We start from the raw sequence: 115,343 nt of genomic DNA, 5'->3' as shown, positions 1-115,343 counted from the left end.
GAAGAAACCCAAGGCGCGCCATTCTGGCTCGACTATACCGCACTACAGGCTCATTGGGAGGCGGTGTTTGGGGTCGGCTGTTTCAGCTTTCGCCCCTATGACGAAGCTGCCGTCTATGGTGCCGACGCCCCCAGTGAAGTCTGCGCCGCCTTTGGCCTGCCCTCGCAGATTGGCCGCAGCCCGGCTGGCAAAGTGGCGCAACAGCCCTCAGCCGCCTGGCTGGCACGCAGCCGCCAGCTGAATGCCTTGCTTTTGCGGCTTCTGGCCCAGCGCAGCAAGATCCTGCCGCGCCAATTGTGGCGTAGTTTTATTAATGAGATCGCCATTGAGGGCGCGCCAATTGATCCCGCCACGCTGGCGCCGGTGGCGCAGTTCTTTGCGGAGGCAAACCAAGACCTGACCGCGCGTCACCCGGCGCTGCAAGCTGCCGGATTTGGCACCACTGATACGGCACAGGACACCCTGCCCCGCTGGCAGGAAGCCGCGCCTGAGCGCGGCTTTCGCGCCTCGCAATATCTGCTGACCTTCATGCGCCGGATCAACAAGGCCACAAAGGACGAAATGCAGACCAAGGGCAGCGATCTGCAAGACATCACCAAGGCCAGCACGCCTGTCGGCGAAACCCCCACGGCCACCGCGATGACCGTGATGACCCCACGGGCGTTGGAGAACTTCGAGACACTTCAGGGCTCGCCGTTCAAGCCCCATAACAATCTGGGCCAAAAGGGCGAAGACCTGCCGCACCCCCCCTACAGCGAGATCCCCCCGCGTGAATTGCCAAGCGGCAGCACGGGCAATGTCATCGTTGGCTGCATGAAAAACGAAGCGCCCTATATTTTGGAATGGGTCGCCTATCACCGGGCTATGGGGGTGGATAATTTCCTGATCTACACCAATGGCTGCGAGGACGGCACCAGCGAGATCCTGGACCGGCTGCAAGAGATGGGCATCCTGCAACATCGCAACAATGACAACTGGAAAGGCAACTCGCCGCAGCAACATGCGCTGAATCAATCGCTGAAAGAGCCGGTGATCATCAATGCCGACTGGATCATCCATATCGACGTGGATGAGTTCATGAACGTGCGCTGTGGCAACGGCACGTTACAGGATCTGTTTGACCGGGTGCCCGATGCCAGCAATATCGCCATGACCTGGCGGCTGTTTGGCTCCAACGAGGTCGTCACGCTGAAGGATGACTTTGTCACCGCCCAGTTTGACGCCTGCGCCCCCAAACACTGCCCCAAGCCCCATACGGTCTGGGGCTTTAAGACCATGTTCAAAAACATTGGCGCCTATCAAAAGATCAGCTGCCACCGCCCAAACAAGCTGGAAGAGACCTTTCGCGACAAGGTGAAATGGGTCAATGGCTCGGGCAAGGATATGACCCGCGAGGCCGCCGACAATGGCTGGCGCAATTCGCGCAAATCCATCGGCTATGACCTGATTCAGCTGAACCACTACGCGCTGCGCTCAGCCGAGAGCTTTTTGGTGAAACGCCAGCGCGGTCGCGCCCTGCATGTGGATCGCTCGATTGGGATCAACTACTGGATCCGCATGGACTGGAACGACCACCGCGATGTCACAATCCAGCGCAACCTGCCACGGCTACAGGCCGAATACGACCGCCTGATGCAGGATGATGCCCTGCGCGACTGGCACCAAAAGGGGCTGGACTGGCACCGGGCCAAGGCGGATGAACTGCATGGCATGGATGAGTTCGAAGAGCTTTACCAACAGGCCTTAACCCTTAAACTGACCGCAACCGAACGCGTCGCCTATGCGCTGGCGCTTGATGTGGAGAGCTGAGCAATGACCGAGACTGCCGACGTTCAAAAGATGCTGAAATGCCGGGGCATGCGCTTTCCGCTGGACCGGGCCATTCTGCCGCCCCGCATCCGCACCCTGCTGCGCGAAGGCGCCTATGAGGCCAAAGAGGCCACCGCCGTCAGAAAGCTGGTGAAAGCCGATGATGTGGTAATGGAATTGGGCGCCGGGATTGGCTTTATGTCCACGCTGGTGGCCACCAAGACCCCCGCCAAATCGGTGCACTCCTTTGAAGCCAACCCGCAATTGATGCCCTATATTGCCCAGGTCCACGCCGAAAACAACGTGACCAACGCCCATGTCACCAATGCGGTTCTGGGCGACCAAGACGGCACCGCCCCCTTCTACATCCGCAAAAACTTCCTCGCCTCTTCGCTGGACCCGATGGAGGACGCCGAGGATTGCACCAAGGTCGAGGTGCCGACCCGGAACGTCAACGCGGTGATCAAAGAGCTGCAGCCCTCTGTGCTGATCTGCGACATCGAAGGTGCTGAGGCAGATCTGTTGCCCAAAATGGACCTCACCGGGCTGCGCGCCGTGGTGATCGAGACCCACCCGCAGTGGATCGGCAAGGCGGGCATGCAAAAGGTTTTTCGCTGCATGGATGCCGCTGGCCTGGTGTTTTTCCCCCGCTGGTCACATGGTAAAGTCGCTGTGTTTCGCTCTGACTGGTAGCCCATGCGCTTTTTGGCAATCCTCACGGTCCGTAATGAAGGGGCCTTTTTGTTGGAATGGCTGGCCCATCACCGGGCCGTAGGGTTTACCGATTTCCTGGTCTTTTCAAACGATTGTCAGGATGGCACCGATGCCATGCTGGATCGGCTCGCGGATCTGGGTGAGCTTACCCATATTCGCAACGACGGCCCCTATGGCAAGGGCGGCATCCAGTTCACCGCGATGAAGCAGGCCGACAAACACCCGTTGGTCAAACAGGCCGACTGGATCCTCGCCCTGGACGTGGATGAGTTTGTCAACATCAAGACCGGCGACGGCACCCTGACGGATCTGCTCAACGCCCTGCCAGAGGCCGACGCGTTCACCCTGACCTGGCGGTTGTTTGGCAATTCCGACATCCTGCGTTTTGAGGACGCCCCAGTGACCGAACTGTTTCGCCGCTGCGCCCCGGAGGTCATTCACTGGCCCTGGCGTGCCTCGATGTTCAAAACGCTCTATCGCAACAACGGCACCTATCGCAAAACCGGCGTCCACCGCCCCCGCGATGTCAAAAACCCAGAGAAGCTCGTAGAGTTTCGCTGGTTTGACTGCACCGGTCGGGAGCTGGGAGAGGCCTTTAAAACCCGGCGGCTGTTTTCCAACTATGGCCGCAAGAATTATGACCTGGCGCAGCTCAACCATTATCCGCTGGGCGCGATGGAAAGCTACATCCTAAAGGCGGATCGCGGCCGGGCGGTGCATTCAGACCATATGCTGGGTACAGATTACTGGGTCGAGCGCAATTTCAACACGGACAATGATGACACAGTTGATCGCTACGCCCCAGCACGCCGCGACATGGTTTCCCAGCTGTTGGAAGATACCAAACTAGCAAAGATACGCGCTAAATCAGTAGCTTGGCGACATCAGAGATTCCGCGACCTGATGCAGCTTGAACCCTATCGGGCGCTGTTTTCCCGCCTGCTGATGACGCCGCAATCACGCCCCATCAATGCAGTCACCGCCCAGACGCTGACCACCTTTGCCAACCTGGGCCGGGCCGCTCAAAAGGCAGCCACCAAGACGCAGCAAAAACCAGACACCGACACATAATCGCAGCGGGCCTTTTGCAGCTGGCCTTCTGGAGCGGTTTGCCGTCGCAGGCAACACCCTCTGGCTGCCGTTTGAAGCAATCCCCAGTAGAAGGGCCAGCAAAGCGACCAGAGTTTTTCTAACTTTGGCCGCATTTCTTGACTAAATCTTAGCCATATCGACCGCTGTACCGGTCTGTGTAAGGGATGTTTGGCGATGCAAGAGACTCTTGAGATTTTGGACGAAGACCTGTCCGGTCTAAAACTTGCCCAATGGGAGCAGCGCCTTGCCGCCATCACCGAAGAGCTTGGCATGTTCCAGCCACTGGGTCCCAAACACTGCGCCACCTTTCTGGACCAGGGCAATACGCTGCTGGTCACCTTTGAAACGATGCAGGGCATTCACAACCTTTCCAAACTGGCGCAGCCGCTTGGTTTTGACATGGTCAAAAGCGAAGGCTGGTCGCATTTGGGTCTGCTCTCCAATGGCGACACCTGGTTTCGCAACGAACGCGTCTTTGGCTTTTTTGATCAGCTGATCGACGATGGTTTCTTTGATGAATTTGACACTGTGATCTTTTATGGTGCAGGCCCCTGCGGCTATGCCGCCTCCGCCTTTTCCGTGTCCGCACCTGGTGCCACCGTGGTGGCCATCCAGCCCCAGGCCACGTTAGATGCGCGAATGACAGAATGGGATGAGCGCTTTGTGGAAATGCGCCGGGTCTCCTTTACCGATCGTTTTGGCTATGCCCCCGACATGCTCGACGCCGCCAAACAGGCCTTTATCTTTTACGACCCTTACGAGCAGCTCGACGCTATGCATGCGGCGCTGTTCAGCCGTAAAAACGTATCGCGGCTGCGGGTGCCCAACCTCGGCGCCGCGGTCCAGACCCGCATGATCGAAATGAGAATTCTCAATACCATCCTGAAACAGGCCGCCGAGGGTGACTTCAATGAGATCGCGTTCGCCCAGTTGTTCCGGGCCAGACGCGACGATTCTTCCTACCTGCGCGCCCTGATGGCACGCCTGGAGCAGCAAGACCGGCCGTTCCTGCAGGTTCTTTTGTGTCGCAACGTGTTGTCCCGCGCCCGCGCCCCGCGCTTTCGCCGCCGGTTGCAAGACCTGGAACAACGCGCCGCCGAAGGCGAATTCGAACTGCCCTCAACCCTGTAGCCCTGGTGCGCCGCTCCGCAGCACCTGCGCGATGCCCGACTGAACCAGGCTGCCGACCTGCAGAAAAGAGCCCTCTGGAGACTGTGGCGCAGGCCCCGGCTTCTTTCCCTTTTGCTGCAGCTGTGCTAACGCGGCGCCATGACAGAGACCCTCACCCTGACCCGCCCCGATGACTGGCATCTGCACCTGCGCGATGGCGCAATGCTCAAGGCCGTCCTGCCCGAAACGGCCCGCGACTTTGGCCGCGCCATCATCATGCCAAATCTGGTTCCCCCAGTGGTGACCGGCGACCAGGCGGCAGCCTACCGCGACCGCATTCTGGCCGCCCTGCCTGCAGGGATGGATTTTGCCCCGCTGATGACGCTCTACCTGACCGAAGACACCGATCCGGCAGATGTCGCAGCAGCCCATGCCTCGGGTCTGATCACCGCCGTCAAACTCTACCCGGCGGGGGCCACCACCAATTCCAGCAGCGGTGTCAGCAATTTTGACAAGGTCCGCCCGGTGCTGGAAAAAATGGCCGAAATCGGCCTGCCGCTCTGTGTGCATGGCGAAGTCACCGATGCGGATATCGACATCTTTGACCGCGAGGCCGTCTTTATCGACCGGGTGCTGGACCCAATCCGCAAAGCCACCCCCGGGCTCAAAGTGGTGATGGAACATATCACCACCGCCAACGGCGTGGACTATGTCAAATCCGCGCCTCAGGATCTGGGTGCGACCATCACAACCCATCACCTGATCATCAACCGCAACCATATTCTGGTTGGCGGCATCAAGCCCCATTACTACTGCCTGCCGGTGGCCAAACGCGAAGAACACCGCCTGGCGCTGCGCGCCGCCGCCACCTCTGGCGACGCCCGGTTTTTCCTTGGCACCGATTCTGCGCCCCACACCGACCCAAACAAAGAAAGCGGCTGCGGCTGTGCCGGCTGTTTCACCGCCACCAACACCATGGCGCTGCTCGCCCATGTCTTTGAAGAAGAGAGTGCATTGGGCAACCTGGAAGGCTTTGCCAGCAAAAACGGCCCCGCCTTCTACCAGCTGCCGGAAAACACAGGTCAGATAACCCTCGTAAAATCTGAGGCTGCAACCCAATTCCCGGCCAAGATCAACAGCGATGACGGCCCCGTCACAGTTTTTGACCCCGGCTTCCCGGTCTATTGGTCCGTTGCTTGACCCATGTTCCGTCTGAACGCCCGCAAAGCGATCAGGCGCCCTATTTCATCTTACCCTAAATACCTCCGCCGGAGGCTCCTGCCCGCGCCACGGATTCCCAAGTTCCCAAAGGATACGCCATGATCCCAACTGCCTACCCCACCCGCGAAGAAATCGCCCGCCTCTCGGCCCGGATGCTGCTGGAAATCGGCGCCGTGAACTTTAACGCGCGTGATCCCTATATCCTGGCCTCTGGCCTGCCCTCCCCCAGCTATGTCGATTGCCGCAAGCTGATCTCCTTCCCGCGCATCCGCACCACTTTGATGGATTTCCTCACCGTGACCGTGATGCGCAATGCCGGCTTTGAAGCCTTTGACAATATCGCCGGCGGTGAAACCGCAGGCATTCCCTTTGGTGCGCTGGTGGCCGAACGCATGGCTCTGCCGATGACCTATGTGCGCAAAAAGCCCAAAGGCTATGGCCGCAATGCCCGCATCGAGGGCGTGATGAGCGAAGGTCAGCGGGTGCTCCTGGTCGAAGACATGACCACCGATGGCGGCTCCAAACTGTCCTTTGTCGACGCCATCCGCGAAACCGGCGCCAGCTGCGGCCACACTGCGGTGATTTTTTACTACGACATCTTCCCCGAAACCACCAAACGCCTGGGCGACCACGGGGTTGAGCTGCATTACCTGTGCACCTGGTGGGATGTACTGGCAGAAGCAAAGGCGCAACAGTGCTTTGACGCCGAAACCCTGGCCGAGGTCGAAAGCTTCCTCAAGGATCCCCGCGCCTGGCAAGAGGCCAACAAGACAAGCTGAGGCGCGGAAAATCGCCGATGCCTTGCAGGGTCGCTCCGCTCACGGAGCGGCCTTTTCTGTGGCTGCACCAAAGCTTGCACAGAAAGGGCTGCACTTTCCCCACAGGGAAGCGCACCTTATCCACAGAATTTCCCGATACCCAAACCCGACAAAGCGCTTTACAACTGACGCTCAAACCAAAGAGAGCAGCAATGAACGATATTCCCCCCAGCGCGCCCCTGCCGGATGAAATGCCTGACCATATCTCCAGCGAGATGCCGGATGAGATGGCACATGACATGGCCGCTGATCCCATAGCTGTTGGCCAGGCCCTGGCACCGGTTGGACAGGCGTCCGTTGGGCAGGCCTCAGCTGGACAGACGGGCATGCCTGTTGCCTCGGCGTCGGTTGAAGCCGCGATTGAACTGCCCCACTCGGTAGAGGCCGAACAGCAGCTTCTGGGCGCGATCCTGACCAACAACGATGTCTATGACCGCATCGCCTCGATCATCAATGCCACCCATTTTTACGATCCGGTCCACACCCGAATCTATGAAATTGCCGCCGCGCGGATCTCCAAAAACGCCCTGGCCTCGCCCGTGACGCTCAAGGCCTTTATGGAGGATGACGAGGGGCTCAAGGAACTCGGTGGTCCCGCCTATCTGGCAAAGCTGGCCGGTGCGTCCATTTCCGCCTTTGCGGTGCGCGACTATGCGCAGATGATCTATGATCTGGCGATCCGGCGCGAGCTGATCGCCCTGGGCCAAAGCATCTCCGACAAGGCCCGCCGGGTTGATGTGGCCTCGGAACCCAAGGAACAGATCGTCGAGGCGGAACAATCGCTCTATCAGCTGGCAGAACAGGGTCAGACCGAAAGCGGGTTTAAGTCCTTCCTCAAAGCGGTGACCGAAGCGGTCAATGTCACCAACGAGGCCTATCAGCGCGGCGGCGGCATGGCCGGGGTTTCCACCGGGCTGGCTGATCTGGACAAACAGCTTGGCGGTCTGCATCCTTCGGATTTGCTGATCCTGGCGGGACGTCCCTCGATGGGGAAAACCTCGCTGGCCACCAACATCGCCTTCAACGTGGCCAAGGCCTACAAGAAAGGCGTCAAACCAGACGGTACTGAGGGCGCCATTGATGGCGGCGTGGTGGGCTTTTTCTCGCTCGAGATGTCCGCCGAACAGCTGGCGGGCCGGGTTCTGGCCGAAGCTTCCGAGATTTCCTCGCATAAAATCCGTCAGGGCGACATGACCGAGGGCGAATTCCGCCGCTTTGTCCAGGCCGCCAAGGATCTGGAAAGCTGCCCGCTGTTCATCGACGACACCCCCGCCCTGCCGATTTCGCAGCTCGCCGCCCGCGCGCGTCGGTTGAAGCGGACCCATGGGCTGGATGTTCTGGTGATCGACTACCTGCAGCTGTGTCGCGGTATGGCGGAAAACCGGGTGAACGAGATCGCCGAGATCTCCATGGGGATGAAGGCCATCGCCAAGGAACTGCAGATCCCGGTGATCGCCCTGTCGCAGCTGTCGCGTCAGGTGGAAAACCGCGACGACAAACGTCCACAGCTGTCGGATTTGCGGGAATCAGGCTCGATCGAACAGGATGCCGACGTTGTGATGTTTGTGTTCCGCGAGGAATACTACAAGGAGCGTGAAAAGCCCGGCGATCACGAGCTGGACAAGATGGAAGAGTGGAAAACCGCGATGGAACGCCTGCACGCCAAGGCCGAGGTCATCGTCGGCAAGCAGCGTCACGGCCCCATCGGCACGGTTGAACTGTCCTTCACCGCCGAATTCACCCGCTTTGGCAACCTGGCCAAGGAATGGCAGAACGGTCCGCGCGAAGACGAATATTAGGTCTGGCGAACGCGACACCGCAGCGCCAGCCCGCCCCATCATGCCCCGGTAAAAACGGGGCATGATGCGTTTCAGATCACCAGATCAGGGCGAAAACACCCACAGCAATTAGTAGCGGCCAATTTCGACGCGTTGTTTATCCAGCACCTTACCCGAGGATGAGATCGCTTTCACGATGGCAAAGTAGCGGTTATTCTTACCGCCGGAACAGGGCGGCATATATCCTTTGGATGCGTAGGCGCCAGTCCCGCGCCCAGCCGAAATCACCCGCGCCTTGCCCGGCAGTTTACCAACCAGCCCCGGCACCGAGGCAAGCGTCGCCGAGGTGCCGCTGACTGGATACCCGATAACACCATGCCCACCATTCTTTGAAAGCGGCCTATAATCTCGGTCGTTGTATTCGACATAGACCCAGGATGTGCCGCCTGGCAGATTAGAAACCTGCATAGGTGGCGTCGCTCCTTTCCCACCAAAGAGCGTACATTGTTGCCCCTTGGGGACACGCTTACCATCCCAGCCACCACCCAGTTGAACCGACATATCCGCCAGGGCAGCCCCTCCGGCAAAGATAAATGCTGCACAGAATAACACAGACTTTTTCAATTTAATGCTCCGCAAAATAACACTCTACAGTTGATATACTAATTCACGATCACCGTTTGTCTACTGGTGTTTGCATAAGATCCCGGCCAAGCCAAAGCGCAGTAACGGCCCACCCGAACCGCCGCAACGGGGGGGGCGCTTCGCGTCCCACTCTCGGTTCGGAGGCGGTAGCTTTGGTACACATCTCAAAAGCAGGAATGCCCCGCCAAGCGCATGGTGAACGGCTTTGCCAGCCTATAGCGATGAGGTCGTCTCCTTCCCAAAGAAGCCACAAGCCGCCCAATGCCGCCATAACTGGCCATCCTCCCCACGAATTCCTCTTGACCCCTGCCCCGCGCATGTCAAGAACGGGGCATGAGCACGGCTAAACTGACAATCAATCTCGATGCGCTGGTGACTAACTGGCAGAATCTGAACGCCATGACCAACTGCGAAACCGCAGCTGTGGTCAAGGCAAACGGCTATGGGCTGGATGCAGCCCGCGTGGCCAAGGCATTGGCCAAGGGCGGCGCACGCAATTTCTTTGTCGCCGCCGCCGAAGAAGGCGTCGCCCTGCGCCGCGCGCTGGGGCCAGGTCCCGGCATTTCGGTGTTTTCCGGCCACATGGAGGGCGACACCCGGCTGCTGAAGGAATTCCAGCTGGCGCCGATGCTGAACTCGCTCGACCAGATGCTGCGCCATTTTGAAACCCTGCCCGGCCATACCTTTGGGGTGCAGCTAGATTCTGGCATGAACCGCCTTGGCATGGAGCCCGCCGAATGGGCAGCGGTGCGCGATATCGCCCTGGGACAAAAGCCAGTGTTGCTGATGTCGCATCTTGCCTGCTCTGATGAGCCGAGCCATCCTATGAATGCCCAGCAGTTGCAGGTCTTCCGTGAGATGACCGATGGGCTGGAGGTGCCGCGCTCATTGGCCGCCACTGGTGGCATCCTTTTAGGGCGGGATTATCATTTCGACCTCTGCCGTCCGGGCGTGGGTCTGTATGGCGGCGCGCCTTATGGCGATGCGCTCCCTGTTGTGCAACTGGATCTGCCGGTCATCCAGACCCGCGATGTTGAGCCCGGCGAAAGTGTCGGCTACGGCAATACCTGGGTGGCGCAGGCGCCCAGCCGCATCGCCACCGTTGCAGCCGGCTATGCCGATGGGCTGCACCGCACCATGATGAACCACGGCATTGATCTGTTTGCCGGCAAGACCCGCTGCCCTGTGGTGGGCCGGATCTCGATGGATCTGATCACCGTTAATATCACGGCACTTTCCGAAGTGCCTGCCAGCCTGACGCTGCTGAATGAAGTTCAAACCGTTGACCACCTCGCTACAGCTGCGGGCACCATCGGTTATGAGATCCTCACCTCGATGGGGCATCGCTATGCACGGACCTATCAGGGATGATTTCTTTGTCTCCATTGGTGACCCCATTGGCCCGACTGGGCCGCGCCTCTTTGGCGGCGCTGGCTATGATTGGTCGGGTGGCCTTGTTCACGGTCAGTGCCTTCACCCATATGTTGCGCCCGCCCTACTACCCGCGTGAGCTGGCCCTGTCGCTGCTGCAGATCGGCTGGCTGTCGCTGCCCGTGGTTGCCTTGACAGCCGTCTTTACCGGCGGCGCCCTGGCCCTGCAGATCTACGCAGGGGGTGCGCGGTTCAATGCCGAGGCCGTGGTGCCGCAGATTGTCGCCATTGGCATGGTGCGTGAACTTGGCCCGGTACTGGTTGGGCTGATGATTGCCGCCCGGGTGACATCGTCGATTGCGGCAGAGATCGCCACCATGAAGGTGACCGAGCAAATCGACGCGCTGGTGACCCTGTCGACCAATCCCATGCAGTATCTTGTCGCCCCCCGGGTGCTGGCAGCGCTGCTGACCGTGCCGGTTCTGGTGGGCATCGGCGATATCATCGGCATCGCCGGCGGCTATACCGTTTCGGTGCACAACCTCGGCTTCAACTCAGCCGCCTACCTGAAAAATACCGTCGATTTCCTAGAGCCGCTTGACCTGATTTCCTCGCTGGTTAAGGGCGCCTTTTTTGGCGTTATCGCCGCCACCATGGGCTGCTACTACGGCATGCAGTCCGGTCGCGGGGCGCAGGGTGTTGGCAGTGCGACCAAATCTTCGGTCGAGGCGGCAGCTGTGCTGATCCTGGCGACCAATTTTGTCCTGACAGGGGTGTTCTTTTCGCTATGACCACAGATACCCCTCTCCAACCGATGATCAAGCTAGACAGCGTTCACAAGGCCTTTGGCGACAATCGCGTGCTGCGCGGCATGAATCTAGAGATCCCTAGGGCCAGCTCGATGGTGATCATCGGCGGATCCGGCACCGGCAAATCCGTAGCACTCAAAAGCGTGCTGGGGCTGATCACCCCCGACAGCGGCGAAATCTATGTCGATGGCAAGCCCGCGGGCTCTGGCGATCGCGATGCCTTTCTGGCGCGCTTTGGCATGTTGTTTCAGGGCGGTGCTCTGTTTGACTCCCTGCCGGTCTGGCAGAACGTCGCCTTTCGCCTGCAACGGGGCGCGCTGAAACGCCCCGCATCCGAGGCCCGCGAGATCGCCATTGAAAAACTGCGCCGCGTCGGGTTGAAACCCGATGTGGCCGACCGGCTACCGGCGGAGCTGTCTGGTGGCATGCAAAAACGTGTCGGCCTAGCCCGCGCCATTGCTGCCGAGCCCGAAATCATTTTCTTTGACGAGCCCACCACCGGCCTGGACCCCATCATGTCTGGGGTGATCAACGACCTGATCCGCGAAATTGTTGTCGAGATGGGTGCCACGGCGATGACCATCACCCATGACATGTCCTCGGTCCGCGCCATTGCCGATAATGTCGCCATGCTGCACGACGGTGTGATCCAATGGACCGGGCCAGTAGCGGATATGGACCAGTCCGGTGATCCTTACCTCGACCAATTCATCCACGGCCGCGCCGAGGGGCCGATCGAAGCTGTGCGCTAAGAGCCATGACTAAGTGCCTATCATTTCTGGAAAGCCTGCGACCGTATCCTCCCCCCTGGCCACCGTAGTGTTTTCAGTGGCACGCTAAATAGTCGAATATCAGTTTTTAACAGCTGTCGGACCACCATGCCCCTGAAAATAGCCACTCTCTCACTACTGATCCTCTATCCCATTGCCTGGTTTGCACCTCTGATGCGCGCCGGGCTGTTGCCTATCTTTGGTCTGAGCGAAATTTCTGTGATCACCGGGCTACAAAGCCTCTGGGGCAGCGATGTTTTCCTGGCGCTCACAGTGACCTGTTTTGCCATCTTTGCGCCCTATCTCAAAACCGTCGGCCTGGCCCTGGTACAATGGGGACTGTTGGACGCACGTGCACAACCAGTGCTGCACACCTTGGGTAAATTCGCCATGGCGGATATCTTCCTCATCGCGCTCTATATCACGCTGGCCAAGGGCATAGGCTACGCCACAATCGAGGTGGCATGGGGGCTTTATATGTTTACTGCCTGCATTGTCGCCTCCCTTATCCTCAGCCTACTGACAGAACGATCCCTGCGCCACGCGGATTAAGGGGCATTGCCCCCAGACCTTGAGCGCCTACCTTTCCCTTGAACAAAGTAAGAACATAGGGCAGAAGGCCATATGGCAAAATCAAATACCTTTTCATGCTCTGCCTGCGGCGCGAGCTTTTCCAAATGGTCCGGTCGCTGCGAAGGCTGCGGCGAATGGAACACTATTGTCGAAGACAAAGGCCTCTCCTCCGCTGGCCCTTCCAAAAAGTCACTTGGGATCCGGCGCGGCAAGACGATCCCGCTGTCAGATCTCTCCACCGAGGAAACCCCACCGCCCCGCGCCACCTGCGGCGTCGCAGAGCTGGACCGGGTTCTTGGTGGTGGTCTGGTCGCGGCCTCTGCCATTCTGGTTGGGGGCGATCCTGGGATCGGCAAATCGACCCTGCTGTTGCAGGCGGCTGCACGCTTTGCCCAGGCAGGGGTGAAGACCATCTATGTCAGCGGCGAAGAGGCCTCGGCGCAGGTGCGGATGCGGGCGCAGCGGTTGGGACTGGCACAGGCGCCAGTAAAACTGGCCGCGGAAACCAACCTGCGCGATATCCTGACCACGCTGGAGGCCGAAAGACCGCAGCTGGCCATCATCGATTCCATTCAGACCATGTGGGCGGATCACGTGGACAGCGCCCCCGGATCTGTCAGCCAGGTGCGGGCCGCGGCCCACGAATTGACCACCTTTGCCAAGGCCCAGGGGATTTCCATCATCATGGTGGGCCATGTCACCAAGGACGGCCAGATTGCCGGACCTCGGGTTGTGGAACATATGGTCGACACGGTGCTCTATTTTGAAGGCGAGCGGGGGCATCAGTTCCGCATTCTTCGGGCGGTGAAAAACCGCTTTGGCCCGGCGGATGAGATCGGCGTCTTTGAAATGACCGGCTGCGGCCTGGCCGAGGTCACCAATCCTTCGGCGCTGTTCCTGTCGGACCGTGGCGAGCCGTCAGCTGGTTCTGTCGTCTTTGCCGGCATTGAAGGCACCCGCCCGGTTCTGGTCGAAATGCAGGCGCTGGTGGCGCCCTCGCCCCATTCGCAGCCGCGCCGCGCCGTGGTGGGCTGGGACAGTTCCCGCCTGGCGATGATTCTTGCCGTGCTTGAAGCGCGGTGTGGCATTCCTTTTGCCGGGTTGGATGTCTATCTCAATGTGGCGGGTGGGATGAAAATCACCGAACCCGCAGCCGACCTTGCGGTGGCCGCAGCCCTGCTTAGCGCCCGTGAAGACGTCGCCCTGCCCGCAGATACGGCTGTTTTTGGAGAAATATCGCTGTCTGGGGCCCTTCGTCCGGCCCCACAGACCGAAAACCGGTTGAAAGAGGCGCAAAAACTTGGTTTCACCTCTGCAATAGCTCCAAGTGGTGGCAAATCCATTTCGATCAAGGGTCTTGGCCTGCGCCGAGCCTCAGATCTGGCGGGATTTGTTGGCGAATTCTTTGGAGCCGGCTAGAGTTGCCGAAATTTTATCGCAGGCTAACGGGCGAGGGTTATGGAAGGTTTCACTATTATTGACGGGGTTGTGGCCCTGGTCATCGTATTATCGGCGCTTCTGGCCTATTCGCGTGGCTTTGTCCGCGAAGCCATGGCCATTGCGGGCTGGATCGCAGCCGGCATCCTTGCCTTTATGTTCGCCCCTCAGGTCGAACCGCTGATGGCAGAGATCCCGGTTGTTGGCGAATTCATCTCTGACAGTTGCGAACTCTCGATCATTGCCGCCTTTGCCGCTGTGTTTGCGGTGGCGCTGATTGTGGTGTCCTTCTTCACGCCACTGTTCTCATCGCTGGTCCAGCGATCTGCGCTTGGCGGCTTGGACCAGGGGGCCGGTTTCTTCTTTGGCGTCTTGCGCGGCATCCTGCTCGTGGCGATTGCCTTTTTCCTCTATAATGTGGTGATGACCGGGCAGAGCTTTACAATTGTTGACGAGAGCCGCTCGGCGGTGGTGTTTGAACAGATGATTGGCAAGATCGAAGACCGCAATCCTGAGCAGGCCCTCGGCTGGGTGACCCAGCAGTACGAGGCCTTGATCGGCTCTTGCGGCAGCTAACACCTGATCTGTTTACCAAGGTAAACCAGCATGATTTTGAAAGGGCGCCTTATTGGCGCCCTTTTTCTATGGTGCTGCAAAGACTTCACAGCTTTATCCACAGACCACCCAACGACAGGTTAATGCCTTCGGTTAACCTTTAACCTTTTGTTAACCATTAAGAATCATTTTTTCTGGTCGCATTTTGAAACTTCGAATTTTCGTGATTTTCTTAAAAAATCCTCAAGCAGCCCCACTCAATGGTTAACAAAGGCGCAAAAAACGCGCTTTTGTTGCGAAAAATGGGGGCAAGAACGGAATTGGCCGCACCCCTGCCCCATTTCCGTCCCAATTCGAGGGCCAGATAGGATCAACAAAACGAACAGGCACTCTCGCTCAGAAGGATCGACACCATGCTCCTGGATCATTTCAACACTTTCGCCGATTATCAGCCGGTTGGCCTTTTGTTGGATTTCCCAATGGTGCGTCCCGAACCAGAGGTTCAGGCGCCGCAGCGGAGCAAGACTGGTGGCTTTCTGCCGCAGACACTGGTGGAAACCGATCGCGGCTTTGTGCAGGCCCGGAACGTTAAGCCAGGCGATATGGTCTACACCTTCGACGGTGGCTGCCAAGAGGTCGAGACGGTTCGCCACGCGGTGCCCCGCCTGACCACCATGATGCATGTTCCTGCCGGTGCCCTGGGCAATGACTGTGACCTGCAACTTCCAGCCGATCAAATGGTCGCGCTTGAAATCGACGCGGCTGAGCGCCTGTTTGGTCTTCCCCTGGTTCTGGTGAAACTGATTTCCTTGGCCGGCCACAAAGGTATCAAAGCCCTGAGCCCAGAACGCCTGGGCCGGATCCACATTGAATGCGCCGAAGAAGAGTTGATCTGGGCCGAAAGCGGCATGTTGATCCAGGCCGGAACAGGCGGGCCGGATGGTGCTTTCAAAGAGCTGTCCCTGGCGGAAACCCGTCAGATCCTGGCCAGCGATGAGGGCCGCGCACTGGCTCTGACCGGTGTTCAAGAAGAAGAAGCCGAGTTCCCTGACCTGCTGAAGGATCTGCTGGCTGGGTCAAAGACCACCCCCAACACCGCGCCAAAGGCTGCCTGAGCAGACCCTTTCCCAAAGTTTTCCTCCCCACCTAGGGCGGCCTTGTCACAAAAGGGTCGCCCATTTTCTTGTCTGCAGTGGCGCTGCTGCTGGGCACGAGCCTTGCCCGCTCTTGGCCGCAGCCGGTCCGCAGCAACTCCCCACGGTTGTGATGGGGCATAAAAACTCCCTCATTGCTGACAAAACTGTTCCGAACACCAAGAAAATGACGCAGAAAAATCCATGCTTTCTTCTGTATTCTACGGCCTATCCAAGCTAGGAAGCCTGCAGCAGTATCCAGGCTTGGGCCTGGTCTGCAGCAACCGACAGCAACGCTACAGCGAAATTGGAGTCATTCAATGTGCGGGATTTTGGGGATCGCAAGCCGACAGCACGAGGTTTTTGCGGAACTTTATGATGGGTTGCTCATGCTGCAACACCGCGGCCAGGATGCATCGGGCATTGTGACCTACACGGGCGAGTTCTTTCGCGAGAGCAAAGCCAACGGTCTGGTCAAAGATGTATTCAGTGCCTCAGATGCAGAGACCCTGCGCGGCAAGGTGGGCATCGGACATGTAAGATACCCCACGGCGGGGTCACTCAGCGCCTCTGAGGCGCAACCCTTTTTCGTCAATGCGCCCTATGGTATCTATCTGGTACACAACGGAAATATTACAAATACAGCAGAGCAGCGCGACAAGGTGACAGCCAAATACAGCCGCCATCTGCGCACCACCTCGGATTCCGAAATCCTGCTTAATGTGCTGGCTGACAAGATCTCTGACAGCATCAAGGTCAATGGCACGGTCGACCCGATCCGCAATCTTTTTGCCGGGGTGAAAATGACCATGGAGCGCATTCAGGGCGCCTATTCAGTGATCTGCATGGTCGCAGGTGTCGGCATGCTGGCCTTCCGCGACCCCCATGGTATTCGCCCCCTGTCCATTGCCCGCCGTGCGGCCGAAGGCGACGGCGATGACTACGCCTTTGCCTCGGAAGACGTGGCTTTTGGCATCAACGGCTTTGAAAAACTGCGCGATGTGGCGCCCGGCGAGGCGATTCTCATTGATCTGGACGGCAATATGCACAGCTTCCAGGCGGTCGAAGGCACCCTGACACCCTGTATCTTTGAATATGTCTATCTGGCGCGACCCGATTCGATGCTGGATGGTATTTCGGTCTATAAAACCCAGCTGCGCATGGGGCAGACGCTGGCAAAACAGATCATCGAGGCCGACCTGGAAATCGACTGCATCATCCCGGTGCCAGATTCCGCCCGCCCAGTGGCACTGGAAGTGGCCAACTCCATGGGCATTCGTTACCGCGAAGGTCTGGTAAAGAATCGCTACATCGGGCGGACATTCATCATGCCCGGTCAGGCAGAGCGGCAAAAATCGGTCCGCCGCAAGCTGAACGCAATTCCGCTGGAGATGAAGGGGCTGAATATCATGCTCATTGATGATTCCATCGTGCGCGGCAACACCATCCAGAAGATCGTCCAGATGTGCCGCGATGCCGGCGCCAAGAAGGTCTATATCGCCTCTGCCTCGCCACCGGTGAAATACCCCAATGTCTATGGCATCGACATGCCTACCAAGCATGAGCTGATCGCCGACGGGCGCAGCACCGAAGAAATTCGCGAAGAGCTGGGCGCCGATGCGCTTATTTATCAGCGGCTTGAAGATCTGGTTTGGGCAGCCAAAGAGGGCAACAAGGACATCGACACCTTTGATTGCTCTTGTTTTGACGGAAAATATGTCACCGGCAGTGTCTCAAACGACTACCTGGATTCGCTCGAAAGCAGCGGCCGGGTGAGCAAAAAGATCCAAGACATGCCAGCCCCCGGAGAATCCTGGAACAGCATGAAATTGGCAACCTGAACCAAAAGATCCCCCTGCAGGTGCCGGGCCTCGCCTCTCTGGTGACGCCCGGAAGCTGTGCCATCACACGAGGGGTTTGAACTTGCCGGCTAAGCAGGATATGAGAGCCCCAACGTCATAGGGAGAGGCGCTGATCACACAGATCGGCGCCTCTCCTGTGTTTTGCTACCTGCTCTGTTCGAGCTCTACGAAAGACCCGCCACTTGGACGCACATCTTGCCAGAATGCTGACTTCCTCGCGCCAGTGTCGCTGCTGCGGCGCGACCTTTGCGCAATTGCTCAGCCTCAGCTGCGACCGCCCAGACCAGTGTCCCGAAGACCTGGTGGTACAGGATAATTCGGCGGTTCTGGCGCAGACCGGTGATGTGCTCACCGATGACTTTTGCCGCATTGGGGATCTGCGGTTTGTCCGGGCGGTTCTGGCGATCCCTCTGGCCGACAGCGATGGGCAGGAGTTCATTTTGGGCACTTGGGCCAATCTCGGGGTTGAAGATTTTGACGCCTACCTCGACCTGTTGGACATGCAGGAGACCGAAAGCCTTGGCAGTCGTCCAGCCTGGCTGGCCAATGCCATCCCGCCCGACAACGGCACCCCCGTTGCCTGCATGCTGCATATGCGCCCCGAGGGCCAATATCCTGAACTACAGGTGTCAGAGCCCAATAACCCGCTCGCTCCCCTGCAAAACCAGGGCGCGCAGCTGGAAGAGTTGTTTGAGCTGCTCCATACCTATGGCCATGATCTGGCCTCTCTGGTCTATGATTCCTGACCGACATCCGGCCAGCCCTGACCTGGGTTACACAAAGCGCTTTCAAGAGGTCTGCGGCCTGTGATCCAGACCAGCCCTGCCCCTGCAGGCCTGTCGGCAAAAGCCCGCCCGTTTTTCGCCCCCTTAGCATGGCTTTGCCGATAGTCCGCTCCGCAGGATCGGCCCACTCAAATTTGCCCCTCGCCCCCAGCGGCGGCAGCCCATATCTGCGCTTAGATCCCTTTCACGGCGTGGTCCTCCCCCCTCGTCACCTGTGCCCGGCCCTCAGGCTTGTCGGCCTCCCTCCTGTTCTCGTCGCTGCCCCCCGCAGCTGCGCCATAAAAAGTAAGACATGACACAAACCACTCCTGAAACACCCTTACGCGTTGCCAAAGAGGCCACCCAGTCCAATATGATCGCATCCAGAGGCCTCAGCCTGCTTGGCCTCTTTGGGGTCGAAAATGATCTCCAGGCCATGGTGCGCCTGCCCAGCGGTCGGGTAAAGACCATCAAAACCGGCAGCCGGCTGGTCCAGGGCCGCGTGCTGGGGATTGATCCGGGCGGCATTGTCCTGGAAAAATCTGGCCGCAGTAGCCGGATCGAAATGCCCGGCAGCTGAGCACTTGGTCCGGGGCGGTCAGCGCCCTTCCCATGCGACGCATCCATAATCCAGGCGGCTCCTCCAAGATGGAGACTTGACCCCCTGCCTCAAGCGGATCAAAAGACGGCCCATGACACAGAAAATCGCTCTTATCACCGGCGCATCTCGCGGCCTGGGGGCAGCCCTGGCCGAAGCCTTGGCGCCAACGCATCATATCGTCGCTGTTGCGCGCACTACCGGTGCGCTTGAGGAGCTTGATGATCGCATCAAGGCGCTGGGTGGGTCGGCTACATTGGCGCCGATGGATATTACCCAGCCCGCAGCCATGGCAACCCTGTGCCGTGGGATCCATGATCGCTGGGGACAGCTGGATCTTTGGCTGCACACGGCGATCCATGCCGCTCCGCTCAGCCCGGCGCCTTCCGTGGGAGAAAAGGACTGGGCAAAATCCATCGCGGTCAATGCCACAGCGCCTTCGATCCTTATTCCCTATGTGGCCCCCCTGTTGGGACGCAGCGGTCAGGCGGTGTTTTTTGATGACCCCCGTGCGGGCGAAAAGTTCTTTGGCACCTACGGCGCCAGCAAGGCAGCGCAAATGGCGCTGGCACGCAGCTGGCAGTCTGAAACAGTCAAAACCGGACCGGTGGTGAAGATACTGCAGCCGCAGCCAATGCCCACCGCCCTGCGCGCCCGCTTCTTCCCTGGTGAGGACCGCGCACCGCTGGCCGACATCCACGCCGAAGCCGCACGCCTGCTCAGGGATATTCAGGGCTAGGCCAGCGCAACACAACCACAACGCCCCAGCGCAGCGCCCCCCCCTTTGGCGGCGCGGGGTATTGCCCAACATTACCGCCCCCCACTAGGCCAGCGCCAGTTTTCAACCGCAGGCGCAGCCTGCCGGGCCCAAGGGGAGAGGGGCTTTGCAAAAGCCCCGATCTGCGCGGGAGCCCCCCCTTTTTTTGTCGTTGAAGGTTTGCATTTGGCCTATCCCCGGCCAAACCTGTGGCACAGCTACCAGATCCGCCGCAGCTTCCGGTCTCCTGACGAGCCGAAACACTTGCCCCCAATTGTACCAATGCCTATTCAGATCTAAACAGCTGCGGGGGATTTTATGCGCATTCTCATCACCAATGACGACGGCATCAGTGCACCTGGGCTTGTCGTGCTTGAACAGATCGCTCAGGACCTCGCCGGACCTGATGGCGAAGTCTGGACCGTAGCGCCTGCCTTTGAACAATCAGGCGTTGGCCATTGCATCAGCTATACGCGCCCCTCCATGCTCAGCCAGCTGGGGCCGCGGCGCTATGCTGCCGAAGGCTCCCCTGCCGATTGCGTTCTGGCCGGTATCCATGTGGCGATGAAGGACAATCGCCCCGACCTGGTGCTTTCCGGCGTGAACCGTGGCAACAACTCGGCTGAAAATGCGCTCTACTCAGGCACCCTGGGCGGAGCGATGGAAGCCGCCTTACAGGGCATTCCCGCCATCGGGTTGTCGCAGTATTTTGGCCCTCATAACAAAGATCTCGATGATCCCTTTGAGGCCGCAGCCCAACACGGGGCAGAGGTTGTGCGCAAGGTTCTGGCAGCAGAGCCACAGGACCAGCAAGATTACCGTCTGTTTTACAATATCAACTTCCCTCCCGTTCCCGCCGACGCGGTCAAAGGCACCCGGGTGGTGCGCCAGGGTTTCCGCCGTGGCACTCACTTTTCAGCCGAAGAGCAGCTTTCTCCAAACGGGCGCCGCTACCTGTGGATCCGTGGCGGTGATCAGCACATTCAGACCGCGCCTGATAGCGACGCCAGCGTCAATCTGAATGGCTATATCTCGGTGACCCCAATGCGCGCCGATCTGACCGCCCATGATATGTTAGATGCGTTCACAGGAATCGAATGACCAGCTCCGACCCCGAGACAAAGATGCAGTTTCTGTTTGCCCTGCGCTCGCGCGGGGTGACCGACAGCCGGGTGCTGGAGGCCATGGAGCAGATTGACCGGGGTCCCTTTGTCCGCGGCATCTTTTCCGAACGCGCCTATGAGGACACGCCGCTGCCGATTGCCTGCGGCCAGACCATCTCTCAGCCTTCGGTGGTTGGCCTGATGACCCAGGCCCTGCAGGTCTCGCCACGCGACACCGTGCTGGAGGTTGGCACTGGCTCGGGCTATCAGGCCGCCATTCTGGCGAAGCTGGCCCGGCGGGTCTATACCATCGACCGCCATGCCCGCCTGGTGCGCGAAGCCCGAATGATTTTTGACGCCCTGCAGCTGCCAAATGTGACCTCGCTGGTGGGGGATGGCAGCTTTGGCCTGCCCGATCAGGCGCCATTTGACCGGATCATTGTCACCGCCGCTGCCGAAGATCCCCCCGGCCCCTTGCTGGCGCAGCTCAAACCCGGCGGTATCATGGTTGTTCCCGTCGGCCAGTCCGACACGGTGCAGACCCTGATCAGGGTGCGCAAATCCGAAGACGGTCTCGATTATGATGAACTGCGACCCGTCCGGTTTGTTCCCCTGCTGGAAGGATTGGGCAAAGAAGCCTAAATTCAGGCAAACTGGCGCCGATTGGCCCCTGAGCTGCAGAAAACCATTGACCTGCAGTCGCGCAGCAGCACAAGAGGCCTTAAAACCGGCAAAGATCCGGCGCGTTTAAAAACACGACACGAAATGAGGATAGCATGATGACAGGCAGCCCTTCTAGCAGCGCCAGACTTCGATTCGCGGGTCGACGCATGGCGCTTGCCTCGCTTCCTGTGCTGGCTCTTCTTGCCGGATGTGATGGACCGCTGGATTATGATCTGCGCGGACAGATCGGCGGCTTCAACACCACCGCCGCAGCCCAGACCGCCACCACCCATCGCCCGGCGGCGGATGCCCGTGGCTTGATCACCTATCCCTCCTACCAGGTTGCGGTGGCAGAGCGCGGCGACACGGTCTCGGATGTGGCCACCCGCATTGGTCTGCCCGTGGGGGAAATTTCCCGGTTCAATGGCATGCAACCCGGGGACACCCTGCGCAAGGGCGAAATCCTCGCCCTGCCCCGGCGCGCCCCGGACAGCCTGCCTGCCGCAGATGGCAGCACGTCGCCTGGAGGTGTCGACATTGCCTCCCTTGCAGGCAGCGCCATTGATGCATCCCCGACAACCTCGCCCAATCCCGGCTCGGTGACCACCACCGACCTGCAACCCACAGCGCCGGAGCGCCCTGCCGCCGTTCAGGCAGGCCCCGAACCCGTGCGCCACAAGGTGGTGCGCGGTGAAACCGCCTATACGATCTCCCGGCTCTATCAGGTCCCGGTCAAATCTCTGGCAGAATGGAACGGCTTGGGCAGCGATTTTGCCATTCGCGAGGGTCAACACCTGCTGATCCCGCTCAAAGACCAGCAACGTTCCCGCACCCCGGTGGTCCCGGCCACCACCGCCCCCGGCGAGGGCAGCGCCACGCCAACGCCGCCAAGTGCAACCAAGCCGCTGCCCGAGGAAGACCTGGCGCCCGCCAATGTGGCCTCGCAAAACCTGCCCACCGTGGATGTACCAGCCCCCAGCCGCGCCAGCCAAAGCGCCATGGCCTATCCGGTTCAGGGGAAAATCGTGCAGACCTACGCCCAGGGGCGCAACGACGGGATCGACATCGCCGCCGCCTCAGGCGCACCGGTCAAAGCCGCAGAGGCGGGAACGGTTGCCGCCATCACCAAGGATTCTAAAAACATCCCGATCATTGTCATCCGCCATGACCCGCAATTGCTGACCATCTATGCCAATGTCGACAAAATTCTGGTCAGCAAAGGCGACCGGGTAAAGCGCGGCCAGACCATAGCCAACCTGCAAGAGACCGAAGGCGCAACCCTGCATTTTGAGGTCCGCAACGGCTATGACAGCCTCGACCCGCTGCCCTATCTAAACTAACCGCCCCCTGATCCGCAGTGCGGGCGGTTTCCCGAACAGCTCGCCAGCCAAAAAAACAACGCTCCAGCCGTGCCTAGACAGGGCTGGAGCGTTGACTGTGCCGTGTTTTTGGTCTTACTCCGCCGCTACCCGGTCAAGGCAACCCCGTGACGTCCCGCCAAATCGGTGAAAAACTGCCAGGCCACCCGGCCAGAGCGCGCCCCGCGTGTCGCCTGCCATTCAATGGCTTCGGCGCGCATGGCCTCGGCGTCGACCGTCACACCATAGGCGCTGCAATAGCCTGAAATCATGGCAAGATATTCATCCTGATCGCAGGGATGAAAGCCCAGCCACAGCCCAAAGCGATCAGACAGCGACACTTTCTCCTCCACCGCCTCCGAAGGGTTGATGGCGCTGGAACGCTCATTCTCGATCATGTCGCGCGGCATCAAATGGCGCCGGTTGGAAGTGGCAAAGAACACCACATTGTCCGGCCGCCCCTCAATGCCCCCATCCAGCACGGCCTTCAGGCTTTTGTAGTGCTGGTCATCATGGCTAAAGGACAGGTCATCACAAAACAGGATAAACCGGTACGGCGCCTGGCGCAGGTGGTTCAGCAGCCGCGCCACCGAAGGCAGATCTTCACGCTGCAACTCCACCAACTTGAGATCACCGTAATCCGGCAACAACGCCCCGTGGATGGCCTTTACCAGGCTGGACTTCCCCATGCCCCGCGCCCCCCACAACAAGGCGTTATTGGCCGCCTCGCCGCGGGCAAAACGACGGGTGTTTTCCAACAGGGTATCGCGGGCGCGTTCAATACCAACCAGCAGATCAAGATCCACCCGGTTAACGCGCTCAACCGGTTGCAGCCGGTCGGGGGCGACATGCCAGACAAAGGCCGAAGCCGTGCCAAAATCCGGTGCTGCCAGAGGCGCCGGAGACATCCGCTCCAGAGCATCAGCAATGCGTGTCAGTGTTTTTTCGTCCATGTCCTGCCTCCGTCAATAGCTGCGGTTTTGAAAGCACGTTCCTTCATTGGCGGCAAGTGGCTCTGTCGCCTGCGCCGGGTATTGCGCAAACCCAACCCTTCTTTTTCTGACAGCTCAGCGGCTTATCTTACACCCTCCATTAGGGCACAAAAAAGGGCGCGCCAGTTCTCACCAGCGCGCCCCTTATCTGTCAAACCATTACGGCCCTACTTGTCTTCATCCTCGTCGAACTCAGCCATCAAAGGATCATCATACTCATCATCATAATAGCCCTCTGCCCGCAGCTTCTCTTCTCGCTTGGCCTCAACCCGGCGCACCAGGAAGATCGAGATCTCATAGAGACCATAGACCACCACAAAGAGGATCAACTGGGTGATCACATCCGGAGGTGTCACCAGCGCGGCCAGCACCAGAATGGCAACAACCGCATATTTGCGCATCGCCCCCAGCCCATCAGAACTGACCAGGCCAGCCTTACCCATCAGGGTCAGCAACACCGGCAACTGAAAGCACAGACCAAAGGCCATGATGAATTTCAGGGTGATATCCAGGCTCTCATTCACCTTGCCAAAGAAGGTGATTTTGACCCCATCCGTGGTGGCAGGCACCACAGCTGTATCGACGTTTACGCCATCCGGCAGGGTTACAGCCACATCTCCAGCCGCCTTGGAAATCAGGTTGGCAAAGATCGAGCTGACATCCGCAAAGCCGAGGAAAAACTGCATCGCCAGGGGGGTCACCACCAGTTGGGCAAAGGTCGCGCCCAACAGGAACATGAAAGGCGAGGCAACCAGAAAGGGCAGAAACGCGCCTTTTTCCGTCTTATAAAGGCCCGGCGCCACAAACCGCCACAGCTGGTAGCCGATCATCGGAAAAGACAGCGCAAATCCAAAGACCATGGAAATCCGAAACAGGGTGAACAGATATTCCTGCGGCGAGGTATATTGCAACGTCGGCGAAGGATCACCCAGCGCCCGCAGGGTCTGTTCGATCGGCTGCACCAGGAATTGCAGGATCGGCTCGGCCACGACAAAGGCCAGGATGACCCCCACCGCAAAGGCCAGCACCGACCGGATCAAGCGGGTCCGCAGCTCGGCCAGATGCTCGATCAGCGGGGCGGTTGAGTCTTCAACCTCTTCGCTATGGCTCATGTTTTGGCCTCACTTCCGTCAGAGGGTGCCACTGCTGGCTCGGCGCTGCTTGGCTGTTCAGGCGCGCGGTCCACCGCAGCTTCAGCCGCTTCGGCATGGGCCAGGGCTTCGGTTGCTTCCTGTGCCTTGCGTTCGGCTGCGGCACGCGCGGTTGCGGCTTGAATTTTCTTGGCGTCCTTGGCCCGTTCAGCAGCCAGTTTCCCGGTTTCTGACTCCGGTTTGTAAGAGGTCGGATCAATGGATCTTGCCATATCCTGCGCCGCCTCTTTCACCCCGTCCATAGCCGAACCAACCGGATTGGTCGCAGCCTTCAGCCCCTTGGCCACATCCCGCACGCCGCTTTCGTCAGCAGCGTCGTTCATCGCCGAGCTGAACTCGCGCGCCATGCCCTTGGCCTTGCCCACAAACCTGCCGACATTTCGAAACATCACCGGCAGGTCCTTGGGCCCGACGACAATCAGCGCCACGACGCCAATAACCAGTAGTTCGGTCAACCCAAGATCAAACATCGGCGCTTACGCCTTGTCTTTGTCAGCTTCGGGGGTCACGTCCTTGGCTTCAGTGGCCGCATCTTCTTCCAACTCAGCGGTGCCTTCACTGACGCCTTTTTTGAACGATGTAATGCCCTTGCCGACTTCGCCCATCAGCGAGCTGATTTTACCGCGACCAAACAGCACCAGAACCACAACAGCGATAAGCAGGATGCCTGGAAGACCAATATTGTTAAGCATGTGAATCTCTCCTTCACTTTGCCAATGCGCAGTGCATCGGCTGACTATTCCTCTGACCACAGGTCTACGCAGCTCCTGTGTCGGCGCAAAGAGCCCGCAGCCGCTTTGCCCCCGGTGCAGGATGCAAAAACAGTTTTTTTCAGTCACAGGCAAACGCAACTGACAGGTTTGTGTCAGTTGGCCCTTGTTAGAGACCCCACATCAACAAAAGGAGTTTGATATGACACAACACGTCGCCGAAACCGTCACCTTTACCCTCAATGAAGGCGTCACGCCGGAGCAATTCGTCCAGCTGAGCAAGGCCAGCGAGGGCTTTGTGCGCGCCAATCCCGGCTTTGTCTTTCGCCGCCTCAGCTGTGGCAGCGACGGCTCCTGGACCGACACGGTGATCTGGAAAGACATGCAAACCGCGCTGGAGGTGGCGGATAGTTTTGGCAAACAGGATTTTGCCCCGGCCCTGATGGCAGCGATTGCGCCAGACAGCGTCTCCATTCGCCATGAAACCATTCTCTGGACCCTGATGCCAAACTGATCTGGAACTGTTTCTGGTGGGGGCCGCCTGTCTTGACGCGGCCCCCACCTCTGCGCCAAGGGTAGTCCCATGCGCCGCACCGACCGTCTTTTTGAAATCATCCAGATCCTGCGCGATGGCAAACTCCATCGCGCCCAGGATATTGCCGCGCAGCTAGAGGTCTCCACCCGCACTATCTACCGCGATATGGACACGCTGGTGGCCTCTGGTGTGCCGGTCGAGGGAGAGCGCGGTGTCGGCTATCTGGTGCGCGAACAGATTACCCTGCCGCCCCTGACCCTCACCCCGGCAGAGCTGGAAGCCCTGAACCTTGGCATGGCCATCGTGGCAGAGGCGGCGGATGCGGATCTGAAAGCCGCGGCACAGTCCCTGGCCGCAAAGGTAGATGCGGTTTTGCCAACCGAGGTGATTGCCGAGGCCGACGCCTGGAAATTTGCCGTCTACCCCTTTGCCGATGTGGCCCGTGGCTTTGCCCATATGCCCACCCTGCGCGCCGCGATCAAATCCCGGCAAAAGCTGGCCCTGCGGTATCGCCGCCTTGATGGCACCCTGACGGATCGCACCATCCGGCCGCTGCATATGGAGTATTGGGGGCGTGTCTGGACCCTGACGGCCTGGTGCGAGACACGCGGTGATTTCCGGGTGTTTCGCGTTGATCTGATCGAAGAGGTGCGCGCCCTGCCCGAGCTGTTCCTGGATGAGCCGGGAAAAACCCTGGCGGATTACGACCCCCACCGCGACAAGATTTAAACAGCGTCGAAATCAGGCCGAGATCCGTTGGAACAGCTGAATTAGGCAGGGAAAACGAAACAGCGGTTGCGCGGCACGGTTAGCCACATCACCCGGCCCACCTCTGGCAGGAACACCCGTGGCACCGTCACCTTCAGCACCGACCCATCATAATCCATCTGGAATTCCACCAGGCTTTCATGGCCAAGATAGCGCGCCCGTTTCACCACAGCGCGGGCTGGTACACCGTCGGTAGCGGTGGGCAGCGGTCCCTTGCCAGCGCGGTCAAAATCGATCCGCACGTGTTGCGGGCGAAAGACAATATCCACATCCGTGCGATCTGCGATGCCCGGCGCCAGGAATTGACCAAAGGGCGTATCGGCTAACGCTCCGTTAACTTGTGACTTCAACACGTTGATATCACTAAAAAACGCGACTGATGCCTTGTCGCTGGGGCGGGTATAGACATTATAGGGCGCGCCCTGCTGGACAATCTTGCCACCACGCATCAGCGCGATCTCATCCGCCATGCGCATGGCCTCTTCCGGCTCATGGGTGACCAGCAGAACGGCGGTGTCTTCTTCTTTCAGCAGGGTCAGCGTCTCGTCGCGAATGCCATCGCGCAGCCGGTTGTCCAGCCCGGAAAAAGGCTCATCCATCAGCATGATGCGCGGACGTGGTGCCAGCGCCCGCGCCAGGGCGACACGCTGCTGCTCACCGCCCGACAGCTGGTGGGGATAGTCGTCAATGAACCGCGTCAGCGATACCTTTTGCAGCAGTTCCTCGACCCGGAGGCGTTTTTCATCCTTGCTGCCCTTCAGCCCAAAGGCGACGTTATCGGCGACGCTGAGATGGGGAAACAGGGCAAAGTCCTGAAACATCAGGCCAATCTCGCGCCGCTCTGGGGGAACCCGAAACATCGTGTCACAGATCAGCTTGCCATCCACGTAGATCTCGCCGCTGTCCTGCATCTCAACCCCCGCGATCATCCGCAGGGTGGTGGATTTACCGCAGCCCGAAGGCCCAAGCAGGCAGGTCACCTGCCCCGCCTGAATCTGCAAGGACACATCATCCACCACCGCGCGGCCATCAAAATAGCGATGGATATTGCGGATCTCCAGCCGCGGATGCGACTTAGGCCCAGTCGCAACGGACTGGGAACCCTGAGAGTGGGGGGATGCTGTGCTCATGCGGCCTCGCAAGCTGCGCCGGTTAACGAACGGCTTTAGCGGCAAATACCAACCAGGCGCGCGCCGCGCAAGTGCTCAGCAGCAGGCCGCCACTGTGCCCTCGGGATCCAACCCAGTAAAGGGAGAATTGCCACCGCAGCCTGCAAAGATACCGTAGTGATTGGAGAAATCACCAATAAAGTCAAAATGCGGTTCCAGCCGCGTGTCCTTGAGCATCATCCAGGTATTGCCGCAGACCGGAAAGACCTTCCCCGCCTCGATCACGTGATGATCATCCAAGCGCAGGGCATGGGGCGCATGGGGAATTGTGCCTTTATAGATCACCGCCTGGCCGTAGTCTTCGCAGTCAGTTTCCAACGCCGGCAGCTTGAACAGACGGTAGGTCGCCGACAGGAAGCTGAGCGGCGCCACGCGGGCTTCCAGCTTGGGGTTTTCTATGGTCAGGGGCCGCGCCGTCACCATGCGCGGATCATTGAATCCCGCTCCCTTGGCCAGGGTCAGGAAATCATTCCAATACAGCGCCCCGGACAAACATTCCCCGTAGAGCACCTCATCCCGAGCCATGGCTTCGGGCACCCGGCGGTCAGCATAGACATCGGAGAAATACATCTCTCCGCCTTCTTTCAGTAGATGATAGGCGCCACGCAGCACCGCGGCCTTATCGGTGGCCAGATTGATCACACAGTTGGAAACGATAATATCAAAAAAGCCCGGCTCCAGGTCCAGCTCTTCCAGTGTTTCGATAAACCCGTGATGGAACTCCACGTTTGAGCTGTCATGGCCAAAGGCCTCTGCGTGGAAATCCTGATGACGGCGGGCCACATCCAGTTGCGCCGGGGTCATGTCAACACCAACCACCCGCCCCCTGGGACCCACCATTTTTGACAGCGCATAGACATCGCGCCCGGCCCCACAGCCAAGATCCAGAATACGCGCGCCTTCCAGCGCCTCAGGCGCGATCAAGCCGCAGCCATAGTAGCGCGTCAGCACCTCATCGTGGATTTGCGACAGCACCTCTTTGACGTGATCCGGGATGTCATCCGGGGTGCAGCAGGCATTGGTCTGCAAATCCTCGCTGCCCTGGAGCACTTCGCCATAGTAGTTCTGCACGGATTCATGGGACATCGGGGGCTTCTCCAAAGTGGCGCGTTCTTAGCAATCGGCCCGGACAGGACTTCCAGAGCCACCTTCCGGGCTATCTTGCCCGGTCGTCGCCGACAAGAGTGCGGGCGCATTGCTAACAAATCTGTGACAGAAGGTGAGCATCAGGACGTTAGGGGTATCATGGCGTCAGCTCAAAGCTGTCCTGCGCGGCGACGCGGCCATTGACCAGAACCTCGACCTCATGCCTGCCGGGATGCAGCTTAAACGTCGTGGCGTCGCCCTTTAGCCGATGTCGTTTTGTCAGCGTCACAGGCGATCCTTTCAACTCAGTCTGCTTGAGCTTGAACACCTTTTGCGAGGCTTTTCCCGTGGCCCGCGGGAACCGCACCCGGTAGTCGACCAGAACCGGCAAATCACCGGGCGCAGAGAGGGTTACCTCAAAGTTCAGGACATCTCCTATTTTAACTGTTTTTGTTTCAATTCTTATACTTACAGTGACTTCTGCATCCGGATCATACCCCAATACCCGCAGGGCGCGCGGGTGGCCTGATTTCACCAATCCACGGCAGGCATGGGCGGTCAACCAGCTGAGTTCTTTGTCCTGCTGCTGCCCCAACGCGCGCCAATCTTGCAGCACATCCAAAACCAGATCCGGGTCTTTCTTGCTGATATCATTCAAATGATTGGCCACGGATCGGGTCACATAGCGGGTCGGGTCGCTGTGCAGCTGTTGCAAAAGCGGTAGCGGGGTGCGCAGATCCAGGGAAACTCCCTGTCCCCAGGGCAGACGTGGCCGGGTGCCTTCGCTCACCAGGCGGCGGACATGGTAGCTGGGATGACTGGCCCAGTCCTGCATACGTGTCAGTGTCAAATCAGGATGTTCGTTTAAAAACGGTCGGATAGCCCATTCCATTGAGAAACGTTGCGTGACCTCCCCCAACAGGTCCAGCGCCAGTTCCGGGTCACTCTCCAGCCCGCGTGCGACGATGAGCTCCCCCAGGGGTGCAAAAATGAAATCGCCAAAGTCATCATCGGTCTTGCTGGGGTCAAGCGGAGGTGGCAAGGCGCGCAGGATATGTGGCGCCACCTCAGAAAGCGGCCCTTGCAGATGCTGCCCCAACACCTCGGCGATCCAAGCGATGCGGGCCTTCAGCTCCAGCGGCAACAGCCCCGCCATGACCTCGGCTTCAAAATGGTCAGGTTTAAAACCCGGCACCGCCTCGGCAAAAAGACCCGCCAGATAGCGGGTCTTCTCGATGTTGAACAATTGGTCCTTCAGGGAAAACCCGCTGGCCATGGATATACTCCAAAAATGTTCGGTAATGTAAATTATTACAGGGTTGCGTTGGTTGAACCGCCATCAAGAAGGATATTTTGTCCAACGATAAAACCAGCGTGTTGCGAACACAGGAAGGCGCAGGTGGCACCAAATTCCGTGCGCGATCCATAGCGCCCGGCCGGAATGGTTGCGGCGCGCTGCGCCTTGGCCTCTTCCATGGTGATGCCCTGCTGGGCGCTGACACCGCTATCCAGCGAGACCGCACGATCGGTGGCATGAATGCCGGGCAGCAGGTTGTTGATGCAAACCCCGCTGCCAGCCACCTGACGCGCGGTGCCCGCCACATAGCCTGTCAGACCGGCACGGGCCGAATTGGACAGACCCAGCACCGCAATGGGGGCTTTGACCGATTGCGAGGTGATATTCACCACCCGTCCCCAGCCCCGGTCCATCATCCCTGGGAGGAGCGCCTTCATCAGGGCAATAGGCGCCAGCATATTGGCGTCCAGAGCCTTGATAAAGTCGTCACGCTCCCAGTCCGACCACAGGCCGGGAGGCGGCCCACCGGCATTGGTCACCAAAATATCGATATCCGTGGCCGCGGCCAGCAGCTTTTCCTGGCCTTCGCCGGTGGTGACATCCGCCACCACGGTTTCAACCTCAACGCCGTAAGCGTCGCGGATCGATTGCGCTGCATGCACCAGTGCCTCTTCGCTCCGTGCGTTCATCACCAGGTTGACGCCCGCTTCCGCCAGCGCCTCAGCGCAGCCCAGTCCCAGACCTTTGCTGCTGGCACAGACCAATGCTCGTTTTCCCGCGATTCCTAGATCCATTCCTTACCTCCAATGGGTCTTTCTTGTGATTTGGCACAGAGTGCACTGCCCCCCCGTCAATGGCCAGCCCTGAAACGCGCCACAGGTCGGCGCCTGGCGACTGTTTGACTGGCAGGTTAACTGGCAGAGTTTGGGGCGCTAAACTGGGCGTCAGAAAGGCCACGCTTTGCAAAATTAACGCCTTGTCAGGAATTCTGCCCGTAATTGTCGGTATCATGCCATAATTCACTGCTAGACCCGCTATGCAGTCCCTGGGCATCCGACGATGTCCACGCCCTGCACCGCATCAGACCAACCACCGGAGCTCCTGTGTCCACACCAGATCGCGCCATCCAATCCATCCCGGCCTATCCCGCTGACCAGTTTCAGGTGGAGATTGGGGCCAATATGGGCGACGGCCTGAGCGTCATGGATGAGCTGATCCTGGATGACATCTACCAGCTGTCCCCGACGGCTCATGCCAAACGGTTGGGATTGGCCAGCGGTGCGGACGGCAGTTTTTACATCGCCCAGGATACCGAACTCGGCATGGCGGGCGCCCAGCTGCATCTGGACTGTGTCGTAACCTTGATGCCGAACGCCGGTAACAACATCGAGGCCATGGTCATGGTCGAAGTCGACCATGAGGGGCTGATCGCGGCGATTTATCTGGTGCCTATGGCGCCAATGGGCATCCAGCAAAGCTATACGCTGGTGCGCGCCGAGCAGGACAGCGCCCGGCGCAAACTGGCACAGATGGCCTGCGTTTCCTTTACCCGCGGCACCCGGATCACCATGGCCACCGGTGCGCAAAAACCAATCGAGGATCTCAAACCCGGAGACCGCATCCTGACCCGCGATGAAGGCGTGCAAGAGCTGCGCTGGATCGGCCAGACCACCTCGCGCGCTGTCGGGCGCATGGCGCCGGTGCTGATCCGCGCCGGGGTTTTGAACAATGCCGCCGACCTGTTGGTCAGCCCCGACCATCGTCTGATGGTCTATCAACGCCATGATGAATTGGGCACCGGCAGCCCCGAATTGCTGGTACGGGCGCGGGATCTGGTCAATGGCGACAGCGTGGTGGTGCAGGATGGCGGCTTTGTCGACTATTTCCAGCTGCTGTTTGATCGTCATCACATTGTCTACGCCGAGGGCATCGCCGCCGAGAGCCTGTTTCTGGACCCGATGACCCAATCAGCCCTTCCGGATGAGATCCTGGATCGCATCTCCCCTACCTTAGAAATTGGCCAGCGCCGCGACGCCCATGGTATCGAGGTACAAAAATCCCTGCTCGACCGCCCCGACGCCGTCAGCCTGCTGAAACGCGCTTCCCTGCGGTAGCCAGGCCTTGTGCCCCAACCCCGCCGAGCCCATGGGTCATCAGTCAAGAGCGCTAAGGTACGCCAGCAACTCAGATTTCCGAAATGGTTTGGTCAGAAAGCCATCCATTCCCGCCTCGTAACAGGCTTTTACATCGCTTTTCTGTGCGTTTGCCGTCAGCGCAACAATCTTACAGTTCGCGCGACCGGTGTCTGTCTCGTGTTGCCGGATCCGGCGGGCCGCTTCAAGACCGCCCATAACAGGCATGGAAAGATCCATCAGGATCAGGTCGAACTCCGCCGCGACATAGGTCTCGTAGGCCACTGCGCCGTTCTCCGCAAAACGAGCCTTCGCACCAAATTTCTGCAGCATTTTTTCCACGACCAACTGATTGGTCTTGTTGTCTTCCGCCACAAGGATCTTCATGCGACGCAACCGCTCCAAGGTTTCCGTCTCCGAAACAGCAACGGCACTGGCGGGGCCACCGCCAAGCTGATTTTGCGGCGCTCCCTGCTCCCCGGCCTCCGCTGCCTTGGCTCCATCGGTTTCAGGCGCGAGGTCCAGCCACACGGTAAAACAAGATCCCTGCCCCGGAGCGGATTTGACGGCAATCTCTCCCCCCATGCGCTCCAACAGGGCCTGCGAAATGGCAAGGCCCAGCCCCGTCCCTTCGGCCTGTGCTTTGGGCGTGCCCTTGGCTTGTTCAAAGGCTGAGAAAATGGAGGCAAGCTTGCTTTCTTCAATGCCGCAGCCGGTGTCAGAAACCGCAAACCGCAAAGGCCCCATTGATGCACTCAGATCATAGTCAACCGTGAGCGAGATATGCCCTTGGTCGGTGAATTTGATCGCGTTGCCAATCAGATTCAACAATATTTGGCGGATCTTACTGGCGTCGCCGATGAATGTGGAAGGCAGTGTGTCAGGGTAATCTACAAGAAAGCCAAGCCCCTTGTAGGAGGTCTTGGCGGACAAGAGCAACCTGATTTCTTCAATAAGATCACGCAGTGAAAAGGGCTGAGCGTTCAGGGAGACCTTTTTTGCCTTGATCTGAGCAAAATCGAGAACTTCATTGATCATGTCCAGCAACGCTGTCGTGGAACTGAAGATCGTATCGGCAAAGAGGCTTTGCTCGTCGTCCAGCTTGGTTTCCTTCAACAGCTCACAGAGACCCAGAATTCCGTTCATCGGCGTTCTGATCTCATGGCTCATTTCTGCCAGGAACCTCTCCTTGGCCTGGCCCGCTTCCTCCGCTTTTTCCTTGGCAATCTTGGTCAGCTCCAAAGCAGCGTCTCGTTCGCGCTCCGATGTTACATCCGCAGATGACCCAACAAGATGCGTCAGTTTACCAGCGGCATCAAACACCGGGGTCATTGTTGTGCGAATGTAAAATGTCTTGTGAACAGACGGCAAATTGATCTCGTAGGTGGCTTCCTGTTGCGACCGCACCACCCCCAAATGATGCGCCAGCGCACGTTCTCCGGTGGAGCCACCAAATATCTCCAAAGCAGTCTTGCCAAGCCAGCTGTCCCCAGAAAGCTTTGTAATCGCGCGAGAACGCTTATTCATCGCCACATATCGGGGTATGCCGTCGTCACCGACTTCCAACACAATCACGGCCATGCCAACAGCATCCAACAATGAATAGATGTCGCAGGCTTGAAGTCGTTTCACTCGCTATTTCCTCTGAACACAGGAACACTGACCTACACTCTAGACAGCAAATTTTCCTTTAATAGTAATCATTTTACACATCAACTCTAACCAAAACCGAAAAGGGGTCTCGACACAGGCTCCTGTCTGCCAGATGGCGCCGTACCGCGCTGGCCGCCAGAATGGGCAAAACGAATGCCAGGACCACTTTAGCAAAGGTACTGGGCGCATACGAGAGGGGCCGTCAATGTCAGCGGCTGTTTTCCTTGCCTCCCCCCCGGTTTCTGGCTAGAGGCAATGCCATGTTGGATACCGCTGCAAACCGCCCAGACCTGCCGCCCGAAATCGCGCGGCGCCGCACCTTTGCGATCATCTCGCACCCGGATGCGGGCAAAACCACGCTGACTGAAAAGTTCCTGCTTTATGGTGGTGCTATCCAGATGGCCGGACAGGTGCGCGCCAAAGGCGAAGCCCGGCGGACCCGCTCGGATTTCATGCAGATGGAAAAGGACCGCGGGATTTCAGTTTCCGCCTCGGCGATGTCTTTTGATTTTGATGGCTATCGCTTCAATCTGGTGGACACTCCCGGTCACTCTGACTTCTCCGAAGACACCTACCGTACGCTGACGGCGGTGGATGCGGCCGTGATGGTGATTGATGGCGCCAAGGGCGTTGAAAGCCAGACACAAAAGCTGTTTGAAGTTTGCCGTCTGCGTGACCTGCCGATCCTGACCTTCTGTAACAAGATGGACCGCGAAAGCCGCGACACCTTTGAGATCATTGACGAGATTCAGGAAAACCTGGCCATCGACGTGACTCCGGCGGCCTGGCCCATCGGGGTAGGACGCGATTTCATCGGCTGTTATGACATGCTGCGCGATCGGCTGGAACTGATGGATCGCGCCGATCGTAACAAGGTGGCCGAAAGCATCGCCATCGAGGGCCTGGATGACCCCAAGCTGGCGGAACATGTGCCCGCCCACCTGCTGGAAAAGCTGCTGGAAGAGGTCGAGATGGCCCGCGAGCTGCTGCCCAAGCTGGACCCGCAGGCGGTGCTCGAAGGTCACATGACGCCGATCTGGTTTGGCTCGGCGATCAACTCCTTTGGCGTCAAAGAGCTGATGGACGGGATCGGCGCCTATGGGCCCGAACCCCAGGTGCAAACCGCGCAGCCGCGCAAAATTGCACCCGAAGAGAAAAAAGTCACCGGCTTTGTCTTTAAGGTGCAGGCCAATATGGATCCCAAGCACCGCGATAGGGTGGCCTTTGTGCGTATGGCTAGCGGCCATTTCAAACGCGGCATGAAGCTGACCCATCTGCGCACCAAAAAGCCGATGGCGATCTCTAACCCAGTGCTGTTTCTCGCCTCGGACCGTGAACTGGCCGAAGAGGCCTGGGCCGGCGATATCATCGGCATTCCTAACCACGGCCAGCTGCGCATCGGCGACACCCTGACCGAAGGCGAAGCATTGCGGGTCTCGGGCATTCCCTCCTTTGCGCCGGAACTGTTGCAGGGCGTGCGCGCGGGCGATCCGATGAAGGCCAAGCACTTGGAGAAGGCGCTGATGCAATTTGCCGAAGAAGGCGCCGCCAAGGTCTTTAAGCCCTCGATTGGTTCGGGCTTTATTGTCGGCGTGGTTGGCGCGTTGCAGTTTGAAGTGCTCGCCAGCCGGATTGAGATGGAATATGGCCTGCCCGTGCGGTTTGACAACTCCCAGTTCACCTCGGCTCGCTGGGTCAGCGGTGACAAACAAGCACTTGATAAGTTTACCGAAACCAACAAGCAGCACATCGCCTATGACCATGACGGCGATATCGTCTATCTGACGCGTTTGCAGTGGGATATCGACCGGGTCGAGCGCGACTACCCCGATCTGAAACTCACAGCCACCAAGGAAATGATGGTCTAAACCTCTCTTGTGCGGTTGACCTCCAGTCTGGGCGGCTCCTTAGGGGGCCGCCCTTTTCTTTGCAATATCTTGCAGACCGCCAACCTGGCCCAAGCTGTAAACCCGCACTGGACTAATGCGCTGACCCAATTTCATTATCGCCGCGAGCACAGGCGCAGCTTCAGGCAACAGGCAGGAAATTCATGGCCGAGATGACAACAGCACAAAAGGCCAAATGGGGCCTGGTCAGTACCATCAAGGCCCCCGCCGAAGATATCCTGACCTTTGCCGCCTACCACCTTGAGATCGGGGCGCACCGGCTGTTCATCTACCTGGACAGCCCCTGCCCCGAGGCCCGTGCGCTGCTGAAAGCCCATCCAAAGATCCGGGTGTTTGATTGCGATGATGCCTCCTGGTGGCAACGGCGCAAGAAAACCGGCAGGCCGGAAAAACATCAGGCACGGCAAAGCCTGAATGCCACCCGCGCCTATCGGCGTCAGGCCGGGGATCTGGACTGGCTGGCCCATATTGACGTCGACGAATTCCTCTGGGCGGACAGGCCTATCGGTGAGATCCTGACCGCCCTGCCAGCCACCACGCTCTGCGCCCGTGCCCGCCCCATCGAGGCGCTGGCGGGTGACGGCACCGCCTTCAAAGGCCACATTCCCAGCGGCACGGAGCAAGGCGGCACGGTTGGCCGTATCTACCCGAGGTATGGCGAGCATCTGAAAGGCGGATTTCTCAGCCATGTTCAGGGCAAAATCTTTGTACGCACCGGGATGGCCAATATATCTCTGCGCATTCACAATGTTTTTCAAAAAGACCCGGCGGCGGGCAAGGATATTGAAAATCCCGGCGCACAGGAGCTGCCGGAGGTTGACCTGTGCCACCTCCATGCACCGGATTGGCAACATTGGCTCGCCCACTACCGGTTCCGCCTCTCGCAAGGCTCCTACCGCGCCGGGCTGTCCCCGGCGCGCCCCCTTGATCGCGGTGGCCTGTCCAAACATGACTTGCTGACCATGATCGAAGCCGAAGAGGGTGAGGCCGGTTTACGCGCCTTCTATGACGAGATCTGCAAGGATAGCCCCGCGCTACGGGCGCGGCTGGAGGCAGAGGGGCTGCTGCGGATCCGGGACTTGAACCTGGCAGCCTGTCGCCGCAAACATTTCCCCGCGTTCACCTAACCCGCTGCAACGCTATCAGGGCAAGTGGCCCCCTTGCCCCCTATCTGTCAGATGCCCCATCAGGCGCGCCTGCCCGCTGGCGCACGGCATGGTCAGCGCTTTCATGCCAAGTGTCCAAGCTCTTAAACACAGGCAATAATTGACCGCTCGACTAGATTTTGCTATGTCCCCCTCAAAGTTGGATGTTGTCACACCGCATGTCTTTGCGGACCCAGCTTTGTCAAAACACGCGCGGGCCAAATCAGTGTCCGCATAAACGGACGCATATGACAAAATTTACCGATCTGAATCTGAACCCAAAGGTCCTCAAAGCTATCGAAGAGGCCGGGTACGAATCCCCCACCCCTATCCAGGCAGGTGCTATTCCGCCCGCGCTTGAAGGTCGTGATGTGCTGGGCATTGCCCAAACCGGCACCGGCAAAACCGCCTCTTTTACCCTGCCAATGATCACCATGCTGGCCCGTGGTCGTGCCCGTGCCCGCATGCCGCGCAGCCTGGTTTTGTGCCCCACGCGGGAACTGGCCGCGCAGGTAGCTGAGAATTTCGACACATATACCAAGCACTTGAAGCTCACCAAGGCGCTGCTTATCGGCGGCGTCAGCTTTAAAGAGCAGGACCAGCTGATCGACAAAGGTGTCGATGTTCTGATTGCCACCCCTGGCCGTCTGCTGGACCATTTTGAGCGCGGCAAGCTGTTGCTGACCGGCGTGCAGATCATGGTCGTTGATGAAGCGGACCGGATGCTCGACATGGGCTTTATTCCGGATATCGAGCGGATCTTCTCGCTCACCCCCTTCACCCGTCAGACCCTGTTCTTCTCGGCCACCATGGCGCCAGAGATCGAGCGGATCACCAATACCTTCCTGTCGGCGCCAGAGCGAATCGAAGTGGCCCGCCAGGCCAGCGCCTCTGAAACCATCGAGCAACAGGTCGTTTTGTTCAAAGCCTCGCGTAAAGATCGTGAAGCCAGCGAAAAACGCACCGCTCTGCGGGCGCTGATCGACGGCGAAGGCGAAGGCGACAAGTTGACCAACGCGATTGTTTTCTGCAACCGGAAAACCGATGTAGATATCGTCGCCAAGTCGCTGAAGAAATACGGCTATGACGCCGCTCCGATTCATGGCGATCTGGACCAGAGCCAGCGCACCAAGACCCTTGATGGGTTCCGCGACGGGCAGCTGCGTATTCTTGTTGCTTCCGACGTGGCAGCGCGAGGGCTTGATGTGCCAAGCGTCAGCCATGTGTACAACTTTGACGTCCCCGGACATCCCGAAGACTATGTCCACCGGATTGGCCGGACCGGGCGCGCGGGCCGCGAAGGCAAGGCGATCACCATCTGCTCTAGCCGGGACGAAAAGGCGCTTGCCGCTGTTGAATCCCTGTTGCAGAAGGAAATCACCCGGTTGGAGAACCCGGTGAAAAAGGCAGAGCCTGCCAAACGCAGCTCCGCCAAGAAAGCCGCTGAAACACCTGCCAAATCAGAGCCAGGCACACGGGGTAAATCCTCTCGCGGCAAAGCCTCTGCTGACACAGCCGCGCCAGAAGCGGTCGCAACCGAGACGACACAAGCGGATGCAGCAGCCGTGGCCGATCAGCCCGACGCAGGGAAGTCTGAGACAGCGCAGTCCGAAAAGCGCAAATCCGACTCGCGCCAGGCAGAGGGTAACAAGTCCGAAGGGCGCTCTCGCTCGTCCAATCGCGCATCGAACAAGAAGACCGAAGAGGCCCCTGCCCAGTCAACCTCTTCCCAGTCGAGCACTTCGAACTCCAAATCCAACCGCGGACGTGGTGGCAAACAGGGCGGGCGTCGTGATGACCGCACAGTTGTCGGCATGGGCGATCACATGCCCAGCTTTATCGCTCTCTCCTTTGACGAGCGCCGCGCTGGCTAGGCCATCACCTGCCACAGAGACATGACTAGAACGGTCGCTCCGCCCGGAGCGGCCGTTTTTCTTTGCCGCTTGGTCTAGGTCTGCACAGCTGGCATGGCGGAAATGCTTCTTTGATTAATGTAATCGGGGGCAAACCCCACTACATGGGCGAGATCCGTACGCAAAACATAGACTGAGAAATACAATGACCGACGCCCAGCCCGTGATCCTCACCGCCGCAGAAATTCAAGCCATCGAGGCCCGCGCCCATGAAATGCGCGCTCAGGCCTTGGCGGAGTGCATTTGCGCACTGGGCCGGGGCATCAGCCGTGCAGCCCACAAGCTTTCTGCACTGCTGCACCGCCCCCGTGCTGCCTGAGAGAGCCGCAAGAGATATCAAATTACCCCAGTGACTATTTCTGTCACCACTCACGAAAAAACGCCCCGGCAGATCCTGCCGAGGCGTTTTTTTGCCATAATACTCTGTGCGCTTAGCGCATCCGGCTGATCACCACGGTGACCTCTGGTTTTTTGCCGATCTCATTCTGGCAAGACTGACGGGCGATCCGGCGCAGCTCGCCTTCCAGCTTGTCATCGTCTTTCAGGGTCTTTGCCCCAGCCCGCATCAGGAACTGGTTCAGATCCTCTTCCAGCACCTCTGTCAGCGCCGCATTGGAGCTGCCATTGTCCGTAAGGCCCTTGATATCACACCAGGGCTCGCCCAGGGGCTCGTCCTCTTCGTCAAGGATCAGCGTGACAACCAGATGCCCGTTCAAAGCCATGCGGATACGATCGCGAATGACACCGTCCATGGCGCCAATTTTGATCGAACCATCCAGATAGGTTCTACCGGTGTCGATATATTCCAGCACCGAGGGACGGTTGCCCGACAGGTTCAGCATCATGCCGTTAACAGCAACGATACTGGGGATGCCCTTGGCCTCGCCCAGGCGGGCGTGCTGACGCAGGTGGCGGTGTTCGCCGTGCATGGGCACCAGCATCGCCGGTTGCAGCAGGTCATGCAGCGCTTCCAGGTCAGGACCATTTGCATGGCCTGAGACGTGGTAAAGGCCCGAACTGTCGTCCACAACATCCACACCACGTTCCGAGAACTGGTTGATGATACGGATCACGCCACGCTCGTTGCCGGGGATGGTTTTAGAGGAGAACAGGAAGAGATCGCCCTCTTTCAGCTCCAGCCCGCGATACTTGCCCCGCGCCATCTGCGCCGAGGCGGCCCGGCGTTCGCCCTGGCTGCCAGTGGTGATCAGCATCAGGTTGTTGCGCGGCATATCCTTGGCTTCTTCCGGAGAATAGACCGTTGGAAAGTTCTTCAGAACGCCGGTTTCCTTGGCGGCTTCGACCATGCGCAGCATCGCCCGCCCCAACAGCACAACCGAACGCCCTGCCCGAGTACCGGCATCTGCCAGGGTCTTTACCCGCGCCACGTTGGAGGCAAAGGTAGTGGCGGCCACCATGCCCTTGGCCTCGCCAATCAGGCGGGTGATTTCATCTGGCAGATCAGATTCCGAGCGACCCGGTGTTTTAGAGAACACATTGGTCGAATCGCAAATCAGCGCCTTGATGCCAGGTTTGGCGATCTCAGCCCACATCTCAGGATCAAAGGCTTCGCCCACCAGCGGGGTGCGGTCCAGTTTGAAGTCGCCTGTATGCACTACGCGGCCATCGGGGCTATCGATCACCAAACCTGCACTTTCGGGGATCGAATGCGCCATCGGGGCAAAGCCCACGGTGAAGGGACCCAGTTTGGTCACTTCGGGCCAGGCACCGACGGTTTTCACCACCAGCGGGTCATGGCCACGCTCTTCCATCTTGCGCCGGGCCAGATTGGCGGTGAAGGCGCGGGCATAGACCGGCACGTTCAGCTGGCTATAGAGATGCGATACCGCCCCGATATGGTCTTCGTGTCCATGGGTGATAAAAATCGCTTCCAGCTGGTCGACGCGCTCGCGCAGCCAGCTGATGTCAGGCATGATCAGGTCAACACCGGGGGTGCTGTCCATATCCGGGAAAGCAACGCCCAGATCCACCAGGATCAGTCGCTCTTTGCCGGGTTTGCCATAGCCGTAAACATAGGCATTCATGCCAATTTCGCCCGCCCCGCCAAGGGGAAGGTAGATCAGTCGTTCATCAGTGCTCATTCAGGAGTACCGTTATCCTTATTGTATTTATGAATGATCTGGAGCCCATGCATGGTGAGATCATCCTCATATGCGTCGAACAGATCAGCAGCTTGCTGGAAAAGAGGCGCCAGCCCGCCTGTTGAAATAATCTTCATTGGAACGTCACGTTCGGCCTTAATCTGGGCGCAGATTTCGCGCACCAGGCCGACGTAGCCCCAAAACACACCCGATTGCATACAGGCCACCGTATTGGTGCCAATGACATGCGCGGGCTTGGAAATGTCCACATGTGGCAGCGCCGCCGCTGCCTGGTGCAGCGCCTCAAGGCTGAGGTTCACCCCAGGCGCAATAACCCCCCCGACATAGGCCCCATCTTCAGCCACCACATCAAAGGTTGTCGCCGTGCCAAAATCCACCATCACCAGATTGCCACCGTAGTGGTCAAAACCGGCCACCGTATTGACCAATCTGTCCGGACCCACCGCCGTTCCCTCATCCACTCGCACATCCACCGGCAACAGGCAATCGGATTTTCCCACAACCAGCGGGCGGGTGTTGTAATAGCGATCCGCCAGCACACGCAGATTGAACACCACGCGCGGCACGGTGGAAGAGATAATCACATCGGTAATATCTGTTTTGATGCCCTGAGCCTGAATCAGCGTGTTGAGCCAGACAAAATACTGATCCGCCGTGCGGCGCCAGTCTGTCGCTGTGCGCCAGGTTCCAATGAACCGTTCGCCATCCCAGATCGAGAAGACGGTATTAGTATTGCCACAATCAACAGCCAGAAGCATGGGAGGCCCTTACGGTCAGAAAAAGATTTCAGCGGCAGGGATACAGACCCGGCCTTTGGCGCTGTTTAAGACAAGGTTACCCTCCGCGTCTACCGTCTCGAAGGTTCCGGTTGTCTCAGACTTGTTGGTACGTGCGGTAATAACCTCACCCAACTTGGCTGCGCGGGCCAGCCAGGCCGTGCGGATGGGCTCAAACCCGTAGGTGGTGAACTGGTGTTCATAGCGGGCATAGGATGCCGCCAGCGCGTTGAGAAAATCCTCTGGCGTGACCTGCACCCCGGTTTCAGACAGCAGCGACACCGGCCAGACCGCACCAGGATCCAGCCATTCCCTCATCGGGGTTTCCACCAGATTGACACCAATGCCAATGGCCAGATGGCTGAGCCCCTGGCCTGCCCCGGCGCTCTCCAGCAGGATCCCTGACAGTTTGCCACCGTTGAGCAACACATCATTGGGCCATTTCAACGCCAGCCCCTCGGTGCGCCCCGTCAGCGCCTCGCAGGCATCATAAACCGCCAGCGCGGCCACAAAGCTGCGCAGGGCCACCACCTGGGGAGGCTCGGTTGGGCGCATCACCAGGGTGGCGGCAAAATTGCCTTTTGGTTCTTTCCAGGCGCGCCCACGACGCCCGCGCCCCTTGGTCTGGCGTTTGGCCAGTATCCATTCAGGTCCTGAGAGATCCGCAGCGATCCGCGCCGCCTCATCCAGGGTGCTGTCCACCTCGTCAAGGATGCGCTTACCGTAGCCTTCGGGCCAATCCATCATCGTGCCATTCCTTCAAAAGCCAAAAGGCCCGGTCCAACGAACCAGGCCTTTTGTCAGAGATGTAAAGCTGGTCAGTTGACCAAGGCCGCGGCCGCCGCGGCCGCGACGCCATCGACACCAAACATATTGATGATCCCCAGAACCATCACCGCAGCAGAGCCCATGAGGAAAGTCCAGAGCACTGGCGAGCTGCTGCGATCCAGGTCTTCGGCCTCGTCACCGAAATACATGAAATAGACGATGCGCAGGTAATAGAAGGCACCAATAACCGAGGCTACAACACCGGCAATTGCCAGCCAGGCCAGATCGGCCTCATAGGCGGCACGCAGCACATACAGCTTGCCAAAGAAGCCCAGCATCGGCGGCACACCCGCCAACGAGAACATCAGGATCAGCACCGCCAGCGCCTTGCCAGGCTCGCGGCGGGAGTACTGGTTTAGCGCACCGATATCGGTGATCGGTTTGCCGTCTTTTTGCAGCATCAGGATAAAGGCAAAGGTGCCGATATTCATCGAGACATAGATTGCCATATAGACCAGCATGGCCTCAACACCCAGCACGGTGCCCGCAGCCAGGCCCATCAGGGCATAGCCCATATGGGCAATCGAGGAATAGGCCATCAGACGCTTGATATCGCGCTGGCCAATCGCAGCCACAGCGCCGACAAACATCGACAGCAGGGACAGCACCGCGACAACCTGGCTCCAGTCGGCAACCGCATGGCCAAAGGCGTCATGCATCACCCGGGCAAACAGGCCCATGGCGGCAACCTTGGGGGCTGAGGCAAAGAAGGCCGTAACCGGCGTAGGCGCGCCCTCATAGACGTCAGGCGTCCACATATGGAACGGCACTGCGGAAACCTTGAAGCCAAGGCCCGAGATCAGCAGAACCAGACCAAAGAGCAGACCAACAGAAACTTCGCCATGCTGGGCAACTTCGATGATGCCAGAGAATTTGGTGGTGCCGGCAAAGCCATAGACCAGCGAGGCCCCATAGAGCAGCAGGCCAGAGGACAGCGCGCCAAGAACAAAATACTTCAGGCCGGCCTCGGTGGATTTGACACTGTCGCGGCGCATCGAGGCGACCACATAGAGCGCCAGGGATTGCAGCTCCAGCCCCATGTACAGCGACATCAGATCACCGGCGGAAACCATCATCATCATGCCGACGGCGCTCAGGGCAACCAGAATGGGGTATTCAAAGCGCAGCATGCCACGACGGGACATATACTCCTGCCCCATGACCAGAACCGCCGCTGCCGACAGCAGGATCACAACCTTGGCAAAACGGGCAAAACCGTCATCGACAAACATGCCGCCAAAGGCTGTGTTCGCCTCGCTACCGCTGGTGCCAATCCAGATGGCCAGGGCCACCATCAGACCAGATGTGGACCAGATCAGCGTCGAGGCCAGCTTGTCCTTACCGGTGTAGACCGCGCCCAAAAGCGCCGCCATTGCGTAAAGTGCCAGGATAATCTCTGGCAGAATTACGGAGAGATCAGCTTGGATCATCTGCCCATGCTCCCTTAGTGCGACGCAGTCTGGGCAACGGCGGAGATGTCCGCAGCAGCCAGAGACTGGTTGAAGTTAGCGATCAACGCCTCAGTCGAGGGACTGATGATATCGGTGACCAGCGAAGGATAGACGCCCAGCAGGATGGTCATCACCACCAGCGGCGCAAAGATGAACCGCTCGCGCGCATCCATGTCCTGGATTGTCTTCAGGCTGCCCTTGATCAGGTCACCAAAGACCACCCGACGATAAAGCCACAGCGCATAAGCCGCCGAGAAGATCACCCCCGAGGCCGCAACAGCTGCCACCCAGGTGTTTTTCTGGAAGGTGCCCATCAGGGTGAGGAATTCACCGACAAAACCCGATGTGCCCGGCAGGCCGACGTTGCCCATGGTAAAGAACATAAAGACCAGCGCATAGGCAGGCATACGCACAACCAGACCACCATAGGCACTGATCTCGCGGGTGTGCATACGGTCATAGATAACCCCGACGCACAGGAACAAGGCTGCCGAGATAAAGCCGTGGCTCAGCATCTGGAAGATCGCGCCATCGACACCCTGCTGGTTGGCCGCAAAGATCCCCATGGTGACAAAGCCCATATGTGCGACAGATGAATAGGCGATCAGCTTTTTCATGTCTTCCTGCACCATCGCCACCAGCGAGGTATAGACCACCGCAATGGCTGACATCCACAGGATCACATCGGTCATCACATCCGCCCCGACCGGGAACATCGGCAAAGAGAACCGCAGGAAGCCATAGCCGCCCATCTTGAGCAGGATTGCCGCCAGCACCACAGACCCGGCGGTCGGCGCCTGCACGTGGGCATCGGGCAGCCAGGTGTGCACCGGCCACATGGGCATTTTCACCGCAAAGGAGGCAAAGAAGGCCAGGAACATCAGGGTCTGCATGCCGCCGACCACATGAATGCCCAGCACATCAAAGCTGTTGGAGGCAAAGCTATGCGTCAGCATGCCTTCAATATCTGTGGACCCGTAATCCGAATACATCGCCACCATAGCCACCAGCATCAGCACCGAGCCAAGGAAGGTATAGAGGAAGAACTTAAAGGAAGCGTAGATCCGATCCTTGCCGCCCCAGATGCCAATGATCAGGAACATCGGGATCAGGCCTGCCTCAAAGAACATGTAAAACAGCACCAGATCCAGCGCCATAAAGACACCCAGCATCAGGGTCTCCAGCAGCAGGAAGGCGATCATGTATTCCTTGACGCGGGTCGTGACTTTCCAGCTGGCCAGAATGGTCAGCGGCATCACAAAGGTGGTGAGCATCACAAACAGCACCGATATGCCATCGACCCCCATTTTGTACTGCAGGCCAAAGACCCAGTCGCGTTCTTCCACAAATTGAAAACCGGTATTGGAGGGGTCAAACTGGGTATAGATGCCAAGGCTCACCAGAAAGGTCAGCGAGGTGGCCATAAGGGCCAGCCATTTGGCATTGCGTTGCGCCGCTTCATCCTCGCCACGCATGAGCAGCGCCATTACGGCAGCCGCTACAGCAGGGATGAAAGTGACAATTGATAGAAGGTTGTCCATCAGTGGGCTCCTCCGCCGATCGACATCCAGGTGATCAGGGCTGCGATGCCCAGCACCATCCAGAAGGCATAGGTAAAGATGAAACCGGACTGCGCGCGACCGGCGAGTTTGGTGAAGAAGGGTACAATCCCCATGGCCACCCCATTGAGGAAGCCATCAATGACATTGCCGTCGCCCCGCTTCCAGAAGAAGCGCCCCAAGGCCAGGGCCGGTTTGACAAAGATCGCGTCATACAGCTCGTCAAAGTACCACTTGTTCTTGAGGAACAGGTAGAGCGGCTGGAAGTTATTGGCCAAACGACCCGGCAGGCTGGGGTTCACGATGTAGAACAGGATCGCCAGCAATAGCCCCAGAGACATCGCAATAAAGGGCGAAACCTTGACCCATTTTGGCGCCGCATGGGCCTGTTCCAACACATGGTTGTCTGGCGCGAAATACAGCGCCCCCTCGCCTGGCTGGCCCGCAAAGGCAACGTGATGTTCGCCCGCTGCAGCCTCGCCGTGGCCGGTATCAGCAGCTGCGTGACTGTCAGCCTCACCGTGGCCTTCAGCGGCAGCGCCATGGTCATCTGCAGCAGCCTCGGCCACAGGAATACCATAGAATTTGCCAACCTGATCCGCATGACCAAAGAAGGAGTTGTACCAAATCATCCCCGAGAACACCGCCCCCAGCGACAGAACGCCCAGAGGGATCAGCATGGTCATCGGGCTTTCATGGGCGTGGTCATGGGTGTGCTTGTCACCACGTGCCTTGCCAAAGAAGGTCAGGAACATCAGACGCCAGCTGTAGAACGAGGTCATAAAGGCGGCAATCACCAGCATCCAGAAGCCATAGTTGGACCCACCGGCAAAGGCGCTTTCAATGATCGCATCCTTGGACAGGAAGCCGGCAAAACCAATATGGGTGAGCGGGATACCAACACCGGTAATGGCCAGGGTGCCGATCATCATCGCCCAATAGGTATAGGGGATTTTTTTGCGCAGGCCGCCGTAGTTCATCATGTCCTGCTCGTGGTGCATGGCATGGATGACCGACCCGGCACCCAGGAACAACATCGCCTTAAAGAAAGCGTGCGTGAACAGGTGGAACATCGCCGCCGAATACATGCCAACGCCAGCAGCGACGAACATATAGCCCAGCTGCGAACAGGTGGAATAGGCAATGACGCGTTTGATGTCGGTCTGAACCAGACCAACCGTGGCGGCAAAGAAGGCTGTGGTGGCGCCCAGCACAGTGATGAACATTGTGGCCTGCGGCGCAAACTCCATCAGCGGCGACATGCGACAAACCAGGAAGACACCCGCGGTCACCATGGTCGCAGCGTGGATCAGCGCCGACACAGGAGTCGGGCCTTCCATTGCGTCCGGCAGCCAGGTGTGCAGGATCAGCTGCGCCGATTTACCCATAGCACCGATAAACAGCAGCATCGCCAGCAGGTTGGCCGCATCCCATTCCGCCCAAAGGAAGGAGATCGAATGACCTGAAACCTTGGTTGGGATATCCGCAAAGATCTCTGTAAAGCTGATACTGTCGGTCATCAGGAACAGACCAAAGATCCCCAGCGCAAAGCCAAAGTCGCCAACCCGGTTGACGATAAAGGCTTTCATCGCCGCAGCATTCGCGCTTGGCTTGCGGTAGTAAAACCCGATCAACAGGTAGGAGGCAACGCCCACACCTTCCCAGCCAAAGAACATCTGCAGCAGGTTATCTGAGGTCACCAGCATCAGCATGGCGAAGGTAAAGAAGGACAGATAAGCAAAGAAGCGCGGCTTGTAGCTTTCGCCGTCTTTCCACTGTGGATCGTGATCCATGTAGCCAAAGCTGTAGAGATGCACAAGGCTGGAGACCGTGGTCACCACGATCAGCATCAAGGCTGTGAGGCGGTCAATACGTATACCCCATGAGGTATCCAGGCTGCCACTCTGGACCCAGGTCAGGATCTCGATCGAGCGGGTGACGCCGTCAAAGCTGATAAAGACAATCCACGACAGCAGGGCCGACAGGAACAACAGGCCCGTCGCCGTCACCATGGCGGCTTTTTCGCCGATGTATTTGTGACCAAAGCCACAAATCAGCGCGCCCACCAGAGGGGCAAAGAGGAGGATGGTTTCCATGATGCTTTAGCCCTTCATCATATTGATGTCTTCCACGGCGATGGTGCCGCGGTTACGGAAGAAGCAGACCAGGATCGCCAGACCAATGGCAGCCTCGGCGGCGGCCACGGTCAGCACGAACAGGGTAAAGACCTGCCCCACCAGATCCCCAAGGAAGCTGGAGAAGGCCACAAGGTTGATATTCACTGCCAAGAGCATCAATTCGATGCTCATCAGCAGGATGATCACGTTCTTGCGGTTCAAAAAGAGCCCGAAGATGCCGATGACGAACAGCGTCGCTGCGACGGTAAGGTAATGCTCGATACCAATCATTGTTAAAGCCCCTGCCCCGGTTTGATGTCTTTCAGTTCCATTGCCTTGGCCGGGTCGCGTGACATTTGCAGCATCACGTCCTGGCGTTTGACATCTTTACGATGGCGCAGGGTCAGGGTGATGGCGCCAATCATGGCGACCAGCAGGATCAAACCCGACAGCTGGAACAGAAGGAAATATTGGTCATAAATGATAAGGCCCAGGGCCTCGGTGTTGTGCCGGTCGGTCGGAATAGGCTGCGCCAGTTGTTCGGCGGCGCCATGGGCGCTTTCCCAGGAGCCATAGGCCATCACGAACTGCATCAGGATGACCAGACCGATCAGCAAGGCGAGCGGCATGTACTGCGCCATCTCGGCCTTCAATGCAGCAAAGTCCACATCCAGCATCATCACCACAAAGAGGAACAGCACCGCGACTGCGCCCACGTAGACGATGACCAGCAGCATGGCGACGAATTCCGCCCCCAGCAGCACAAACAACCCGGCCGAAGAGATAAAGGCCAGGATCAGCCACAGCACCGAATGCACCGGCTGGCGGCTGATCACAGTGAACAGCCCGCCGGTGATTGCGCTGATGGCGAAGAGGTAGAAGGCAAAAACGCTCATGTCTCATCGTCCTTTTTGTCGGCCATAACGTCCTGCGCCAATTCAAGCGCCCGGTTCATGGCCGGTATGCCGGCAAAAACCGACATCTGTCCGATCGTTTCAACGATCTCTTGTTTCTTTGCACCCGCCTCTACAGCGTGGCGTACGGTTTGACGCACAGCGGAATCCGCCTGCGCGCCCTGACAGGTCAACCCGGCCAATGTCAGCAAAAGCCGGGTCTTGGCATCCAGGCCATCCTTGTTGATGGTCTTGCCAAACATCATCTCCATGACCTCTTTGGGCATGGTCGGCCACAGGGCCTCGAACCCTTTCATGGACATTGGGTCCAGACCCGCCGCCAGATCCGGGTTCATGGCCTTGACCATCTCCTGGTACTGGGCCTGCGCCTGGGCCATCATGGCCTCGAATGGGTTCTTTGCATCAGTCATCGGTACGGCGCGTCGATTTCTAGGTTGCGGGCAATCTCGGCTTCCCAACGTTCGCCATTCGCCAACAGCTTGTCCTTGTCATAGAACAGTTCTTCGCGGGTCTCGGTGGCGAATTCAAAGTTGGGGCCTTCGACAATGGCATCCACCGGGCAGGCTTCCTGGCAGAACCCACAGTAGATGCATTTGGTCATGTCGATGTCATAACGCGTGGTGCGCCGCGAGCCATCTTCGCGGGGTTCCGCGTCAATGGTGATCGCCTGCGCCGGGCAGACCGCTTCGCACAGCTTGCAGGCAATGCAGCGCTCTTCCCCATTGGGATAACGCCGCAGGGCGTGTTCCCCACGAAAACGCGGGCTAAGAGGCCCCTTTTCATGGGGGTAGTTGATGGTCGCCTTGGGGGCAAAGAAGTACTTCATCCCCAGTTTGAAGCCGACCCAGAAATCCTGCAGCAGGAAATATTTGGCGGCGCGGGTGTAATCGACTTGGTTTGTCATGATTAGGCTCCCACGGTCCAGCGGGCAAAGATGCCCCAGAACCAGTCAAATTTGGCAGCAAAGGCAACAAAGACCACCCAGAACAGCGAGAAGGGCAGAAACACCTTCCAGCCAAGGCGCATCAGCTGGTCATAGCGGTAGCGCGGGGTGATGGCTTTTACCATTGCAAAGAGGAAGAAGAAGAAGGCCATCTTACCAACCATCCACAGCACCCCATCGGGCAGGCCGGGGATGGGCGACAGCCAGCCACCAAAGAACAGCAGCGAGGTCAGGGCGCACATCAGGAAGATGGAGATATACTCACCCGCCATAAACAGCAGGAAGGGCGTGGCCGAATATTCCACCTGATAGCCTGCCACCAGTTCTGATTCCGCTTCGGGCAGATCGAACGGTGGGCGGTTGGTTTCCGCCAGGCAGGAGATGAAGAACAAAAACACCATGGGGAAATGCGGCAGCCAGTACCAGTTGAACAGGCCTGCGTTGCCATCCTGTGCCCGCACGATATCGCCAAAGTTCATCGAGCCGGTAGAAATGATCACCCCAACGATGATCAGACCAATGGAGACCTCATAAGAAATCATCTGCGCTGCTGAACGCAGGGCGCCGAGGAAGGGGTATTTCGAGTTCGAAGCCCAGCCGCCCATGATGACGCCATAGACCTCGAGGCTGGAAACCGCAAAGACGTAGAGGATCGCCACGTTGATGTTGGACAGGACCCAGCCATCGTTGAAGGGGATCACCGCCCAGGCCACCATGGCCAGCACAAAGGAGGTCAGCGGCGCCATGATAAAGACGGTGCGATCGGCGCCCGCCGGGATCACCACCTCTTTGACCACATATTTCAGCGCGTCCGCCACCGATTGCAGGATGCCAAAGACACCCACAACATTGGGGCCACGGCGCATCTGCACAGCCGCCCAGATCTTCCGGTCCCCGTAGACGAGGAACAGAAGGGAGATCATCACAAAGGCAACAACTGCAAGCACTTGCGCCAATATCAGTACAGCAATGCCGCCTGGGGTGTTAAAGAATTCAGCCATAGGTCCTCACACCGTAGGTATTCCGTTTGCCTCGCAATTTGCCACCACGACTTCTGCGTCGATGGTGCGCAATCCGCGCGGTAGGGAGGGTGAAATCGTGTAGACCGCATCGGCCGTCTGATTGCCACCCTCTTGTTTCATTGTTGTGCGCACGTGGCGCGCAAACCCGTATCCCCGGATCAGCGCATATTGTGCCGCTGCACATTCGGCGTAGTCATCCACATCCGAACCCGAGCGGGCACCAGACATGGTCACATGAAATTGCACCAGATCGCCCTCCAGCAAACTGGTCCGAACCCCGTTGTAATCAGGATCGAACCCGTCAGCTGATCCGCCGGGAACCGGGGCACAGCCCGCCAGCGTCAAAGACGATATGAGTGCCGCGCGGATCACTCTGCCGCAATCTTCTCGGCCCGGCGGGCCTTGGCGTTTGCCGACAGCTCAGCCATCACCTGCGATGACCGGGCAATCGGGTTGGTCAGGTAGAAATCCTTGACCGCAGGCAAGAAGGCCGCCTTGCCCATAGGCTCCAGCTCCAGTGCCACGCCTTCGTTTTCGATAACCTGGTCAACCTTTGCCAGATGCGGCACCTCGGCTACCAGGGCCTGGCGCAGCTGCGCCAGTGAATCATATGCCAGCTTGGCGTCCAGTTCGGCGCTGAGCGCCCGCAGGATGGCCCAGTTTTCCTTTGCTTCGCCAGGCGCAAAGCCCGCGCGCAGGGCCAGCTGTGGACGCCCCTCGGTGTTCACAAACAGACCACTTTCTTCGGTATAGGCCGCCCCTGGCAGGATCACATCAGCGCGGTGTGCGCCCCGGTCCCCGTGGCTGCCCTGATAGATCACAAAGGCACCACCGTTTTCAGAGCTGTCGATTTCGACTTCGTCAGCGCCAAGGTTGTAGATCACATCGGCGCCATCAATGGCCGCAGCCATGCCGCCTTCGGTCACCGCGCCAATGTCCATGGAACCAACCCGCGATGCAGCAGTGTGCAGCACCATCAGCTTGGAGCCGGTATCAGCTGCGAATTTCTGCGCATGGGCCAGCACCGCCAGACCGTCGGCTTCGCGCAACGCGCCCTGCCCGACAATGACCAGGGTTTCTTTGCCCAAAGCACTGGAATGATCGGCGCTGTGCAAGGCGTCCAGAGCGGCGCGATCGCCGCCAAGGTGGGTATAGTCATAGGTCAGATCCACAGCTTCACCAACCAGTCCAACAGTTGCACCGTTGATCCAGGCCTGACGGATACGCGCATTCAGCACCGGCGCTTCATTACGTGGATCTGTCCCGATCAGCATGATCGCCCTGGCACTGTCGATATCTTCGATGGTCGCGGTGCCGACATAGCCCGCCCGGTTGCCAATCGGCAGGCGCGCATTGTCAGTGCGGCATTCCACCTGACCGCCCTGCCCCTCGACCAGTTGTTTCAGGGCAAAGGCAGCCTCAACCGGGGCCAGATCCCCAATCAGGCCAGCGACTTTCTTGCCCTTCATCGCGGTGGCGGCGGCGGTCAGGGCCTCTGGCCAGGTGGCGGGTTTGAGCTTGCCGTCTACGCGCACATAGGGGCGATCCAGCCGCTGACGACGCAAGCCATCCCAGACAAAACGGGTCTTGTCGGAAATCCACTCTTCGTTCACGGCGTCATTGTTGCGCGGCAGGATCCGCATCACTTCGCGGCCTTTGGTATCGACCCGGATGTTGGAGCCAAGCGCATCCATCACGTCGATGGTTTCGGTCTTGGTCAGCTCCCAGGGGCGGGCGCTAAAGGCATAGGGTTTTGAGGTCAGCGCCCCAACCGGACACAAATCAATGATATTGCCCTGCAGGTTGCTGTCCAATGTCTCGTTCAGGTAGCTGGTGATCTCAGCATCTTCACCACGCCCCGTCTGCCCCATCTGGCTAATCCCGGCCACCTCGGAGGTGAAACGCACACAACGGGTACAGCTGATGCAACGGGTCATCGCCGTGGAGACAAGTGGCCCAAGGTTCAGGTCATCCACCGCCCGCTTGGGCTCACGGAAGCGTGAAAAATCAACACCATAAGCCATGGCCTGATCCTGCAGATCACATTCGCCGCCCTGATCACAGATCGGGCAATCCAGTGGATGGTTGATCAGCATGAATTCCATCACGCCTTCGCGGGCTTTCTTGACCATAGGTGAATTGGTCTTGACCTGTGGCGCCTGACCTTCGGGGCCGGGGCGCAGATCGCGAACCTGCATCGCGCAGGAGGCCGCAGGCTTGGGCGGGCCGCCGACGACCTCTACCAGACACATGCGGCAGTTGCCGGCAATCGACAGGCGCTCGTGATAGCAAAAACGCGGGATTTCCACCCCGGCCTCTTCGCAGGCCTGGATCAGGGTCATCGCCCCGTCCACCTCTACCTCGGTTCCGTCGATGTTGATCTTGCGGAGGTCAGACATGGTCTATTTCGCCCTCAGTAACGCGCCGATCGCGCTGTTTTTCTGTATTTCCGCACGACCAAACGCGCAGAATGTTTCTGGATCTTCATAGGACACGCCGCTCTTGCTGAGCAGCTGTTCGCCCTTTGCCCGCATCCGGGCCTTTTCTGCGTCGGATTCGATGTAGGCCCGGATTTCGCTATCCGCATAGCCCAGCGAATTGGCATGGGAGCGCAGCCGACGCAGCTCTCCGATGCCCTTAAAAAGCCGGGCCCCCAGACTGTCGCAATGATCTGCGACCTCCTTGGCCATGGCCACGGCAAACAGCGGGTCTTCGATTTCGGGAATCTCCCGCAATGATGGCTTTGCCGCCGCCGTAGTCATGGGAAACAGAACCGCCGCTGCAAAAAACAGCGGGGCAAGCAGGGTTGGTTTGTCTTGGCCACGTGTCATGGAGCTCTCCTGTGTGGTGGAGAGGCCAAAACACCAAGACCCGGTCACGTTATGCAATAACGCTCCGGCCATTTGGCCAGGATATGCCAACAATCCGCTCACGGGTTGCATGTCCCCCGCAGCAAAGCATTGTCACCGTCGCGCGGTAATGGAACCTCGGGATTGTCCAGATCAATCGCCCAGTCAATCCTGGAGGTGCCATAGTTTTCGATGCAATAAGTGGTGCCTGCATAGCGCATGGCCTCACGTGCGCCCAAAGGCGAGGCCGCAACATCGTAGACTTCAGCTTCAAACAGCGCCCGCGAGACCTTTTTGTCCACAACAGAGGCCTTGGTGCGGAAGGCAACGCCATCAAAGGCCGGGCGGGAATCTTTGTCGCTGCAGCCAGCCACAAGCCCAACCGACACAACAGCAACCGCCAGTAATTTGAGATCCACACTCATCATCCGTCCCCTACCCATATTCATTCAGCGGCGATGGCGCTTTTACGGCCGGTTTTTTGCGCCTTGATGCGATCTTCGATTTCCTCGCGGAAATTGCGGATCAGGCCCTGGATGGGCCAGGCGGCCGCATCGCCCAGGGCGCAGATGGTGTGGCCTTCGACCTGTTTGGTCACATCCCACAGCATGTCGATCTCTTCCAGGTCGGCTTCGCCTTTGACCAGACGGTCCATCACCCGCATCATCCAGCCAGTGCCTTCGCGGCAGGGCGTACACTGGCCGCAGCTTTCGTGTTTGTAGAACTTGGCCAGGCGCCAGATCGCCTTGATGATATCGGTCTGTTTGTCCATCACGATGACCGCAGCGGTTCCCAGCCCCGAGCCCAGCTCGCCGCGCAGGTAATCAAAATCCATGATCGCATCGCGCATGTTCTCACCGCGCACACAAGGCACGGAAGAACCACCGGGGATCACCGCCAGCAGATTGTCCCAACCGCCGCGAATGCCACCGCAGTGTTTCTCGATCAGCTCTTCAAAAGAAATCGACATGGCTTCTTCAACCACACAAGGGTTGTTGACGTGGCCGGAAATCGCAAACAGTTTGGTGCCCGCATTGTTTGGACGACCAAATCCAGCAAACCAATCCGCGCCACGGCGCAGGATGGTGGGCACAACGGCGATGCTTTCGACATTGTTCACCGTGGTGGGGCAGCCATACAGACCCGCGCCGGCCGGGAAAGGCGGCTTCATCCGCGGCATGCCCTTTTTGCCTTCGAGGCTTTCGATCAGAGCGGTTTCTTCGCCGCAGATATAGGCGCCGGCGCCGTGGTGCAGGAAGACGTCAAAATCCCAGCCGGATCCGGCTGCGTTTTTGCCCAAAAGGCCCTTGTCGTAGCATTCGTCAATGGCCGCCTGCAGCGCCTCGCGCTCGCGGATATATTCGCCGCGCAGGTAGATGTAGCAGGTATGGGCCTGCATGGCGAAGCTGGCGATCAGCGCACCCTCGATCAGCGTATGCGGATCGTGGCGCATGATTTCGCGGTCCTTGCAGGTGCCGGGTTCGGATTCATCGGCGTTGATCACCAGGTACGAAGGGCGACCGTCACTCTCTTTCGGCATGAAGGACCATTTGAGGCCGGTGGGGAAACCCGCACCACCACGGCCGCGCAGGCCTGAATCCTTCATGGTCTGGATAATCCAGTCACGGCCCTTGTCGATGATCCCCGATGTGCCATCCCAATGGCCCCGCGCCTGGGCACCTTTTAGGGTGCGCTCATGCATACCGTAGAGGTTGGTAAAGATCCGGTCCTGGTCCTTCAGCATGTCTGCCTACCCTTGGTTTTCGTTTTTACTGGCCTGACGCATGCGCCAGAGTTGCAATATGTTGACCAATGCATAGATCAGCCCCGCAAGCGCGGCAAAATCAAACAAAATCGCGTAACGGCCAGGCATTCCAATTGCCGGGCCTATGATCATGGTCAAGGCCAACCAGGCCAGCATGGTTCCGGCAATCACCAATGAGATGTGCCGCCCCTTTGCTGCGATCGCCCTATCCAGATCAACGCTCATTCAGGTCCTCATATTTGTTTCCTGTCCGCCCCAACAGGGCAGCCAGGTGGATTATTCGTCGTCGTAACGGCCGTCTTTTTTGGCCTTCTTGGCAAAGTCGGTCTCATCCCCGGCGGCCAGCAAAGCAGCCTGTGCGATCCAACCATCCCGTTCGATACGACCTTTAAATTTCAAGCGGCTATCAACCCAGGCCACCTCGGCCGCGCCCCAACCGGCAATCTGATCAAAGTGGAAAAAGCCCAAATCGTTCAGGGTCTGCTCCAGCTTGGGGCCAACACCTTTCAGCAGTTTCAGATCATCCGGCAGGCCACCGCGCGCTTCTTTCAGCGTCTCAGGTTCTACCTCAGCAACCTCCGCAGCGGCAGCTGGTTTGGCTGCAGGCGCTTTTGCAGGCGCGGATTTTGCTGCAGGGGCGGGCTTTTTCGTCTCTTCCACCTGTTTGGCAACCGGTTTGGGCGCTTCGGGGGCTTTGGGAGGTTGATCGGCGGCTGCACGACCGGCAACCACGCCATCCTTGCCAACCCAAGGGGTCAGCAAAGGCACTTCGTCGCCCTGAATGCGTTTGACGCTGTCGCCAATATCCATCGCCAGCTGCGCCGAAGCGTTATACTGCGTTTTGCCGCTGTCATATTCAGCCAGCGAGGTCAGACCGGACTGCGGCTCGGCGGCGTAGCGGCCATTCTGCGGGCCCGGCACAACTGTCTTGCCAGCGGCCAGATCATCCAGCATCTGGGCAAAGCCCTCTGCGGTGAGATCCTCAAAGTAGTCTTTGCCGATCTGCGCCATCGGCGCATTGGTACAGGCGCCCAAGCATTCCACTTCTTCCCAGCTGAATTTGCCATCCGCCGACAGGGTATGCGGTTTTGCCGCAATCTTATCCTTGCAGACCGCGATCAGATCCTCTGCGCCGCAGATCATACAAGACAGGGTGCCACAGATCTGCACATGGGCCACAGATCCGGTGGGCTGCATCTGGAACATGAAGTAGAACGAGGTGACTTCCAGCACCCGGATATAGGCCATACCCAGCATATCGGCGATATATTCGATGGCGGGTTTGGAGACCCAGCCTTCCTGCTCCTGTGCCCGCCACAACAGCGGGATCACAGCCGAGGCCTGACGGCCTTCGGGGAATTTGGTCAATTGCGCCTCGGCCCATTTCTGGTTCGCGGGCGTGAAAGCAAAACTTTCGGGCTGTTCGGAATGAAGGCGACGAAGCATTAGCGGTCAATCTCTCCAAATACGACGTCCATGGTGCCGATGATGGCAGCGACGTCGGCCAGCTGGTGGCCTTTTGCAACGTGGTCCATGGCTTGCAGATGCAGGAAACCCGGCGCGCGGATCTTGCTGCGGTAGGGTTTGTTCGACCCATCTGCCACCAGATAGACGCCAAATTCGCCCTTGGGGGCTTCGACGGCGGCATAGACCTCACCGGCGGGCACATGGAAGCCTTCGGTGTAGAGTTTGAAATGGTGAATGAGGCTCTCCATCGAGGTCTTCATGTCACCGCGTTTCGGTGGGCTCAGCTTGCCCCGTGCCATCACATCGCCGGTGGCTTCACGCAGTTTGGCGATGGCCTGACGGATGATCGACAGGGACTGGCGCATCTCTTCCATGCGGACCAGATAACGGTCATAGCAGTCGCCGTTCTTGCCCACAGGGATCTGGAACTCAAACTCGTCATAACATTCATAGGGCTGGGCACGGCGCAGATCCCAGGCCATGCCTGAGCCACGCACCATGACACCAGAGAAGCCCCAGTCGAGGATCTCTTGCTCGGTGACCACGCCAATGTCGCAGTTTCGCTGTTTGAAAATCCGGTTTTCGGTCAGCAACCCATCGATATCGGCCAGAACATTGGGGAATTCCAGCGCCCAGAGGTCGATATCGTCCAGCAGATCATCGGGAATGTCCTGATGCACGCCGCCGGGACGGAAATAGGCCGCGTGCAGACGGGCACCGCAGGCGCGCTCGTAAAACACCATCAGCTTTTCGCGCTCTTCAAAGCCCCAAAGCGGCGGCGTCAGCGCGCCCACGTCCATGGCCTGAGTGGTGACGTTCAGCAGGTGGTTCAGAATGCGGCCGATCTCGGAATACAAAACCCGGATAAGCGAGCCACGGCGGGGCACTTCAACGCCGGTGAGTTTCTCAATCGCCAGACACCAGGCATGTTCCTGGTTCATCGGCGCCACATAGTCGAGCCGGTCAAAATACGGCAGGTTCTGCAGGTAGGTGCGGCTTTCCATCAGCTTTTCGGTGCCACGGTGCAGCAGGCCGATATGGGGATCGCAGCGTTCCACGATCTCGCCGTCCAGCTCCAGCACCAGACGCAACACGCCGTGGGCCGCCGGGTGTTGCGGGCCAAAGTTGATGTTAAAGTTACGGATCTTCTGTTCGCCCGTCTGGGCGTCGTCGAATTTGGAGCCGTCCATTATTTTGCCCCCTCTTTTTCATCACCGGGCAGGATGTATTCGGCACCCTCCCAGGGAGACATGAAATCAAACTGGCGGTATTCCTGAACCAGGCTCACCGGTTCATAGACAACGCGCTTTTCGGCCTCGTCATATCGGACCTCGGTGTAGCCCGTGGTGGGGAAATCCTTGCGCAGGGGATAGCCGCGAAAACCATAGTCGGTGAGAATGCGGCGCAGATCCGGGTGGCCCGAGAACAGGATACCAAACATGTCGAAAACTTCGCGCTCAAACCAATTGGCCGAGGGATGCACATCGACAATCGAGGGCACCATATCGTCTTCGCGCACCGAGACCCGCAGGCGAATGCGCTGGTTTTGGTACATCGACAGGAAATGATAGACCACATCAAAGCGTTTACCACGTTCGGGGTAATCCACCGCAGTGATATCCACCAGCGAAGAAAATTTGCAGGTGCTGTCGGTTTTCAGAAACTCAACCAGACCATTGATATTGGCCGGGGCCACATCAACGGTCAATTCATCAAAAGCGATATCCCAGGACAATACACAGTCAGGGCGTTTGGCTGCGATCTGAGTACCAAGTTCTTGCAGTGCTTCAGTCATTTATGTCTCTCCAGCCAGATCGCTTAGCGCACCAGGGTGCCGGTACGGCGGATTTTGCGCTGCAACTGCATCAGCCCATAAAGCAGGGCCTCAGCGGTGGGCGGGCAGCCCGGCACGTAGATATCAACTGGCACAATACGGTCGCAGCCGCGCACAACCGAGTAGCTGTAGTGATAATATCCACCACCATTGGCGCAGGACCCCATCGAGATCACATAGCGTGGCTCGGGCATCTGGTCGTAGACCTTGCGCAGCGCTGGCGCCATTTTATTGGTCAGGGTGCCGGCAACAATCATCACATCGGACTGGCGTGGGGAAGCGCGCGGGGCAATGCCAAATCGTTCCGCATCGTAGCGCGGCATCGAGGTATGCATCATCTCAACCGCGCAGCAGGCCAGACCAAAGGTCATCCAGTGCAGCGACCCGGTGCGAGCCCAGTTGATAATGTCCTCAGTCGAGGTCAGCAGAAATCCCTTGTCCTGCAGCTCGGCGTTCAGCGCCTGGGTAGCAACTTCCTTGTCGATCCCAGCGGTATTTGCTCCGGTCATCACTCCCATTCCAGAGCTCCCTTTTTCCACTCATAGGCAAAACCAATGGTCAGAACTGCCAGAAACACCATCATCGACCAGAAACCAGTATCGCTCATATCCTTGAAGCCAACGGCCCAAGGAAACAGGAAGGCAATTTCCAAATCAAAAATGATGAAAAGAATCGACACCAGATAAAATCGCACATCGAATTTCATCCGGGCGTCATCAAAAGCGTTGAAACCGCACTCATAGGCGCTGACTTTTTCCGGGTCAGGATTGCGAACAGCCAGTACAACTGCCGCCAGAATAAGAACAATTCCCAGGCCGACTGCGACGACCAAAAACACCAAGATCGGGAGGTATTCCCGCAACATCTCTTCCACGAGTGGCTCCTTTCCGAGCGCGCGGCTTCTCGCGCGCCGTCAATTGGCGTGTTGACTTGCGCATGTGTCTACTCCCACCCCCCCCTATCGTCAACCAAACCAATGGTGAAGAAAGTGGCTTTCTGTACAAGTCGCGACCCTGCGGCATCACTTAACGCTATTTGGGCCAGCAGGGGTTAATTTCTTATTATTTCCATAAGGAAAGGCGCCATGATTTCTCACGGCGCCCTGAAAACTGACATTCAAAATACTGGTTAACGCCGCCCCGTAGGCGGCTTGGCTCTGCTCTGCTGCGGACCTGCAACAGACAGACCTCTGCCCATGTTCACTCCAGGTTCACCCCTGCCAACGGGGCTTACGTTTGTCAAAGAAGGCGCCGATGCCCTCTGAGGCCTCATCGCCCTCCCAGCGGCTGACCAGAGCGTCGATTGTCATGTCGATGGTCTCGTCATCCAGTCGTGGCCCCAGATCGCGGGTCAGTTTCTTTGCAGCCGCCACTGCGCCCGGAGCACAAGCCATATAGGGCAACACCTCGGCCTCGACCGCCGCCGCCAGATCCGCAGCGGGAACCGCCTTGGCCAAAAGCCCCAGCTCCACGGCTTCGGCAGCACCAAACAGGCGCGACGACATAAAGACCCGACGGGCGCGCGATTCTCCCATCCGCGCCACCACATAGGGGCCGATGGTGGCCGGGATCAAACCCAGCTTGGTCTCTGTCAGGCCCATCTTCAGATGATCGACACCAATGGCCACGTCACAGACCGACGCCATGCCAACGCCGCCGCCAAAGGCATTGCCCTGGATGGCACCGATCAAGGGCTTTGGCAGCGTGTTCAGAATCTGCAGCATTTCTGCCAGAACCCGCGCCTCGGCGCCACGGGTGGCGGCATCTGCCTGCATCTGCTGCTGCATCCAGCCCAGATCACCCCCGGCACAAAAACTTTTGCCTGCACCCGTCAGCACCACAACGCGCACATCGTCATCCAAGGCCAGTTGCTGCGCCGCCGCTTTCAGCTCCTGCAGCATCTCGCCAGACATCGCATTGTGCTTTTCCGGACGGTTCAACGTCATGGTGGCAACGCCACGCGCGTCCTGTTCGATCAATACTGTCTTATACATTCTCAGTCCCTCTACCCTCTTCCCTCTGGCCCATGGTCTTAGACCCACATTAGCTGTCACTGCGCATGGCCTGTGCCATCTCAGCCGCTTCAACCAGGACATCCCGGTCCAGGCCCGTCTCATAGCCGAGCCCCACCAGATGGTCCTGCACGGCATCGGTGGCAACATTGCCTGCAGCGCCTGGCGCATAGGGGCACCCGCCCAGGCCACCTACCGCCGCATCAAACACCCGAACCCCCTGCGCCAGAGAAGCCTCGATATTGTCCAAGGCCCGTCCAGACGTGTCGTGATAATGGCCGGCCAGATGGCTGACCGGCACCCGTTTCGTTACGGCAGACAGCATTTTGCTGATGGTTTCCGGCGTGCCCTGCCCGATGGTGTCGCCCAGTGACACCTCATAGCAGCCCAGCAGATGCAGCGTTTCAGCCACCAAAGCCACCTGATGCGGATCCGTTGGTCCGTCAAACGGGCAATCAGTGACACAGGACACATAGCCCCGCACCGGCAGCTTGATGGCTGCGGCGGCCTGCAGAATGGGCTTGAACCGTTCAATACTCTCGGTGATGGAGGCATTGATATTGGCACGGGAAAATCCCTCCGAGGCCGAGGCAAACACCGCGATTTCATCCGCCCCTGCCGCTACCGCATCGGTGTAGCCACGCATATTGGGCGTCAGAGCCGCATAAGACACGCCCGGCGCACGGCTGATCCCGGCCAGAACCTCGCCGCTGCCTGCCATCTGTGGCACCCATTTTGGCGACACAAAGCTGGCCACTTCTATGCGGCGAAAGCCGGCCCGGGACAGGCAGTCCACCAAAGCGATTTTCTCTGCCACCGGGATGGCGCGCTTTTCATTCTGCAGCCCGTCGCGCGGCCCCATCTCGAAGATCTCGACAGATTGGCTCATGGGGGATCCTTCCCTCTTCATCTTTCCAAAATAATCAAACGGCCCAATCAGCAGCCCGCGCCTCAGTCCTCTTCCAGGCGCACCAGGGCCGCCCCTGCCTCAACCTGATCGCCACCCGCAGCCAGCACCTCAGCGACAACCCCGTCGCGCGCCGCCAGCAGCGAATGCTCCATCTTCATCGCTTCCAGAATGGCCAGCCGGTCGCCTTCTTTCACCGCATCGCCAGCCTTGGCAAAAACCGCTTTTACCAGCCCCGGCATCGGCGCCACGATCACATTGAGATCGCCGCCGGCAGTGGCATCGCGGTCCAGCGGGTCGATCACCTCAAAGACGTGACCATAGCCATCGAACACGGTGATTGTATTGCCCGCCTGGGCCATCGGAGGCAAACGATCCCCGCTCAGCACCCATGTGCCGTCAGTGCAATAGGCGCAGATCTGATCCTCGGGATGGTCCGGAAACTCCCAGATCTGAAAGTCAGGCCCATCCACCTGGACCGTGGCCTCAAAGACCTCGCCCTGATAGCTGAGATGCACCGAGCGGCGCAGGTCGGACCACAGGGTAAAGCCCGCCGCCCAATCCAGGTCCACCAGGCCCAAGGCCTGCATTCCTGCCGCAGCCTTGTGTTCAAATTTCACCTGCGGCCCCTGCACCAGCTGGTCCAGATCCCGTGCAATGAGCCCCGTGTCCACATCGCCGGCAGCAAACCCATCATGGGTCGCCAGCGCGCCCAGGAAGGCCAGGTTGGTGACCGTGCCGCCCACCTCAGTCGCCGCCAGCGCCTGGGACAGGCGCGACAGGGCGATGTCGCGCGTCGGCCCATGCACAATCACCTTGGAGATCATCGGGTCATACCAAGGGCTAATGGTATCGCCCGCACGCACGCCGCTGTCGGCCCGGCAATTGGCGGGGAATTTGAGATGGGTCAGGGTGCCAGTGGCTGGCAAAAAGCCTTTTGGCACATCCTCGGCATAGAGACGCGCCTCAAAGGCATGGCCATTGATCGACAGCTCATCTTGCTGTTTCGGCAGGCTCTCCCCTGCGGCGACGCGCAGCTGCCACTCCGCCAGATCGACGCCGGTGATCAGCTCTGATACCGGATGTTCCACCTGCAGGCGGGTGTTCATTTCCATGAACCAGAATCCATCGGCGCGCAGACCGTTGCTGCCATCGACGATGAACTCCACCGTCCCAGCGCCCTTGTAGCCGATGGCCTCAGCGGCGCGCACGCCTGCCTCGCCCATTGCTGCGCGCATTTCATCCGTCATTCCCGGCGCCGGGGCTTCCTCGATCACCTTTTGATGGCGGCGCTGCAGGGAACAGTCACGTTCAAACAGATGTACCGCCTGGGTGCCATCGCCAAAGACCTGGATTTCGATATGGCGCGGTTGCTGGATGTATTTTTCGATCAAGACATCCGGATTGCCAAAGGCGGTTGTCGCCTCGCCCTGGGCACTGGCCAGCGCCTCGGCAAACTCGGCAGGTGCTTCGACCAGGCGCATGCCCTTGCCGCCACCGCCGGCGACCGCCTTGATCAGCACAGGATAGCCAATCTTGTCGGCCTCGCCTTTCAGGAAATCCGCATCCTGGTTGCTGCCGTGATAGCCAGGCACAACCGGCACGCCTGCCTGTTCCATCAGCACCTTGGCGGCGTCTTTGAGACCCATTTTGCGGATCGCATCAGCGGAAGGGCCGATAAAGGCAAGGCCAGCCGCCTGCACCGCATCAACAAATTCAGGATTCTCCGACAGGAAACCATACCCTGGATGGATCGCCTGGGCGCCGGTGGCCTTGGCCATGGCAATGATCTCGTCGCCCAGCAGATAACTGTCGGCTGGGGCCGGACCATGGCCGATGTGGCAGGCTTCATCCGCCATGGCCACATGTTTCGCGGCGCGGTCCGCATCAGAATAGACGGCCACGGTTTTGACACCCATGGCGCGGGCGGTTTCCATCACCCGGCAGGCGATCTCGCCGCGGTTGGCAATCAGAATTTTATCAAACATGGGGTTGGGTCCTTTGTTTGGAAGGTCAGTCCGGGGGCGCTGCCCCCGGACCCCCTAGGTATTTTTGGAAAGATGAAAGACACGCGCTTACATGCGGAAGACGCCAAAGCGTGTTTCGTCGATCTCGGCATTGAGAGCGGCACGCAGGGACAGGGCCAGTACATCGCGGCTTTTTCGCGGGTCGATGATACCGTCGTCCCAGAGCCGGGCGGAGGCATAAAGCGGGTGGCTTTGCTCTTCGAACATATCGATTGTTGGCTGTTTGAACTGCGCCTCTTCATCCGCTGACCAGCTGCCGCCCTGACGTTCGATAGCGTCCCGTTTTACTGTTGCCAGCACGCCAGCGGCCTGTTCACCCCCCATCACTGAGATGCGGGAATTGGGCCAGGTCCACAGGAAACGGGGCTGATAGGCCCGCCCTGCCATGCCGTAGTTGCCCGCGCCAAAAGAGCCGCCTACCAGCATGGTGATTTTGGGGACATTGGTGGAGGCCACGGCGGTGACCATTTTGGCGCCGTGGCGGGCGATGCCTTCGTTCTCATATTTGCGGCCCACCATGAAGCCAGTGATGTTTTGCAAAAAGACCAGCGGGATTTTGCGTTGCGAGCAGAGTTCGACAAAATGGGCGCCCTTCTGCGCCGCTTCAGAGAACAGCACGCCATTGTTGGCGATGATCCCCACGGGGCAGCCTTTGACATGGGCAAAACCGGTGACCAGAGTTTCCCCGTAGCGCGGTTTGAACTCGTCAAAGCGCGAACCATCCACCAGCCGGGCGATGACTTCGCGGATGTCATAGGGGGTACGCAGATCGCCGGGCACCACGCCGAGGATCTCTGCCGGGTCATAGGCAGGCTCTTCGGGGGAGGCCCAGTTTACGGTTTGCGGCTTGATGATATTGAGCGACTGCACCGCGCGGCGTGCCAGGGCCAGGGCGTGGGCGTCATCTTCGGCCAGGTAGTCGGCAACACCGGACAGGCGGGTGTGCACATCGCCGCCGCCGAGATCTTCAGCCGAGACCACTTCGCCAGTGGCGGCTTTGACCAGAGGGGGGCCCGCCAGGAAGATGGTGCCCTGTTCTTTGACGATGATGGTGACATCGGACATCGCAGGCACATAGGCGCCCCCGGCAGTGCAAGAGCCCATGACCACGGCGATTTGCGGGATGCCCTTGGCGGACATGCGCGCCTGATTGTAAAAGATACGGCCAAAGTGGTCACGGTCCGGGAAAACCTCATCCTGCTGCGGCAGGTTGGCGCCGCCCGAGTCCACCAGGTAGATGCAAGGCAGGCAGTTTTCCTCGGCAATCTCTTGTGCCCGCAGGTGTTTTTTCACCGTCATCGGGAAATAGGTGCCGCCCTTTACGGTGGCATCGTTGCAGACCACCATGACCTCTTGGCCATGCACCCGCCCGATACCGGCGATGACACCTGCAGCCGGGGCCGCGTTGTCATACATGTTATGGGCGGCTGTCGCTCCGATCTCGAGGAAGGGCGAGCCTGGATCCAGTAGGTTCGCCACCCGGCGGCGTGGCAGCATTTTGCCCCGGCCCTCATGGCGAGCGCGGGATTTTTCACCACCGCCCAGGCGGGCGGCCTCTGCCGCGTCGTCGATCTGGCCAAGCGCCTCAAGATGCGCAGCCTGATTGGCCTTAAAGGCTTCGGAGGAAGGCATTGCCTTGGATTTGAGTTTCATATTTGCGTCCTTCTCACCTGTTACGGTTTGGTTGGTGGCGTTCAACCACGCGGAGTTTGAACCATTTCAAAAGCGCCGTTTGATAAGCGCAGAGTTCGGCGGCGTTCAGGCCTGCAACCTGAGTCGTGGAGCAATCCCCCTGCGGCGTCGCCTGTGGCCACAGATCGGCAAATGCAGACGGGGCTTCAGCCTGCTCGGAGGCCTCACGATCGGTGCTTTCAATACGAGCGCCGTCCTGTTCCAGCCAGTAGGTCACATCAGCGAGACAATCTCCCTGAGACTGCATCTCCCGACCCATGTTGCAAAGTTCTCTCGCAGTAGAAACACAAAGCTGGAGCATTGGAGTTTGCAGAGGAACATCGAGGGTACGACTGCTGCAGGCCACGAGATACCCCTCAGTATCAAAACCCGGGCTTGGGTGCCTGTCCGCCGCTGCCAAGATGGGGGCCGGAACCAGTGCCACGGCGGCAACACAGGATTGAATGATTCTCATGTCCCGACCTCCCCAGCAGCCCGCGCTTTCAGCTCCTTGCGAATTACCTTGCCGGTCACAGTCATCGGCAGGGCCTCCAGAAAGGCGATTTCGCGGGGGTAGGAATACTGGGCCAGACGGTGCTTCACGTAGTCCTGCAGCTCTTTTTCGCTGGCGACGGCGCCGTCTTTCAGCACCACATAGGCTTTGACGATCTCGGTGCGCAGCGGATCGGGCTTGCCGACAACGCCCACGGTCGCGACGCTGGGGTGGGTCATCAGGCAGTCTTCGATCTCGGCAGGGCCGATGCGATAGCCAGCTGAGGTGATCACGTCATCCTCGCGGCCGACAAAACGCAGGAAGTCGCCCTCCCAGATGCCGCGATCGCCCGTTACCAGCCAGTCGCCGTGAAACTTCGCGGCTGTCTCATCGGGGCGGTTCCAATACTCCAGCATCATCGAGGCCGAGCCGCGCCGCACGGCGACATCGCCTTCTGCGCTGGTTGGTTTGCCCGCGGAATCAAGCACCGCCAATTGATGCCCCGGCACGGCCTTGCCGATGCAACCGGGGCGCGGCGGGTAGTCGACACCACAGGAGGAAGCCACCATGTTACATTCGGTTTGGCCGTAGAACTCATTGATGGTCACGCCAAAGCTCGACTGGCCCCAAGCGAGCATCTCTGCGCCCAGCGGCTCTCCGCCAGACGCAACCGAGCGCAGGCCGTCGAGCCCGTGCCCTGCTGCTTTCAACATGCGCAGCGCTGTGGGGGGGAAGAACACATTGCGCACCTCGCCACGGCGCACCAGATCGGCGCAGGCCTCAGGGGTGAATTTGTCGAGCCGGGCGGCAACAACCGGCACGCCCAGCGCCAGACCCGGCATCAGGACGTCGAACAGCCCTCCAATCCAGGCCCAGTCAGCCGGGGTCCAAAGACAATCCCCTGGCTGGCCCAAATGATCATGGCTGATCGCCACGCCGGGCAAATGCCCGGTCAGCACCCGATGCCCATGCAGCGCGCCTTTGGGGCTGCCAGTCGTCCCGGAGGTATAGATCAAAATGGCCGGAGTGTCGGGCTTGGTCTGCGCAAAGGCCACCGCCTGCCCCGGCAGGGACACCTGATCCACCATCACCGCCTCGGCCAGATCCCCCAGCAGGCCCGCACCTTCGGGATCCGTCAACACAAAGGACACCCCTGCATCCCCTGCCCGCGAGGCCAGAGCGTCGCGTTTGAACAATTTGAAAAGCGGCACCGAAATGGCCCCCAGCTTCCAGATCGCCAGATGCGCGGCGGCGCACCAGGGGGATTGGCTCAGCAGAACGCCTACCCGGTCACCGGGCTGAATACGGGTCAGCAGGTAGCGCGCCAGCCCATCGACCATCTCAGCCAGGTCCCCATAGCTGATATCTCGCCGCTCAGCCCCGGTGAGATCAATCAGCGCCAGGGCGTCTGGATCCTGCGCCAGGGCCTGCGCCGCCATATTCAACTGGTCCGGCAAGCGCCAAGACCCATCCGCAGCCAGTCCAATTGCGGCCAGTCGATCCGCGGCCGGTCCAGTTCCGGCCTGTGCAAAAGCTGTTTTTGTCATGTGACATTCCCAAAATGCATAGCCGATATGCTTATTTTCCCTGTGTTTCCAAAGGGAAAGCGACCGCCTCTTTGATCCAGATCAGAGCGCGTTTTTGATTTTGGGCGCAGATAGATCGGGTAAATACAAGAAAAGGGACTCTCCCCATGAAACGCTCTGCTTCCATCCTGGCCTTGGCAACAGCCTGCACTGTTCTGGCCGTACCGGCCTTTGCGCAATCGCAAGGTGATTGGACCTTTGGTGTTGGTGTCATCAACGTTAATCCCAAATCCAACAACGGAACTCTCGCTAGTGGCGCAACCACACTCGGCGACGATACTCAGATCTCTTTGACCGTAGAGTACTTCATTCGCGACAACATCGGTATCGAACTGCTGGCGGCGACCCCGTTTGAGCATAACATCAACATTGCTGGTGTCGGCACGGCAACTGCCAAGCAATTGCCCCCCACCCTGTCGGTCAACTACCACTTCCCCACCAAGGGTAAGATCAAGCCCTTCATCGGTGCTGGCATCAACTACACCACCTTCTTTGAAGAAGAGACTGCGCTTGGTGTGCTCAAACTGGAAGACAGCTGGGGTTTTGCACTGCAGGCTGGTGCCGACTGGCAGATCTCTGACAATGGCGCTCTGCGCCTGAACGTCCGCTACATGGACATCGACTCCGATGCCTACCTCGGTGGCGCCGCCATTGGGACAGCCGAAATCGATCCGGTCACCATTGGTTTCAGCTACGTTCACAGGTTTTGATCCTTTGATCTAATATCTATCGGCAGGCCCCTGCGGGCCTGCCAACCTGATAAGAAAAACCCCACCTGGCCTCCCTCGGACAGGTGGGGTTTTCTTTGGCTTACATGGTGCCCATCAGCTCACGACCGATCAGCATGCGGCGGATTTCAGAGGTGCCCGCCCCAATTTCCATCAGCTTGGCATCGCGGAAGATCCGGCCCACGGGATTGTCGGACAGATAGCCCGCCCCGCCCAGCGCCTGTACCGCCTGATGCGCCTGCACCATCGCCTGCTCGGAGGCATAGAGGCAGCACGCCGCCGCATCCTGCCGGGTCACGGTGCCCTTGTCGCAGGCCTTGGCCACCTCGTAGATATAGGCACGGGCCGAATTCATCGCCGTATACATATCGGCAATCTTGCCCTGCATCAGCTGGAAGTTCCCAATGGGCTGACCAAACTGTTTGCGCTCTGCCAGATAGGGCATCATTTCATCCATACAGGCAGCCATGATACCGGTGCCGATGCCCGCCAGAACCACACGTTCATAGTCCAGACCAGACATCAGAACCTTGACGCCCCGACCCTCTTCGCCCAGCACGTTTTCAAAGGGCACTTCACAGTCTTCAAAGATCAGCTCGGCGGTGTTGGACCCACGCATGCCCAGCTTGTCAAAATGCGGCGAGGTAGAGAAGCCTTTGAAATCCTTCTCGATGATAAAGGCGGTAATCCCCTTGGAGCCCGCATCCGGGTCGGTTTTGGCATAGACCACCAGCGTGTCGGCGTCAGGACCGTTGGTGATCCAGTACTTGTTGCCGTTCAAACGATAGTGATCATTGCGCTTTTCCGCCCGCAGCGACATCGACACCACATCCGAGCCGGCGCCTGCTTCGGACATCGCCAGCGCCCCAACATGCTGACCGGAAACCAGGCCCGGCAGGTATTTCTTTTTCTGCTCATCCGTAGCGTTCAGCTTGATCTGATTGACGCAGAGATTGGAATGCGCCCCATAGGACAGCGACACAGAGGCACTGGCCCGTGCCACTTCCTCCACCGCAACCGTATGAGCCAGATAGGACATGCCCGCGCCGCCGAACTCTTCCGGTACGGTGATGCCCAGCATGCCAAGCTCCCCCATTTCCGTCCACAGTTCCGGGGGGAATTCGTTCTTCTGGTCGATTTCCTGCGCCATCGGTTTGACACGGTCCTGCGCCCAGCGATGCACCATGTCACGCAGTGCATTTACCTCATCCCCAAGATCGAATTGCATGCTTGCATTGAACATTGCCCGCTCCCTTTTCCAAGCTATCTGTCAAATTATCTGAACACCTGTTCATTTACTAGCCGCAAAGGTCGATTCGGGTCAATCCCCAGCCCTTCGGTCTTTGCCGCACTGGACAAAACACCACAGCCAGAGCGCAAAGTCGCTCCGCAGGCGCTGCAGCGCCAATAGTGGCCGGTGATCAGGGTTTTACGGACAGCGGCGGCAGCCTGCTCTCAAAGATTGAGGATTTCACAATAGAGGTATGGGTCTCGGCCCGGTCATGGAACGGCAGTAAAATGTCATCCAATTCGGCAACATCCGCCAGGGCCAGACGGGCGACATAACAATCATCGCCAGTGACACGGTCACAGGACATGAACCGCGGCTGCTCCTGGATCATGCGCTCCACCATATGAAGCTGGCCACTGCGTGGCTTGATCCGGACCTGGGCCTGAATGGTATAGCCAAGCTCCCGAAGATCCAGCCGGGTGCCAAAGCCGAGAATATAACCGGTATCTTTGAGCCGCCGCAGCCGTTCACCCACTGCGGGACCAGACAGCCCTACCTGCTTACCAATATCTGACAGGCTGGCACGGCCATCACCATCGAGAATCTCGATAATGGCGCAGTCAGTTTGATCCAGTAATTTCGACATGAAGGCAGGTTAGAAAGATCGGCGACGTTTTGAAAGCTCTTTGTCTCATCCGCCTTTGCCATGCCGGGGACAAAGCCGCTGCAGATGCCTAGATTCTCCCTATCAAACACACAGGAGATACCCATGGACGTGCAACGCATTGCAGCATTCAGCACAGGCCCCGAGGGCGGCAACCCCGCCGGCGTGGTTTTGCTACAAGAAGATCTGACAACAAAAGATATGGCGCGCATCGCGGCAGAGGTCGGCTATTCGGAGACCGCTTTTGCGGTGGCCAAGGATGACACCGGGGACGCCTGGCGGGTCCGGTACTTTTCACCCGAATCCGAAGTTCCCTTTTGCGGCCACGCGACAATTGCCCTGGGCGCAGCCCTTGGCCAGCATCACGGCGCCAGAACCTACGCGTTAGAGCTCAACAACAGTGCAATTACGGTGGATGCAACCCCCGCCGACGACGCTATGGACAGCGCAATGATGGCGACGCTGTCTTCGCCCCCGACCAAAAGCAGCGCAATCCAGCCGCAGGAGCTTGAGGATGCGATGGCGCTGTTTGGCCTCACAAGCGACGATCTTGACCCGCGCCTGGCCCCAGCGCGTATCCATGGTGGAGCAGATCACATCCTGTTGCCTCTCAAGAACCGCGCCACACTCGCCGCGATGAGCTATGATCTGGATGCGGGGCGCCAGGTCATGCGCCAACATGAGCTGGTGACGATCATGCTGGCCTATATCGAAACGGATCAGACCTTTGTGGTGCGCAATGCCTTTGCTTCGGGGGGCGTTCTGGAAGACCCCGCCACTGGCGCCGCAGCCGCAGCCTTTGCCGGGTATCTGCGGGACGCCGGCTGGCCCCATGGTGGCGCGCTGACCATTCGCCAGGGCGAGGACATGGGCAGCCCTTCCCTAATCCATGTGGCGATGGATGATACCACTGGCGCATCAGTTCGGGTCTCCGGGAGCGCCCGGGCAATCGGGTAACAATCCGGTAAAAAGACCACACAGATCAGGAAAGAGCGGGCACTGCGGGTGCGCCGGTCTTTTCTTTAATGCGCCTTAGGAACAGTCCTGGGGCTGCTATTGCGCCCTCAAGCAGCCCGTAAGCAGCTAACAAGCAAACACCCATCCTGGCCGGGCTTACCCCGCCTGATAGACCGTGCCCACCTCAGCGCGAATGATCCGCGCAATCTGCGCGCAGTCTTCCAGGCTAAAGGTCAATGGCACCCGCATATCCAGGATTGCCGCCAGAATGCGGTCACTTTTGGGCAGGCTCTGTGCCGCCGCATAGCGCCAGCTGTCATAGCGCGAGGTAAAGCCCGCAGGCTCGGCGCCGCCAAACCATTTGAGCTCAACCCCGCGCCGCGCACAACGGCTGATCACTTCGGCGATGCTGTCTGCGCTCCAGTCCAGCAACAGAAACTGAAGCGACGAGCCGACATAGCGCTCTGCCTGCGGGCGCTCCACCAGCGTCAGGCCGGGCGTGTCGCGCAGCCCCGCCTCAACGGTCTGGTAGCGGGCGTTCCAACGCTCCACCTGACGATCCAGATCGGCCAGTTGCGGCCGCAGGATTGCCGCGCGCAGATTGTCCATGCGGCCGGAAATATTCGGGGTCTCATACTTCACCCGCTCAAAGACCTCAGGACCGGGCGCGGCGAGGTGGCGCTCATAAAGCATATAAGAGCCCGAGAGCATGATGGCGCGGGCCGCGACCTCTGCATCGTCGGTGATCAACAGGCCACCTTCACCGGAATTCACATGCTTATAGGTTTGGCAGGAATAACAGCCCACGGCCCCCACCCGCCCTGAGGCGACACCGTTCCAGGCCGCCCCCATGGTATGGGCGCAATCCTCGATGACGGTGATGCCAGCCGCGTCGCAGATCTGCATCAGGCGATCCATGTCGCACAGATGACCGCGCATGTGGCTGAGCATCAGCACCGAAGCCTGATCCGCCTTGGCCGCCAGATCCTCCAGATCAATGGTCAGCTCTTCTGTCACCCCAACAAAGACCGGCGTGGCGCCCACAGCCGCGATGGATCCCGGCACCGGCGCCAGGGTAAAGGCATTTGTCAGCACCCGATCGCCGTGCTTTACACCAATCGCGCGCAGGGCCGTGGCCAGGGCATACCCCCCCGAGGCCACAGCCAGACAGTATTTTGCCCCGACCTGCGCGGCAAACTCCTGCTCCAGCAACGCTGTTTCGCCCAGCTCTGCCTCAGTGACATTATAGCGGTGCAGGCGCCCGTGGCGCAGGACATTCAAAGCGGCCTCGATGGCTGCCTCGGGAAGTGCTTCTTGTTGGGTGAAGCTGCCGGTAAATTTCTCGCTCATGGCCCGTTTGTGAGCCGCCGCCCGCCGAGGGTCAAGGGGAACAATTCCACCTGCCGCACCGCTGACAGAGTGCGGGATCAGCCGATCAAGCGGGCGACCACCCCCGGCAGATCCTCATAGCGGTCCAGCAGCGCCTCGGGGTTCAGCGCCGCCATATCGCCGCCGGCAGGACCAAAGGTAACCAGCACCGACGGCACCCCCGCATTGGCCGAGGTATTGCGGTCGGTGTCACTGTCGCCAATCAAAATGGTGCGGGCCGGATCGCCCCCTGCCCGGCGCGCTGCCTCAAACAGCGGTTCGGGGTCGGGCTTTCGCACCGCCAGCGTATCCGCCCCCACCAGTGAGGCAAAGGCCTGCCGCACCCCCAGCGAGCGCATCAGCTGCTCGGCCAGGGCTTCGGGTTTATTGGTGCAGATGCCCACGCCGTAGCCCGCCTGTTTCAGGGCTTCAACCGCCTCCATGGCGCCGGGATAAAGGTAGCTGTGGTGGTCAATCGCATCGCGGTAGGCCTCCAGCAACACCGGGTAATAGTTCTCGACCTTTTTGGGATCGTAGATACCGGCCCGCTTCATCCCCGCCGTCAGCATCATCTTGCCGCCGCGCAGCGCCGTGGCCGCATCCCCAGGCTGGGTCAGGATATCACCCAACCCCATCTGGCGAAAACAGGCATTGGCCGCCGCCAAAAGATCCCCGGATGTATCCGCTAAGGTCCCATCAAGATCAAAGATAACTGTACGCATATTGCCTCCGTTCGGCGCCTTTTCGCTGCCCTTTATTGCAAGCCGCAACCTTCTTTGATGGCAGATTGGCTTGCACCTTTGCTGTTAGCGGATAGAACGGGGGCGTTAAAAGTCAAAGAGAAAACTGATAATGAGCACTGCCCTTGTCGTCCTTGCCGCAGGCAAAGGCACCCGAATGAATTCTGATATCCCCAAGGTTTTGCACCCTATTGCCCAGGGCTCGATGCTGGAGCACGCTCTGGCCGCTGGTCGCGCCCTGGATCCTGAGCGGGTGATTGTCGTCGCCGGGCACGAGGCCGAGGCGGTCCGTGCCGCCGTAGCCGAGATTGACGAGAATGCCGAAGTTGTGTTGCAGGAAGAGCAGCTTGGCACCGCCCATGCGGTGGATCAGGCCCGCGCCGCGCTGACAGGCTTTAGCGGCGATGTTGTGGTGCTTTATGGCGACACGCCCTTTGTCAGCGCCGAAACACTGGAACGCATGGTCGCTGCGCGGGCGCAGGCGGATCTGGTGGTGCTGGGCTTTCACGCCGCAGACCCGGCGCGCTATGGCCGCCTGCTGATGCAGGGCGACAGCCTGGAACGCATTGTCGAGTTCAAAGACGCGTCAGAAGCAGAACGCGCCGTGGATTTCTGCAACTCCGGCCTGATGGCCTGTGATGCGGATCTGATGTTTGATCTGCTGACCAAGATTGGCAACGAAAACGCCTCCGGTGAATATTATCTCACCGATCTGGTGGAACTTGCCCGCGCCCAAGAGCGCTCGGTCACTGCCATTGCCTGCGATGAAAGCGAAACCCTGGGGGTGAACTCGCGCGCGGATCTGGCCGCTGCGGATGCGGTTTTCCAGACCAAAGCCCGGGCTGAATTGCTGGATCTGGGTGTCACCCTAATGGCGCCCGAGACGGTTTACCTGGCCTTTGACACGGTCATTGGCCGCGACACGGTGATCGAACCCAATGTAGTCTTTGGCCCCGGTGTCACCGTGGAAAGCGGCGCTGTCATTCGCGCCTTTTCCCACCTGGAAGGCTGCCATGTCAGCCGCGGCGCCAAGGTCGGTCCCTATGCCCGCCTGCGCCCCGGCGCGGAACTGGCAGAAAACACCCACATCGGCAATTTTGTCGAAATCAAAAACGCCGAAATCGCCGAAGGTGCCAAGGTCAACCATCTGAGCTATATCGGCGATGCCTCGGTGGGCAAGGAAAGCAATATTGGCGCTGGCACCATCACCTGCAACTACGACGGGGTGATGAAACACCGCACCAAAATTGGTGCCCGCAGCTTTATCGGCTCTAACACATTGCTGGTGGCCCCCGTCACCCTGGGCAATGAAACCATGACCGGTTCTGGCACGGTGGTGACCAAAGACGTCGAAGATGGCGCGCTGGCGCTCTCACGCACCCGGCAAGAGAATAAGCCCGGCTACGCCTATAAACTGATGGACATGCTGCGCGCCAAAAAGGCCCGGCTGACAAAAGGATCTGAGTAGATGTGTGGTATCGTTGGTGTTCTTGGTAAACATGAAGCGGCTCCCATTCTGGTCGAAGCTCTGAAGCGGCTGGAATATCGCGGCTATGACAGTGCAGGCATTGCCACCGTGAACGATGGTAAACTGGCGCGACGGCGTGCCCTGGGCAAGCTGGTCAACCTGAACGATCTACTGGTCCACGAACCTCTGCCGGGGAAATCTGGCATCGGCCATACCCGCTGGGCCACCCACGGGGTGCCCTCGGTCAGCAATGCCCACCCGCACCGGGCCGGGGCGGTTGCGGTTGTGCACAATGGCATCATCGAAAACTACCGCGAACTGCGCGCCGAACTGGCGGGCTGTGGCATCGAGTTTCAGACCGAAACCGATACCGAAACCGTGGCCCTGCTGGCCCAGCGCTATCTCTCCCAGGGCGCCACTCCGATTGAAGCCGCCAACAAGACCCTGAACCGGCTGCAGGGCGCCTTTGCGCTGGCCTTTTTGTTTGATGGTGAAGACGACCTGATGGTTGCCGCCCGCAAAGGCTCGCCCCTGGCTGTGGGCCATGGCGATGGGGAGATGTTTGTCGGCAGTGACGCCATCGCCCTGGCGCCGCTCACTGATCGCGTCACCTATCTGGATGAGGGCGACCGGGTCTATCTGACCCGCACCAGCATCGAGATCCGCGATGCCAACGGCGCCCTGGCCAATCGCCCGATGAAGACCATCCAGATCGACGCCTCACAGGTCGATAAGGCGGGTCACAAGCACTATATGGCCAAAGAGATCGCCGAACAGCCCACCGTGATTGCCGAAGCCATCCGCCACTATCTGCCAGTGGGGGAAGACGCCGTGCATCTGCCCGGAGACGGCATTGATTTTTCAAAAATCGAGCGGCTGACAATGGTGGCCTGCGGCACCGCCTTTTATGCCTGCCTCACTGCCAAATACTGGTTCGAGCAGATTGCACGCTTGCCGGTCGAGGTCGATATCGCCTCGGAGTTCCGCTACCGGGAGCCGCCCATTTCGGGCAAAACAGCGGCGCTGTTTGTCTCACAATCCGGTGAAACCGCAGACACCCTGGCCGCGCTGCGCTACTGCGAAGGCAAAGCGGACAAGATCCTGTCCGTGGTCAATGTACCCGAAAGTTCAATCGCGCGCGAAAGCGATCTGGCCCTGCCCATTCACGCAGGTGTTGAAATCGGCGTCGCCTCGACCAAGGCCTTTACCTGCCAGCTGAGCGTTCTGCTGATGCTGGCGCTCAAGGCGGCAACGGACCGTGGCACAATCTCACCTGAGGACCTGCAGGCACATATCTCTGCCCTGCGTGGCCTGCCCAATGTGCTGGCGGCAGGGCTGGAACAGAATGACACCATTCGTCAGGCGGCACAAAAGCTGAGCGAGGCCCGCGACGTGCTGTTCCTGGGCCGTGGTTTGATGTTCCCGCTGGCGCTGGAAGGCGCGCTGAAGCTCAAGGAAATCAGCTATATTCATGCCGAGGCCTATGCCTCAGGTGAGCTCAAGCACGGTCCCATTGCGCTGATTGACAAGCAGATGCCAGTGGTGGTCATGGCGCCAAAGGACCGGGTTTTTGACAAATCGGTCTCCAATATGCAGGAGGTCATGGCCCGCAAGGGCAAGGTGCTGTTGATCTCGGATGAGGCTGGGCTTAAGGAGGGCGGAGACGGCACCTGGCAAACCATCCAGATGCCACAGGTGCACGATAGCCTGACGCCCATCCTTTATGCGCTGCCAGCCCAGATGCTGGCCTATCACACCGCGGTGGCCAAAGGCACCGATGTGGATCAGCCGCGCAATCTAGCCAAATCCGTTACGGTGGAGTAACCAGATGACCCTTGAAGATGCCCTGAACGAATTGAACGCCGCGTTTGAGCCCGGTCGCGCCGAACAGATGGTGAGCTACCACAAGCAAAAGCGCATCGTCCTGGGCATCCCCAATACCGCCATCAATGACATCACCAAGGGCTGGCGCCAGACCCTGACGCTGGAAGAGCGTGTCACCCTGGCAGATGAGTTGTGGAAAACAGATGTGTTTGAAGCCCGCATTGCCGCAGGCAAGCTGCTCACCCAGGCGCGGATCCAGGATGACGCGGCGGTCTGGGAGCTGCTGCAAAGCTGGCTGCCTGATTTTGACAGCTGGGCCATTGCCGATCACGCCTGCATGGCAATGCAAAAACGCCTGACCGCAGATCCCGCACGACTGGATGAGGTTGAGGCCTGGACCACCTCTGATCACATGTGGACCCGGCGCGCTGCCCTGGTGGCCACGCTGCCCTGGGCCAAGCTCAACAACCTCAAACCCGAAGATCAGGCCCGGCGTGACCGTATTTTAGGCTGGGCGGCCTCTTATGTGCCGGATCGCAACTGGTTCCTGCAAAAGGCCATTGCCTGGTGGGTGCGTGATCTCAGCAAACATGATGCCGCCGCCAGCCGTGCGTTTCTGATTGCAAACGGCGCCGGAATGAAGCCCTTTGCCCGCAAAGAGGCGGCCAAATACCTGAAAGAGCCCATCGACTATCCCGATCTGGTGTCCCCAGTGGTAGCAGCGGAAGATGCGGCAGAGGTCGAGATCTCCGACGGCGCAGACACCAGCCAGCCGAGCTCCTGAGCTCAGCCTGCTGGCAGCACTTCGACTTCAATCAGTTCGGTCAGCGGCGCCCCAAGCGCCCGCATGGCGCCAATCGACAGCCGACCGCTAGAGCCGCCTGTGGTTGCCGGTTTCAGCGTCACGGTGACCTGTTTGCCATTGGCGCTGCGCAACCGGGCGATCTGCTGGGTTGTGACCAGGGACGTCTCCATCCACAGGCCGGGAATCGCAGGGTCGCCTAAAGAGGCCACCGTCTGTGCCCGCCCCTGGAACCGCGCAGAAACAGGCGCACTTCCCGCACTCGGCGCCAGGTCAGTCGCGCTGACCGCAGCAGGGTCTTGCACAATAGCGCCCTGTTGCAGGCTTTCATCGCTGGGAATGGCCGACAAAGGCGCACCGGGATCACGTTGCGGTGTCTGTACCGCCGCGCCGGAAGCGCCTCCCAAAATATCGGAATTCCACTGCAAGGTATTGCAACCACTCAAAAACACCAAAGGTGCCATGACAAATAATATCTGTTTCATAGGGCAAGCCTAGCTTTGACGCAGCCCTAATGCCAGCACCAAAACGCAGTCTTTCCTTGCCCTAGGCGGGACTGCGCCTTAGCTATAGGCCTATGAATGCCCCACTGATTGATCCCTTCGCCCGCGCCATCACCTATCTGCGCGTTTCGGTCACCGACAGGTGCGATTTCCGCTGCGTTTATTGCATGTCGGAAAACATGACCTTTCTGCCCAAGAAGGAGCTGCTGACCCTGGAAGAGCTGGATCTGTTATGTTCCAGCTTTATCAAAATGGGGGTGCAAAAGCTGCGTATCACCGGGGGCGAACCACTGGTGCGCCGGGGCATCATGACCTTCTTTGAAAGCATGACCCGGCATCTGGACAGCGGCGCGCTCAAGGAGCTGACCCTGACCACCAATGGCTCGCAGCTGGAAAAATACGCCGACGCGCTGTTTGCTGCCGGGGTGCGCCGGGTCAATATTTCGCTCGACACGCTGGATGACGACAAATTTGCCCGCGTCACCCGCTGGGGTCGGCTGCCGCAGGTTCTGCGGGGTATTGATGCGGCGCAAAAGGCAGGGCTGCGGGTCAAAATCAACGCCGTCGCCCTGAAAGATTTCAACGAGGCCGAGCTGCCCGCCATCACCCGCTGGTGCGCCGAGCGCGATCTCGATCTCACCTGGATCGAAGTCATGCCCATGGGCGAAGACATGGGGGATGAGAACCGCATCGGCCAGTTCTGGTCGCTCAAAGACGTGCGGGCCGAGTATGAAAACCACTATAGTGTGACCGATCTGACGGAACGCACTGGCGGTCCGGCGCGCTATGTGCGGCTGGAAGAAACCGGCCAGAAAATCGGCTTTATCACCCCGCTCAGCCATAATTTTTGCGAAAGCTGCAACCGGGTGCGTATCACCTGCACTGGCGAGATTTATACCTGCCTTGGTCAGGAAGGCTCTGCCGATCTGCGTGCGCCACTGCGCGCCAGCCAGGACGACACCGAGCTGCTGGAACAGGCCATCCGCGCTGCCATTGGCGACAAACCCAAAGGCCATGATTTTGACTATTCCCGGCAGCAGGTTGGCGGCACTATCACCCGCCACATGAGCCACACCGGCGGCTAAGCGAAACGTGATGAGCAAGCCTGACCAAACAGCACCGCCGACGCTGCTGTTTTACAGCTATCGCGCCTTGACCAGGCTGCTGGCGCCTTTTGCCTATCGCAAAGTTGCAACAAAACTCGCGGCCCATGGGGTGAGCGACCGGCGCCAGCGCGAAAGGCTAGGTCATGCCAGCCACCCCCGCCCAGACCTTGCAGCCTCTGCGCCGCTGATCTGGTTTCATGGTGCCTCGGTGGGCGAAAGCCTGGCTGCCATCACCTTGATCAACCGATTACATACCCGCTTACCAGCTGCGCGGTTTTTGCTGACCTCCGGCACGGCGACCTCGGCGACGATGGCCGCTAAACGTCTGCCGGACTGCGCCCAGCACCAGTTTGCGCCGCTGGATTCACCCAGCGCAGTGGGCCGGTTCCTGGCCCATTGGCGCCCGGATGCCGGGATTTTTGTCGAAAGCGAGCTTTGGCCGGTGACCCTGTCGGCTGCCAAGGCAGGTGGCACCCGGCTGGCGCTGGTCAATGCCCGCCTGTCTGCCAAATCCGTTGCAGGCTGGCGGAAGAAACTGCCAACGGCGCGCTACCTGATGGGGCTGTTTGATCTTTTGCTGACCCAGAACCAACAGGTGGCCAAAGATCTGCTGTCGCTTGGGGCGGATCCGGCGCGGGTGTTTCCCAGTGGCAATCTCAAGGCCGGGGCCGCCGCCCTGCCGGACTCGCCTCGTCTGCTGGGGGAGATGCGCACCGCCCTTGCCGGACGTCCGCTGTGGATTGCTAGCTCCACCCACAAAGGTGAAGAAGAAGCGGTGCTGGAAGCCCATAAGGTGCTGTTGCAGGATCATCCCGATCTCTGCCTTTTCCTGATCCCGCGCCACCCCGAACGCGCCGATGAAATTGGCGCCAAGATTACCCAGGCTGGGCTGGCTTATGCAAAACGCAGCACTGGCACGGCGCTGACATCTGCAACCCAGGTCTATCTGGCCGATACCCTCGGCGAGCTCGGCAGCTGGTATGCCCTGTCCCCTATTGTGTTTCTTGGTGGATCATTGCGGCCCATTGGCGGGCATAACCCCTTTGAAGTTGCCCGGGCCGGGGCAGCGGTGCTCACCGGGCCGGGCTATAGCAACTTCATCGAAACCTACCCGCCGATGATTGCGGCCGGCGGCGCGACGCAAGTGCACGATGCCCTAGAGCTGGCACAGGCGGTCGATCTGTGGCTGACCCAGCCGGAGCAGCTGCAAAACGCCCGCAACGCCGCGCGCCACTATGTAGCGGAACAATCCGGCCAGCTGGATGTGGTGGTAGATCGATTGATCAGCAGCCTTTGTCTGAATGCGCCTGAAAGAACCCCATGACTGAACTTTTTGTCACCAATTTCAACAAGAACTTCACCGGGGTCTCGGCCACCGCGGCCAATGTTCTGCGCCAACAGGTTGCACTGCACGATGTGCAGTTGGTTGGCCGCGCCCTGCCCGGCTGCCCGGCTCCGATCCCCGTAAAACGCGCCCGGCAGCTGTCGGTCACAGCCCCCGGCACCTTTCCCTTTGCCATCTGGCACGTGCGCCGCAATACTGAGATGCGCGCCGCAATCTGGGCGCGCGATGTGCTGCGCCTGCCGATCCGCATTGTCTTTACCTCTGCGGCGCTGCGCCGACACTCGGCTTTTCCCCGCTGGTTGATTTCGCGCATGGATGCGGTTGTTGCCACCTCGCAAGAGGCCGCCAGCTTTGTGCCCCATGTGCGCGCGGTGGTGCCCCATGGGGTTGATACCGATACCTTTACCCCGGCCATAGATCGCCGCGCAGCCTGGCAGGCGCTGGGGCTTGGCGGCGATATAGGTATTGCCAGCATTGGCAGAATTCGCCCGGAAAAAGGCACCGATCTATTTGTCGAGGCCATGTTGCAGTTGTTGCCACAGCTTCCCGGCGCCACGGCGCTGGTTCTGGGACGGGCCGCGCGCGAGCATCAGGGCTTTCTCAAGGGATTACAGGAGCGGATCAAGGCTGCCGGTCTGACGAAACGCATTCTGTTTCCCGGTGAAATCCCCGCCGCCGACCTGCCGCAAACCATGCGGGCGCTGTCACTGGTGATGCAATTGCCCCGCTACGAGGGCTACGGCATGGTGCCTTTGGAGGGCATGGCCAGTGCTGTTCCCTTTGTTGGCTCTGAGGCAGGCTATTACCAAGTCTTTTCCGCCCAGGGGCGTGCAGGGAGAATTGTGCCGCAAGTGGCCCCAGCGGAGGCCGCAGAGGCAGCCCTGACGCTGCTACGAGATCCGAATCACTATCAGGCCATGTGCCACAACGCCCGCGAGATCGCCGTTGAAAGCTTTAGCGCCAGCCGCGAAGCCCAGGGAATCGAAGAGGTCTATCAGGCGCTTTGGGCCACAGGCTAGCGCCTAAAAAACAGGCAAAAGCCACGACCATAGGGACAGGCCACCAAAAAATTTCGGGGTCAAACCGGGGTATTGCGCCTGTTTGGTCTGATTGCAGACCCAAAAAAAGCCCGGCAAATGCCGGGCTTTTGCAATATTTGTGCAGCTTGCTGCCAAATCAGGCAGCAGGCAAACGCTGCTCAACGATTCCAGCCCACCAGCTGCAGCCCGCAGGGATAGCTTCATCGTTGAAGTTATACTCTGGGTGGTGCACCGAGGCGCTGTCGCCATTGCCCACCAGGATATATGCGCCGGGGCGCTCTTCCAGCATGAAGGCAAAGTCCTCGCCGCCCATGACCAACGGTGCCTCTTCGCAGGCGCCCGAGATGTCGGTGGCAACCTTGGCGGCGAAATCGGTCTGTTCGTCGTGGTTGGCCATAACCGGGTAGCCGCGATAGTAGTTCACGTCAGCAGTGCCGCCAAAGGTGGCCGCGATGCCGGCGCAGATTTCCTTGATCCGCTTTTCCGCCAGATCCCGTGTCTCATTCGCCATGGTACGGACCGTGCCTTTGATTTCGACACGCTGTGGGATCACGTTAAAGGCCTTGGAGGAGGTCTCAAACGAGGTCACTGAAACCACAATCTGTTCCACCGGATCAGCGTTGCGCGACGCAATGGTCTGCAGCGCCAAGACCGCCTGCGCCGACATCACCGTGGTATCAATGGTTTCCTGCGGTTTTGCCGCATGGCCGCCGCGCCCTTCAAAGGTGATGGCAAACTGGTCCGTGGCAGCAAAAAACGCCCCCGACCGGATTGAGAAAGAACCAATGGGTTTGCCCGGCCAGTTGTGCATGCCGTAGACTTCCTGGATGCCCCAGCGCTCCATCATGCCGTCTTCACACATCTCCCGGCCACCGCCGCCACCTTCTTCGGCGGGTTGGAAGATCAGCACAACGGTGCCATCAAAATTGCGGGTCTCGGACAGGTATTTGGCAGCCCCCAGCAGCATCGCCGTATGGCCATCATGGCCACAGGCATGCATGGCATTGGGGGTCTTGGAGGCATAGTCCAGGCCAGTGGCCTCGTGGATGGGCAGCGCGTCCATGTCCGCGCGCAAGCCAATGACCTTACCCGCTGTATCGGTTTTACCCTTGATCACACCAACAACACCGGTGCGGCCAATGCCGGTGACAATCTCGTCGCAGCCAAATTCCTTGAGCTTGTCCGCCACCAGCGCAGAGGTGCGGTGGGTTTCAAACAGGATCTCCGGGTTTTCGTGAAGGTCACGACGCCATTCGGTGATTTCATTTTGCAATTCGGCGAAGCGGTTCTTGACCGGCATGGATAGTCTCCTTGGTATTACTGTCCCGGCGACTTAACCGGGGTGTTTTGAATGGTGTTTAACTGGTGTCAGGCCAGATCAGGCCACTGGCATCCGCTGTTCGATCATTTCGGCAAACCAGCTGATCCCCGTCGGAATGGCCTCATCGTTGAAATCATATTCGGGATGATGCAGCCCGGCAGAAGGGCCATTGCCCAGGCGGATCATGGCGCCCGGGCGCTCTTGCAGCATGAAGGAGAAATCCTCTCCGCCCATGGCCAGCGGCACCTCCTCGCAAGAGCCTGCGCCGGAAACTGTTTCTGCCGCCAGGCGGGCAAAATCAGCGGCTGCATCATCATTGATTGTGACCGGGACGCCCAGATGAAACGACAGGTCTGCCGTGCCGCCAAAGGTCTCGGCAATCCCGTCGACGATGGCCTGCAGCCGCTCAGGGATCAGCGCCCGGACCTCAGGCGAATGGGTGCGCACCGTACCCCGGACCTCAGCCCGATCCGGGATCACGTTAAAAGCCTTGGAGGAGGTTTCAGCCGAGGTAACGGACAGAACCCCCTGCAGCACCGGATCGACATTGCGAGACATCACCGTTTGCAGCGCGCAGATGATATGGGACATCATCACCGTGGTATCGACGGTTTCCTGCGGCTTGGCCGCATGACCACCACGGCCCTGCAAGGTCAGCGTGAACTCATCCACCGAAGCAAGGATCGGGCCGGGGCGGATGGCAAACTTGCCCAGTTCCAGCCCAGGTGCATTGTGGATGGCATAGACTTCGTTGATGCCAAAGCGTTCCATCAGGCCATCTTTGCACATGGCTTCGGCGCCATTGCCGCCCTCTTCGGCGGGCTGAAAGATCACCACGGCGGTGCCATCAAAATTGCGGGTCTCAGCCAGGTATTTCGCAGCCCCCAGCAACATCGCCGTATGACCGTCGTGGCCGCAGGCATGCATGGCCCCATCAATCTTTGAGGCATGCGCCAGCCCGGTCTGTTCCTGCATCGGCAGAGCGTCCATATCGGCGCGCAGCCCGATGGCGCGGCCAACCGTGTCGCTGCGTCCCCGGATCACTGCAACAACGCCGGTGCGGCCAATTCCAGACACCACCTCATCGCAGCCAAAGCTTTTCAGCTTTTCTGCCACCAGCGCAGAGGTGCGGTGGGTCTCGTACAGGATTTCAGGGTTTTCGTGGATGTCGCGGCGCCAACCGGCCACTTCTTCGTGCAGATTTGCAATTCGGTTTTTGACTGGCATCGCGCGTGTCCTTTGGTCTGAATTATGCTGTGGGCATTCGTCGTTCAACAAGTTCGGCGAACCAGCTGCAACCCAGTGGAATCGCTTCGTCGTCAAAGACATAGGCGGGGTGGTGACACATGGCCGTGTCGCCATTGCCGAGGAAAATATAGGCGCCGGGACGCTCTTCCAGCATATAGGAAAAGTCCTCCGACGGCATGATTGGTGCGGTATTCTCATCCACTGCAGCGCCGACGGAACGGGCGGCCTCAATGGCATAGCCGGTCTCGGTATCGGTGTTGATTGTCACCGGATATCCCGGCGACCAGATCACCTCGGCGGTGGCGCCAAAGGCCTCAGCGGTGCTGGTGGCAACCCGGCGGACCCAGTCTTCGGCCTCGGCGCGGTATTCGGTGTCCAGTGTTCGCACCGTGCCTTGCAGTTTTGCCGTATGGGCAATCACATTGGAGGCCGTGCTATCGGTTTCAAAGGTCCCAACCGTAAGTACCACACGTTTTACCGGATCAACATTGCGCGACACGATGGAATGCAGCGAGACCACAATCTGCGAGGCCACAAGAGTGGTATCGATGGCATCATGGGGGGCCGCCGCATGGCCACCCTTGCCGGTCACCTTGATCTCAAATTCATCTGACGAGGCCAACAAGGCACCGGGGCGAATGGCAAATTCCCCGACAGGCTGGCCTGGCATGTTGTGCAAGCCGTAAACTTCCTGGATGCCCCAGCGTTCCATCAGGCCATCGTCACACATGGCCTTGGCCCCGGCGCCGCCCTCTTCGGCGGGTTGGAAGATCAGCACCACTTTGCCGTCAAAATTGCGGGTTTCAGAGAGGTACTTCGCCGCCCCCAGCAGGATTGCTGTGTGACCATCGTGACCACAGGCATGCATCAGTCCGGGCGTTTTAGACGCGTAGTCGACGCCAGAGGCCTCATGGATGGGCAGCGCGTCCATATCGGCGCGCAACCCGATCACCCGACCCGAGGTATTGGTCTTGCCTTCGATCACCGCCACAACGCCGGTCCTGCCAATGCCAGGTGTTACATCCGTCACCCCAAAGCTCTGCAGCTGTTCTTGAACAAAGGCTGCGGTTTTATGCACCTCATACAGCAGTTCAGGATTTTCATGCAGATGATGCCGCCAGGCGGTGATTTCTCGCTGCATTTCGGCAAAACGGTTTTTGATGGGCAAAAGCGCAACTCCTCTCAATTGAGATGATTGGTAAGGCAATAAAAAAGCCTTGTCTACGTTTCTTGCAAATCCGGCCCGTGGGCAGTCAAAAAGGCGACGAGGTTCTCCTGCAGCACAGAAATATCCGAAGGACCTAACCCGCCGGTCACTTCGCTGCGTATCTCTGCCAGACGTGTTCTGACGTCGATGATGAAGGCCAGTCCAGCATCCGTCAGCGTCAGGCGAACGGTACGCCGATCGTCGTCGCAGCGTTCACGCAACACCAGTCCCTGGTCTTCCAGCTTGTCCACATATCGGCCAAGGGTGGCGTCATTGATGGCCAGAATCGCCCCATAGACGCTTTGCACCAGCCCCGGCTTGCGGTGGATCATCCCCAGCACGCTGAGATGCCCGGCGGACAAAGCCGCTTCTTTGCCTATGGCTTCAACATGCTGCGCGATCATCCGGCCTGCAATTTGCACCAGGACGGCAAAATCTATGTCCTCGTAGATCCCTTTGGGCAGGTTACTCTCTACTTCTGACATAATCACCTTTCACAGGGCGCAACAGGACAACACTGACAAAACACGCTAGCGAGGCGACTCCAGACGCGCAACAAGCTGTTTCATAAAACCATGGCCCGCATTGAACTGTGCCACGGTGATAAACTCATTGGGCTGATGCGCCTGGGCAATATCCCCCGGACCACAGATCACCGCCGAATAGCCCGCCGCCTGGAACTGGCCGGCCTCGGTGCCGTAGCTAACCACATGGGTGCCATTGTCGCCGGTCAGGCTGCGCACCAGCGCCTCGGCCTCCCCGGCCTCTTCGGGCACCAGGGCGGGGACGTCAAAGCCCTTGCTGATATCAATGCGCGCTTCCGGGTGGATCGCCTGCATGTCCGCTTCTACCTTTTGCACCTCAGTGCGGTAGGCCGCTTCCCAATCGCTGGCCTGCTCGCCGGGAACAACCCGGAAATCCATCATAAAAGTGCAGTCTTTGGCGGTGATATTATGGGCGGTGCCGCCGGAGATCATGCCCACATGACAGGTGGTGAAGGGCGGGTTGAACAGGGACTGCATCTCGCCTGGCTCTTTGGCCATGTTTTCCGCATTGCGATGGTTGGCCCAGTCGATCAGCCGCGCTCCCTGCATGATGGCGCTGACGCCTGTGTGCAGCAGCGAGCTGTGCACCTCAAAGCCGATCATATGGGTGCGAAAACCTGTGCCGCCCTTGTGGCCGGTCACCGCCTGCATCATCGATGGCTCACCAACGATAACGGCTGCCCCCTTGGGCAACAGCGGCTGCATGGCCTCAATCATCGGCGGCGCCCCGGTGCAGCCGATTTCTTCGTCAAAGCTGAGCGCCAGCTGCAAGGGCCGCTTTACGCCGCGATGGTGTGCCTCAACCAAGGCCCAGATCGCCAGGGCATCAAACCCCTTCATGTCACAGGTGCCCCGGCCAAAATACTTGCCGTCACGCTCGATCACGGTGAAGGGGTCGCTGTCCCAGGGCTGGCCATCAACAGGCACCACATCGGTGTGCCCCGACAGGACAACCGCGCCTTCGATCTCTGGGCCGACATGGGCAAAAACAGCTGCCTTATGGGGCTGATCCGGGTCCACCCAGCGGTGCGAGACGATGCCCTGCTCGGTCAGGTACTGCTGTACCCAATCGACCAAAGGCAGATTGCTGTCGCGGCTCACCGTTGGGAAAGCCACCAGTTTTTGCATGATCTCTAGCGGCGTCAAAACTGCAGTCATCAAATTAATACCCACTGTCGGTGGTCAGCACAAAGTGACCTGGCTCCACCTCCAGATACTGTGAGAGCTCCGGCTGGTAATCGAGACCATGAATGGGCGATGGAATGGGTTTAAAGTTCAGGTCTTTTTCGCTTTTGCGGCGATGGGGATCAGCAATTGGAACCGCCTTCATCAGCGCCTGCGTATAGGCATGCTGCGGGTTCTCAAAGACGCGGGCACGCGGGCCAAGTTCAACGATACGCCCCAGATACATCACCCCGACCTGATGGCTGACCCGTTCGACCACCGCCATGTCATGGCTGATAAACAGGAAGGACAGACCCAGATCTGCCTGTAATTCCATCATCAAGTTCAAAACTTGGGCTTGTACAGAAACATCCAGCGCCGAGACAGCCTCATCTGCCACAATCAGTTTCGGGTTCAAGGCCAGAGCGCGGGCAATTGCGATCCGCTGGCGCTGACCGCCAGACATCTCGTGCGGGTAGCGGCGCATAAAGCTGCGCGGCAGCTGCACCCGGTCAAACAGATTGGCCACGCGATCCTGCAGCTCAGAGCCCGAGGCCAGGCCATAGTTACGCAGCGGTTCTGCCACCTGATCCAAAAGCTGCATCTGTGGATTGAGCGAGGCAAAGGGATCCTGGAAGATCATCTGCATGTCCAGGCGGGCCTTGTGCAGGTCTCTTTGGTTCAACCCAAGAATATCACGACCCTCGAATTCCACCTTGCCCGACAGCGGTTCAACCAGACGCAGAAGCGACCGCCCTGCCGTGGATTTGCCGCAGCCAGATTCGCCAACCAGCGACAGGGTTTGCCCCTTGAAAACCTTAAAGGACACATCCTCGACCGCGTGCACATTGGCCACCGTCCGGCGCAGCAATCCGCCTTTGACCGGGAAGCGCGTGGTGAGATTTTCAACCTGCAACAGCACCTCGTCAGTGCCTTTGATTGGCTCAATCCTTTGGCCTTCGACCCCCATCAGCTTCATCGGCTCGGGGTAGGCCTTGCCCTGCATTTCCCCCAGTTTGGGCACCGCTGCCAGCAACGCCTTGGTGTAGTCATGCTGGGGGTTTTCAAAGATCTCTTCGACCGTGCCCTCTTCGACCTTGTTGCCGCGGAACATCACCACAACCCGGTCCGCCATCTGCGCCACAACGGCCATGTCGTGGGTGATGAACATCACCGCCGTGCCGGTTTCGCGCTTTAGCCGGTCCATCAGGGCCAGAATTTCCGCCTGAATGGTCACATCCAGCGCGGTTGTGGGTTCATCGGCGATCAGCAGGCGTGGCTCGCAGGCCATGGCCATGGCGATAACAACTCGCTGACGCATGCCGCCAGACAGCTCGTGGGGGTATTGTGTCAACCGACGTTCGGGCTCGGGAATGCGCACTTCGCGCAGCAGTTCCAGCGCCCGCGCCTCGGCCTGGGCCTTGTTCATGTCCTTGTGCACCCGCAGACCTTCGGTCAGCTGGCGGCCAACAGTGAAGACCGGGTTCAGGGCGGTCATCGGCTCCTGAAAGATCATGCCGATCTCGTTGCCGCGAATGTCCTTCATCATATCGCCCGGCGCCTTGGCCAGATCCATGACACCGCCCTTGCGACGATCAAACATCAGCTCACCCGCGGAGATTTCACCGCCGCCAAATTCGACGAGGCGCATCAGCGACAGCGAGGAAACGGATTTGCCAGAGCCCGACTCGCCGACGACGCAGACGGTTTCTCCGGGGTTTACATCAAAGGAGACGTTCTCGACGCCAACAACCGGGCCATCTTTGGTCTGAAACTCGACGCGAAGGCCTTTAATTTGTGCAATAGGTTGATCGAGCACCCCGTCGCCCCCTGTTTTGTTAATAATAATGCCCTGCTTGTGTGCCGGGCTTGTGCAAGATGTATGACAATCTTGACGGGGGGCGTCAAATCCAGCCTGCAAAATTCCACAATGCCGAGGTTGGTCAGGAAAAATCCCCCGGTAAGGCTTGCTTTTTTTGGAAACTCTGCTTCGATACTGCCAGTATCTGCCCCGTATGGTGGTGCGTATAGCGACAATTGGGATCGAAAAATTTTGATCTTTCAAAACCTTGCACGCCATCATAGGCAGAGCGACATCGAACCCGCAGTTTTGCGGCAACAAGCCGGGCCAAGTTGTCCGGCACAAAAAGACACGTAATGTGTTCGACAAGGAGAGTGTAATGAAACTCAAAACCCTTTTGATGGGTGCCATCGCCACGGCTGCCATCGCTCCGGCAGCTTTTGCCGAGCGCGGCTCTGACGGCCAGGTCAACATCATCTACTGGCAAGCGCCATCGATCATGAATCCCTTCCTATCCGGTGGGACCAAGGACGTTGAAGCCGCATCGCTGGTGATTGAGCCCCTGGTCCGCTACAATCAGGATGGCGTCATGGTGCCTTACCTGGCCGCCGAAATCCCAACCGTTGAAAACGGTGGCGTCAGCGAAGACCTGACCTCCATCACTTGGAAGATCGCACCCGGCCTCAAATGGTCCGATGGCAGCGCCTTCACCTCTGCGGATGTGAAATTCACCGCTGACTACTGCATGGACCCCGAAGGCGGCTGTGCCCAGGTTACCAAATTCGAAGGTGTGACCTCGGTTGAAGCCCTTGATGATCTGACCATCAAAGTCACATTTGCCAAGCCAACCCCCTTCCCCTATGGCCCCTTTGTTGGCGGTGAAAGCCCCATCATCCAGGCGGCTCAGTTTGCGGATTGTATGGGTGCCAAGGCACCGGAATGCACCGAGGCCAACTTTGCCCCCATCGGCACCGGTCCTTTTGTTGTTGATGAATTCAAACCCAACGACGTGATCACCCTGTCGGCCAACCCGAACTATCGTGACCCGGCCAAGCCTGCCTTTGCCAAGGTCCTGTTCAAAGGTGGCGGCGACGCAACGGCCGCTGGCCGTGCCGTCATGGAAACCGGCGAGTTTGACTACGCCTGGAACCTGCAGCTGGCCCCTGAAGTCATCGCCCAGATGGAATCCGCCGGCAAAGGCAAGCCTGTCGCAGGCTTTGGCCCGCTGGTTGAGCGCATCATGCTGAACAACACCAACCCTGATCCGGCGCTTGGCCCGGATGAGCGTTCGGTGATCCGTCCGCACCCTTTCTTGGGTGATCCTGCGGTATACAAAGCAATGTCGCTGGCGATTGACCGTCCTTTGCTGGTCGAAATCGGCTATGGCAAAGCGGGTAAAGTCACCTGTAACTGGGTTCCGGCACCTGCCGCTGTGAACTCTGACACCTTCACCTGCGACAAGCAGGACATCGCTGCGGCAAACGCGATGCTGGAAGAAGCGGGCTACAAAGACACCAATGGTGACGGCGTACGTGAAACCCCCGATGGGATCCCAATGAAGATCCTGTACCAGACCTCGACCAACGCCGTGCGTCAGGATTTCCAGGCTCTGATCAAACAGTGGTGGAGCGAAATTGGTATCGAATCCGAGCTGCGTAACCTTAGCGGTTCCGTGTTCTTTGGTGGTGATCCCGGTTCGCCTGACACCTTCCAGAAGTTCTATGCTGACGTTGAAATGTATGCCAATACCTTCAACGGCACCGACCCTCAGTCCTACCTGGCCAACGGTCTGTGCGACAAAGCGCCTTCGCCTGCGACCCAGTGGCAGGGTGAGAACATCTCGCGCTTCTGCAACGAAGAGTTCGACAAGCTGCATGCGGAGCTGACAACCACAGCCGGTGCCGAAGCTCGTGCGGAAATCTCCAAGCGTCTCAACGACATCATCGTTGGAAACGGCGGCATGATCCCTCTGGTTCACCGTGGCCGTCTCTCGGCGCATGCCAACTCGCTTGGTGGTGTTGTGCTGAACGTCTGGGACAGCGAAATCTGGAACGCTGCTGACTGGTACCGTATCAAATAAACGGTTCTGACCAAACGAGGCCCCGGTGTTTCACCGGGGCCTCTTGCCATTCGCGCCGCGTTCCGGTTTATCGCCGGACACATTGGCCACAGGCGGCAGCCACCGCGGCACTGACGCCCTGTCCAGCTCAACAATAACACATTGCAAAAGGCGCACGTTCCATGCTGACCTTTACAATCAGGCGATTGATCCTGTCGGTTCCGACATTGCTCTTCATCAGCCTGGTGATCTTCCTCCTTCTTGAACTCGCACCCGGCGATCCAATGGCGCAGGTGCCCCTGACGGTCCCCCCCGAAGTCAAAGAAAAAATGCGCGAGGCCCTTGGCCTTGGCCAACCCGCCCCCATCCGTTTCTGGAAATGGCTGGTGCAGTTCTTCTGGATTGAACCCCAAGTCCTGATCGACCACTATTTTGGTACCACCTTCTCGCAGGGTGACCTGCGCGTCATCTCCTGGCAGACCCGTTCGCCGGTGATGGATATCGTCATCCAGCGGATGCCGCAGACCCTGTGGGTTGTGGGCACCGCCTATGTGGTTGCCATTTTCATCGCCCTGCCCATCGGCATCTACTCCGCCTATCGTCAGTACAGCTGGTTTGATCAGCTTGGCACTTTTGTGTCGATGGTCGGCTTTTCAGTACCGCCGTTTTTCTCGGGCGTTCTGGTCATCGTGATCTTCTCGGTGCAGCTGGGCTGGTTCCCGTCGATCTACGACACCACCCATGTGGTCGACAGCTGGGACAGCTTTGTCCACCAGTTGCGACAGATGATCATGCCGGTCATGGTGCTGGCGCTGCAGATCACTGCCCAGCTCAGCCGCTTTATGCGCGCATCGATGCTGGATAACCTGAACCAGGACTATGTGCGCACAGCCCGTGCCAAAGGGCTCAGCGAATATGTCGTGGTGATGGTGCATGTTCTGCGCAACTCGATGATCCCAGTGGTCACGGTGATTGCCCTAGGCATTCCTGCGATCTTTGGCGGCGCAATCATCACCGAGCAGGTGTTCAAGGTAAATGGCATCGGCCAGCTGCTGATTGGCGCTATTCAGGCCAATGATCTGCCCATGGTACAGACTCTCACCTTTATCTTTGCCATTCTCATCGTGATGTTCAATCTGATCGCCGATGTTCTCTATGGCATTCTAGACCCGAGGATCCGCTATGACTGAGCTTAGCAATCCCATCCCCAGCAAACCACCGCGCAGCCAGTGGCTGGATGTCTGGGACCAGTTCAAAACCCACCGTGGTGCATTGCTAGGCGGCATCCTGTTCTTTCTTATCGTGGCCTCGGTCTATCTGGGTCCTTTCCTCTGGGACATTGATGCAACCCATATCGACATCCGTTCCCGGAATCAGGGACCCAGCTTGGCACATCCCTTTGGTACCGATCAGCTGGGCCGAGACATGATGGCCCGAATGATGGCTGGGGGCTCCACCTCGGTCTCGGTTGGGCTTACGGCGATGGCGCTGGCGCTGGTTCTTGGCTCCTTCATTGGCGTTGTGGCCGGGTTCTTTAAACGGCTTGATGGACCGTTGATGCGTCTCACGGATCTGTTCCTGGCCCTGCCTCTGCTGCCGCTGCTTCTGGTGATGATGCTGCTGTTTCGCGAACCGCTGAACGCGGCCTTTGGGCCTGAACAGGGGATCTTCATCCTCATCGTTTGTGCCATTGGGGTGACCTCCTGGATGCCCACCGCGCGCATCGTGCGCGGCGATGTCCTGGCGATCAAGGAACGTGAGTTTGTTCTTGCCGCCCGCTCCATCGGCACCTCGAACAGCCAGCTGATCACCCGGCATATCCTGCCAAACGTGCTGTCGCCGATCATGGTGTCAGCAACACTGGGGATTGCCACCGCGATCATCACCGAAAGCTCGCTGTCTTTCCTCGGCCTGGGCTTCCCACCGGATTTCCCAACCTGGGGGCGGCTGTTGTTTGATGCCACCGACTATCTGCAGCAGCATCCCGAGCGAGTGTTCTGGCCTGGCATCGCGATTTCTTTGACCGTGCTGAGCGTGAACTACCTTGGTGACGGGCTGCGCGACGCATTGGATCCACGGATTCGCGGCCGCTAACCCCTCAGAGCGGCGCGGGCAGCCGTGCCGCTGCAACTCACTGAGACATATTCAAATAAGAACATAGATTTTGGCCGTCCCCGAGGGGGCGGCCAAATTGTTTCGCCCTGCCCCAGCAGGCGCAGGAGAAAAGACCAGCCATCCCAGCTAAAGCAGAACAATATTGCCGCCGCCCCCTGTCATAAGTGGGGCATGCCCCTTGCTTGCGCGGGAATTTGGCCTCATTTCGGGAAATAATTCCAATTCGCTGCTAAACGGGAGTCTGCGATGTTTGAGACATTGGGTTTTGAAGAAACCACCCCACGACTGGCCTCGCTGTATTTTGCCCTCGCCCTTGGGCTGGGCTTTGGGGTGCTGGCGCAGCTCACCCGGTTTTGCTTTCGCCGTGCCCTGATTGGCGAGGACCGCCGCCAAGCAGTCGGCATCTGGGCCCTGGCTCTGGCCGTTTCGGTGCTGGGCACTCAGGCGGCCGTGACCCAAGGCTGGATCAGTTTTGACGGCCACCGCCTGCTGGCCTCAGAGCTGCCGCTGCTGGCCATTGCCGTTGGCGGCGTGATGTTTGGCATCGGCATGGTGCTGACACGGGGCTGCATTTCGCGCCTCACCGTGCTCAGCGGCACCGGTAACCTGCGGGCGCTGCTCTGTATCGGGATCTTTGCCCTGGTCGCCCATGCCACGCTCAAAGGTGTCCTGGCGCCGCTGCGCAGTCTTCTGGGCGGCTACACTGTCCAGCTGGGAGACTATGCAACCCTGGCCGCCCTGCCGGGCGGTGCCCCCCTATGGAGCGCCGTCATTGTCCTGCACGCCTTGTGGCTGGCCCTGCGGTCGCAAAATTCCGCACTGGCGCTGCTGGGCGGCGCCATGATCGGGGCGCTGGTGCCACTGGCCTGGGTCACCACCGGATTTGTGCTGTTTGACGAATTCGACCCCATCGCGATGGAGAGCCTGTCCTTTACCGCGCCAATGTCTGAGGGGCTGTTTTATGTCATTGCCTCCAGCGCCCTGCCTGCGGGCTTTGGCCCTGGGTTGATCGGCGGCGTCTTGGTCGGCGCCCTGCTTACCGCCCTGCTGCGCGGGGACTTCCAGTGGCAGAGCTTTGACAGCCCCCGCCAGACTGGCCGCTATATGCTGGGTGCCAGCCTGATGGGCTTTGGCGGGGTGCTGGCCGGGGGCTGTACCCTTGGAGCTGGCCTTGCCGGGATTTCCACCCTGGGTGTTGCGGCACCGCTGGCGCTGGCCGCCATTGCCCTCGGCGGCATTGTGGCCCACCGGCTGCTGCGGGACGAGTCTAGTGCAGCTGCTTCTTTATCCGCTGGATCGCCAACCACACCAGCCCCACAACCGGCAGAGTGATCAGTGCCGTCAACATCCCCTTGCTTTGGCCCAGAGCCTGCGCAAGGGGATACATCAGGTAAGACACCAGTGACACGGCGTAATAGCCAATAGCCACCACCGAGAGGCCCTCTACGGTGTGTTGCAGCCGCAGCGCCTGATCTGACCGCCGGTCCATACTGGCCAAAAGCGCTTGGTTCTGCGCACTCCGTTCCACATCAACCCGCGTCCTGAGCAGCTCGCCGCCGCGCCGCGCCCGATCTGCCAGGGTACCAATGCGTTTCTCCGTGGACTTCACCGTGCGCATGGCAGGTTCATATCGGCGCAGCATGAATTCGGAAAACATCTGAAAACCGCCATAGCGCATCTCGCGCAGCAAGCTGATACGCTGATTGACCAGCGCCTCATAGGCGCCAGTCGCGCCAAATCGAAAGGCCGAACGCGCCGCCATGGCCTCCAGTTCCGCCGAGACCGTCAATAGCTGCGTCAGGGTCTGTTCAGCGGGCGCTGTGTCAGAGGTCATCTCCGCCATCATTTTGCTGAGATGGGTGTCCAGCTCGCTGATATCGCGGCTGAGGCCCCGCGCCCGGGAAAACCCCAGCATCGACATGGCCCGGTAGGTCTCAATCTCGCAGATCCGCTGGACCAGTCGCCCGATGCGCTGCGACCCGGTTGTGGCATTGGCAAACAGTGCAAACCGCATATGCCCTGCCGGATCAATGCGGAAATCTCCGGCAACCACAGCACTGTTATCCAGCACCTCGGCCACCGCCAGGCTTTCGGGAACGAACCAGTCCTTCAATGCGGTCTTGATCCGCTTATCCTCTGGCCGCGGTAGGACCCGGATCATCAGCGAGGTGACCCGGTGACCCGGGGCCTCCTCCAGCCAGTCCGAGGGGAACACATCAAAATCCGCCGGATCAAAGGCGCGCTTGCTGATGCCATCGTCATAGAGCGTGTAGCTGACGAATTCGGTGTGTTGCTCCCATTTCAGGGTATGGCGCCCCAGTTGCGCCGAGTGATGCGTCGCGCCGGGTTGCGGATGTGGCGCGCCATGGCGATCCAGCAGATCGGTGAGATGCTGTAGATCCAGCCCGCGATCCCGACGCACCGCCTCGCTGGGCTGCTTCACCGCCAGATAGACCACCGTGCTGGGGCTTTTCATCGCTGGAAAAGGCCTGGCGTGCAGCTCATTCGCCGAAGAATAGCGCAAAGGATGGTCTGGGATCGGGGGCATGGCGCAGAGGTCTCCAAAAAGGTGAAGCCACCATAGCGATTCAGAGGTTACCTGTACAGAAGTCTTTTATTTCAATGTGTTACCAGGGTACGATGGTATACAAAGCCATTGGGGCCCATCGAAAACTCAGGAAAACCCAACAAAGTTTTTGCCTACCGCCGATGGCCCCATCCGGGGGAGTTGCAGCCAAATGAAGTCAAAAAAGAAAAGGCGCGCCGGATCTCTCTGGCGCGCCTTTGGTCTGAGTTATGACCGGTCTGTTACTGGATCATTGTCAGCAACTGATCCAGCGAGGCCTTGGCATCGCCATAGAACATCCGGGTATTGTCCTTGAAGAACAGCGGGTTCTCGATGCCGGAATAGCCGGTGCCCTGGCCACGCTTGGAGACAAAGACCTGTTTCGCCTTCCAGCATTCCAGAACCGGCATGCCAGCGATGGGAGAGTTGGGATCTTCCTGGGCCGCCGGGTTGACGATGTCATTGGAGCCAATGACGATGGCCACATCGGTTTCCGGGAAGTCCTCGTTGATCTCATCCATTTCCATGACGATGTCATAGGGAACTTTGGCTTCGGCCAGCAGCACGTTCATGTGCCCGGGCAGACGGCCCGCAACCGGATGGATGGCAAAACGTACTGTCTTGCCCTTGGCCCGCAGGCGACGGGTCAGTTCCGCCACGTTCTGCTGCGCCTGTGCCACCGCCATGCCGTAGCCGGGGATGATGATGACGCTATCGGCCTCGTCCAGAGCGGTTGCAACGCCATCGGCGTCGATGGCCACCTGCTCGCCTTCGACCTCCATCTGCGGACCAGCTGTGCCGCCAAAGCCGCCCAGGATAACGCTGACAAAGCTGCGGTTCATCGCCTTACACATGATGTACGACAGGATCGCACCGGAAGAGCCAACCAGCGCCCCCACAACGATCAGCAGGTCGTTGCCAAGGGAGAAACCAATCGCAGCCGCGGCCCAGCCCGAGTAGCTGTTCAGCATCGAGACAACCACTGGCATATCGGCGCCGCCGATGCCCATGATCAGGTGATAGCCGATGAACAGGGCTGCCAGCGTCATCAGCATCAGCGGCACAAAGCCACCAGTGTTGAAGTACCAGATCAGCGCGATCAGCGACACGCCCGCCGCAGCAGCGTTGAGCATATGACCGCCGGGCAGTTTCACCGCCGAAGAGGTCAGTTTACCTGCCAGTTTGCCATAGGCCACAACCGAACCGGTAAAGGTCACCGCACCAATAAAGATGCCGAGGAACAGCTCAACCCGCAGGATGGCGATCTCGACGCCATCTTTCTTGGCCAACAGCTTGGCAAAGCCGTCCAGCGCCTGTTTGGCCTCTGCGTCCATGGCCAGGACACGGCCCAGTTCGATATGGGCGATAAGACCCACAAAGACCGCGGCCAGACCAACCAAAGAGTGCATCGCAGCAACCAGTTCAGGCATCTGGGTCATCTGTACCCGAGTTGCCAGTTGGTAGCCGATAACGCCGCCACCGGCGATCAGCACGATCGACAAGAGCCAGAGCCCGGAGCCAGGGCCCACGAGGGTGGCAAAAACCGCCAGCGCCATGCCGACAATCCCGTACCAGACCGCGCGTTTTGCGCTTTCCTGGCCGGACAGCCCGCCAAGGCTGAGGATGAAGAGAACAGCCGCGACCACATAGGCGGCAGTGGTAAATCCATATTCCATCTCTGTAGCCTCCTTAAGATTTCTGGAACATGGCAAGCATGCGCCGGGTGACGAGGAAGCCACCAAAGATGTTAATCCCAGCCATAAAGACCGACAGGGCCGCCAGCAGGATCACCAGGAAACTGCCAGAGCCGATCTGCATCAGCGCGCCCAGGATAATGATCGACGAAATCGCATTGGTGACCGCCATCAGTGGTGTGTGCAGGCTATGCGCCACGCCCCAGATCACCTGGAAACCAATAAAGACCGAAAGCACAAAGACGATAAAGTGCTGCATGAAGCTGGCAGGGGCCACCAGACCAACAGCCAGCAGCAAGGCACCGCCCACGGCCAGCAGGGTGACCTGGTTCTTGGTCTGAGCCTTGAAAGCCGCCACTTCTTCGGCGCGCTTTTCTTCTGGCGTCAGCTCTGGCGCCACCTCTTTGGGCTTGGCAGCAATTGCCTGCACCTTTGGCGGTGGTGGTGGGAAGGTGATTTCGCCGCCATGGGTCACGGTGGAGCCACGAATAACGTCATCTTCCATGTCGTGATTGATCTGGCCGTCCTTTTCAGGGGTCAGGTCAGTCATCATGTGGCGGATGTTGGTGGCGTAAAGAGTCGACGACTGGGCCGCCATGCGGGATGGGAAATCGGTGTAGCCGATAATGGTGACGCCATTCTCGGTGACGATTTTCTCATCCATCACGGTGAGCTTGCAATTGCCGCCCTTTTCCGCAGCCAGATCAACAATGACCGAGCCAGGCTTCATCGCGGCGACCATGTCTTCGGTCCACAGCTCTGGCGCTTCGCGGTTGGGGATCAGAGCCGTGGTGATAACGATGTCCACCTCTGGTGCCAGTTCCCGGAACTTGGCGAGCTGGGCTTCGCGGAACTCTGGGCTGGAGACCGAGGCATAGCCACCGGAAGAAGCCCCATCGGCCTGCTCTTCTTCAAAGTCGAGATAGACAAACTCGGCGCCCATGGACTCAACTTGCTCAGCCACTTCGGGGCGAACGTCAAAGGCCAGGGTAATGGCCCCCAGACTGGTCGAGGTGCCAATGGCTGCAAGACCAGCAACGCCGGCGCCTACCACCAGGACCTTAGCTGGGGGCACCTTGCCCGCGGCTGTGATCTGACCGGTGAAAAAGCGGCCAAAGTTGTTGCCTGCTTCGATCACCGCGCGGTAGCCGGCGATATTCGCCATCGAGGACAGCGCGTCCATCTTCTGCGCGCGGCTGATACGTGGCACCATTTCCATGGCAATAACGCTGGCGCCTTTGGATTTGGCCAGTTCCAGCCCTTCTTCATTCCCGCCGGGATTGAAGAAAGAAATCAGTGTCTTTTTTGAGTTCAGCCGCTTGAGCTCAGCCTCATTGGGTTGGCGTACCTTGGCGATGATATCTGATGCCTTCCACAAAGCGGCGGCAGTCTTGATGATTTCAACACCGGCCTCCTCATAGGTCGCATCGCTAAAGCCGGCCAATTGGCCCGCACCGCTTTCAATGGCGCAGTCATAGCCCAGTTTCTGCAGCTGACGCGCAGAATCGGGCGTCATAGCGACACGCGCCTCGCCGTTGATCACCTCTTTGGGTGTTCCAATTTTCACCTTGTCGGTCCCCCTCGTCCTGCCCGCCCCAGCATTGCCCGGGTACGGATCGCAAACATTATGACTATCCTGCGCAATATTTTTGCGCAATGGTTTCGCTGCGTCGCCGCATATCACTGCCGCATTGCCGCATTTCTGCACCACTCAACTAAACTGGGTCAGATTCTACAACCGGCCCTCTCTTGTGAGGCTACAATAGAAAACCAACCCTTTTATCGCAACTGACCCAGGGCTAGACCCAGCGTGGCACTTTTTGCTCATAGCGCGCCCAGTCGCTGCGAAAGGTCCGCCGCATCCGGTTTTCCTCACCGATGATAAAGCGTTTCTCCAGGATCCAGGTCAGCACCGGGATCAGCGGCAACGCAAGAACTGCGTCGAAATACAGGATCAGCCCCGCCAGCACCATGACATCGCCCAGATAGATTGGGTTGCGGCTGCGGGTAAAGATGCCCGATTGCACCAGCCTGCTTGGCGTTTCATGGGGCATGAGCGTTGTCTTCTGACGTCGCATTTCGGTAACCGCCAGCGCCATCAGCACCAGCCCGCCACCGACAAACAGCCCACCAAGCAGATCCGCCCATACCGGGCCAAACCCCAGCCCCAGTGGCAGATACTGTGCCTGCGCCCAGGCCAAAGCGATACAGCCCGCCAGCCAGACCGGTGGTAGGTCGATCCATTTCATATCATGTCTCTTTCCTCAAAGCCGCACAGCAGAGCTGCGCGGCCAATTTGCGGCACCTTCCCCAGAACCCCGGGCAAGGTCCAGCGCTTCAGCAAATACTGTCCAGATAAAAGGACGGTATGCTCGTTTTTAAAGCCATATCACAACTTCGTTCCCGGCCCGCTCTCGCGCGAGGCCCATACCAGCAAAAAACGGGGACGTGAGTGGGTCATATTGACCTATTCCCACTCCATCTCTTCAAACACGCGCCCCGCATTCTTGGTGGCCAACTCGTCAAATGTGTCCAACCCGCGCCATTGCTGCTGGTCCACATAATAGGCGCTGGCCAGATCGCCACCGTCTTCGATATGCGCTCCAATCTTGCTGCGCAGATCGTTCAGATAGTCCAGAGTATAGCGCCGCACCTGGTCCAGATTGGTGGGATGGCCATGGCCTGGGATCACATAGGTGGGCGCCATGGGTTCCAGCTTCTCGACCCAGGTCTCAATCCAGCAGCTGGTGCAGGTATGGGGAAAGATCGGCAACATGCGCTCATGGAAAGCGATATCGCCGGCAATCATGATCTTCCATGCGGGAATCCACACCTGAACATCGCCCGGATCATGGGCCGGGCCCAAATGCAGCACCTGAATATCCACCCCGCCAAGGCTCAGATCATAGCGGTCATCAAAGCTGAGGTTGGCATGTTCCATGCGGCTGTCGCCCGCGCGCTCCTTGTTATAGGCCTGCATGCGCTGCAGGATGAAATCGCCATTTTTCTGGGTTTCGGCAATGGCATCGGCATGGCCCAGAATGTCTACGCCCTGGTCGCGCCAATAGCCGTTGCCCAGCACTGCATGGCCCTGGCCATTTTCGTTGATGACCAAAACAACCGGCTGATCCGTCACCGCCTTGATCTCTGCGTGCAAAGCCGCCGCCAGCGCATCCGAGGCCCCGGCATTGATCACCACGACACCCGCGTTCGTCACGATAAAGGAGAGATTGTTATTGTGGCCCGCGTTCTCATAGGTCGGCGGCGCAGTCGCCCCGATGGCCGAGAACACATGCGGGATGACCTCGACAGGCTTGGAATACAGCTCGGACTGGGGGTATTGATCCGCAATGTCCTCACTGGCAAGACCTGCAATTGGCACCCCTGCAACATATGCTGTCAGCCCTGCGGCATAAATCGGCGTCAAAAGCCGGCTCAACGCGATATTGGTCATGGCATCCTCCCATTTCTGTTCAGACAAATAATTCACACTTGCGAATATGATTGTAAATAGATTTTGCGCTCTGCCACCGCCTCTGTGACGGAACGGCGCGCTTGCGCAGCTGTGCCCCGGCGATACCCTGTGACAAACAGGAGGACAAAAGATGGATTTGAACGGCAAACACGCATTGGTCACCGGCGGGGGCACTGGCATTGGGCTTGCCATTGCCAAGGCTCTGGCGGCACAGGGCGCCCAGGTGACCATCACCGGACGCCGCCAGGAGGTGCTGGAAGAGGTTGCAACGGCGGGCATGCACCCCATGGCGATGGATGTGCGCAACGAGGACGACATCATTGCCAAAGTCGCCGCCGCAGTCGAGGCCCGTGGCCCGATCCAGATCTGCGTCGCCAATGCCGGCGTGGCCGAGGGCAAATCCCTGCACAAAACCACCATGGAGTTCTGGCGCAACATGATGGCGACCAATCTGGATGGCGCCTTTCTGACCATTCGCGAATGCCTGAAGTCCATGCATCAGACCGACTGGGGCCGCATCATCACCGTGGCCTCGATCGCCGGTCTGCGCGGGCTGAAAGGCGGCGCCTGCTACAGTGCAAGCAAACATGGCATGATTGGCCTCACCCGGGCCTTGAGCGAGGATTACATGGGCAGCCAGATCACCGCCAATGCCATCTGCCCCGGCTATGTGGACACCCCGATTGTCGACCGCAACATCACTTCGATCTCGACGCGTGCCGGCATCAGCCAGGATGAGGCGCTCAAGGTCATGGTCAATGCCAACCGCCACCAACGCCTGATCGAACCAGAGGAAGTGGCCGCCGCCGCCATGTGGCTTTGTGGTCCAGGATCACAATCCATCAACGGCCAGACCATCGAAATCGCAGGTGGGCAGACCTAATGAAGCTGGCAAGATGAACAGGGCGGAGTTCAACCAGTTCTGCGCCACCTTTCCCGCAGCGGAGCATGTGGTGCAATGGGGTAATTCCGACGTTTGGAAAGCAGGCGGCAAGCTCTTTGCCGTCTGCGGCTGGGCCGATGGCGACGACGCCTTTACCTTCAAGGCCGGTGAGATCGCTTTTGAGGTACTGCAGGAACGCCCCGGTGTGCGCCCTGCCCCCTATCTGGCCTCGCGTGGGATGAAATGGCTGCAACAATTTGCCAAAGATGGTCTCAGCGATGAAGAGCTGCGCGACTGTATCACCCTGTCCTATCAGATGGTCACCGCAGGCCTGTCCAAGAAGAAAAGAACCGCACTGGGCATTCCAGACCCCGCGCCAAAGTCCTGACGCCCTGCTCCAGCCCCTGCTTGAAGTTCAGCTTCAGGCCCCGCAAGAGACACTGGACAGAGCAGATTGGATCGGATACGAAATGCAAAAGCTTTAAGCTTGAAGCATTCTGCAATCCAACGAGGCCCCGATGACTGATTTTGCTGCCACCAAGGCGATGTTCGACCTGCCCGAGGGAATGATCTACCTCGATGGCAACTCTTTGGGCCCGCTGCCCAAGGCCACCAAGGATCGCGTCTCGGCGATGATCGAGGATGAATGGGGCAAGATGCTGATCACTGGCTGGAACAAGGCCGGCTGGATGCAGCAACCCGGTGCCATTGGCGATCGCATCGGACGGTTGATCGGCGCCGAGCCGGGCCATGTGATGATGGGCGACACCCTGTCAATCAAGGTCTACCAGGCGGTTGCCTCTGCCCTGGAGATGACCCCCGACCGCCGGGTGGTGTTGTCAGACAATGGCAACTTCCCTTCGGATCTTTATATCGTGCAGGGCCTGCTGAAATCCCTGGGCGAAGACTATGAGCTGCGGGTGGTGAACCCCGAAGACGTAGCAGACAATATCACCGACGAAATTGCTGTCCTGATGCTCACCGAGGTGGACTATCGCACCGGACGCAAACACGACATGAAAGCCCTGACCGAGCTGGCCCATGCACAGGGCGTGGTGACGGTTTGGGATCTGGCCCATTCCGCCGGGGCATTGCCGGTGGATCTGGCCGGGTGCAACACGGATTTTGCCGTCGGCTGCACCTATAAATACCTCAACTCTGGCCCCGGTGGCCCGGCCTTTATCTATGTCGCGCCGCGCCATGTGGACCGCGCCCGCCCGGCCCTGTCGGGCTGGCTGGGGCATGAGGCGCCTTTTGCCTTTGATCTCGACTATCGCCCCGGCAACGGCATTGAACGCATGCGCGTCGGCACCCCGCCGATGATCCAGCTGGCCGCCCTTGGGGCCTCGATGGATATCTGGGATCAGGTGGACATGCAGGCGCTGCGGGCGCGCTCGATCGCGCTGTGCGATCGCTTTATTGCCGGAGTAGAGGCGACCTGCCCAGCACTGACCCTGGCCTCGCCCCGTGACGGCACTGCCCGTGGCAGCCAGGTCTCCTTTGCCTTCAAAGATGGCTACGCGGCCATGCAGGCGCTGATTGCCCGCGGGGTGATTGGCGATTTCCGGGCGCCGGATATCATGCGTTTTGGCTTTACCCCGCTGTATATTGATGAGGGAGATGTCGATGGCGCGGTGGCGATCATTGCCGATGTGATGAACAACCAGCTGTGGGACAAACCCGAATATAAAATCCGCGCGGCCGTGACCTGATGGACCTGCCCGGCACCATTGCGCTGCCCCTGTGCCGCCCCTTTGGCTGGGTGGCGCTGTGGCGTCGCCTGGCCCAATGCGGCACCCTGAACAAACGGATTTTCTCCCTTTCCTGAGCTATACTTCAATTTGGAAAAGGAAGAATCCAATGAGCGATTCCAAGACCACGCCCCAGGGCTGCCCCTTCAACCCCGCCGATGACGGCGCCCAGATGGATTTTGACGGCCGCATGTCCTATGGTGACTACCTGTCACTGGATATGTTGCTGACTGCCCAGAAACCCTGGAGCGACACCCATGATGAAATGCTGTTCATCATCCAGCACCAAACATCCGAACTGTGGATGCGACTGGCCATTCACGAGCTGCAGGCGGCGCGTGCGCGGCTGATAAAGGGAGAAGCGCGTCAGGCGTTCAAGATGCTGGCGCGGGTGGCGCGAATTTTTGAGCAGCTGAATTCTGCCTGGGATGTTCTGCGCACCATGACGCCCTCGGATTACACCGCCTTTCGCGATGCCCTGGGGCAAAGCTCTGGTTTTCAGTCGCATCAGTACCGGCTGATTGAGTTCATGCTGGGCAACCGCAACAAGGCGATGCTGAAGCCCCATGCCCACCGCCCTGATCTGGTGGCGCTGCTGGAGGCCGAACTGGCACAGCCGTCGCTCTATGATGTGGCGTTGCGGGCGCTGCATGCCCGCTTTGCCCTGCCTGACACAGTGATCAATCGTGACCTTTCAGAGGCCTATCAGGCCAGCGAAGCGGTAGAGGCCGCCTGGTCTGAGGTCTACCGCGCCCCCGAGGCCCATTGGGAGCTTTATGAATTGGCCGAGAAACTGGTGGATTTTGAAGACTATTTCCGCCGCTGGCGGTTCAATCACGTGACCACGGTGGAGCGGGTCATTGGCTTTAAACGCGGCACTGGTGGAACCGGCGGGGTCAACTACCTCAAACGGATGCTGGAAGTGGAGCTGTTCCCCGAGCTTTGGCACCTGCGCACCACGCTGTAACCGCAGGTAAAACTGGGCTCAGCTACACAGAGGCTTACAAAACGGCGGCTGCCAAAACGGTGGCTGGCAAAACAAAGGCGGGGGGCTCCCGCCCGTCTCGCGACATCACAGATGTCGGATCCCGTTGGGCCCGGCGCCGCGCAGACGCGCGGCGCGTCACCGCAAAACGCATTGGTTCAGCGCCGCGGCAGCAGCGGTATCAGTTTGCCGGCCCCCTCCCCCTTCAGCCTGCGGGGATCAGGGCCTGGGCGCACAGTGCCGCATAATTGGCCACGCCGACACGATAGCCATCGTAGCTTTGTGCGGTGTGTTTGATCCCTTTGAGACAGGCGCAGAACAAACGCCCCAGGGCATCCACATCAGCCGTCAGGACAACTGCCCCCCGCGCGGCTTCCTCCTGCAACCACTGGGCATAAATGCCCTGCAACTGCGCTTCGCCTTCCTCAATCATATCACCAGCCACATTCAGGGTGGCCTCAAACAGCTCCATACCATGTGCCGAAGACATCATCGCTTCCATCGTCTCGCCGCCATGGGCCGCAAAGGCACGCGTCAGACGCGGCGCCAGGGCCCCCTCCGCTTTCAGGGCCGTCGCAACCTCGCGCGCGGCCTCAGCGTAGTAGCTTTCAACAAGGCTACGAAAGATGGCCTCTTTGTTTTTGAAATGAAGGTAGAGCGCCGGGCGTGACATGCCGGCCCCCCGGGCTATGTCATCCATTGAGGTTTTACGAAACCCATAGGCGGAAAAGCCTGCCCAGGCCGCGGCAAGGATGGCCTGTGTCTTGGTGTCTGTCTTGGTGTCGGGGGCTGAAAACATCATAGGCCCGCTTCTGACAGTTCTGCAGGTTTTTGTCAATTGACAACCTGACACATTTCATGCATTTTGTCACAAATACCAACCCCAGCTCCCGGACCCAGCAAAGAGGCCAGTCCCATGTCAAAAACGCTTCGTATCAATGGCAAGACCCATGAGGTGGATCTGCCCGATGATGTGCCCCTGCTCTGGGTGCTGCGCGACGAGATCGGCCTGACGGGGACAAAATTTGGCTGCGGCGTGGCCGCCTGTGGTGCCTGCACCGTGCAGGTGGACGGCGAGGCGATGCGCTCCTGCCAGCTGAGCCTTGGCGATGTCGAGGGGGAGGTGACCACAATCGAGGGACTTGGCAGCCCAGACAACATGGCCAAGATCCAGCAGGCCTGGGTGGCGCATCAGGTGGCACAATGTGGCTACTGCCAGTCCGGCCAGATCATGCAGGCCGCCAGCCTGCTGGCAGAAAACCCCAGCCCCAGCGACGCCGATATCGACGAGGCGATGCAGGGCAACCTGTGCCGCTGTGGCACCTACCCGCGTATCCGCGCCGCCATCCACTCCGCCGCCAAAATGATGCAGGAGGCCTGATCTCATGGCCAGCTTGAAAAAAATCGCCCGCCGCAGCTTCCTGGTCGGCTCTGCCGCCATTCTGGGCGGGGTTGCCTTTGGCACCTATAAATACCACCAGCCCGCCCCTAACCCGCTGGAGCCGGGTGAAGGCAAGGCAGTGCTGAACCCCTTTGTCTTTGTTGACCAGTCCGGCGTCACCCTGATCGCGCCACGGGCTGAGATGGGCCAGGGCGTGCGCAGCTCATGGGCTGCGCTGATCGCCGAGGAGCTGGATGTAGACCCAGCACAGGTCAATGTGATCCATGGCCCCGCCGCCAAGGCCTATTACAACAGCGCCATGATGGCCGAGGCCCTGCCCGGGCGAGGCTATAACGCCAGCGATTTTCAGCATTCCTTGGGGCAGATCGTCGGGAATTTCTCCAAATTTCTCGACCTGCAGGTCACGGGTGGCTCTTCCTCGATGAAGGACGGCTTTACCCGCATGCGGCTGGCTGGTGCCAGCGCCCGCGAAACCCTGAAAGAGGCGGCCGCGAAACGGCTTGGCGTGGCTCGCGCCCTGCTGGAAACCGAGAACGGATATGTTCTGGCGCCGGGCGATGTAAAACTCTCCTATGCTGAACTGGCCACAGAGGCCGCCGCTCTTGAGCCGCAAGAGCCCGAGTTACGCCCCGCAGCCCAGTGGAAATACATCGGCAAGCCCGTGCCGCGCATTGATATGACTGCCAAGGTCACCGGCACCGCTGGTTTTGGTGTGGATACCCGCATTGAAGGCATGAAATTCGCCGCCATCAAACAGAACCCACATTTTGGCGCTGGTATGCGCGGCTTTGATGCCTCGACCGCCAAGGACATGGCAGGTGTCGAGCAGATCCTGGATCTTGGCGATGCGGTGGCCGTTGTGGGCAGCAATACCTGGCTGGCGCAACAGGCGGTTGAGGCTATTGAGGTGGACTGGGAGCCTGCAACCTACCCCAAAACCACCGATGCGATTTTTGCCGAGATTGCGGCCGCCTTTGACGGCTCCGCCAATTCAACCATGCGCGATGACGGCGACGTGGACAGCCTGCCTGACGGGGCTGAGCTGATCGAGGCCGAATATCGCCTGCCCTATCTGGCCCATGCCACCATGGAACCGATGAACGCCACGGCGCTTTATACCGGGGATGCACTGGAGATCTGGGCTCCCAATCAGGGGCCAACGGTGGTGCAAAAAGCTGCCGCCGCGCTCACCGGGTTGGACACTGAGGCCGTGACCGTCAATACCACCTTTCTGGGGGGCGGCTTTGGTCGCCGCATCGAAGTGGATTACACCAACCGCGCCGTGCAGATTGCCCAACAGCTGAAAGGCACGCCGGTGCAACTCACCTGGTCGCGCGAAGAAGATATGCGCCACGACTATTATCGCCCCGGTGCCATTGGTCGCTACCGCGCCGCCGTCAAGGATGGCAAGGCAGTGATGGTGCATGGCAAGATCGCAGCCCAGTCCACCACCCAGGAGGGTGCCGGGCGGATGCTGGGCCTGCCGATGTCCGGCCCGGATAAGGGCCATGTGGACGCAGCCTTTAACCAGCCCCTGGCGATCCCGAACTTTCGTGTCGAGGGCTATCTCGCCAAGCCGATGATCCCGGTGGGGTTCTGGCGCTCGGTGGCGGCGTCGTTCAACGGGTTCTTTTCTGACAGTATTATTGATGAGATGGCCCATAAGGCAGGCCGCGACCCGCTGGAGTTCCGCCTGGAGCTGGCCCGTGCCGAATGGGAGCCCGCCGCCAAAGTCCTGGAAACTGTGCGCGATATGTCCGGCTGGACTGGCACAACTCCCGCAGGCATCGGTCGGGGCGTCGCCCTGGCCTACAGCTTTGGCACCCCGGTTGCGCAGGTCATCGAAGTGGCCGATCGTGACGGCGATATTGCCATCACCAAGGCCTGGATTGCCGCCGACCTTGGTCTGGTGGTGGATCCGCAAAACACCGAAGCACAGCTGTTCAGTGGCCTCGCCTATGGGCTGTCGGCAGCCTGTTTTGGCGAGATCACCTTTGACAATGGCGCGGTAGAACAGGAGAACTTCCCCGATTACGACGCCATGCGCATGCCCAGCATGCCCTCGGTCGAGGTGGCGGTTTTGCAGCAGCAAAAACACATGGGCGGCGCTGGCGAGCCCGGCACTCCGCCCGCGGCACCGGCCCTGGCCAATGCGCTGTTTGACCTGACAGGGGAACGCGCGCGGGAACTGCCCCTGAACAAACAGTTCAGCCTTTTGTAAACAGCCCGAACAAGACGCTGCCAGATCCCCCCAAGACCCTATCAGTGAGCTAAACACTGGGGGGGGGATCTGGAAACGCTACGCGATCAAGGCCAGCTCAAGCCCCGCTTAAAATAGAATGAAAGTTAATTTAGATCAGACATTTAAGGGAAAGCCCCCCACCCTCACTGGCGTGCATTTCTGACTTCAACTGACGCACCAGAAACCACAGGCCTGTTCCCGCAGAGCTGCCTTCGCAGTTGCGCAACCAACAAGCCCGAAATCACCGTTGTGATGGCAGGACTTTTAGCCTGTTTCCAGTAGTTCGCCAGCCGCAGGGGTACCATTGGCCCAGGCGTGAACGGCTGCGCCAAAGGCCTGGAACAGCGGGCGCGAGACCGGATCATTGTTGGCGTCCCACTCCGGGTGCCACTGCACAGCTAAGGTAAAGCCCGGTGCATCCTGAACATAGATCGCCTCAGGCGTGCCATCGGGGGCATAGCCGTCAATCACGATGCGCGCCCCCGGAGTTTTGATGCCCTGGCCGTGCAGGCTGTTGGTCATCACCTCATCCGCGCCAAATACATCATTGAAGACACCACCGCTGGTCATCTTCACCGGGTGGCGCAGGGCGAACTTTTCTTCCAAGGTGCCATCGGGGGGCATGCGGTGGTTCATTCGCCCCGGCAGATCGCGGATCTCGGGGTAGAGCGTGCCGCCCATGGCCACATTGACCTCCTGAAAGCCCCGGCAGATCCCCAGAAAGGGCTGGCCGCGCTCAACGCAGGCCCGCACCAAAGGCAGCACAATGGCATCCCGCGCCCGGTCAAAAGCCCCGTGGGCCTCTGTCTCTGCCTCGCCATATTCATTTGGGTGCACATTGGGCCGCCCTCCGGTAAGCAAAAACCCGTCAAAGCTATGCAACAGCTCCTCGACCGACAGGAACCGCGGGTCCGAGGGGATCAGCAGCGGCATACAGCCGGCAACCTCGGCCACGGCCTCAGAATTCATGGTGCCGCCAGCATGTGCCGGATATTGATCGTTGAGCAGATAGGAATTGCCGATAATGCCAACTTTGGGACGCGCCATGGGGACTCCGAATGTGTTAAAACATAGCAAGGCTAAGGCCTCCCCCGGGATCTCGCAACCACACAAGCGACCGGATTGCGCGCAGGTTACTGTTCAATTCTGCACGTCGTAGCGTCATCGGGGGATCTGCGGCAAAACAGGGCAGATCGGAAACAACACCTGCGCCGAAGAAACAAGCCTGAGAATCAAAAGGACGCCGCACAGCGCGACGTCCCTTGTTGAGCCACAGGTTTTGCAAGTGAGATCAGATCTCGCCGATCAGCCCAGCCGCTTCGATCCCTGCCATGGCCGCAATGGCGTCATTGTCAGAGGTATCGCCGGTGACGCCGACGGCACCAATGACTGCGCCGCTATCGTCGCGCAGCAACACGCCACCGGGCACTGGGATCACCTGACCACCATACACGCCATTCACCGCCGCCATGAAATAGGCCTGGGCTTCGGCGCGGGCCATCTGCGCTGTGCCTGCCATGCCCAGCATCACCGCGCCATAGGCCTTACCATGGGCGATGGCAAAACGCCCAGGTGCAGCGCCGTCTTCGCGGGCAAAGGCCTGCACATGGCCACCGCCATCCAGCACCACGGCGGAAAGAGGTTTCAACCCCATCTCACGGCCTTTGGCCAGGGCTGTGTTGATAATGATCTGCGCAGATTGCAGGGAAATTGTCATGGTCGTATCCTTCTGGTCAGGATCAAGAATAAGGGAAGAGGGCAGGACCGCGCCCTGCCCCCCGTCTCTATTACTGTGTTAGCCGACCGCCTTGAGCTCAAGACGACGGGCATGCAACACAGGCTCGGTATAGCCAGAGGGTTGGACGCGCCCCTTGAAGACCAGATCACAGGCAGCCTGGAAGGCAATGCCGTCAAAGCCGGGCGCCATGGGCCGATAGCTGGCATCCCCGGCGTTTTGCTGGTCCACCACGGCAGCCATCTTTTGCATCGCGGCCATCACTTGCTGCTCGCTCACCACCTCGTGGTGCAGCCAATTGGCCAGCGCCTGACTGGAGATCCGGCAGGTGGCGCGGTCTTCCATCAGCCCCACATTGTTCAGATCAGGCACTTTGGAGCAGCCAACACCCTGATCGACCCAGCGCACCACATAGCCCAGAATGCCCTGGGCATTGTTTTCAATCTCGCGGGTGATTTGTTCATCCGACAGGTTTTGCCCCTGCATTACCGGAATATCCAGCAGGTCCGCCAGCGTGCCACGGGGGCCAGCCGCGCGCAGCGCATCCTGATGTGACAGCACATCAAACTGGTGATAATGGGTTGCATGCAGCGTTGCAGCGGTTGGCGACGGAACCCAGGCACAGGTGGCACCGGATTTGGGGTGGCCAATCTTGGCGGCCAGCATGTCCCCCATCAGATCCGGCATCGCCCACATACCCTTGCCAATCTGGGCGCGGCCTTTGAGACCACAGGCCAGACCGATATCGACATTGCGGTCCTCGTAGGAGGCAATCCAGGGGGTGTTTTTCATCTCGCCCTTGGGCAACATCGCCCCTGCTTCCATCGAGGTATGGATCTCATCCCCGGTGCGGTCCAGGAAGCCGGTGTTGATAAAGGCCACGCGGGATTTGGCGGCGCGGATGCATTCCTTCAGATTGACCGAGGTGCGGCGCTCTTCATCCATGATGCCGATCTTGACCGTATTGGCCGGCAGGCCCAGCGTCGCCTCAACCTGATCAAAGATGCGGCAGGCAAAATCCACTTCTTCGGGGCCGTGCATCTTGGGCTTGACCACATAAACAGAGCCATGCAGCGAGTTGCCCCCCTCGGCCTGCAGATCATGCATGGCGATCATCACGGTGATCATCGCATCCAGCAGGCCCTCGCCCGCCTCGCGGCCTTCGCTGTCCAATACCGCCGGGTTGGTCATCAGGTGACCAACATTGCGTACCAGCAACAGGGAGCGACCTTTGAGGCTGGCGGCCTCTCCGGCGGCACTGATGTAGTCTAGGTCAGCGTTCAAGACACGGGTGAAGGTTTTGCCGCCTTTGCTGACCTCTTCTGCCAGATCCCGCTTCATCAGGCCCAGCCAGTTTGAATAGGCCACCACCTTGTCTTCGGCATCGACACAGGCCACCGAATCCTCGCAGTCCATGATGGTGGACAGTGCCGATTCAAGCGTGATGTCATTGATCCCGGCGGCATCCGTGGCGCCGATATTACCTGCGGCGTCCACCTCGATCACCGCATGCAACCCGTTGTTTTTCAGCAGGATCCGGGTTGGGGCAGCGGCATCACCAACGTGCCCGGCAAACTGGCTTGCCTCTTTGAGCGCGGGCACCAAAGCCCCCTGCACGACCGCAAGGCCGGTAATATCGCTCCAGGAGCCGCTTTGCAGCGGGAAGGTTTCATCCAGGAAACTACGGCCCCAGGCAATCACCCGGTCGCCGCGCGCCGCATCATAGCCGCCGCCCTTTGGCAGATCGCCCATGGCATCGGTGCCATATAGCGCATCATAGAGCGAGCCCCAGCGGGCATTGGCCGCGTTCAGCGCAAAGCGCGCATTGGTGATTGGCACCACCAGCTGTGGACCGGGGGTAAAGGCGATCTCGGCATCGACGTTCTCGGTCTCGATCTCAAAATCATCGCCTTCAGGCAAGAGATAGCCGATCTGACGCAAAAAGGCTTCATAAGCTGCGGCATCGCGCGCTGCGCCGCGGTTGGCCACATGCCAGGCATCAATCTGCCCCTGCAAGTCGGCACGTTTGGCCAAGAGGGCGCGGTTTTCATCACCCATGCCATTGACCAGCCCAGACAGACCAGCCCAGAACGCCGCCGCCGACACACCAGTACCAGGCAGCGCCTTGTTTTCAATGAACTCCGCCAAATGGGGTGCAACCTGCATCCCCTCGATCCTGCGCATCGTGCTCATTGGTGTTCTCCTTCGCCGGTTGTCGATCCTGTTTCCCCGATACAGGAAAAGTTTCCTATCAGCAACAGAGGCGGTAATATAACTTTACCAATTATAGTAAGGCTGTTTCTTGTTTTTACAGAAAATTCACCAAGGCTTCAAAAAGAACAGGCGAATAGGCCAGGGTTTTGCTCGTATTTTCCGCGTCATGCGCTTGCCCGGCTCTGCGCCATTGCCTACCACTAGGGCAACCAAAAGCAACACATCCCCAGCCGCCCGCGGTTGGGATGAGACGAGGACAGCAAGATGACCAGCCCAGCAGCCCAGGCCGAAGCAGAAACCTTTTACCTGAAGGACTACACCCCCTTTGGCTTTGAGGTAGAGAGCGTTCAGCTGACCTTCCGGCTGGCCCCCCATGCCACCCGCGTGCTGAGCCAGATCCGCTTTACTCCCAAACCCGGCGCGGCGGATCCACAGTTTTTCCTGCATGGCGAGAAACTGAACCTGATCTCTGCCAAGATCGACGGCGTCGCAGTCTCCCCAGTGATCACCGCCGAGGGGCTGACATGCGACACCCCTGCGGAGCCCTTCCTCTGGGAGGCGGAGGTCGAGATTGATCCCGCCTCCAATACGGCGCTTGAGGGGCTTTATATGTCCGGTGGCATGTATTGCACCCAATGTGAGGCCGAGGGCTTTCGCAAGATCACCTATTACCCAGACCGCCCCGACGTGATGTCCACCTTTACCGTGCGCATCGAAGGCGACGAAGAGGTGCTTTTGTCCAACGGCAACCCCGTCTCGCAGTCACAAGGGCTGGCGGAATGGCACGATCCCTGGCCCAAACCAGCCTATCTTTTTGCCCTGGTGGCCGGCGATCTGGTCAACCACCCGGATACATTCACCACCCGGTCCGGCAAAGAGGTAGAGCTGAACATCTGGGTCCGCCCCGGCGACGAGGACAAATGCGCCTTTGGCATGGAAGCCCTGAAGAAATCCATGACCTGGGACGAAGAAGCCTATGGTCGCGAATATGATCTTGATATCTTCAACATCGTTGCGGTGGATGATTTCAACATGGGGGCGATGGAAAACAAAGGCTTGAACGTCTTCAACTCCTCCTGCGTGCTGGCCAGCCCCGAGACCTCGACGGATGCCAATTTTGAACGCATCGAGGCAATCATTGCCCATGAGTATTTCCACAACTGGACCGGCAACCGCATCACCTGCCGCGACTGGTTTCAGCTCTGCCTCAAAGAGGGGCTGACGGTATTCCGGGACGCCCAGTTCACAGCCGACATGCGCTCGGCCTCGGTCAAGCGGATCTCTGATGTGATTGACCTGCGTGCCCGCCAGTTCCCCGAAGACCAGGGCCCGCTGTCACATCCGGTGCGCCCCGAAGAGTTCCAGGAAATCAACAACTTCTACACCGCCACCATCTATGAAAAAGGCGCCGAAATCATCGGCATGCTGAAACGTCTGGTTGGGGATGAGGCCTATCGCAAGGCCCTGGATCTGTACTTTGATCGCCATGACGGTCAGGCCTGCACCATCGAGGACTGGCTGCAGGTGTTTGAAGACAGCACTGGCCGTGATCTGACGCAATTCAAACGCTGGTATGCCCAGGCCGGAACGCCGCGCCTGAAAGTGGCGGAAAGCTTTGCGGATGGAACCTACATCCTGACCTTCGAGCAAAGCACTGCCCCCACGCCCGGTCAGCCGGACAAAGACCCCCGCGTCATTCCAATTGCCGTCGGTCTGTTGAATGGCAACGGGGATGAGGTGCAGCCAACCACCGTGCTGGAAATGACCCAGGCCAAGCAGAGCTTTACCTTTGAGGGGCTGGCCAGCAAACCCGTCCCCTCGATCCTGCGCGAGTTCTCGGCCCCTGTCATTCTGGAGCGCAACACCAGCAATACCGAGCGCGCCTTTCTGCTGGCCCATGACAGCGATCTGTTCAACCGCTGGGAGGCCGGTAATGCCCTGTCCCGCGAGGCCCGTATCGCCATGGTGCTGACAGGCGAAGCCCCGGATGCGGCCTATCTGGATGCACTACAAAAACTGGTACGCGACGACAGCCTTGATCCGGCCTTCCGGGCACTGATCCTGCAACCGCCCAGCCAATCCGACATCGCCCAGAGCCTGCATGAGCGCGGCCACCTGCCCGACCCGCAAAAAATCTATGACGCGGCCGAGACCCTGACCCAGACCCTGGCGCAGCAACTGGCCGACAGCCTGCCGCGGCTCTATGCCGACACAACCGTCGAAGGCCCCTATCAGCCCGATGCGATAAGCGCTGGCAAGCGCGCCTTGAACGGGCGTATTCTGTCGCTGCTCACCCGTCTGGACGGGGGCGACCAGGCCAGCCGCCAGTATGACGCCGCCGACAATATGACCCAGCAATATGCAGCCCTTGCCGCCTTGCTGACCGCAGAAAAAGGCACCGCACAATCGCAGGCCTTTTATCAGCAGTGGCAAGGCGACCGGCTGGTGATGGACAAATGGTTTGCCCTGCAGGTCGCCGCTGCCACCCCCGAGGCAACCGCGCACATCGCCTCGAGGCTGACAGAGCATCCGCTTTTCACCCTGAAAAACCCCAATCGCTTTAGGGCGGTGATGGGGGCGCTGGCTGGCAGCCACGCAGGGTTCCACCATGCAAGCGGCGCCGGATATCAACTCCTGGCAGATAAGCTGATCGCGCTGGACAGCCTCAATCCGCAGACCACGGCCCGGATGTGCACCGCCTTCCAGACCTGGAAACGCTACGATGCGCCCCGTCAGGCTCTGATCCGCCAGCAGCTGCAGCGGATCAAGGACACCAAAGGGTTGAGCCGCGACACCAATGAAATGGTCAGCCGCATCCTGGATGCCTGATCAGCCAGAAAACGCGCCAGCCCTGGCCGGTAGGTCCAGGCCATCGTCGCCATCGTCTCTGCCGCCTTTTCATTTTGAGCAGCAGGGGCGATCGCGGGCCCTGGCAGTCGCGCTGGCCCTGTGGGTTTGTGCCCTGCTCTGTGGCGGGGTGTTCTTACAGATCACTGCCTGGTTGCTGATCGTACTGGCGCTGCCTTTGCTGCCGGGCCTGTGGGAGCTGTGGCAAAATCCCAGCTCTGGCCTCACCCTGTCAGATAGCCAGATGAGCTGGTTCACCGGTGCGCGCACCACAGAGCTGGCCCTGTCAGAGATCGCGCGCCTGCGACTTGACCGGCGCTGGGATTTTTCCTTTCGCGCCACCCTGATCATTCAGACTGGTGCCAAAATCCGCCTGCCCCAGCCTGCGCTCCCCCCGACGCAGGTGCTCGAAGACGCCATGACTGCGCGCGGCATTCCCAGCGAACGTCATCACTTCACCATTTTGTAGAGCCGACGCCGCCGCTGCCATGGCAATTCCCAATTGTTAACGGCAATCACCCCATCGCCGCCACGATTGCGCCGCATTGCACAATCATTTTGATCCTGAACAA

At 59.3% G+C, this 115,343-nt stretch carries 106 protein-coding genes (1 of these 106 cut by a window edge); 48 read left to right on the top strand and 58 right to left on the bottom strand.

All coding sequences use genetic code 11. The annotated features are described in order from the left end of the window. The 7 genes from JZI28_RS06655 to JZI28_RS06625 all read left to right on the top strand — a co-directional run. A protein-coding gene (locus JZI28_RS06655) for a glycosyltransferase family 2 protein (RefSeq protein WP_375699635.1) crosses the window boundary here: on the top strand, positions 1-1,809 show its 3' portion. Its footprint begins 555 nt before the window's first position; only the last 1,809 of its 2,364 coding nucleotides appear in the window; its start codon lies beyond the left edge, outside the window; its stop codon occupies positions 1,807-1,809. A 3-nt stretch (positions 1,810-1,812) separates the two neighbouring features. Further along, a complete protein-coding gene (locus tag JZI28_RS06650) occupies positions 1,813-2,502 on the top strand; it encodes an FkbM family methyltransferase (RefSeq protein ID WP_375699634.1) in 690 nt (229 codons plus the stop codon). Between the two features lie 3 nt (positions 2,503-2,505). Beyond that, entirely contained in the window at positions 2,506-3,594 is a 1,089-nt protein-coding gene (locus JZI28_RS06645; RefSeq protein WP_375699633.1) for a glycosyltransferase family 2 protein, read from the top strand. 195 nt (positions 3,595-3,789) lie between these two features. Further along, the gene (locus tag JZI28_RS06640) at positions 3,790-4,746 is read left to right on the top strand and encodes a phosphoadenosine phosphosulfate reductase (RefSeq protein ID WP_375699632.1); all 957 of its coding nucleotides are present in this window, start codon (positions 3,790-3,792) and stop codon (positions 4,744-4,746) included. A 138-nt stretch (positions 4,747-4,884) separates the two neighbouring features. After that, positions 4,885-5,925, top strand: a complete 1,041-nt coding sequence (gene pyrC, locus JZI28_RS06635; protein WP_375699631.1) for a dihydroorotase — start codon at positions 4,885-4,887, stop codon at positions 5,923-5,925. A gap of 119 nt (positions 5,926-6,044) precedes the next feature. Beyond that, a complete protein-coding gene (locus tag JZI28_RS06630) occupies positions 6,045-6,725 on the top strand; it encodes an orotate phosphoribosyltransferase (protein ID WP_297341905.1) in 681 nt (226 codons plus the stop codon). A gap of 365 nt (positions 6,726-7,090) precedes the next feature. After that, positions 7,091-8,563, top strand: coding sequence for a replicative DNA helicase (locus JZI28_RS06625; protein WP_348151938.1), 1,473 nt, complete (start codon positions 7,091-7,093; stop codon positions 8,561-8,563). 108 nt (positions 8,564-8,671) lie between these two features. Here JZI28_RS06625 and JZI28_RS06620 read toward each other — a convergent pair whose 3' ends face one another. Further along, on the bottom strand, positions 8,672-9,010 hold the full coding sequence (locus JZI28_RS06620) for a hypothetical protein (RefSeq protein WP_297340236.1): 339 nt from the start codon (positions 9,008-9,010) through the stop codon (positions 8,672-8,674). Between the two features lie 510 nt (positions 9,011-9,520). On the opposite strand from JZI28_RS06620, the gene alr reads away from it, so the two are divergent. From alr to JZI28_RS06550, 14 genes are all read left to right on the top strand, one after another. Then, positions 9,521-10,558 (top strand): alanine racemase, encoded by a 1,038-nt coding sequence (alr, locus tag JZI28_RS06615; protein WP_375699630.1) that lies wholly within the window; start codon positions 9,521-9,523, stop codon positions 10,556-10,558. After that, a complete protein-coding gene (locus JZI28_RS06610; RefSeq protein WP_375699629.1) occupies positions 10,555-11,349 on the top strand; it encodes an MlaE family ABC transporter permease in 795 nt (264 codons plus the stop codon). The genes alr and JZI28_RS06610 overlap by 4 nt, the downstream gene beginning before the upstream one ends. A 23-nt stretch (positions 11,350-11,372) precedes the next feature. Further along, the gene (locus JZI28_RS06605; protein WP_348151934.1) at positions 11,373-12,119 is read left to right on the top strand and encodes an ATP-binding cassette domain-containing protein; all 747 of its coding nucleotides are present in this window, start codon (positions 11,373-11,375) and stop codon (positions 12,117-12,119) included. Positions 12,120-12,245: 126 nt separating this feature from the next. Further along, a complete protein-coding gene (locus tag JZI28_RS06600; RefSeq protein ID WP_375699628.1) occupies positions 12,246-12,689 on the top strand; it encodes a paraquat-inducible protein A in 444 nt (147 codons plus the stop codon). Positions 12,690-12,761: 72 nt separating this feature from the next. After that, positions 12,762-14,129 carry a DNA repair protein RadA gene (gene radA, locus JZI28_RS06595; protein WP_297340239.1) on the top strand — a complete coding sequence of 456 codons (1,368 nt, stop codon included), beginning with the start codon at positions 12,762-12,764 and terminating at the stop codon, positions 14,127-14,129. 39 nt (positions 14,130-14,168) lie between these two features. Next, complete coding sequence (locus JZI28_RS06590; RefSeq protein ID WP_295454544.1) at positions 14,169-14,723, top strand: CvpA family protein; 555 nt, start codon at positions 14,169-14,171, stop codon at positions 14,721-14,723. A gap of 392 nt (positions 14,724-15,115) precedes the next feature. Beyond that, on the top strand, positions 15,116-15,817 hold the full coding sequence (locus tag JZI28_RS06585) for a Hint domain-containing protein (protein WP_375699627.1): 702 nt from the start codon (positions 15,116-15,118) through the stop codon (positions 15,815-15,817). A 338-nt stretch (positions 15,818-16,155) separates the two neighbouring features. Continuing rightward, on the top strand, positions 16,156-17,676 hold the full coding sequence (gene purF / locus JZI28_RS06580; protein ID WP_375699626.1) for an amidophosphoribosyltransferase: 1,521 nt from the start codon (positions 16,156-16,158) through the stop codon (positions 17,674-17,676). A gap of 224 nt (positions 17,677-17,900) precedes the next feature. Continuing rightward, the gene (locus tag JZI28_RS06575; RefSeq protein WP_295454549.1) at positions 17,901-18,443 is read left to right on the top strand and encodes a DUF2199 domain-containing protein; all 543 of its coding nucleotides are present in this window, start codon (positions 17,901-17,903) and stop codon (positions 18,441-18,443) included. Between the two features lie 331 nt (positions 18,444-18,774). Continuing rightward, positions 18,775-19,041 carry a hypothetical protein gene (locus JZI28_RS06570; protein WP_375699625.1) on the top strand — a complete coding sequence of 89 codons (267 nt, stop codon included), beginning with the start codon at positions 18,775-18,777 and terminating at the stop codon, positions 19,039-19,041. 112 nt (positions 19,042-19,153) lie between these two features. After that, positions 19,154-19,798 carry an SDR family NAD(P)-dependent oxidoreductase gene (locus JZI28_RS06565; RefSeq protein WP_375699624.1) on the top strand — a complete coding sequence of 215 codons (645 nt, stop codon included), beginning with the start codon at positions 19,154-19,156 and terminating at the stop codon, positions 19,796-19,798. Positions 19,799-20,134: 336 nt separating this feature from the next. After that, positions 20,135-20,917: a 5'/3'-nucleotidase SurE gene (surE, locus tag JZI28_RS06560; protein WP_375699623.1), complete on the top strand. Its 783-nt coding sequence runs from the start codon at positions 20,135-20,137 to the stop codon at positions 20,915-20,917. Beyond that, on the top strand, positions 20,914-21,561 hold the full coding sequence (locus JZI28_RS06555; protein ID WP_375699622.1) for a protein-L-isoaspartate(D-aspartate) O-methyltransferase: 648 nt from the start codon (positions 20,914-20,916) through the stop codon (positions 21,559-21,561). The genes surE and JZI28_RS06555 overlap by 4 nt, the downstream gene beginning before the upstream one ends. A 188-nt stretch (positions 21,562-21,749) precedes the next feature. Next, positions 21,750-22,922 carry a peptidoglycan DD-metalloendopeptidase family protein gene (locus JZI28_RS06550; RefSeq protein ID WP_375699621.1) on the top strand — a complete coding sequence of 391 codons (1,173 nt, stop codon included), beginning with the start codon at positions 21,750-21,752 and terminating at the stop codon, positions 22,920-22,922. Between the two features lie 125 nt (positions 22,923-23,047). Here JZI28_RS06550 and JZI28_RS06545 read toward each other — a convergent pair whose 3' ends face one another. The 4 genes from JZI28_RS06545 to JZI28_RS06530 all read right to left on the bottom strand — a co-directional run bounded on the left by JZI28_RS06545 (position 23,048) and on the right by JZI28_RS06530 (position 25,775). Then, a complete protein-coding gene (locus tag JZI28_RS06545; protein WP_375699620.1) occupies positions 23,048-23,893 on the bottom strand; it encodes an ATP-binding protein in 846 nt (281 codons plus the stop codon). Between the two features lie 206 nt (positions 23,894-24,099). Then, positions 24,100-25,044, bottom strand: coding sequence for a twin-arginine translocase subunit TatC (locus JZI28_RS06540; RefSeq protein WP_295454560.1), 945 nt, complete (start codon positions 25,042-25,044; stop codon positions 24,100-24,102). Beyond that, positions 25,041-25,553, bottom strand: coding sequence for a Sec-independent protein translocase protein TatB (gene tatB / locus JZI28_RS06535; RefSeq protein WP_295454562.1), 513 nt, complete (start codon positions 25,551-25,553; stop codon positions 25,041-25,043). Before tatB ends, JZI28_RS06540 begins: the two co-directional genes overlap by 4 nt. 6 nt (positions 25,554-25,559) lie before the next feature. Beyond that, positions 25,560-25,775: a twin-arginine translocase TatA/TatE family subunit gene (locus tag JZI28_RS06530; protein ID WP_297340656.1), complete on the bottom strand. Its 216-nt coding sequence runs from the start codon at positions 25,773-25,775 to the stop codon at positions 25,560-25,562. 220 nt (positions 25,776-25,995) lie between these two features. Here JZI28_RS06530 and JZI28_RS06525 point away from each other — a divergent pair, with 220 nt between their 5' ends. Beyond that, positions 25,996-26,307, top strand: coding sequence for a hypothetical protein (locus tag JZI28_RS06525; RefSeq protein WP_295454566.1), 312 nt, complete (start codon positions 25,996-25,998; stop codon positions 26,305-26,307). 69 nt (positions 26,308-26,376) lie between these two features. Further along, the gene (locus JZI28_RS06520; RefSeq protein ID WP_297340654.1) at positions 26,377-27,057 is read left to right on the top strand and encodes a YafY family protein; all 681 of its coding nucleotides are present in this window, start codon (positions 26,377-26,379) and stop codon (positions 27,055-27,057) included. A gap of 41 nt (positions 27,058-27,098) precedes the next feature. Here the strand turns inward: JZI28_RS06520 and JZI28_RS06515 are convergent, their stop codons facing one another. From JZI28_RS06515 to JZI28_RS06500, 4 genes are all read right to left on the bottom strand, one after another. Continuing rightward, entirely contained in the window at positions 27,099-28,226 is a 1,128-nt protein-coding gene (locus JZI28_RS06515) for an ABC transporter ATP-binding protein (RefSeq protein WP_375699619.1), read from the bottom strand. A 75-nt stretch (positions 28,227-28,301) separates the two neighbouring features. Further along, positions 28,302-29,351, bottom strand: coding sequence for a methyltransferase domain-containing protein (locus tag JZI28_RS06510; protein WP_375699618.1), 1,050 nt, complete (start codon positions 29,349-29,351; stop codon positions 28,302-28,304). A 157-nt stretch (positions 29,352-29,508) separates the two neighbouring features. Continuing rightward, positions 29,509-30,627 (bottom strand): hypothetical protein, encoded by a 1,119-nt coding sequence (locus JZI28_RS06505; RefSeq protein WP_375699617.1) that lies wholly within the window; start codon positions 30,625-30,627, stop codon positions 29,509-29,511. 35 nt (positions 30,628-30,662) lie between these two features. Beyond that, complete coding sequence (locus JZI28_RS06500) at positions 30,663-31,442, bottom strand: SDR family oxidoreductase (RefSeq protein ID WP_375699616.1); 780 nt, start codon at positions 31,440-31,442, stop codon at positions 30,663-30,665. Between the two features lie 309 nt (positions 31,443-31,751). Here JZI28_RS06500 and JZI28_RS06495 point away from each other — a divergent pair, with 309 nt between their 5' ends. Further along, positions 31,752-32,762 carry a Hint domain-containing protein gene (locus tag JZI28_RS06495; protein ID WP_375699615.1) on the top strand — a complete coding sequence of 337 codons (1,011 nt, stop codon included), beginning with the start codon at positions 31,752-31,754 and terminating at the stop codon, positions 32,760-32,762. Between the two features lie 39 nt (positions 32,763-32,801). On the opposite strand, the gene JZI28_RS06490 is transcribed toward JZI28_RS06495, so the two are convergent. Continuing rightward, positions 32,802-34,412, bottom strand: a complete 1,611-nt coding sequence (locus JZI28_RS06490; protein WP_375699614.1) for an ATP-binding protein — start codon at positions 34,410-34,412, stop codon at positions 32,802-32,804. 281 nt (positions 34,413-34,693) lie between these two features. On the opposite strand from JZI28_RS06490, the gene JZI28_RS06485 reads away from it, so the two are divergent. From JZI28_RS06485 to JZI28_RS06470, 4 genes are all read left to right on the top strand, one after another. Further along, entirely contained in the window at positions 34,694-36,301 is a 1,608-nt protein-coding gene (locus tag JZI28_RS06485) for a peptide chain release factor 3 (RefSeq protein ID WP_375699613.1), read from the top strand. A 182-nt stretch (positions 36,302-36,483) separates the two neighbouring features. After that, entirely contained in the window at positions 36,484-37,467 is a 984-nt protein-coding gene (locus JZI28_RS06480) for a glycosyltransferase family 2 protein (RefSeq protein ID WP_375699612.1), read from the top strand. A gap of 266 nt (positions 37,468-37,733) precedes the next feature. After that, positions 37,734-39,359, top strand: coding sequence for a DEAD/DEAH box helicase (locus JZI28_RS06475; protein WP_375699611.1), 1,626 nt, complete (start codon positions 37,734-37,736; stop codon positions 39,357-39,359). 184 nt (positions 39,360-39,543) lie between these two features. Continuing rightward, positions 39,544-39,717 carry an RSP_7527 family protein gene (locus JZI28_RS06470; RefSeq protein ID WP_295454580.1) on the top strand — a complete coding sequence of 58 codons (174 nt, stop codon included), beginning with the start codon at positions 39,544-39,546 and terminating at the stop codon, positions 39,715-39,717. A 112-nt stretch (positions 39,718-39,829) separates the two neighbouring features. Here JZI28_RS06470 and JZI28_RS06465 read toward each other — a convergent pair whose 3' ends face one another. From JZI28_RS06465 to JZI28_RS06330, 28 genes are all read right to left on the bottom strand, one after another. Further along, positions 39,830-41,500 carry a ribonuclease J gene (locus JZI28_RS06465; RefSeq protein ID WP_295454582.1) on the bottom strand — a complete coding sequence of 557 codons (1,671 nt, stop codon included), beginning with the start codon at positions 41,498-41,500 and terminating at the stop codon, positions 39,830-39,832. Then, on the bottom strand, positions 41,497-42,279 hold the full coding sequence (locus JZI28_RS06460) for a type III pantothenate kinase (RefSeq protein WP_375699610.1): 783 nt from the start codon (positions 42,277-42,279) through the stop codon (positions 41,497-41,499). Before JZI28_RS06460 ends, JZI28_RS06465 begins: the two co-directional genes overlap by 4 nt. Positions 42,280-42,294: 15 nt before the next feature. Beyond that, positions 42,295-43,044: a biotin--[acetyl-CoA-carboxylase] ligase gene (locus JZI28_RS06455; protein ID WP_375699609.1), complete on the bottom strand. Its 750-nt coding sequence runs from the start codon at positions 43,042-43,044 to the stop codon at positions 42,295-42,297. 71 nt (positions 43,045-43,115) lie between these two features. After that, the gene (nuoN, locus tag JZI28_RS06450) at positions 43,116-44,555 is read right to left on the bottom strand and encodes an NADH-quinone oxidoreductase subunit NuoN (RefSeq protein WP_353398900.1); all 1,440 of its coding nucleotides are present in this window, start codon (positions 44,553-44,555) and stop codon (positions 43,116-43,118) included. A 14-nt stretch (positions 44,556-44,569) separates the two neighbouring features. Beyond that, positions 44,570-46,117: an NADH-quinone oxidoreductase subunit M gene (locus tag JZI28_RS06445; RefSeq protein WP_375699608.1), complete on the bottom strand. Its 1,548-nt coding sequence runs from the start codon at positions 46,115-46,117 to the stop codon at positions 44,570-44,572. Then, entirely contained in the window at positions 46,117-48,231 is a 2,115-nt protein-coding gene (gene nuoL, locus JZI28_RS06440; RefSeq protein ID WP_375699607.1) for an NADH-quinone oxidoreductase subunit L, read from the bottom strand. The genes JZI28_RS06445 and nuoL overlap by 1 nt, the downstream gene beginning before the upstream one ends. Positions 48,232-48,237: 6 nt before the next feature. Beyond that, complete coding sequence (gene nuoK, locus JZI28_RS06435; protein ID WP_009808916.1) at positions 48,238-48,543, bottom strand: NADH-quinone oxidoreductase subunit NuoK; 306 nt, start codon at positions 48,541-48,543, stop codon at positions 48,238-48,240. A 2-nt stretch (positions 48,544-48,545) separates the two neighbouring features. Next, positions 48,546-49,148 (bottom strand): NADH-quinone oxidoreductase subunit J, encoded by a 603-nt coding sequence (locus JZI28_RS06430; RefSeq protein WP_232400523.1) that lies wholly within the window; start codon positions 49,146-49,148, stop codon positions 48,546-48,548. Continuing rightward, positions 49,145-49,576, bottom strand: coding sequence for a carboxymuconolactone decarboxylase family protein (locus JZI28_RS06425; protein ID WP_295454596.1), 432 nt, complete (start codon positions 49,574-49,576; stop codon positions 49,145-49,147). Before JZI28_RS06425 ends, JZI28_RS06430 begins: the two co-directional genes overlap by 4 nt. Further along, positions 49,573-50,070, bottom strand: coding sequence for an NADH-quinone oxidoreductase subunit NuoI (nuoI, locus tag JZI28_RS06420; RefSeq protein ID WP_295454598.1), 498 nt, complete (start codon positions 50,068-50,070; stop codon positions 49,573-49,575). Before nuoI ends, JZI28_RS06425 begins: the two co-directional genes overlap by 4 nt. Positions 50,071-50,072: 2 nt before the next feature. Continuing rightward, entirely contained in the window at positions 50,073-51,110 is a 1,038-nt protein-coding gene (nuoH, locus tag JZI28_RS06415) for an NADH-quinone oxidoreductase subunit NuoH (RefSeq protein ID WP_009808922.1), read from the bottom strand. Positions 51,111-51,116: 6 nt separating this feature from the next. Continuing rightward, a complete protein-coding gene (locus JZI28_RS06410; RefSeq protein ID WP_375699606.1) occupies positions 51,117-51,503 on the bottom strand; it encodes a hypothetical protein in 387 nt (128 codons plus the stop codon). Beyond that, the gene (gene nuoG, locus JZI28_RS06405; protein ID WP_375699605.1) at positions 51,500-53,530 is read right to left on the bottom strand and encodes an NADH-quinone oxidoreductase subunit NuoG; all 2,031 of its coding nucleotides are present in this window, start codon (positions 53,528-53,530) and stop codon (positions 51,500-51,502) included. Before nuoG ends, JZI28_RS06410 begins: the two co-directional genes overlap by 4 nt. Positions 53,531-53,533: 3 nt before the next feature. Then, positions 53,534-53,893, bottom strand: a complete 360-nt coding sequence (locus JZI28_RS06400) for a DUF5333 domain-containing protein (protein WP_295454628.1) — start codon at positions 53,891-53,893, stop codon at positions 53,534-53,536. A 167-nt stretch (positions 53,894-54,060) separates the two neighbouring features. Then, positions 54,061-54,405, bottom strand: a complete 345-nt coding sequence (locus JZI28_RS06395) for a hypothetical protein (protein ID WP_297340759.1) — start codon at positions 54,403-54,405, stop codon at positions 54,061-54,063. A gap of 20 nt (positions 54,406-54,425) precedes the next feature. Further along, a complete protein-coding gene (nuoF, locus tag JZI28_RS06390) occupies positions 54,426-55,724 on the bottom strand; it encodes an NADH-quinone oxidoreductase subunit NuoF (protein ID WP_295454603.1) in 1,299 nt (432 codons plus the stop codon). Positions 55,725-55,730: 6 nt separating this feature from the next. Then, positions 55,731-55,970, bottom strand: a complete 240-nt coding sequence (locus tag JZI28_RS06385) for a DUF5337 domain-containing protein (RefSeq protein ID WP_295454605.1) — start codon at positions 55,968-55,970, stop codon at positions 55,731-55,733. 51 nt (positions 55,971-56,021) lie between these two features. Next, positions 56,022-57,191, bottom strand: coding sequence for an NADH-quinone oxidoreductase subunit E (locus JZI28_RS06380; RefSeq protein ID WP_375699604.1), 1,170 nt, complete (start codon positions 57,189-57,191; stop codon positions 56,022-56,024). Further along, complete coding sequence (locus tag JZI28_RS06375) at positions 57,191-58,402, bottom strand: NADH-quinone oxidoreductase subunit D (protein WP_375699603.1); 1,212 nt, start codon at positions 58,400-58,402, stop codon at positions 57,191-57,193. Before JZI28_RS06375 ends, JZI28_RS06380 begins: the two co-directional genes overlap by 1 nt. Beyond that, complete coding sequence (locus tag JZI28_RS06370; RefSeq protein ID WP_295454610.1) at positions 58,402-59,007, bottom strand: NADH-quinone oxidoreductase subunit C; 606 nt, start codon at positions 59,005-59,007, stop codon at positions 58,402-58,404. The genes JZI28_RS06375 and JZI28_RS06370 overlap by 1 nt, the downstream gene beginning before the upstream one ends. A 23-nt stretch (positions 59,008-59,030) precedes the next feature. After that, complete coding sequence (locus JZI28_RS06365) at positions 59,031-59,564, bottom strand: NADH-quinone oxidoreductase subunit B family protein (RefSeq protein WP_027239745.1); 534 nt, start codon at positions 59,562-59,564, stop codon at positions 59,031-59,033. After that, positions 59,555-59,920 (bottom strand): NADH-quinone oxidoreductase subunit A, encoded by a 366-nt coding sequence (locus JZI28_RS06360; protein ID WP_027239744.1) that lies wholly within the window; start codon positions 59,918-59,920, stop codon positions 59,555-59,557. The genes JZI28_RS06365 and JZI28_RS06360 overlap by 10 nt, the downstream gene beginning before the upstream one ends. Before the next feature lie 336 nt (positions 59,921-60,256). Beyond that, a complete protein-coding gene (locus JZI28_RS06355; protein ID WP_375699602.1) occupies positions 60,257-61,039 on the bottom strand; it encodes a crotonase/enoyl-CoA hydratase family protein in 783 nt (260 codons plus the stop codon). Positions 61,040-61,088: 49 nt separating this feature from the next. Beyond that, positions 61,089-61,946 carry a hydroxymethylglutaryl-CoA lyase gene (locus JZI28_RS06350; protein WP_375699601.1) on the bottom strand — a complete coding sequence of 286 codons (858 nt, stop codon included), beginning with the start codon at positions 61,944-61,946 and terminating at the stop codon, positions 61,089-61,091. A 62-nt stretch (positions 61,947-62,008) separates the two neighbouring features. Next, positions 62,009-63,952, bottom strand: a complete 1,944-nt coding sequence (locus tag JZI28_RS06345) for an acetyl/propionyl/methylcrotonyl-CoA carboxylase subunit alpha (protein WP_375699600.1) — start codon at positions 63,950-63,952, stop codon at positions 62,009-62,011. Between the two features lie 87 nt (positions 63,953-64,039). Continuing rightward, entirely contained in the window at positions 64,040-65,644 is a 1,605-nt protein-coding gene (locus tag JZI28_RS06340) for a carboxyl transferase domain-containing protein (protein WP_375699599.1), read from the bottom strand. Positions 65,645-65,657: 13 nt separating this feature from the next. Then, positions 65,658-66,137 carry a hypothetical protein gene (locus tag JZI28_RS06335; RefSeq protein ID WP_375699598.1) on the bottom strand — a complete coding sequence of 160 codons (480 nt, stop codon included), beginning with the start codon at positions 66,135-66,137 and terminating at the stop codon, positions 65,658-65,660. Next, positions 66,134-67,702: an AMP-binding protein gene (locus JZI28_RS06330; RefSeq protein ID WP_375699597.1), complete on the bottom strand. Its 1,569-nt coding sequence runs from the start codon at positions 67,700-67,702 to the stop codon at positions 66,134-66,136. The genes JZI28_RS06335 and JZI28_RS06330 overlap by 4 nt, the downstream gene beginning before the upstream one ends. Before the next feature lie 146 nt (positions 67,703-67,848). Between JZI28_RS06330 and JZI28_RS06325 the strand changes: the two genes are divergently transcribed. Beyond that, entirely contained in the window at positions 67,849-68,451 is a 603-nt protein-coding gene (locus tag JZI28_RS06325) for an OmpW family protein (RefSeq protein WP_375699596.1), read from the top strand. Between the two features lie 100 nt (positions 68,452-68,551). Here JZI28_RS06325 and JZI28_RS06320 read toward each other — a convergent pair whose 3' ends face one another. Both JZI28_RS06320 and JZI28_RS06315 read right to left on the bottom strand, forming a co-directional pair. Beyond that, a complete protein-coding gene (locus JZI28_RS06320) occupies positions 68,552-69,712 on the bottom strand; it encodes an isovaleryl-CoA dehydrogenase (protein WP_349376373.1) in 1,161 nt (386 codons plus the stop codon). Positions 69,713-69,890: 178 nt separating this feature from the next. Beyond that, positions 69,891-70,346: an Lrp/AsnC family transcriptional regulator gene (locus JZI28_RS06315; protein WP_295448585.1), complete on the bottom strand. Its 456-nt coding sequence runs from the start codon at positions 70,344-70,346 to the stop codon at positions 69,891-69,893. Positions 70,347-70,469: 123 nt separating this feature from the next. Here JZI28_RS06315 and JZI28_RS06310 point away from each other — a divergent pair, with 123 nt between their 5' ends. Then, on the top strand, positions 70,470-71,321 hold the full coding sequence (locus tag JZI28_RS06310) for a PhzF family phenazine biosynthesis protein (RefSeq protein ID WP_375699595.1): 852 nt from the start codon (positions 70,470-70,472) through the stop codon (positions 71,319-71,321). A gap of 156 nt (positions 71,322-71,477) precedes the next feature. Here the strand turns inward: JZI28_RS06310 and JZI28_RS06305 are convergent, their stop codons facing one another. Together JZI28_RS06305 and JZI28_RS06300 are read right to left on the bottom strand one after the other, a co-directional pair. After that, positions 71,478-72,671, bottom strand: coding sequence for a DegT/DnrJ/EryC1/StrS family aminotransferase (locus JZI28_RS06305; protein WP_375699594.1), 1,194 nt, complete (start codon positions 72,669-72,671; stop codon positions 71,478-71,480). A gap of 77 nt (positions 72,672-72,748) precedes the next feature. Next, positions 72,749-73,411, bottom strand: a complete 663-nt coding sequence (locus JZI28_RS06300; RefSeq protein WP_375699593.1) for an HAD-IA family hydrolase — start codon at positions 73,409-73,411, stop codon at positions 72,749-72,751. A gap of 130 nt (positions 73,412-73,541) precedes the next feature. Between JZI28_RS06300 and glmU the strand changes: the two genes are divergently transcribed. The 3 genes from glmU to JZI28_RS06285 are packed head-to-tail and all read left to right on the top strand — an operon-like array spanning position 73,542 to position 77,505. Further along, on the top strand, positions 73,542-74,897 hold the full coding sequence (gene glmU / locus JZI28_RS06295) for a bifunctional UDP-N-acetylglucosamine diphosphorylase/glucosamine-1-phosphate N-acetyltransferase GlmU (RefSeq protein ID WP_295448576.1): 1,356 nt from the start codon (positions 73,542-73,544) through the stop codon (positions 74,895-74,897). After that, positions 74,898-76,721: a glutamine--fructose-6-phosphate transaminase (isomerizing) gene (gene glmS, locus JZI28_RS06290; RefSeq protein WP_375699592.1), complete on the top strand. Its 1,824-nt coding sequence runs from the start codon at positions 74,898-74,900 to the stop codon at positions 76,719-76,721. Between the two features lie 4 nt (positions 76,722-76,725). After that, entirely contained in the window at positions 76,726-77,505 is a 780-nt protein-coding gene (locus tag JZI28_RS06285) for a DNA alkylation repair protein (protein ID WP_375699591.1), read from the top strand. A 2-nt stretch (positions 77,506-77,507) separates the two neighbouring features. On the opposite strand, the gene JZI28_RS06280 is transcribed toward JZI28_RS06285, so the two are convergent. Further along, entirely contained in the window at positions 77,508-78,008 is a 501-nt protein-coding gene (locus tag JZI28_RS06280) for a hypothetical protein (protein WP_295448567.1), read from the bottom strand. A 92-nt stretch (positions 78,009-78,100) separates the two neighbouring features. Here JZI28_RS06280 and moaA point away from each other — a divergent pair, with 92 nt between their 5' ends. Genes moaA through JZI28_RS06265 form a run of 3 tightly spaced genes read left to right on the top strand, consistent with a single transcriptional unit; the run spans position 78,101 to position 81,496 of the window. Continuing rightward, a complete protein-coding gene (gene moaA / locus JZI28_RS06275) occupies positions 78,101-79,111 on the top strand; it encodes a GTP 3',8-cyclase MoaA (RefSeq protein ID WP_375699590.1) in 1,011 nt (336 codons plus the stop codon). Positions 79,112-79,121: 10 nt separating this feature from the next. Then, on the top strand, positions 79,122-80,456 hold the full coding sequence (locus tag JZI28_RS06270) for a 3-deoxy-D-manno-octulosonic acid transferase (RefSeq protein ID WP_375699589.1): 1,335 nt from the start codon (positions 79,122-79,124) through the stop codon (positions 80,454-80,456). Further along, positions 80,453-81,496 carry a glycosyltransferase family 4 protein gene (locus tag JZI28_RS06265; RefSeq protein WP_375699588.1) on the top strand — a complete coding sequence of 348 codons (1,044 nt, stop codon included), beginning with the start codon at positions 80,453-80,455 and terminating at the stop codon, positions 81,494-81,496. Before JZI28_RS06270 ends, JZI28_RS06265 begins: the two co-directional genes overlap by 4 nt. Positions 81,497-81,653: 157 nt before the next feature. On the opposite strand, the gene JZI28_RS06260 is transcribed toward JZI28_RS06265, so the two are convergent. The 6 genes from JZI28_RS06260 to JZI28_RS06235 all read right to left on the bottom strand — a co-directional run bounded on the left by JZI28_RS06260 (position 81,654) and on the right by JZI28_RS06235 (position 88,821). Continuing rightward, entirely contained in the window at positions 81,654-82,817 is a 1,164-nt protein-coding gene (locus tag JZI28_RS06260) for a M20 aminoacylase family protein (protein ID WP_375699587.1), read from the bottom strand. 78 nt (positions 82,818-82,895) lie between these two features. Then, positions 82,896-84,065 carry a M20 aminoacylase family protein gene (locus tag JZI28_RS06255; RefSeq protein WP_375699586.1) on the bottom strand — a complete coding sequence of 390 codons (1,170 nt, stop codon included), beginning with the start codon at positions 84,063-84,065 and terminating at the stop codon, positions 82,896-82,898. Positions 84,066-84,087: 22 nt separating this feature from the next. Further along, the gene (locus JZI28_RS06250; protein ID WP_375699585.1) at positions 84,088-85,254 is read right to left on the bottom strand and encodes a M20 aminoacylase family protein; all 1,167 of its coding nucleotides are present in this window, start codon (positions 85,252-85,254) and stop codon (positions 84,088-84,090) included. Positions 85,255-85,307: 53 nt separating this feature from the next. Then, positions 85,308-85,778, bottom strand: a complete 471-nt coding sequence (locus tag JZI28_RS06245) for a MarR family winged helix-turn-helix transcriptional regulator (RefSeq protein ID WP_297338732.1) — start codon at positions 85,776-85,778, stop codon at positions 85,308-85,310. A 45-nt stretch (positions 85,779-85,823) separates the two neighbouring features. Then, on the bottom strand, positions 85,824-86,996 hold the full coding sequence (argE, locus tag JZI28_RS06240; RefSeq protein WP_297338733.1) for an acetylornithine deacetylase: 1,173 nt from the start codon (positions 86,994-86,996) through the stop codon (positions 85,824-85,826). A gap of 4 nt (positions 86,997-87,000) precedes the next feature. After that, positions 87,001-88,821, bottom strand: a complete 1,821-nt coding sequence (locus tag JZI28_RS06235) for an ABC transporter ATP-binding protein (protein WP_375699584.1) — start codon at positions 88,819-88,821, stop codon at positions 87,001-87,003. Positions 88,822-89,182: 361 nt separating this feature from the next. On the opposite strand from JZI28_RS06235, the gene JZI28_RS06230 reads away from it, so the two are divergent. From JZI28_RS06230 to JZI28_RS06215, 4 genes are all read left to right on the top strand, one after another. Next, positions 89,183-90,883: a peptide ABC transporter substrate-binding protein gene (locus tag JZI28_RS06230; protein WP_375699583.1), complete on the top strand. Its 1,701-nt coding sequence runs from the start codon at positions 89,183-89,185 to the stop codon at positions 90,881-90,883. Positions 90,884-91,044: 161 nt separating this feature from the next. Then, positions 91,045-92,052, top strand: a complete 1,008-nt coding sequence (locus JZI28_RS06225; RefSeq protein ID WP_295448531.1) for an ABC transporter permease — start codon at positions 91,045-91,047, stop codon at positions 92,050-92,052. Next, the gene (locus JZI28_RS06220) at positions 92,045-92,956 is read left to right on the top strand and encodes an ABC transporter permease (protein WP_295448528.1); all 912 of its coding nucleotides are present in this window, start codon (positions 92,045-92,047) and stop codon (positions 92,954-92,956) included. Before JZI28_RS06225 ends, JZI28_RS06220 begins: the two co-directional genes overlap by 8 nt. Positions 92,957-93,223: 267 nt before the next feature. After that, positions 93,224-94,309 carry a YeeE/YedE family protein gene (locus JZI28_RS06215; protein ID WP_375699582.1) on the top strand — a complete coding sequence of 362 codons (1,086 nt, stop codon included), beginning with the start codon at positions 93,224-93,226 and terminating at the stop codon, positions 94,307-94,309. Here JZI28_RS06215 and JZI28_RS06210 read toward each other — a convergent pair. The 5 genes from JZI28_RS06210 to JZI28_RS06190 form a co-directional block, all read right to left on the bottom strand. After that, positions 94,245-95,525 (bottom strand): DUF3422 family protein, encoded by a 1,281-nt coding sequence (locus JZI28_RS06210; protein ID WP_375699581.1) that lies wholly within the window; start codon positions 95,523-95,525, stop codon positions 94,245-94,247. The genes JZI28_RS06215 and JZI28_RS06210 overlap by 65 nt on opposite strands. A gap of 260 nt (positions 95,526-95,785) precedes the next feature. Continuing rightward, positions 95,786-97,219, bottom strand: a complete 1,434-nt coding sequence (locus JZI28_RS06205) for an NAD(P)(+) transhydrogenase (Re/Si-specific) subunit beta (protein ID WP_297338738.1) — start codon at positions 97,217-97,219, stop codon at positions 95,786-95,788. Between the two features lie 13 nt (positions 97,220-97,232). Further along, positions 97,233-98,804: a Re/Si-specific NAD(P)(+) transhydrogenase subunit alpha gene (locus tag JZI28_RS06200; RefSeq protein WP_297338739.1), complete on the bottom strand. Its 1,572-nt coding sequence runs from the start codon at positions 98,802-98,804 to the stop codon at positions 97,233-97,235. 232 nt (positions 98,805-99,036) lie between these two features. Beyond that, positions 99,037-99,486 carry a methyltransferase family protein gene (locus JZI28_RS06195; RefSeq protein WP_375699580.1) on the bottom strand — a complete coding sequence of 150 codons (450 nt, stop codon included), beginning with the start codon at positions 99,484-99,486 and terminating at the stop codon, positions 99,037-99,039. Between the two features lie 218 nt (positions 99,487-99,704). Then, positions 99,705-100,691 (bottom strand): MBL fold metallo-hydrolase, encoded by a 987-nt coding sequence (locus JZI28_RS06190; protein ID WP_375699579.1) that lies wholly within the window; start codon positions 100,689-100,691, stop codon positions 99,705-99,707. Between the two features lie 151 nt (positions 100,692-100,842). On the opposite strand from JZI28_RS06190, the gene JZI28_RS06185 reads away from it, so the two are divergent. The 4 genes from JZI28_RS06185 (at position 100,843) to kynA (ending at position 104,313) form a co-directional block, all read left to right on the top strand. Further along, positions 100,843-101,595 carry an SDR family NAD(P)-dependent oxidoreductase gene (locus JZI28_RS06185; RefSeq protein ID WP_375699578.1) on the top strand — a complete coding sequence of 251 codons (753 nt, stop codon included), beginning with the start codon at positions 100,843-100,845 and terminating at the stop codon, positions 101,593-101,595. A gap of 13 nt (positions 101,596-101,608) precedes the next feature. After that, positions 101,609-101,983, top strand: coding sequence for an MmcQ/YjbR family DNA-binding protein (locus JZI28_RS06180; RefSeq protein ID WP_375699577.1), 375 nt, complete (start codon positions 101,609-101,611; stop codon positions 101,981-101,983). A 130-nt stretch (positions 101,984-102,113) separates the two neighbouring features. After that, entirely contained in the window at positions 102,114-103,307 is a 1,194-nt protein-coding gene (gene kynU / locus JZI28_RS06175) for a kynureninase (RefSeq protein WP_375699576.1), read from the top strand. A gap of 148 nt (positions 103,308-103,455) precedes the next feature. Beyond that, positions 103,456-104,313: a tryptophan 2,3-dioxygenase gene (gene kynA / locus JZI28_RS06170; RefSeq protein ID WP_353399008.1), complete on the top strand. Its 858-nt coding sequence runs from the start codon at positions 103,456-103,458 to the stop codon at positions 104,311-104,313. A gap of 223 nt (positions 104,314-104,536) precedes the next feature. Here the strand turns inward: kynA and JZI28_RS06165 are convergent, their stop codons facing one another. Then, on the bottom strand, positions 104,537-105,133 hold the full coding sequence (locus JZI28_RS06165; protein ID WP_375699575.1) for a TetR/AcrR family transcriptional regulator: 597 nt from the start codon (positions 105,131-105,133) through the stop codon (positions 104,537-104,539). Positions 105,134-105,247: 114 nt separating this feature from the next. On the opposite strand from JZI28_RS06165, the gene JZI28_RS06160 reads away from it, so the two are divergent. Both JZI28_RS06160 and JZI28_RS06155 read left to right on the top strand, forming a co-directional pair. Then, entirely contained in the window at positions 105,248-105,712 is a 465-nt protein-coding gene (locus tag JZI28_RS06160) for a (2Fe-2S)-binding protein (RefSeq protein WP_295449136.1), read from the top strand. 4 nt (positions 105,713-105,716) lie between these two features. Continuing rightward, on the top strand, positions 105,717-107,954 hold the full coding sequence (locus tag JZI28_RS06155; RefSeq protein ID WP_375699574.1) for a molybdopterin cofactor-binding domain-containing protein: 2,238 nt from the start codon (positions 105,717-105,719) through the stop codon (positions 107,952-107,954). 285 nt (positions 107,955-108,239) lie between these two features. On the opposite strand, the gene JZI28_RS06150 is transcribed toward JZI28_RS06155, so the two are convergent. The 3 genes from JZI28_RS06150 to JZI28_RS06140 all read right to left on the bottom strand — a co-directional run bounded on the left by JZI28_RS06150 (position 108,240) and on the right by JZI28_RS06140 (position 111,894). After that, complete coding sequence (locus JZI28_RS06150; protein ID WP_348151663.1) at positions 108,240-109,022, bottom strand: gamma-glutamyl-gamma-aminobutyrate hydrolase family protein; 783 nt, start codon at positions 109,020-109,022, stop codon at positions 108,240-108,242. Between the two features lie 244 nt (positions 109,023-109,266). Continuing rightward, positions 109,267-109,692 carry a heme-binding protein gene (locus JZI28_RS06145; RefSeq protein ID WP_295449146.1) on the bottom strand — a complete coding sequence of 142 codons (426 nt, stop codon included), beginning with the start codon at positions 109,690-109,692 and terminating at the stop codon, positions 109,267-109,269. A 78-nt stretch (positions 109,693-109,770) separates the two neighbouring features. Next, positions 109,771-111,894: a malate synthase G gene (locus JZI28_RS06140; RefSeq protein WP_375700082.1), complete on the bottom strand. Its 2,124-nt coding sequence runs from the start codon at positions 111,892-111,894 to the stop codon at positions 109,771-109,773. Positions 111,895-112,188: 294 nt separating this feature from the next. Here JZI28_RS06140 and pepN point away from each other — a divergent pair, with 294 nt between their 5' ends. Both pepN and JZI28_RS06130 read left to right on the top strand, forming a co-directional pair. Next, complete coding sequence (pepN, locus tag JZI28_RS06135) at positions 112,189-114,753, top strand: aminopeptidase N (protein ID WP_375699573.1); 2,565 nt, start codon at positions 112,189-112,191, stop codon at positions 114,751-114,753. Beyond that, the gene (locus tag JZI28_RS06130) at positions 114,746-115,240 is read left to right on the top strand and encodes a hypothetical protein (protein WP_375699572.1); all 495 of its coding nucleotides are present in this window, start codon (positions 114,746-114,748) and stop codon (positions 115,238-115,240) included. Before pepN ends, JZI28_RS06130 begins: the two co-directional genes overlap by 8 nt. Positions 115,241-115,343: the final 103 nt, after the last annotated feature.

Origin of the sequence: Pseudophaeobacter sp. TrK17 (assembly GCF_042192375.1) — a bacterium.
Classification (GTDB): domain Bacteria; phylum Pseudomonadota; class Alphaproteobacteria; order Rhodobacterales; family Rhodobacteraceae; genus Pseudophaeobacter.
This window is presented reverse-complemented; position numbering and strand designations above follow the sequence as displayed.

Bases quoted from the DNA above. Each gene is read 5' to 3' on its own strand.
- JZI28_RS06650 (WP_375699634.1), top strand. From the start codon at position 1,813: ATGACCGAGACTGCCGACGTTCAAAAGATGCTGAAATGCCGGGGCATG.
- JZI28_RS06645 (WP_375699633.1), top strand. From the start codon at position 2,506: ATGCGCTTTTTGGCAATCCTCACGGTCCGTAATGAAGGGGCCTTTTTG.
- JZI28_RS06640 (WP_375699632.1), top strand. From the start codon at position 3,790: ATGCAAGAGACTCTTGAGATTTTGGACGAAGACCTGTCCGGTCTAAAA.
- pyrC (WP_375699631.1), top strand. From the start codon at position 4,885: ATGACAGAGACCCTCACCCTGACCCGCCCCGATGACTGGCATCTGCAC.
- JZI28_RS06630 (WP_297341905.1), top strand. From the start codon at position 6,045: ATGATCCCAACTGCCTACCCCACCCGCGAAGAAATCGCCCGCCTCTCG.
- JZI28_RS06625 (WP_348151938.1), top strand. From the start codon at position 7,091: ATGCCTGTTGCCTCGGCGTCGGTTGAAGCCGCGATTGAACTGCCCCAC.
- JZI28_RS06620 (WP_297340236.1), bottom strand. From the start codon at position 9,010: ATGCAGGTTTCTAATCTGCCAGGCGGCACATCCTGGGTCTATGTCGAA.
- alr (WP_375699630.1), top strand. From the start codon at position 9,521: ATGAGCACGGCTAAACTGACAATCAATCTCGATGCGCTGGTGACTAAC.
- JZI28_RS06610 (WP_375699629.1), top strand. From the start codon at position 10,555: ATGATTTCTTTGTCTCCATTGGTGACCCCATTGGCCCGACTGGGCCGC.
- JZI28_RS06605 (WP_348151934.1), top strand. From the start codon at position 11,373: ATGATCAAGCTAGACAGCGTTCACAAGGCCTTTGGCGACAATCGCGTG.
- JZI28_RS06600 (WP_375699628.1), top strand. From the start codon at position 12,246: ATGCCCCTGAAAATAGCCACTCTCTCACTACTGATCCTCTATCCCATT.
- radA (WP_297340239.1), top strand. From the start codon at position 12,762: ATGGCAAAATCAAATACCTTTTCATGCTCTGCCTGCGGCGCGAGCTTT.
- JZI28_RS06590 (WP_295454544.1), top strand. From the start codon at position 14,169: ATGGAAGGTTTCACTATTATTGACGGGGTTGTGGCCCTGGTCATCGTA.
- JZI28_RS06585 (WP_375699627.1), top strand. From the start codon at position 15,116: ATGCTCCTGGATCATTTCAACACTTTCGCCGATTATCAGCCGGTTGGC.
- purF (WP_375699626.1), top strand. From the start codon at position 16,156: ATGTGCGGGATTTTGGGGATCGCAAGCCGACAGCACGAGGTTTTTGCG.
- JZI28_RS06575 (WP_295454549.1), top strand. From the start codon at position 17,901: ATGCTGACTTCCTCGCGCCAGTGTCGCTGCTGCGGCGCGACCTTTGCG.
- JZI28_RS06570 (WP_375699625.1), top strand. From the start codon at position 18,775: ATGACACAAACCACTCCTGAAACACCCTTACGCGTTGCCAAAGAGGCC.
- JZI28_RS06565 (WP_375699624.1), top strand. From the start codon at position 19,154: ATGACACAGAAAATCGCTCTTATCACCGGCGCATCTCGCGGCCTGGGG.
- surE (WP_375699623.1), top strand. From the start codon at position 20,135: ATGCGCATTCTCATCACCAATGACGACGGCATCAGTGCACCTGGGCTT.
- JZI28_RS06555 (WP_375699622.1), top strand. From the start codon at position 20,914: ATGACCAGCTCCGACCCCGAGACAAAGATGCAGTTTCTGTTTGCCCTG.
- JZI28_RS06550 (WP_375699621.1), top strand. From the start codon at position 21,750: ATGGCGCTTGCCTCGCTTCCTGTGCTGGCTCTTCTTGCCGGATGTGAT.
- JZI28_RS06545 (WP_375699620.1), bottom strand. From the start codon at position 23,893: ATGGACGAAAAAACACTGACACGCATTGCTGATGCTCTGGAGCGGATG.
- JZI28_RS06540 (WP_295454560.1), bottom strand. From the start codon at position 25,044: ATGAGCCATAGCGAAGAGGTTGAAGACTCAACCGCCCCGCTGATCGAG.
- tatB (WP_295454562.1), bottom strand. From the start codon at position 25,553: ATGTTTGATCTTGGGTTGACCGAACTACTGGTTATTGGCGTCGTGGCG.
- JZI28_RS06530 (WP_297340656.1), bottom strand. From the start codon at position 25,775: ATGCTTAACAATATTGGTCTTCCAGGCATCCTGCTTATCGCTGTTGTG.
- JZI28_RS06525 (WP_295454566.1), top strand. From the start codon at position 25,996: ATGACACAACACGTCGCCGAAACCGTCACCTTTACCCTCAATGAAGGC.
- JZI28_RS06520 (WP_297340654.1), top strand. From the start codon at position 26,377: ATGCGCCGCACCGACCGTCTTTTTGAAATCATCCAGATCCTGCGCGAT.
- JZI28_RS06515 (WP_375699619.1), bottom strand. From the start codon at position 28,226: ATGAGCACAGCATCCCCCCACTCTCAGGGTTCCCAGTCCGTTGCGACT.
- JZI28_RS06510 (WP_375699618.1), bottom strand. From the start codon at position 29,351: ATGTCCCATGAATCCGTGCAGAACTACTATGGCGAAGTGCTCCAGGGC.
- JZI28_RS06505 (WP_375699617.1), bottom strand. From the start codon at position 30,627: ATGGCCAGCGGGTTTTCCCTGAAGGACCAATTGTTCAACATCGAGAAG.
- JZI28_RS06500 (WP_375699616.1), bottom strand. From the start codon at position 31,442: ATGGATCTAGGAATCGCGGGAAAACGAGCATTGGTCTGTGCCAGCAGC.
- JZI28_RS06485 (WP_375699613.1), top strand. From the start codon at position 34,694: ATGTTGGATACCGCTGCAAACCGCCCAGACCTGCCGCCCGAAATCGCG.
- JZI28_RS06480 (WP_375699612.1), top strand. From the start codon at position 36,484: ATGGCCGAGATGACAACAGCACAAAAGGCCAAATGGGGCCTGGTCAGT.
- JZI28_RS06475 (WP_375699611.1), top strand. From the start codon at position 37,734: ATGACAAAATTTACCGATCTGAATCTGAACCCAAAGGTCCTCAAAGCT.
- JZI28_RS06470 (WP_295454580.1), top strand. From the start codon at position 39,544: ATGACCGACGCCCAGCCCGTGATCCTCACCGCCGCAGAAATTCAAGCC.
- JZI28_RS06465 (WP_295454582.1), bottom strand. From the start codon at position 41,500: ATGAGCACTGATGAACGACTGATCTACCTTCCCCTTGGCGGGGCGGGC.
- JZI28_RS06460 (WP_375699610.1), bottom strand. From the start codon at position 42,279: ATGCTTCTGGCTGTTGATTGTGGCAATACTAATACCGTCTTCTCGATC.
- JZI28_RS06455 (WP_375699609.1), bottom strand. From the start codon at position 43,044: ATGATGGATTGGCCCGAAGGCTACGGTAAGCGCATCCTTGACGAGGTG.
- nuoN (WP_353398900.1), bottom strand. From the start codon at position 44,555: ATGATCCAAGCTGATCTCTCCGTAATTCTGCCAGAGATTATCCTGGCA.
- JZI28_RS06445 (WP_375699608.1), bottom strand. From the start codon at position 46,117: ATGGACAACCTTCTATCAATTGTCACTTTCATCCCTGCTGTAGCGGCT.
- nuoL (WP_375699607.1), bottom strand. From the start codon at position 48,231: ATGGAAACCATCCTCCTCTTTGCCCCTCTGGTGGGCGCGCTGATTTGT.
- nuoK (WP_009808916.1), bottom strand. From the start codon at position 48,543: ATGATTGGTATCGAGCATTACCTTACCGTCGCAGCGACGCTGTTCGTC.
- JZI28_RS06430 (WP_232400523.1), bottom strand. From the start codon at position 49,148: ATGAGCGTTTTTGCCTTCTACCTCTTCGCCATCAGCGCAATCACCGGC.
- JZI28_RS06425 (WP_295454596.1), bottom strand. From the start codon at position 49,576: ATGACTGATGCAAAGAACCCATTCGAGGCCATGATGGCCCAGGCGCAG.
- nuoI (WP_295454598.1), bottom strand. From the start codon at position 50,070: ATGACAAACCAAGTCGATTACACCCGCGCCGCCAAATATTTCCTGCTG.
- nuoH (WP_009808922.1), bottom strand. From the start codon at position 51,110: ATGGCTGAATTCTTTAACACCCCAGGCGGCATTGCTGTACTGATATTG.
- nuoG (WP_375699605.1), bottom strand. From the start codon at position 53,530: ATGTCTGACCTCCGCAAGATCAACATCGACGGAACCGAGGTAGAGGTG.
- JZI28_RS06400 (WP_295454628.1), bottom strand. From the start codon at position 53,893: ATGACTACGGCGGCGGCAAAGCCATCATTGCGGGAGATTCCCGAAATC.
- JZI28_RS06395 (WP_297340759.1), bottom strand. From the start codon at position 54,405: ATGAGTGTGGATCTCAAATTACTGGCGGTTGCTGTTGTGTCGGTTGGG.
- nuoF (WP_295454603.1), bottom strand. From the start codon at position 55,724: ATGCTGAAGGACCAGGACCGGATCTTTACCAACCTCTACGGTATGCAT.
- JZI28_RS06385 (WP_295454605.1), bottom strand. From the start codon at position 55,970: ATGAGCGTTGATCTGGATAGGGCGATCGCAGCAAAGGGGCGGCACATC.
- JZI28_RS06380 (WP_375699604.1), bottom strand. From the start codon at position 57,191: ATGCTTCGTCGCCTTCATTCCGAACAGCCCGAAAGTTTTGCTTTCACG.
- JZI28_RS06375 (WP_375699603.1), bottom strand. From the start codon at position 58,402: ATGGACGGCTCCAAATTCGACGACGCCCAGACGGGCGAACAGAAGATC.
- JZI28_RS06370 (WP_295454610.1), bottom strand. From the start codon at position 59,007: ATGACTGAAGCACTGCAAGAACTTGGTACTCAGATCGCAGCCAAACGC.
- JZI28_RS06365 (WP_027239745.1), bottom strand. From the start codon at position 59,564: ATGGGAGTGATGACCGGAGCAAATACCGCTGGGATCGACAAGGAAGTT.
- JZI28_RS06355 (WP_375699602.1), bottom strand. From the start codon at position 61,039: ATGTATAAGACAGTATTGATCGAACAGGACGCGCGTGGCGTTGCCACC.
- JZI28_RS06350 (WP_375699601.1), bottom strand. From the start codon at position 61,946: ATGAGCCAATCTGTCGAGATCTTCGAGATGGGGCCGCGCGACGGGCTG.
- JZI28_RS06345 (WP_375699600.1), bottom strand. From the start codon at position 63,952: ATGTTTGATAAAATTCTGATTGCCAACCGCGGCGAGATCGCCTGCCGG.
- JZI28_RS06340 (WP_375699599.1), bottom strand. From the start codon at position 65,644: ATGAAACTCAAATCCAAGGCAATGCCTTCCTCCGAAGCCTTTAAGGCC.
- JZI28_RS06335 (WP_375699598.1), bottom strand. From the start codon at position 66,137: ATGAGAATCATTCAATCCTGTGTTGCCGCCGTGGCACTGGTTCCGGCC.
- JZI28_RS06330 (WP_375699597.1), bottom strand. From the start codon at position 67,702: ATGACAAAAACAGCTTTTGCACAGGCCGGAACTGGACCGGCCGCGGAT.
- JZI28_RS06325 (WP_375699596.1), top strand. From the start codon at position 67,849: ATGAAACGCTCTGCTTCCATCCTGGCCTTGGCAACAGCCTGCACTGTT.
- JZI28_RS06320 (WP_349376373.1), bottom strand. From the start codon at position 69,712: ATGTTCAATGCAAGCATGCAATTCGATCTTGGGGATGAGGTAAATGCA.
- JZI28_RS06315 (WP_295448585.1), bottom strand. From the start codon at position 70,346: ATGTCGAAATTACTGGATCAAACTGACTGCGCCATTATCGAGATTCTC.
- JZI28_RS06310 (WP_375699595.1), top strand. From the start codon at position 70,470: ATGGACGTGCAACGCATTGCAGCATTCAGCACAGGCCCCGAGGGCGGC.
- JZI28_RS06305 (WP_375699594.1), bottom strand. From the start codon at position 72,671: ATGAGCGAGAAATTTACCGGCAGCTTCACCCAACAAGAAGCACTTCCC.
- JZI28_RS06300 (WP_375699593.1), bottom strand. From the start codon at position 73,411: ATGCGTACAGTTATCTTTGATCTTGATGGGACCTTAGCGGATACATCC.
- glmU (WP_295448576.1), top strand. From the start codon at position 73,542: ATGAGCACTGCCCTTGTCGTCCTTGCCGCAGGCAAAGGCACCCGAATG.
- glmS (WP_375699592.1), top strand. From the start codon at position 74,898: ATGTGTGGTATCGTTGGTGTTCTTGGTAAACATGAAGCGGCTCCCATT.
- JZI28_RS06285 (WP_375699591.1), top strand. From the start codon at position 76,726: ATGACCCTTGAAGATGCCCTGAACGAATTGAACGCCGCGTTTGAGCCC.
- JZI28_RS06280 (WP_295448567.1), bottom strand. From the start codon at position 78,008: ATGAAACAGATATTATTTGTCATGGCACCTTTGGTGTTTTTGAGTGGT.
- moaA (WP_375699590.1), top strand. From the start codon at position 78,101: ATGAATGCCCCACTGATTGATCCCTTCGCCCGCGCCATCACCTATCTG.
- JZI28_RS06270 (WP_375699589.1), top strand. From the start codon at position 79,122: ATGAGCAAGCCTGACCAAACAGCACCGCCGACGCTGCTGTTTTACAGC.
- JZI28_RS06265 (WP_375699588.1), top strand. From the start codon at position 80,453: ATGACTGAACTTTTTGTCACCAATTTCAACAAGAACTTCACCGGGGTC.
- JZI28_RS06260 (WP_375699587.1), bottom strand. From the start codon at position 82,817: ATGCCGGTCAAGAACCGCTTCGCCGAATTGCAAAATGAAATCACCGAA.
- JZI28_RS06255 (WP_375699586.1), bottom strand. From the start codon at position 84,065: ATGCCAGTCAAAAACCGAATTGCAAATCTGCACGAAGAAGTGGCCGGT.
- JZI28_RS06245 (WP_297338732.1), bottom strand. From the start codon at position 85,778: ATGTCAGAAGTAGAGAGTAACCTGCCCAAAGGGATCTACGAGGACATA.
- argE (WP_297338733.1), bottom strand. From the start codon at position 86,996: ATGACTGCAGTTTTGACGCCGCTAGAGATCATGCAAAAACTGGTGGCT.
- JZI28_RS06230 (WP_375699583.1), top strand. From the start codon at position 89,183: ATGAAACTCAAAACCCTTTTGATGGGTGCCATCGCCACGGCTGCCATC.
- JZI28_RS06225 (WP_295448531.1), top strand. From the start codon at position 91,045: ATGCTGACCTTTACAATCAGGCGATTGATCCTGTCGGTTCCGACATTG.
- JZI28_RS06220 (WP_295448528.1), top strand. From the start codon at position 92,045: ATGACTGAGCTTAGCAATCCCATCCCCAGCAAACCACCGCGCAGCCAG.
- JZI28_RS06215 (WP_375699582.1), top strand. From the start codon at position 93,224: ATGTTTGAGACATTGGGTTTTGAAGAAACCACCCCACGACTGGCCTCG.
- JZI28_RS06210 (WP_375699581.1), bottom strand. From the start codon at position 95,525: ATGCCCCCGATCCCAGACCATCCTTTGCGCTATTCTTCGGCGAATGAG.
- JZI28_RS06205 (WP_297338738.1), bottom strand. From the start codon at position 97,219: ATGGAATATGGATTTACCACTGCCGCCTATGTGGTCGCGGCTGTTCTC.
- JZI28_RS06195 (WP_375699580.1), bottom strand. From the start codon at position 99,486: ATGAAATGGATCGACCTACCACCGGTCTGGCTGGCGGGCTGTATCGCT.
- JZI28_RS06190 (WP_375699579.1), bottom strand. From the start codon at position 100,691: ATGACCAATATCGCGTTGAGCCGGCTTTTGACGCCGATTTATGCCGCA.
- JZI28_RS06185 (WP_375699578.1), top strand. From the start codon at position 100,843: ATGGATTTGAACGGCAAACACGCATTGGTCACCGGCGGGGGCACTGGC.
- JZI28_RS06180 (WP_375699577.1), top strand. From the start codon at position 101,609: ATGAACAGGGCGGAGTTCAACCAGTTCTGCGCCACCTTTCCCGCAGCG.
- kynU (WP_375699576.1), top strand. From the start codon at position 102,114: ATGACTGATTTTGCTGCCACCAAGGCGATGTTCGACCTGCCCGAGGGA.
- kynA (WP_353399008.1), top strand. From the start codon at position 103,456: ATGAGCGATTCCAAGACCACGCCCCAGGGCTGCCCCTTCAACCCCGCC.
- JZI28_RS06165 (WP_375699575.1), bottom strand. From the start codon at position 105,133: ATGATGTTTTCAGCCCCCGACACCAAGACAGACACCAAGACACAGGCC.
- JZI28_RS06160 (WP_295449136.1), top strand. From the start codon at position 105,248: ATGTCAAAAACGCTTCGTATCAATGGCAAGACCCATGAGGTGGATCTG.
- JZI28_RS06155 (WP_375699574.1), top strand. From the start codon at position 105,717: ATGGCCAGCTTGAAAAAAATCGCCCGCCGCAGCTTCCTGGTCGGCTCT.
- JZI28_RS06150 (WP_348151663.1), bottom strand. From the start codon at position 109,022: ATGGCGCGTCCCAAAGTTGGCATTATCGGCAATTCCTATCTGCTCAAC.
- JZI28_RS06145 (WP_295449146.1), bottom strand. From the start codon at position 109,692: ATGACAATTTCCCTGCAATCTGCGCAGATCATTATCAACACAGCCCTG.
- JZI28_RS06140 (WP_375700082.1), bottom strand. From the start codon at position 111,894: ATGCGCAGGATCGAGGGGATGCAGGTTGCACCCCATTTGGCGGAGTTC.
- pepN (WP_375699573.1), top strand. From the start codon at position 112,189: ATGACCAGCCCAGCAGCCCAGGCCGAAGCAGAAACCTTTTACCTGAAG.
- JZI28_RS06130 (WP_375699572.1), top strand. From the start codon at position 114,746: ATGCCTGATCAGCCAGAAAACGCGCCAGCCCTGGCCGGTAGGTCCAGG.